At 71.6% G+C, this 114,930-nt stretch carries 86 protein-coding genes and 2 pseudogenes (2 of these 88 only partly in view); 41 read left to right on the top strand and 47 right to left on the bottom strand.

Annotation, left to right across the window (positions count from 1 at the left end; all coding sequences use genetic code 11):
• The 6 genes from N4G63_RS02270 to N4G63_RS02245 form a co-directional block, all read left to right on the top strand.
• A protein-coding gene (locus tag N4G63_RS02270) for a YjgN family protein (protein ID WP_260788964.1) crosses the window boundary here: on the top strand, window positions 1-311 show its end. It extends 895 nt beyond the left edge of the window; 311 of the gene's 1,206 nt are visible here — the last part of the coding sequence; its start codon lies off the left edge, out of view; the stop codon is at window positions 309-311.
• 81 nt (window positions 312-392) lie between these two features.
• Window positions 393-1,517, top strand: a complete 1,125-nt coding sequence (locus N4G63_RS02265; protein WP_260788965.1) for a M48 family metallopeptidase — start codon at window positions 393-395, stop codon at window positions 1,515-1,517.
• A gap of 119 nt (window positions 1,518-1,636) precedes the next feature.
• A complete protein-coding gene (gene purB, locus N4G63_RS02260; RefSeq protein WP_260788966.1) occupies window positions 1,637-3,004 on the top strand; it encodes an adenylosuccinate lyase in 1,368 nt (455 codons plus the stop codon).
• A gap of 29 nt (window positions 3,005-3,033) precedes the next feature.
• Window positions 3,034-3,879 carry an orotidine-5'-phosphate decarboxylase gene (pyrF, locus tag N4G63_RS02255; protein ID WP_260788967.1) on the top strand — a complete coding sequence of 282 codons (846 nt, stop codon included), beginning with the start codon at window positions 3,034-3,036 and terminating at the stop codon, window positions 3,877-3,879.
• Window positions 3,880-4,041: 162 nt separating this feature from the next.
• Window positions 4,042-7,320 (top strand): PAS domain S-box protein, encoded by a 3,279-nt coding sequence (locus N4G63_RS02250; protein WP_314599300.1) that lies wholly within the window; start codon window positions 4,042-4,044, stop codon window positions 7,318-7,320.
• A 138-nt stretch (window positions 7,321-7,458) separates the two neighbouring features.
• Window positions 7,459-8,466: an MHFG family PEP-CTERM protein gene (locus N4G63_RS02245; RefSeq protein ID WP_314599299.1), complete on the top strand. Its 1,008-nt coding sequence runs from the start codon at window positions 7,459-7,461 to the stop codon at window positions 8,464-8,466.
• Between the two features lie 30 nt (window positions 8,467-8,496).
• Here N4G63_RS02245 and N4G63_RS02240 read toward each other — a convergent pair whose 3' ends face one another.
• On the bottom strand, window positions 8,497-10,209 hold the full coding sequence (locus N4G63_RS02240; RefSeq protein WP_314599298.1) for a M14 family metallopeptidase: 1,713 nt from the start codon (window positions 10,207-10,209) through the stop codon (window positions 8,497-8,499).
• Between the two features lie 203 nt (window positions 10,210-10,412).
• Between N4G63_RS02240 and N4G63_RS02235 the strand changes: the two genes are divergently transcribed.
• On the top strand, window positions 10,413-13,778 hold the full coding sequence (locus N4G63_RS02235; RefSeq protein ID WP_314599297.1) for a VanZ family protein: 3,366 nt from the start codon (window positions 10,413-10,415) through the stop codon (window positions 13,776-13,778).
• Here N4G63_RS02235 and N4G63_RS02230 read toward each other — a convergent pair.
• Window positions 13,740-14,498, bottom strand: a complete 759-nt coding sequence (locus N4G63_RS02230) for a class II glutamine amidotransferase (RefSeq protein ID WP_260788972.1) — start codon at window positions 14,496-14,498, stop codon at window positions 13,740-13,742. The two genes, N4G63_RS02235 and N4G63_RS02230, sit on opposite strands and share 39 nt — an antisense overlap.
• Window positions 14,499-14,535: 37 nt before the next feature.
• Window positions 14,536-15,837, bottom strand: coding sequence for an NAD(P)/FAD-dependent oxidoreductase (locus N4G63_RS02225; RefSeq protein ID WP_260788973.1), 1,302 nt, complete (start codon window positions 15,835-15,837; stop codon window positions 14,536-14,538).
• Between the two features lie 120 nt (window positions 15,838-15,957).
• Between N4G63_RS02225 and N4G63_RS02220 the strand changes: the two genes are divergently transcribed.
• Together N4G63_RS02220 and N4G63_RS02215 are read left to right on the top strand one after the other, a co-directional pair.
• Window positions 15,958-16,347 carry a TraR/DksA family transcriptional regulator gene (locus N4G63_RS02220; RefSeq protein WP_260788974.1) on the top strand — a complete coding sequence of 130 codons (390 nt, stop codon included), beginning with the start codon at window positions 15,958-15,960 and terminating at the stop codon, window positions 16,345-16,347.
• An 86-nt stretch (window positions 16,348-16,433) separates the two neighbouring features.
• Window positions 16,434-16,814, top strand: coding sequence for a hypothetical protein (locus tag N4G63_RS02215; RefSeq protein WP_260788975.1), 381 nt, complete (start codon window positions 16,434-16,436; stop codon window positions 16,812-16,814).
• Between the two features lie 30 nt (window positions 16,815-16,844).
• Here N4G63_RS02215 and N4G63_RS02210 read toward each other — a convergent pair whose 3' ends face one another.
• The 3 genes from N4G63_RS02210 to N4G63_RS02200 all read right to left on the bottom strand — a co-directional run bounded on the left by N4G63_RS02210 (window position 16,845) and on the right by N4G63_RS02200 (window position 23,727).
• Window positions 16,845-18,260, bottom strand: coding sequence for a PAS domain-containing sensor histidine kinase (locus N4G63_RS02210; protein WP_314599296.1), 1,416 nt, complete (start codon window positions 18,258-18,260; stop codon window positions 16,845-16,847).
• Window positions 18,253-21,201 carry a CheR family methyltransferase gene (locus N4G63_RS02205; protein WP_260788978.1) on the bottom strand — a complete coding sequence of 983 codons (2,949 nt, stop codon included), beginning with the start codon at window positions 21,199-21,201 and terminating at the stop codon, window positions 18,253-18,255. Before N4G63_RS02205 ends, N4G63_RS02210 begins: the two co-directional genes overlap by 8 nt.
• Window positions 21,202-21,522: 321 nt before the next feature.
• Window positions 21,523-23,727, bottom strand: a complete 2,205-nt coding sequence (locus N4G63_RS02200) for a malate synthase G (protein WP_260788979.1) — start codon at window positions 23,725-23,727, stop codon at window positions 21,523-21,525.
• A gap of 173 nt (window positions 23,728-23,900) precedes the next feature.
• Between N4G63_RS02200 and N4G63_RS02195 the strand changes: the two genes are divergently transcribed.
• From N4G63_RS02195 to N4G63_RS02180, 4 genes and pseudogenes are all read left to right on the top strand, one after another.
• The gene (locus N4G63_RS02195; protein WP_314599295.1) at window positions 23,901-24,860 is read left to right on the top strand and encodes a LysR family transcriptional regulator; all 960 of its coding nucleotides are present in this window, start codon (window positions 23,901-23,903) and stop codon (window positions 24,858-24,860) included.
• A gap of 84 nt (window positions 24,861-24,944) precedes the next feature.
• Entirely contained in the window at window positions 24,945-25,334 is a 390-nt protein-coding gene (locus tag N4G63_RS02190) for a thioredoxin family protein (protein ID WP_260788980.1), read from the top strand.
• Between the two features lie 49 nt (window positions 25,335-25,383).
• Window positions 25,384-26,879 (top strand): annotated as a pseudogene (locus tag N4G63_RS02185) (ABC transporter substrate-binding protein).
• 5 nt (window positions 26,880-26,884) lie between these two features.
• Window positions 26,885-28,231 (top strand): tetratricopeptide repeat protein, encoded by a 1,347-nt coding sequence (locus tag N4G63_RS02180; RefSeq protein ID WP_260788981.1) that lies wholly within the window; start codon window positions 26,885-26,887, stop codon window positions 28,229-28,231.
• A gap of 64 nt (window positions 28,232-28,295) precedes the next feature.
• On the opposite strand, the gene N4G63_RS02175 is transcribed toward N4G63_RS02180, so the two are convergent.
• Complete coding sequence (locus N4G63_RS02175) at window positions 28,296-28,967, bottom strand: histidine phosphatase family protein (protein WP_260788982.1); 672 nt, start codon at window positions 28,965-28,967, stop codon at window positions 28,296-28,298.
• Between the two features lie 138 nt (window positions 28,968-29,105).
• On the opposite strand from N4G63_RS02175, the gene N4G63_RS02170 reads away from it, so the two are divergent.
• The gene (locus N4G63_RS02170; protein ID WP_260788983.1) at window positions 29,106-30,428 is read left to right on the top strand and encodes a serine hydrolase domain-containing protein; all 1,323 of its coding nucleotides are present in this window, start codon (window positions 29,106-29,108) and stop codon (window positions 30,426-30,428) included.
• 81 nt (window positions 30,429-30,509) lie between these two features.
• On the opposite strand, the gene N4G63_RS02165 is transcribed toward N4G63_RS02170, so the two are convergent.
• A complete protein-coding gene (locus N4G63_RS02165) occupies window positions 30,510-31,814 on the bottom strand; it encodes a poly(3-hydroxybutyrate) depolymerase (protein ID WP_260788984.1) in 1,305 nt (434 codons plus the stop codon).
• Between the two features lie 105 nt (window positions 31,815-31,919).
• Window positions 31,920-33,212 (bottom strand): O-acetylhomoserine aminocarboxypropyltransferase/cysteine synthase family protein, encoded by a 1,293-nt coding sequence (locus N4G63_RS02160; RefSeq protein ID WP_314599294.1) that lies wholly within the window; start codon window positions 33,210-33,212, stop codon window positions 31,920-31,922.
• 263 nt (window positions 33,213-33,475) lie between these two features.
• Between N4G63_RS02160 and N4G63_RS02155 the strand changes: the two genes are divergently transcribed.
• Complete coding sequence (locus tag N4G63_RS02155; protein WP_314599293.1) at window positions 33,476-34,549, top strand: transglycosylase SLT domain-containing protein; 1,074 nt, start codon at window positions 33,476-33,478, stop codon at window positions 34,547-34,549.
• A gap of 24 nt (window positions 34,550-34,573) precedes the next feature.
• Here N4G63_RS02155 and N4G63_RS02150 read toward each other — a convergent pair whose 3' ends face one another.
• The 7 genes from N4G63_RS02150 to mnmA all read right to left on the bottom strand — a co-directional run bounded on the left by N4G63_RS02150 (window position 34,574) and on the right by mnmA (window position 44,860).
• Entirely contained in the window at window positions 34,574-35,746 is a 1,173-nt protein-coding gene (locus N4G63_RS02150; RefSeq protein ID WP_260788986.1) for a cytochrome-c peroxidase, read from the bottom strand.
• Window positions 35,736-38,663, bottom strand: coding sequence for a TonB-dependent receptor (locus tag N4G63_RS02145; protein WP_314599292.1), 2,928 nt, complete (start codon window positions 38,661-38,663; stop codon window positions 35,736-35,738). Before N4G63_RS02145 ends, N4G63_RS02150 begins: the two co-directional genes overlap by 11 nt.
• 103 nt (window positions 38,664-38,766) lie before the next feature.
• Window positions 38,767-39,744: a FecR family protein gene (locus N4G63_RS02140; RefSeq protein WP_260788989.1), complete on the bottom strand. Its 978-nt coding sequence runs from the start codon at window positions 39,742-39,744 to the stop codon at window positions 38,767-38,769.
• The gene (locus N4G63_RS02135) at window positions 39,741-40,256 is read right to left on the bottom strand and encodes a sigma-70 family RNA polymerase sigma factor (RefSeq protein ID WP_260788990.1); all 516 of its coding nucleotides are present in this window, start codon (window positions 40,254-40,256) and stop codon (window positions 39,741-39,743) included. The genes N4G63_RS02140 and N4G63_RS02135 overlap by 4 nt, the downstream gene beginning before the upstream one ends.
• Before the next feature lie 137 nt (window positions 40,257-40,393).
• Window positions 40,394-42,964 carry a putative bifunctional diguanylate cyclase/phosphodiesterase gene (locus N4G63_RS02130; protein WP_314599291.1) on the bottom strand — a complete coding sequence of 857 codons (2,571 nt, stop codon included), beginning with the start codon at window positions 42,962-42,964 and terminating at the stop codon, window positions 40,394-40,396.
• Between the two features lie 23 nt (window positions 42,965-42,987).
• Entirely contained in the window at window positions 42,988-43,620 is a 633-nt protein-coding gene (locus N4G63_RS02125; protein ID WP_260788991.1) for a methylamine utilization protein, read from the bottom strand.
• 103 nt (window positions 43,621-43,723) lie between these two features.
• Entirely contained in the window at window positions 43,724-44,860 is a 1,137-nt protein-coding gene (gene mnmA, locus N4G63_RS02120) for a tRNA 2-thiouridine(34) synthase MnmA (RefSeq protein WP_314599290.1), read from the bottom strand.
• Window positions 44,861-44,955: 95 nt separating this feature from the next.
• Here mnmA and N4G63_RS02115 point away from each other — a divergent pair, with 95 nt between their 5' ends.
• Together N4G63_RS02115 and N4G63_RS02110 are read left to right on the top strand one after the other, a co-directional pair.
• Window positions 44,956-46,368: an esterase-like activity of phytase family protein gene (locus N4G63_RS02115; protein WP_260788992.1), complete on the top strand. Its 1,413-nt coding sequence runs from the start codon at window positions 44,956-44,958 to the stop codon at window positions 46,366-46,368.
• A gap of 62 nt (window positions 46,369-46,430) precedes the next feature.
• Window positions 46,431-47,615: an esterase-like activity of phytase family protein gene (locus tag N4G63_RS02110; protein ID WP_260788993.1), complete on the top strand. Its 1,185-nt coding sequence runs from the start codon at window positions 46,431-46,433 to the stop codon at window positions 47,613-47,615.
• Between the two features lie 25 nt (window positions 47,616-47,640).
• Here N4G63_RS02110 and N4G63_RS02105 read toward each other — a convergent pair whose 3' ends face one another.
• Entirely contained in the window at window positions 47,641-48,153 is a 513-nt protein-coding gene (locus N4G63_RS02105; RefSeq protein WP_314599289.1) for an NUDIX hydrolase, read from the bottom strand.
• 265 nt (window positions 48,154-48,418) lie between these two features.
• Here N4G63_RS02105 and N4G63_RS02100 point away from each other — a divergent pair, with 265 nt between their 5' ends.
• From N4G63_RS02100 to N4G63_RS02065, 8 genes are all read left to right on the top strand, one after another.
• Entirely contained in the window at window positions 48,419-50,005 is a 1,587-nt protein-coding gene (locus tag N4G63_RS02100; protein ID WP_260788995.1) for a Re/Si-specific NAD(P)(+) transhydrogenase subunit alpha, read from the top strand.
• 34 nt (window positions 50,006-50,039) lie between these two features.
• Complete coding sequence (pntB, locus tag N4G63_RS02095; protein ID WP_260788996.1) at window positions 50,040-51,458, top strand: Re/Si-specific NAD(P)(+) transhydrogenase subunit beta; 1,419 nt, start codon at window positions 50,040-50,042, stop codon at window positions 51,456-51,458.
• Between the two features lie 203 nt (window positions 51,459-51,661).
• Window positions 51,662-53,338, top strand: a complete 1,677-nt coding sequence (locus tag N4G63_RS02090) for a long-chain-fatty-acid--CoA ligase (protein ID WP_260788997.1) — start codon at window positions 51,662-51,664, stop codon at window positions 53,336-53,338.
• Window positions 53,335-53,943, top strand: coding sequence for a hypothetical protein (locus N4G63_RS02085; protein ID WP_260788998.1), 609 nt, complete (start codon window positions 53,335-53,337; stop codon window positions 53,941-53,943). Before N4G63_RS02090 ends, N4G63_RS02085 begins: the two co-directional genes overlap by 4 nt.
• A gap of 166 nt (window positions 53,944-54,109) precedes the next feature.
• Window positions 54,110-55,150, top strand: coding sequence for an acyltransferase family protein (locus tag N4G63_RS02080; RefSeq protein ID WP_314599288.1), 1,041 nt, complete (start codon window positions 54,110-54,112; stop codon window positions 55,148-55,150).
• A gap of 22 nt (window positions 55,151-55,172) precedes the next feature.
• Window positions 55,173-55,922: a 16S rRNA (uracil(1498)-N(3))-methyltransferase gene (locus N4G63_RS02075; protein ID WP_260789000.1), complete on the top strand. Its 750-nt coding sequence runs from the start codon at window positions 55,173-55,175 to the stop codon at window positions 55,920-55,922.
• 36 nt (window positions 55,923-55,958) lie between these two features.
• Entirely contained in the window at window positions 55,959-57,140 is a 1,182-nt protein-coding gene (locus N4G63_RS02070) for an MFS transporter (RefSeq protein WP_260789001.1), read from the top strand.
• 114 nt (window positions 57,141-57,254) lie between these two features.
• The gene (locus N4G63_RS02065) at window positions 57,255-57,692 is read left to right on the top strand and encodes a YidB family protein (protein ID WP_260789002.1); all 438 of its coding nucleotides are present in this window, start codon (window positions 57,255-57,257) and stop codon (window positions 57,690-57,692) included.
• 6 nt (window positions 57,693-57,698) lie between these two features.
• Here the strand turns inward: N4G63_RS02065 and N4G63_RS02060 are convergent, their stop codons facing one another.
• From N4G63_RS02060 to argS, 7 genes are all read right to left on the bottom strand, one after another.
• On the bottom strand, window positions 57,699-59,018 hold the full coding sequence (locus tag N4G63_RS02060; protein WP_443112033.1) for a THUMP domain-containing class I SAM-dependent RNA methyltransferase: 1,320 nt from the start codon (window positions 59,016-59,018) through the stop codon (window positions 57,699-57,701).
• A gap of 140 nt (window positions 59,019-59,158) precedes the next feature.
• Window positions 59,159-60,703 (bottom strand): RNA polymerase factor sigma-54, encoded by a 1,545-nt coding sequence (locus tag N4G63_RS02055; protein ID WP_314599287.1) that lies wholly within the window; start codon window positions 60,701-60,703, stop codon window positions 59,159-59,161.
• 19 nt (window positions 60,704-60,722) lie between these two features.
• Window positions 60,723-61,496, bottom strand: a complete 774-nt coding sequence (gene lptB / locus N4G63_RS02050) for an LPS export ABC transporter ATP-binding protein (RefSeq protein ID WP_260789539.1) — start codon at window positions 61,494-61,496, stop codon at window positions 60,723-60,725.
• A gap of 203 nt (window positions 61,497-61,699) precedes the next feature.
• Complete coding sequence (gene lptA, locus N4G63_RS02045) at window positions 61,700-62,359, bottom strand: lipopolysaccharide transport periplasmic protein LptA (RefSeq protein ID WP_314599286.1); 660 nt, start codon at window positions 62,357-62,359, stop codon at window positions 61,700-61,702.
• Between the two features lie 139 nt (window positions 62,360-62,498).
• Window positions 62,499-63,137 carry a thiol:disulfide interchange protein DsbA/DsbL gene (locus tag N4G63_RS02040; protein WP_260789004.1) on the bottom strand — a complete coding sequence of 213 codons (639 nt, stop codon included), beginning with the start codon at window positions 63,135-63,137 and terminating at the stop codon, window positions 62,499-62,501.
• Between the two features lie 75 nt (window positions 63,138-63,212).
• The gene (locus tag N4G63_RS02035) at window positions 63,213-63,950 is read right to left on the bottom strand and encodes an SPOR domain-containing protein (RefSeq protein ID WP_443111993.1); all 738 of its coding nucleotides are present in this window, start codon (window positions 63,948-63,950) and stop codon (window positions 63,213-63,215) included.
• Between the two features lie 103 nt (window positions 63,951-64,053).
• Complete coding sequence (argS, locus tag N4G63_RS02030; protein WP_260789005.1) at window positions 64,054-65,793, bottom strand: arginine--tRNA ligase; 1,740 nt, start codon at window positions 65,791-65,793, stop codon at window positions 64,054-64,056.
• Between the two features lie 195 nt (window positions 65,794-65,988).
• Here argS and N4G63_RS02025 point away from each other — a divergent pair, with 195 nt between their 5' ends.
• Window positions 65,989-67,377 carry a serine/threonine-protein kinase gene (locus tag N4G63_RS02025; protein WP_314599285.1) on the top strand — a complete coding sequence of 463 codons (1,389 nt, stop codon included), beginning with the start codon at window positions 65,989-65,991 and terminating at the stop codon, window positions 67,375-67,377.
• Window positions 67,378-67,549: 172 nt separating this feature from the next.
• Window positions 67,550-67,834: a hypothetical protein gene (locus N4G63_RS02020; RefSeq protein WP_260789008.1), complete on the top strand. Its 285-nt coding sequence runs from the start codon at window positions 67,550-67,552 to the stop codon at window positions 67,832-67,834.
• Between the two features lie 143 nt (window positions 67,835-67,977).
• Here N4G63_RS02020 and N4G63_RS02015 read toward each other — a convergent pair whose 3' ends face one another.
• The gene (locus tag N4G63_RS02015; protein WP_260789009.1) at window positions 67,978-68,433 is read right to left on the bottom strand and encodes a DUF2214 family protein; all 456 of its coding nucleotides are present in this window, start codon (window positions 68,431-68,433) and stop codon (window positions 67,978-67,980) included.
• Window positions 68,434-68,546: 113 nt separating this feature from the next.
• Here N4G63_RS02015 and soxY point away from each other — a divergent pair, with 113 nt between their 5' ends.
• Window positions 68,547-69,005 (top strand): thiosulfate oxidation carrier protein SoxY, encoded by a 459-nt coding sequence (gene soxY, locus N4G63_RS02010; RefSeq protein ID WP_260789011.1) that lies wholly within the window; start codon window positions 68,547-68,549, stop codon window positions 69,003-69,005.
• A gap of 84 nt (window positions 69,006-69,089) precedes the next feature.
• Complete coding sequence (gene soxZ / locus N4G63_RS02005; protein ID WP_260789012.1) at window positions 69,090-69,407, top strand: thiosulfate oxidation carrier complex protein SoxZ; 318 nt, start codon at window positions 69,090-69,092, stop codon at window positions 69,405-69,407.
• Window positions 69,408-69,419: 12 nt separating this feature from the next.
• Here soxZ and N4G63_RS02000 read toward each other — a convergent pair whose 3' ends face one another.
• The 12 genes from N4G63_RS02000 to N4G63_RS01945 all read right to left on the bottom strand — a co-directional run bounded on the left by N4G63_RS02000 (window position 69,420) and on the right by N4G63_RS01945 (window position 86,758).
• Complete coding sequence (locus N4G63_RS02000; protein WP_260789013.1) at window positions 69,420-74,537, bottom strand: PAS domain S-box protein; 5,118 nt, start codon at window positions 74,535-74,537, stop codon at window positions 69,420-69,422.
• Window positions 74,538-74,621: 84 nt separating this feature from the next.
• A complete protein-coding gene (locus tag N4G63_RS01995; protein ID WP_314599284.1) occupies window positions 74,622-75,776 on the bottom strand; it encodes an HD-GYP domain-containing protein in 1,155 nt (384 codons plus the stop codon).
• Between the two features lie 321 nt (window positions 75,777-76,097).
• On the bottom strand, window positions 76,098-76,595 hold the full coding sequence (locus tag N4G63_RS01990; RefSeq protein WP_260789017.1) for a DUF2059 domain-containing protein: 498 nt from the start codon (window positions 76,593-76,595) through the stop codon (window positions 76,098-76,100).
• 109 nt (window positions 76,596-76,704) lie between these two features.
• Window positions 76,705-78,027, bottom strand: coding sequence for a thymidine phosphorylase (deoA, locus tag N4G63_RS01985; protein WP_260789018.1), 1,323 nt, complete (start codon window positions 78,025-78,027; stop codon window positions 76,705-76,707).
• A gap of 23 nt (window positions 78,028-78,050) precedes the next feature.
• The gene (gene deoC, locus N4G63_RS01980) at window positions 78,051-78,908 is read right to left on the bottom strand and encodes a deoxyribose-phosphate aldolase (RefSeq protein ID WP_260789019.1); all 858 of its coding nucleotides are present in this window, start codon (window positions 78,906-78,908) and stop codon (window positions 78,051-78,053) included.
• Window positions 78,909-78,933: 25 nt separating this feature from the next.
• On the bottom strand, window positions 78,934-80,610 hold the full coding sequence (gene ushA, locus N4G63_RS01975; RefSeq protein ID WP_260789020.1) for a bifunctional UDP-sugar hydrolase/5'-nucleotidase UshA: 1,677 nt from the start codon (window positions 80,608-80,610) through the stop codon (window positions 78,934-78,936).
• Complete coding sequence (locus tag N4G63_RS01970) at window positions 80,610-81,449, bottom strand: purine-nucleoside phosphorylase (protein ID WP_260789021.1); 840 nt, start codon at window positions 81,447-81,449, stop codon at window positions 80,610-80,612. Before N4G63_RS01970 ends, ushA begins: the two co-directional genes overlap by 1 nt.
• Window positions 81,446-81,937 (bottom strand): cytidine deaminase, encoded by a 492-nt coding sequence (cdd, locus tag N4G63_RS01965; RefSeq protein ID WP_314599283.1) that lies wholly within the window; start codon window positions 81,935-81,937, stop codon window positions 81,446-81,448. Before cdd ends, N4G63_RS01970 begins: the two co-directional genes overlap by 4 nt.
• A complete protein-coding gene (locus N4G63_RS01960) occupies window positions 81,937-82,920 on the bottom strand; it encodes an ABC transporter permease (RefSeq protein ID WP_260789024.1) in 984 nt (327 codons plus the stop codon). Before N4G63_RS01960 ends, cdd begins: the two co-directional genes overlap by 1 nt.
• Window positions 82,913-84,043 carry an ABC transporter permease gene (locus tag N4G63_RS01955; protein WP_260789025.1) on the bottom strand — a complete coding sequence of 377 codons (1,131 nt, stop codon included), beginning with the start codon at window positions 84,041-84,043 and terminating at the stop codon, window positions 82,913-82,915. The genes N4G63_RS01960 and N4G63_RS01955 overlap by 8 nt, the downstream gene beginning before the upstream one ends.
• Window positions 84,044-84,056: 13 nt before the next feature.
• A complete protein-coding gene (locus tag N4G63_RS01950) occupies window positions 84,057-85,607 on the bottom strand; it encodes an ABC transporter ATP-binding protein (RefSeq protein WP_260789026.1) in 1,551 nt (516 codons plus the stop codon).
• Between the two features lie 167 nt (window positions 85,608-85,774).
• Window positions 85,775-86,758 (bottom strand): BMP family lipoprotein, encoded by a 984-nt coding sequence (locus N4G63_RS01945; protein ID WP_260789028.1) that lies wholly within the window; start codon window positions 86,756-86,758, stop codon window positions 85,775-85,777.
• A 189-nt stretch (window positions 86,759-86,947) separates the two neighbouring features.
• On the opposite strand from N4G63_RS01945, the gene N4G63_RS01940 reads away from it, so the two are divergent.
• On the top strand, window positions 86,948-88,066 hold the full coding sequence (locus N4G63_RS01940; protein WP_260789029.1) for an adenosine deaminase family protein: 1,119 nt from the start codon (window positions 86,948-86,950) through the stop codon (window positions 88,064-88,066).
• Window positions 88,067-88,172: 106 nt separating this feature from the next.
• Here the strand turns inward: N4G63_RS01940 and N4G63_RS01935 are convergent, their stop codons facing one another.
• Window positions 88,173-90,614 carry a TonB-dependent receptor gene (locus N4G63_RS01935; RefSeq protein ID WP_260789030.1) on the bottom strand — a complete coding sequence of 814 codons (2,442 nt, stop codon included), beginning with the start codon at window positions 90,612-90,614 and terminating at the stop codon, window positions 88,173-88,175.
• Between the two features lie 230 nt (window positions 90,615-90,844).
• On the opposite strand from N4G63_RS01935, the gene gshA reads away from it, so the two are divergent.
• Window positions 90,845-92,146, top strand: a complete 1,302-nt coding sequence (gene gshA, locus N4G63_RS01930; RefSeq protein WP_314599282.1) for a glutamate--cysteine ligase — start codon at window positions 90,845-90,847, stop codon at window positions 92,144-92,146.
• A 220-nt stretch (window positions 92,147-92,366) separates the two neighbouring features.
• The gene (locus N4G63_RS01925; RefSeq protein ID WP_260789033.1) at window positions 92,367-94,250 is read left to right on the top strand and encodes a potassium transporter Kup; all 1,884 of its coding nucleotides are present in this window, start codon (window positions 92,367-92,369) and stop codon (window positions 94,248-94,250) included.
• Window positions 94,251-94,389: 139 nt separating this feature from the next.
• Here N4G63_RS01925 and pncB read toward each other — a convergent pair whose 3' ends face one another.
• Together pncB and hppD are read right to left on the bottom strand one after the other, a co-directional pair.
• The gene (gene pncB, locus N4G63_RS01920) at window positions 94,390-95,583 is read right to left on the bottom strand and encodes a nicotinate phosphoribosyltransferase (protein WP_260789034.1); all 1,194 of its coding nucleotides are present in this window, start codon (window positions 95,581-95,583) and stop codon (window positions 94,390-94,392) included.
• Between the two features lie 122 nt (window positions 95,584-95,705).
• Window positions 95,706-96,865 (bottom strand): annotated as a pseudogene (gene hppD, locus N4G63_RS01915) (4-hydroxyphenylpyruvate dioxygenase).
• 136 nt (window positions 96,866-97,001) lie between these two features.
• Between hppD and N4G63_RS01910 the strand changes: the two are divergent.
• Window positions 97,002-97,469, top strand: a complete 468-nt coding sequence (locus tag N4G63_RS01910) for an Lrp/AsnC family transcriptional regulator (protein ID WP_260789540.1) — start codon at window positions 97,002-97,004, stop codon at window positions 97,467-97,469.
• Between the two features lie 95 nt (window positions 97,470-97,564).
• Here the strand turns inward: N4G63_RS01910 and N4G63_RS01905 are convergent, their stop codons facing one another.
• A complete protein-coding gene (locus N4G63_RS01905; RefSeq protein ID WP_314599281.1) occupies window positions 97,565-99,373 on the bottom strand; it encodes an NAD(P)-binding domain-containing protein in 1,809 nt (602 codons plus the stop codon).
• A gap of 249 nt (window positions 99,374-99,622) precedes the next feature.
• Complete coding sequence (locus N4G63_RS01900; RefSeq protein WP_260789035.1) at window positions 99,623-101,656, bottom strand: sigma-54-dependent Fis family transcriptional regulator; 2,034 nt, start codon at window positions 101,654-101,656, stop codon at window positions 99,623-99,625.
• A 121-nt stretch (window positions 101,657-101,777) separates the two neighbouring features.
• Here N4G63_RS01900 and N4G63_RS01895 point away from each other — a divergent pair, with 121 nt between their 5' ends.
• Window positions 101,778-102,914 carry a calcium:cation antiporter gene (locus N4G63_RS01895; RefSeq protein WP_260789036.1) on the top strand — a complete coding sequence of 379 codons (1,137 nt, stop codon included), beginning with the start codon at window positions 101,778-101,780 and terminating at the stop codon, window positions 102,912-102,914.
• A gap of 31 nt (window positions 102,915-102,945) precedes the next feature.
• Here N4G63_RS01895 and N4G63_RS01890 read toward each other — a convergent pair whose 3' ends face one another.
• The gene (locus N4G63_RS01890; protein ID WP_314599280.1) at window positions 102,946-103,752 is read right to left on the bottom strand and encodes an exodeoxyribonuclease III; all 807 of its coding nucleotides are present in this window, start codon (window positions 103,750-103,752) and stop codon (window positions 102,946-102,948) included.
• A 15-nt stretch (window positions 103,753-103,767) separates the two neighbouring features.
• Between N4G63_RS01890 and pyrE the strand changes: the two genes are divergently transcribed.
• Window positions 103,768-104,454: an orotate phosphoribosyltransferase gene (pyrE, locus tag N4G63_RS01885; protein WP_443112032.1), complete on the top strand. Its 687-nt coding sequence runs from the start codon at window positions 103,768-103,770 to the stop codon at window positions 104,452-104,454.
• Between the two features lies 1 nt (window position 104,455).
• Window positions 104,456-105,193: a hypothetical protein gene (locus N4G63_RS01880; protein ID WP_260789039.1), complete on the top strand. Its 738-nt coding sequence runs from the start codon at window positions 104,456-104,458 to the stop codon at window positions 105,191-105,193.
• Between the two features lie 39 nt (window positions 105,194-105,232).
• Here the strand turns inward: N4G63_RS01880 and gatB are convergent, their stop codons facing one another.
• Genes gatB through gatC form a run of 3 tightly spaced genes read right to left on the bottom strand, consistent with a single transcriptional unit; the run spans window position 105,233 to window position 108,490 of the window.
• On the bottom strand, window positions 105,233-106,693 hold the full coding sequence (gatB, locus tag N4G63_RS01875) for an Asp-tRNA(Asn)/Glu-tRNA(Gln) amidotransferase subunit GatB (protein ID WP_260789040.1): 1,461 nt from the start codon (window positions 106,691-106,693) through the stop codon (window positions 105,233-105,235).
• 10 nt (window positions 106,694-106,703) lie between these two features.
• The gene (gene gatA / locus N4G63_RS01870; RefSeq protein WP_260789041.1) at window positions 106,704-108,194 is read right to left on the bottom strand and encodes an Asp-tRNA(Asn)/Glu-tRNA(Gln) amidotransferase subunit GatA; all 1,491 of its coding nucleotides are present in this window, start codon (window positions 108,192-108,194) and stop codon (window positions 106,704-106,706) included.
• Window positions 108,191-108,490 carry an Asp-tRNA(Asn)/Glu-tRNA(Gln) amidotransferase subunit GatC gene (gatC, locus tag N4G63_RS01865; RefSeq protein WP_260789042.1) on the bottom strand — a complete coding sequence of 100 codons (300 nt, stop codon included), beginning with the start codon at window positions 108,488-108,490 and terminating at the stop codon, window positions 108,191-108,193. The genes gatA and gatC overlap by 4 nt, the downstream gene beginning before the upstream one ends.
• A 311-nt stretch (window positions 108,491-108,801) precedes the next feature.
• Between gatC and N4G63_RS01860 the strand changes: the two genes are divergently transcribed.
• From N4G63_RS01860 to rodA, 5 genes are all read left to right on the top strand, one after another.
• Complete coding sequence (locus N4G63_RS01860; RefSeq protein ID WP_314599278.1) at window positions 108,802-109,845, top strand: rod shape-determining protein; 1,044 nt, start codon at window positions 108,802-108,804, stop codon at window positions 109,843-109,845.
• 69 nt (window positions 109,846-109,914) lie between these two features.
• Window positions 109,915-110,952: a rod shape-determining protein MreC gene (mreC, locus tag N4G63_RS01855; protein WP_260789044.1), complete on the top strand. Its 1,038-nt coding sequence runs from the start codon at window positions 109,915-109,917 to the stop codon at window positions 110,950-110,952.
• Entirely contained in the window at window positions 110,949-111,470 is a 522-nt protein-coding gene (mreD, locus tag N4G63_RS01850; RefSeq protein WP_314599277.1) for a rod shape-determining protein MreD, read from the top strand. The genes mreC and mreD overlap by 4 nt, the downstream gene beginning before the upstream one ends.
• Window positions 111,467-113,569: a penicillin-binding protein 2 gene (mrdA, locus tag N4G63_RS01845; RefSeq protein WP_260789045.1), complete on the top strand. Its 2,103-nt coding sequence runs from the start codon at window positions 111,467-111,469 to the stop codon at window positions 113,567-113,569. The genes mreD and mrdA overlap by 4 nt, the downstream gene beginning before the upstream one ends.
• A complete protein-coding gene (rodA, locus tag N4G63_RS01840; protein WP_260789046.1) occupies window positions 113,566-114,720 on the top strand; it encodes a rod shape-determining protein RodA in 1,155 nt (384 codons plus the stop codon). The genes mrdA and rodA overlap by 4 nt, the downstream gene beginning before the upstream one ends.
• A gap of 54 nt (window positions 114,721-114,774) precedes the next feature.
• Here the strand turns inward: rodA and N4G63_RS01835 are convergent, their stop codons facing one another.
• Window positions 114,775-114,930, bottom strand: partial view of a sensor histidine kinase gene (locus tag N4G63_RS01835; protein ID WP_260789048.1) — the end only. Its footprint extends 1,374 nt past the window's final position; the window shows 156 of its 1,530 coding nt (coding positions 1,375-1,530); the start codon falls outside the window, past its right edge; the stop codon is at window positions 114,775-114,777.

Here is a 114,930-nt window from a genome sequence, read left to right as displayed (position 1 = left end):
AGGGTGCGCTGATGGTGCGGCTGCAGAACCTGGTGTGGGGCAGCACACGCTCGGCGGCCCTGCGCTTTGGCAGCGACCTGATGCTGCGGCCGGTGCTGCTGCAGCTGTTGAAGAACCTGCTGCTGTCGGTGCTGACGCTGGGCCTGTACTGGCCCTTCGGCTGGGTGCGCCTGACCGCGCTGCGCCTGGCCGCCGTGCACATCGAGGCCGACGAAGACCCGGCCAACTGGCTGGCCGGCACGGCCCAGGGCGCGGGCAGTGCGGCGGGCGACGCCGCCGGCGACCTGCTCGACATCGATGTGGGCCTTTGAGCCGCAGCCCGCTGGCCAGCCGCGAGAATCGGCCCCCCGGCCGGCTTGGCCGCCCCTCTTGCGCAACCCTTCGCTGGCGCCATGACCGCACCCGACCCGCTGGCCCTGGCCGCCAACTACTTTGACGGCCACAGCGCCAGCCCGCAGGCCGCCCGGCTGCGGCGCAGCGGCGCCGAGCTGCTGATCGAGGCCGCCGACGACCCCACCAGCCCGCCGCGCGAGCTGCGCCGCGTGCCCTGGCGCCAGGTCGGCTGGCCCGAGCGCAGCCGCCACGGCCAGCGCCAGGCCTACCTGCCCGGCCATGGCCTGCTGGTGGGCCCGGACACCGCCGCCTGGGATGCCTGGGCCGCCGCCCAGGGCGCCGGCCCGGGCTGGGTGAACCGCTGGATCCTCAGCTGGCGCGGCGTGCTGGCCACGCTGGTGCTGGCCATCGCCGCGCTGCCGGTGGGCTGGATCTGGGGCCTGCCGGCACTGGCCAGCGGTGTGCTGACCCTGGTGCCAACCACGGTGGATGCCCAGCTGGGCGATGCCGGCCTGGCGCAGTTCGAGCGCGAGATGCTGCGCGCCAGCGCGCTGCCGGCGGCACGCCAGGCGGCCATCCGCACGCAGTTCCAGCAGGCGGTGCAGCGCACCGATGCGCTGCACCGCAGCCGCGGCCTGCCGCCGCTGCCGCCCTACACGCTGCACTTTCACGCCACGCCCGAGCGCGGCATCGGGCCCAATGCCTTTGCACTGCCGGGCGGTCACATCGTGCTCACCGACGCACTGGCCCAGTTGCTGGACGACCGGCCCGAGGTGCTGATGGGCGTGCTGGGCCACGAGCTGGGCCATGTGCAGCACCGCCACGGCATGCGCATGCTGGTGCAGGGTGCGGCGGTGGCGGGCATCAGCAGCATGCTGCTGGGCGATGTCTCGTCGCTGCTGGCCCTGGTGCCGGTGGTGTTCAGCCACGCCGCCTACTCGCGCGGCTTCGAGTTCGAGGCCGATGCCGAGGCCGCGCGCCTGCTGCGGGCCAACGGCCACTCGCCGCAGGTGATGACGCTGCTGTTCGATCGCCTGCGCGCCGATCAGGCACAGCGCAGCGGCGCCCGGCGTGGCACAACAGGTGGCGATGCGGGTGGCGACAAGCCGGTCGAGCTGCCCATCGGCCTGGCCACGCACCCGCCGGATGCCGAGCGCGTCCGCCGCATGGTGGCGGCCGACTAAAATCGCGCATTCCCCCCACCCGGCCACCGCGCCGCCACGCCGAGACCGGCGCGTTTGCCCCCAGCCACAGGCCCGCGGGGCGGGCGTGCCGGCCAGGCGTCTTCAGCCCTGCCCGCGCCATGACTCTTGCCACCATTTCCGCCCTGTCGCCGCTGGACGGCCGTTACGCCGGCCGCCTGGCCCCGCTGCGCCCGCTGATGAGCGAGTACGGCCTGATGCACCGCCGCGTGCAGGTCGAGGTGGAGTGGTTCATCGCGCTGTCGGACGCCGGCTTTGCCGAGTTCAAGCCGATCACCGAGGCCGGCCGCGGCTACCTGCGCGGCCTGGTGCTGCGTTTTGCCGAGGCCGATGCCAACGCCATCAAGGACATCGAGCGCACCACCAACCACGATGTCAAGGCGGTCGAGTACTGGCTCAAGGCCAAGTTCAAGGGCCACCCCGAGCTGGAGGCCGCGGGCGAGTTCGTGCACTTCGCCTGCACCAGCGAAGACATCAACAACACCAGCCATGCGCTGATGCTCAAGGGCGCGCGCGCCGAGGTGCTGCTGCCCGCGCTCGACAAGGCCGTGGGCCAGCTGCGCACCCTGGCGCATGCGCTGGCCGGGCTGCCGATGCTCAGCCGCACCCATGGCCAGACCGCCAGCCCCACCACCGTGGGCAAGGAGATCGCCAACGTGGTGGCGCGCCTGCTCAATGCCCGCGCGCGCATCGCCGACGTGAAGCTGCTGGCCAAGATGAACGGCGCCGTGGGCAACTACAACGCCCACCTGGCCGCCTACCCGGCGCACGACTGGGAAGCCTTCAGCCGCAAGGTGGTGGAAGAGCGCCTGGGCCTGGCCTTCAACCCGTACACCATCCAGATCGAGCCGCACGACTACATGGCCGAGCTGTTCGACGCCATCACGCGCTGCAACACCATCCTGATCGACTGGAGCCGCGACGTGTGGGGCTACATCTCGCTGGGCTATTTCAAGCAGCGGCTCAAGGACGGCGAGGTCGGCTCCAGCACCATGCCGCACAAGGTCAACCCGATCGACTTCGAGAACGCCGAGGGCAACTTCGGCCTGGCCAATGCGCTGCTCAGCCACCTGAGCCAGAAGCTGCCGGTCAGCCGCTGGCAGCGTGACCTGACCGACAGCACGGTGCTGCGCAACATGGGCGTGGCACTGGGCTACGCGGTGCTGGGCCTGGACAGCCTGAGCCGCGGCCTGGGCAAGCTCGAGGTCAACCGCGAAGCGCTGGCCGCCGACCTGGAGGGCGCCTGGGAGGTGATGGCCGAGGCCATCCAGACGGTGATGCGCCGCCACGGCCTGCCCGAGCCCTACGAGCAGCTCAAGGCCTTCACCCGCGGCCAGCCGATGACGCGCGAGCTGATGCTCGGCTTCATCGAGAAGCTGGCCCTGCCCGACGACGAAAAGACCCGCCTGCTGGCCATGACGCCGGCCAGCTACACCGGCCTGGCGGCAACGCTGGCCGGGCGCGTCTGATTCACGGATCTGCACCGAGGCCCCCGACGATGCGCTTCACCGACCGCCTGCTCGCCGCCGAAAAGCGTGCCGATTCCCTGCTGTGCGTGGGCCTGGACCCCGAGCCGGCCAAGTTTCCTGGCGCCTGGAAGGGCGATGCCGGGCGCATCTTCGATTTCTGCGCGCGCATCGTCGATGCCACCAAGGATCTGGTGCTGGCCTACAAGCCGCAGATCGCCTACTTTGCGGCGCACCGCGCTGAAAGCCAGCTCGAGGAGCTGATGGCCTACATCCGGCGCAATGCGCCCGAGGTGCCGGTGATCCTCGACGCCAAGCGCGGCGACATCGGCAGCACCGCCGAGCAGTACGCGCGTGAAGCCTTCGTGCGCTACCAGGCCGACGCGGTGACCCTGTCGCCCTACATGGGCTTCGACTCGATCGAGCCCTACCTCCAGTACGACGGCCGCGGCCTGATCCTGCTGTGCCGCACCAGCAATGCCGGCGGCAGCGACCTGCAGGCCCAGCCGCTGGCCAGCGGCGAGCTTCTGTACGAACACGTGGCCCGCCTGGCCGCTGGCGACTGGAACCGCAACGGCCAGCTGGGCCTGGTGGTGGGCGCCACCTTTCCGGCCGAGATCGCCCGCGTGCGCGCGCTGGCCCCCACGCTGCCGCTGCTGATCCCGGGCGTCGGCGCGCAAGGCGGCGACGCCGCGGCCACGGTGCAGGCCGGCTGGCGCGGCACCACCGGCACTGTCGGCACGATCGGCACCACCACTGGCGCCATCATCGTCAACTCGTCGCGCGCGGTGCTGTACGCCAGCGCCGGCGACGACTTCGCCAGCGCCGCCCGCACGGTGGCCGACAACACCCGCCGCACGCTGAACGCGGCGCGCTGAGCGCGGGCATGGCGTGCGCCAGGCCACGCGCCTGGCCTGCCCATCCCCCCAGCCAGCCAGCCTTTGGCCAGGGTCCAAAAGGCCTTGAGGGCATTCCACAGCATGGTGCCGTGGCGTGATCGGTGACACTGGGGCGGCGTCAGGCCCTCCTCACACCGCGGCATGTCCCTGCTGACCGACACGAACCAGTCTGCCGCACGCCAGGCACTGCAGTACACGATCGTGCGCACGGTGTTCGGCATCTATGCCGTCACCTGTTGCCTGGCGGTGGTGGCGGTGCTGGTCATGGCCGACCGGGTCGAGGCCACCGCCTTCCGGGTGATGCTGGGCAGCTACCTGGCGATGGCCGCGCTGGGCCTGGCCGGCCTGCGCATCCGCCCGGCCTGGGCCGGCGGCGCGCTCACGCTGATGGTCGTCAGCACACTGCTGCTGGTGGGCGCCAACAGCGCCATCAACCACTGGGGCTTTGCTGCGCCGGGCCTGCTGTTCTTCGGCCTGCTGGTGGCCATTGCCAATGTGGCGGGCACGCGGCGTGCCAGCGTGCTGTCGGTGGTGCTGGCCATGGCCGTGGTGCTGGCGCTGGCGCTGGGCCAATGGGCCGGCTGGCTGGCACCGCAGACCGGCCGCATGCCGCCGATGCCCCTGATGCTGCTGGCGCACCTGCTGGCCATCGGCACCGGCGCGGCCGTGGGGCGGGCGGTGGTGGGGCTGATGGCCCGGTTCATCGACACCGTCGAGCGCCGCGAGGACCGCTTTCGCACCCTGCTGGGCATTGCCACCGTGGCCTACTGGGAGATGGACGAGCAGCTGCGCCTGCGCCGCATCGAGGTGCGCAACGCGCAGCGCCAGTTCCGCCCGGTGCCCAATGCCCTGGGCCAGACGCCGTGGACGCTGCCCGCGCTGCTGCTCGACGCCGAAACCGACCAGGCACTGCGCCGTGCGCTGGCCGACCACCTGCCGATGCACGACCTGCCGGTGACCTGGCGCCTGCCCGACGGCCGCCTGCGCCACCTGCTGGCCCACGGCGAGCCGCGCCTGGATGCCGAGGGGCGCTTTCTCGGCTTCTGGGGCGTGGCGCGCGATGTCACGGCCCAGCACCGCGCGCAGCAGGCGCTGCAGGCCACCGAATCGCGCTACCAGGAGCTGTTCATGCGCACGCCCAGTGCGCTGGTGCTGCACCGCGACGGCCTGGTGCTCGACGCCAACCCGGCCGCGGCGCGGCTGCTGGGCTATGCCGGGGTGGACGAGCTGCTGGGCCACGACATCCTGCGCGAGCACATGGACGACGGCGAGCGCCGCGACGCGCTCGACCGCCTGGCCCGGCTGGCCGGCACGGCGAACCGGCTGCCCGAGACCGCGCGCCGCCTGCACACCCGCAGCGGCCAGCCGGTGCTGACCACGGCCGAGGCGGTGCAGGTGCAGATGCAGCGCGACGGCCAGCCCGCGGTGCTGGCCATGTTCACCGACGAGACCGCCCGCCACGCCGCGGCGCAGGCGCTGCAGCGCAGCGAGGCGCTGCTGTCGCTGGTGGTGTCGATGAGTCCCGACGTCATCACCCTCACCGATCTGCAGACCGGCCGCTACGTGATGGTCAACGACAGCTTCTGCCGCCTGCTGGGCCGCAGCGCAGCCCAGGTGGTGGGGCGCACCTCGGTCGAGCTGGACGTGTGGCGCGACCCGGCCGACCGCGACCGCCTGGTGCAGGGCGTCACCCGCGACGGCGCGGTGCGCGACCACATCCTCGACTTCAAGGCCGCCAACGGCCGGGTGGTGAGCCTGGTGCTGGCGGCCACGCGGCTGGCGCGCGACGGCCGCGATTACCTGCTGGTCAATGCGCGCGATGTCACCGATGTGCAGCGCCTGCAGCAAGAGCGCGAGGCCATGCTGGCCAACGCCTCGATCGGCATCGCCTTCACCCGCGCGCAGCGCTTCGAGCTGGCCAACCCGTTTTTCGAGCGCATGCTGGGCTGGGCGCCCGGCACGCTGGCCGGGCAGCCCGGCGCGGTGGTGTGGCCCAGCCCGCAGGACTACCAGGCCCTGGGCGCCGAGGTCGGCCCGGCGCTGGCCCGCGGCGAGGCGGTGCAGGGCGAGCGCGAGGCCTTGCGCCGCGACGGCAGCCGCTTCACGATGCGCTTTGCGGCCAAGGCCATCGACCTGCTGCGCCCGGTGGACGGCGGCACCATCTGGATCGCCGAGGACGTGACCGGCGCCCGCCAGGCCGCGCAGGAACTGGCCCGCGCACGCGACGCCGCCGAGGCCGCCAACCAGGCCAAGAGCGCCTTTCTGGCCAGCACCAGCCACGAGATCCGCACCCCGCTCAACGGCCTGCTGGGCATGGCCCGGCTGGCACGCCAGCCGGACGTGGACGCGGCGCGGCTGCGCCTGTACCTCGACCAGATCGCCGAGAGCGCCGAAACCCTGTCGCAGCTGATCTCCGACATCCTCGACCTGTCGCGCATCGAGGCCGGCAAGCTCGAGGTGGAAAACGCGCCCTTTGCGCTGGACGCGCTGCTGCACTCGCTGCAGCAGGCCTACGGCGCGCTGGCCGACGCGCACGGCCTGGGCTTCGAGACCCGGTTCGACCCCGCGCTGCCGGCCTGGGTGCACGGCGACGCGATGCGCCTGCGCCAGGTGCTGGTGAACCTGCTGCACAACGCGCTCAAGTTCACCCGCCAGGGCCAGGTGGCGCTGCACGTGCACGGCGTTGCCGGCCCGCCCGGCACGCCCGGGCCATGGCTGCGCTTCGAGGTGCGCGACACCGGGCCGGGCATCGAGCCGGCCGCCCTGGCCCAGCTGTTCCAGCCCTTCACCCAGGCCGACCAGTCGATCACCCGGCGCTTCGGCGGCAGCGGCCTGGGGCTGTCGATCAGCCGCCAGCTGGTGCAGCTGATGGGCGGGCAGATCGGCGTCGACAGCCAGCCCGGCCAGGGCAGCTGCTTTTATCTGCTGCTGCCGCTGCCGGCCGCGCCGGCCGCCACCCAGGCCGGGCCGGCCAGCCAGGCGGCCGAGGCCGCGTTGCGCGGCGTGCGCGTGATGCTGGTCGAGGACAACGCCGTGAACATGGTGATCGGCGTGTCGCTGCTCGAGCACTGGGGCTTCGTGGTCACCCAGGCCGAAGACGGCCTGCAGGCCCTGGCCGCGCTCGACTCGGCGCAGGCCGCCGGCCAGCCGATCCAGGTGGTGCTGATGGACGTGCAGATGCCCGGCCTCAGCGGTTACGACACCACCCGGCGCCTGCGCCAGCGCTGGAGCGCGCAGCAGCTGCCGGTGATCGCGCTCACCGCGGCGGCGCTGACCTCGGAGCGCGACCGCGCCGCCGCCTGCGGCATGACCGACTTCATCACCAAGCCGGTCGACCCGGCGCGCCTGCGCGCGGCCCTGGTCCGCGCGATGACGCCAGCCGCCAGCGCGCCGCAGGCCGAAGGATCGGCACCGGTGTGACCGATCACCGCGCCGGCCCCCACGCGAATGGGGGGTGGCGCCCCCCTGTGCAGTGGTCAAATCGCTAAATTCTGTAACCAGATACAACGCTGCGGTTACAGGCTTTGACCAACCGCACACTTTTCCAAAGAGAACATCATGTCGTTGGCCCTGGCGGTCGCGGTGGCTGCCGCGCCCGCAACCCTTCCTGCCTGCTCCTGGGATCGCCCAGGCCATCGGCCCTTCACCGGTGACCTGGTGGCCGCGGTGGACCGCTACGCCGACATTCCGGCGCCGGTGCGCGCCCGCCTGAAGGCGCGCATGGCGCAGCGCCAGTACGACGAGATCGTCGAGATCCGGCGTGACCGCATCGACGGCCGGCGCGGCAGCTACCAGGCCGAGATCCGCGACATGCATTTCGGCAGCGGCCAGGTCTGCGGCACCGTCACCCGCGCCGGCTGGCCGGCCCAGGCGCTCGAGCGCGGCCTGGTGTACTGCGAAGACGGCCACTGCCTGCTGGTGCCCACCGTGTGCCGCAACCTCAGCCGCATCCAGCGCAACGGCCCGGCGGTGGCCGCCGCCAGCGGCGAGGCCGCACCCGGCGGCGGGGCCGGGGCGCCGGCCGCAGCGCCGGCGCTGGCCAGGGCCGCGCCGGCCACCGATGTGGCCGGCGCGGCCGGCGGGCCCGGTGCCGGCGGCGACCTGGGCAGTGACATGGCGGCCGCGCCGGACTCGTTTGCGCTGGGCGCCGAGCCGGGTGCGGCCGAGGCCGCGGCCAGCCAGATCGGCCGGCCGCAGGCCGACGAAGGCCCGGGCGGTGGCAGCGGCCACGGCGCGGCTGGCTGGGCGTCTGGCGGCGGCACGGGCGGCGGCTGGGCGGCCGGGCCGGTGGGCGGCCTGGTGGGCAGCCCGGTCAGTGGCTCGGGCGGCGGCTCGGGCAGCGGCGCCTCAGGCGGTGGCGGCAGCGACGACGGCCTGCCCGGCTCGGGCATCGCCTTCGTGCCGCCCGGCGGCCTGGGTGACCGGCCGGCCTTCGACGGCGTGGTCGGCCTGCCGGCCGCGCCGGTGCCCGAGCCGGCCACGCTGGGCCTGTGGGCGCTGGGCCTGGCCGGCCTGCTGCTGCTGAAGCAGCGGCAGCGCAGGCGCCCCAGCGCCGCCGCTGCCTAGTACGCCGCCGCTCAGCCGCTCAGCCGCGCTTCAGTCGAGCGTGACCTCGGTGCGCACCGTGCCGGCGCGGTCGGCCACGGCGGTGAGGGCGATGCGCGTGCCGCGCGGGGCGCTGACAACCCACTCGGCCACCGCGCGGTCGCCGGTGATCTGGCGCGTGGGCAGAAAGGCCTGCAGCGAGTTCTTGGCCGCATGGCCTTCCAGCGGGCCGGCCTCGACCCGGCGCTTGCCGGTCTGCAGCGTCACGCCCTCGGGCAGGTGCAGCTCGATGACCAGGCCGCGCACCACCTTGCGCTCCTGCGCGCGCTGGGTCACGTAGCTGGGCAGGTAACCCGAGTTGGCCACCGCGAAGCGGATGCGCCAGCTGTCGCCGCCGAGCGAGCGCACCTCGGTGCGCAGCACCTCCAGCTTGGGCAGCGACAGCGCGATCTGGTTCAGCCAGGCCGGAAAGCGCGCCACCTCCTTCTCGCGCAGCGCGGGCGGCGGGTTGCGCCAGTAGTTCAGGCGGTCCCAGCCCCCCAGCTCCACCATGCCCAGCTGCGGGTGGCGGTAGGGATACCAGTTCACATGCGCCTGGCCGCCGCACACCGTGTCGCTCCAGTGCAGCAGCTTCAGGTCGTCTTCCACCGGGTGGTCGCGGTACCAGTGGATGAAGTCGTAGTCGGTGATGCCGGCCTCGCGGTTGGGCGCCCACAGCTCCACCGTCCAGAACAGCGCGCCCAGGTGCTCGTACAGCCAGTCCTGCGTGCCGGTGACCACCTCCTTGGGGTGGTACTTGAAGTCGTGGAAGATGCTCACCGAGGGGTAGCCGGTGAGCTTCTCGCCGATGGCCGACAGCCGCTTGATCATCCACAGATCTTCGGGCGTCATGTCGTCGTCCTTCTCGGTGCCCATGGGCCGCAGGATGACGCCGGAATGCGTGTGGAAGCTCACCGCCGCACCGATGTTGGGGTGCTTGACGATGAAGTCGACCATGGCCCGCACCTCGGGCTCGCTGGTCGGGTAGGGGCCGGCACCGGTCTGCTGGAACTCCTGGCGCCACAGCGACGGGAAGTTGCGGTTCAGGTCCAGGCCTTCGCGGTCGGGGTTGACCTTGACCTGCAGGCCGTCAAAGTGGGTCAGCGAGCCCTCGGGCATGATGCGCCAGTACTGGCCGCCGAAGTCGCCCGGCTCGCGCGGCACCATCAACCGCGGCTCGTCGGGGTGGGCCTTCCAGGGGCCGTGCGGATCGGCGATGCGCATGTGCAGGATGCGGCCGTCGCCGTCCATGTCCTGCACCGTGAGGCCGTCCACCGGCTGCTCGTCCCAGGGGTAGGGCCGGGTCGAGCTGCGGATGTAGCGCGGCTTGTCGGCCAGCGCCAGCTCGGCGCCGTCGGGGTTCAGGCGCGGGCACAGGTACACGGCACGGGTGTCGAGCAGGCGCGTCACCGCGGCGTCGCTGCCATGGGCCACCAGCAGCTGGTGCAGCCAGTACAGGCAGGCGGTGCTGGCGGTCAGCTCGGCGGCGTGGATGTTGCCGTCAACCCAGATCGCCGGCTTGTCGTCGGCCGGGCCGGTGGCCATGTTGGTGATCGTCAGCAGCCAGATGTCGCGGCCCTCGTGGCTCTTGCCCAGCGAGGCCAGCTGCACCAGCTGCGGCCGCGCGGCGGCGTAGTCCTGCAGCAGCCGCGTCAGCTCGGCGTGGCGGTAGAAGCTGTCGAAGCGGGGTGTGGGCAGTGCGGGGGCGACGGAGACAGCGGTCATGGACTGCATCAGTGCTGAAAAAACGGTGAACGAGTGTCGCAGAGGGTGGCCGGCGCCCAGGACGGTGCCCGGGCCGACCCCACCCCCGCGGTGCGGGGGTGGGGTCATGGTGCTGCGCTAGACTGATTCGCCACTTCGCCGCCTGCCCACTGCCTGTGCCCCGGTCTGCTGTTCCCCACCTGGGGCCTCCGAATGCGGCGGCGTTGCCGCCGCCCGGGCTGAGCTGGGCGCTGTGGGCGGCCTTCGTGGTCTATGGCAGCCTGGTGCCCTGGGAATGGCGCGCCCTGCCGCTCGACGAGGCCTGGCTGCGCTTCAGCCAGATCCCGATGCTGCAGCTGGGCGTGCAGCAGCGCGCCGACTGGATCGCCAACGGCGTGCTCTACCTGCCGCTGGGTCTGCTGGGCACGCTGGCCCTGGCCGGCGGCCGCCGGCCGGGCCTGGGGCCGGCCACGCTGGCCTGGCTGCTGGCGCTGGGCCTGGCCACGCTGGTGGAGTTTGCGCAGCTGTTTTTTCCGCCGCGCACCGTGTCGCGCAACGATCTGTTGGCCGAGGCCATCGGCGCCGGCCTGGGCGCGCTGCTGGCGGTGGTGGCCGCCACGGGCCGGCTGCAGCGCCTGTGGCAGCCCGTTCGGCAGGCCGTGCAGCGCGGTGCCACGCCCGCGCTGTGGCCCTGGCTGGGCACGGCCTACCTGGCCCTGCTGTGGCTGCTGGCGCTGTTTCCGTTCGATCTGCTGCTCAGCGCCGCCGAATGGCAGACGCGCTGGCACAGCGATCTGATCGGCGCCTGGCTGGCGCCGGGCGGGGCCGCGCGCGCCTGGCCGCTGCGGCTGGGCCAGCTGCTGGTGGAGGCCCTGGCCCTGGCGCCGGTGGGCCTGTGGCTGGCCACGCGCCGCGGCGCGGCACAGCGCCGGCCACGCCTGCTGCCGCCGCTGCTGCTGGGCGCGGCCGTGGGCCTGGCCATCGAGCTGAGCCAGCTGGCCATCGCCTCGGGCGTGAGCCAGGGCGCCTCGGTGCTCACGCGGGCGGCTGGCGTGGCCCTGGGCGCCGCGCTGGCCCCGCGCCTGCAGGGGCTGACGCTGGCGCAAGGCCAGCCGCTGCTGCGGCGCGCCACGCCGCTGCTGCTGCTGGCCCACCTGCCGCTGCTGGCCCTGGCCTACGGCTGGGCCGGCCTGGCCCAGGCCGACTGGGACGGCGCCGGCGCGCGCTGGCAGGCGCTGCGCCTGCTGCCGCTCTACTACCACTACTACAGCACCGAGACGCATGCGCTGTTCAGCCTGCTGGTGGCGCTGCTGGGCTACGGCCCGGTGGGTGTGCTGGGCTGGGCCTGGCGGCTGCCGGCCCTGCTGGCCCCGGCGCTGGCCGCGCTGCTGGCGCTGGCGGTGGAGCTGGGCCGCCTGCTGCTGCCCGACACCCACCCCGAGCCCAGCAATCTGCTGATCGCCGCGGCCGCCGCCGCGCTGGCGCGCTGGCTGCTTACCCGCCTGGCCGGGCTGGCGGCGGCCCCAACCCCAACCCCAGCCGCAACCGCAATCGCAGCCCCCGCCAACGCGCCAGCCTCGCCGCCCCGGCCTGTGTCGGCTGCGCAAGCCGCTGCCGCTGCCGCTGCCGCGCCCCTGCCCCTGCCAGCGCGGGTGGCCGGGCCACCCGCCTCGCGCTGGCGCTGGCTGATGCCGCTGGCGGTGGCCGCCGGCTGCGCCTTTTGGCTGCTGGGTTTCCCGTTTCAGGCGCTGGCGCTGGGCGGGCTGCTGCTGGCTGCCGCGCTGCTGGTGAGCTGGCGCCCGGTGGCGTTGTTCGTGCTGGTGCCGGCCGCACTGCCGGTGCTCGACCTGGCGCCGTGGAGCGGGCGCCGCTTCGCCGACGAGTTCGACGCGCTGCTGGCGCTGGGCCTGGCCGTGGCCTGGGCGCGCCTGCCGCCGATGCCGCGCGCGCAGCGGCCCGCGGCCTCGGCCAGCAGCTGGGCGCTGGCCGCCGTGCTGCTGGTGATGGCCATCGGCGTGGCGCGCACGCTGTGGCCGTGGCCCGGCCTGCCGGTGGATGCCTTCGCCCAGCCCATGAGCCCGTTCAATGCCCTGCGCGTGGCCAAGGGCGCGCTGTGGGCAGGCCTGTTGTACCTGCTGGGCCGCCGGCTGCAGGCGCGCGGCGCGCCGGTGGGTGCGGCCTTTGGCTGGGGCATGAGCCTGGGCCTGGCCGCCACCGTGGCCTGGGTGCTGGCCGAGCGCCTGGCCTTCAGCTACCTGCTGGATTTCGGCAGCCACTACCGCATCTCGGGGCCGTTCTCCGACATGGGCCTGGGCGGCGCCTATGTAGAGTGCTACATCGCCTGCGCCCTGCCCTTCATGCTGCAGCGCCTGCTGCCGCCGGCGCCGTGGTGGCGCCTGCTGCCGGGCCTGGCGCTGCTGGCCGGCGCGGTGTACGCGCTGATGGTCACCTACTCGCGCGGCGGCCAGGCGGCGGGGCTGCTGGCGGTGTTGATGCTGGTGGTCGGCCAGCTGCTGGCCGGCCATGGCCGCTGGCTGCGCGCGGCCAGCGGGCTGGCCGCGCTGCTGCTGGTGGCGGTGGTGGCCTGGCCGATCCTGGGCGGCAGCTTTGCGCAGCAGCGCCTGGCGGCGCTGGACGCCGACGTGGGCATCCGCGAGCGCCACTGGGCCGCCGGCCTGAGCCTGGTGGACAACAGCCCCGCCGCGCAGCTGCTGGGCATGGGCGCCGGTCGCTTTGCCGAGCTGTGGCTGTGGCGGGCCGCCGCCACCGGCGCCAAGCCCACCGCCAGCCACCGCCTGGTGGTGCTGGGCGATGGCGGCCGCGCACTGCGCCTGAGCTCGGGCTACGCCTACTTTGTCGACCAGGTGGTCGACATGCCGGCGCAGACCGAGCTGGCCCTCACGCTGCGCTGGCGCGCCCAGACCGATGCGCCGGCCGCCGCGGCCAGCGCCGCCGCCAAGGCCCGCCCGCCCGGTGGGCCCGAGGTGGCGCTGTGCCAGAAGTGGATCATCGCCTCGTTCGACTGCAGCCGCAGCCGGGCCACCCACACCCCGCTCGAGGGCGGCTGGCAGCAGCTGTCGATGCGCCTGCGTGCGCCGGCCGACGGCCCCGGCCGCCTGCCGCGCCCGCTGCGCCTGAGCCTGCACAACGGCGGGCCGCTGCCGCTGGAGATCACCGATGTCTCGCTGCTCGATGCGCAGGGCCGGCAGTGGCTGGCCAATGGCAGCTTCGAGACCGGCATGGACCACTGGACCTTCACCTCCGACGACCACCTGGCCTGGCATGCCAAGTCGCTGCTGGTGGGCACCTATGTCGAGCTGGGCGCGCTGGGCACGGCGGCGCTGCTGGCCCTGCTGCTGGCCGGCACGGTGGCCGCGCTGCGCCGCCTGCGCGAGGGCTGGACCGAGGGCGCCGCGCTGCTGGCCGCGCTGGGCGCCTTTGCCACCATCGGCCTGATCGACACGCTGGTCGACGTGCCGCGCTTTCTGCTGCTGTTCATGCTGCTGTGCCTGGTGCCGGCGCTGGGGCCGCGGCCGGGCCCGCCACGCGGCTCAGCGCCGGCTGGCCTGGCCGTCGACAAACACGCGTAGCTCGCCCGGCGCAAACGCCGCCCAGTCCTCGCCGCGGGTCAGTGGCTGGGTGGCGACGATGGCCACGCGGTCGCCGGGCCGGGTGTGCGGCGCGAAGTCCACCGTCAGATCCTCGTCGGCCAGGTGGGCGGCGCCGAAGGGATGCTTGCGCTCCAGCCAGTGCAGCTGGGTGCTGCAGTGCGCCCACAGCGCCTGGCCGTTGCCCAGCAGGCAGTTGAAGGTGCCGTGGCGCGCGGGCTGCGGCAGCAGCTCGGCCAGCGTGTGCGTGAGCTCATCCACCGTGGGCACGCTGGCATGGGCCTTGGCCAGCTCCTGCATCAGCCAGCAGAACGCGTGCTCGCTGTCGGTGTCGCCCACCGGGCGGAAGCTGCCGTGCAGGCGTGGCCTGAAATCCTTCAGGTCGCCGTTGTGCGCAAACACCCAGTAGCGGCCCCACAGCTCGCGCACGAAGGGGTGGGTGTTCTGCAGCATCACCTGGCCCTGCGTGGCCTTGCGGATGTGGGCCAGCACATGGCTGCTGCGGATCGGGTAGCGCTTGACCAGCTCGGCCACCGGCGAGTGCAGCGCGCTCTCGGGATCGACGAACAGGCGCACGCCGCGGTCCTCGAAGAACGCGATGCCGAAGCCGTCCTTGTGCTCGCTGGCGCGCGTGGCCAGGCCGGCAAACGAGAACATCACGTCGGTGGGCGTGTTGGCGTTCATGCCCATCAGCTGACACATCGCAACAGGCTCCTCGCGGATCAGGCCGCGGCCGGGTTCACAGGCTGGGGATGAACAGCTTGGCGATGCCGCGCAGGCTGACCAGGTTGCCGGGGTTGCCGGTTTCCTCGAGCACGCCGGCCATGCGGCGCAGGATGCGCGCACTCTTGTTGGCGCGCCAGATCAGCAGGTCGGCCAGCCAGGGGTGGTGGTTGACGCGGTTGGCGCGTTCATAGAGGTCGAAGCGCGGCTTCAGCGCGGCCAGGCCCTGCTCGTAGGCCTGGCGCACCGCGGCGTCGGTGGCGGCGTCCGGCGTGGTGTCGGGGACGGCCCGCGGGCTGCCGGGGGCCGCGGCCATGCCGAGGTCGCCCAGCAGCGCCTCGGCGGCCAGCAGGCCGGTCTCCATGGCCTTGCCGATGCCTTCGCCGGTGAAGGCATAGGTGCTGCCGGCGGCCTCGCCGGTGACCAGCAGACCCGGCCGGCTCCAGCGCGCGCCTTCGAGCGAGCAGCGCAGCGGCGCGCCCTTCAGTTCGCCCACCACGCTGCCGCCGGCCATCAGCTGCGCGGCATGCGGATGCACCTCGGTGAAGGCGCTGAACAGTTCGCGCAGGTTCACGTCCTGCATCGAGCCCTTGCCGTCCACCGCCTGGTCGTGGCTGTGGGCCAGGCCCACGCCGATGTTGAACACGCCGTCGCGGCACGGAAAGATCCAGCCATAGCCCTTGCGCAGGCGCTTGTGCCACACCACCTCGAGCGCCTGGATGCGCCCGACCATGGCCTGGTTTTTGACATAGCCGCGTAGCGCGATGCCGCTGGGCGTGTGGCGCTCGCACACGCCGGCCGCCTGCAGCGGCTTGGGTGCCGCGCCGGTGGCCAGCACCACCCAGCGTGCGCGCAGCGCCTGCCCCTCGGCCGCACCCGGGGCCTTGAGGCGGGCGCCGACCACGCGCTCGCCGGCGGCGTCGAGCAAGGGCGCCTCGAAGCGCCAGGGCGCAAAGAAGTGCGCGCCGGCACGCACGGCCGCACGCTGCAGGATGTGGTCGAGCTCGCGCCGCGGCAGCACCGCCAGGCGGCCCGGCACATCCACGCGCCCGCCACGCGGCCCGATGCAGCCCACATGCGCCACCGCCTGGGCCTGGGCCATCACCTCGTCGTGCACGCCCAGGCGCTGCAGGGCGTGGTGGGCATCGGGGATCAGGCCGTCGCCGCAGACCTTGTCGCGCGGAAAGCTCTGTTGATCCACCTGCACCACCGCCAGGCCCTGGCGCGCCAGCCACTGGGCACAGGCACTGCCGGCCGGCCCGGCGCCCACCACCAGCACATCGCAGTGCGGGGGCAGCGTCGACAGGGCGTGATTCATGGGTGGAAGGCGGTGCACAAAAGCGGTGGGAAGGACGATTGTAGGCAGGCCGATCCGGCTTGACTGGCATCAACCTGCGGGCCCCGGCCCGGTGCCACAGTGGGTTCAAGGAGAGACGCCATGAACAAGCATCTGAGCAGCCAGGATCGCGCCGCCCTGCAGGTGGCGCTGGCCATGCGCCGCGAGCAGCTGGAAACCCAGCGCCACCAGCATCTGGCCGGCCAGACCCGCGCCGAGCATGCCCGCGAGGTGCTGCTGCAGGATGGCGACGACGCGCCGCAGCGCGACGCCGACCGCGAGCTTGACCTGGCCATCGCCGACCGCGAGGTGCTGGGCCTGGCCGCCATCGACGCCGCCCTGCAGCGGCTGAGCAGCGGCCACTACGGCCTGTGCGCCGACTGCGAGGCCGCGATCCCGCTGGCCCGCCTGCAGCTCGAGCCGCAGGCCCTGCGCTGCGTGGCCTGCGAAAGCCGGCGCGAGCGCGGCCAGCCGCGCCCCGCCTCGCTGTGAGGCCGGGCCGGCTCGGCCCGCGCTCCCAGCCCCGTTTTGACAACCCGGCGCCTCGCCCTGGCAGGCACCGACACCGGAGAACCGCCATGTCCCTGTTCCACGCCGTCGTCTGGCTCGACCACCACACCGCCCAGGTGCTGCAGTTCGATGCCGATCATGTTGAAACCCACAAGGTCAGGTCCAGCAGCCGCCACACCCGCACCCACGGCAGCGGCGTGCGCACCGAGCACGAGTTTTTTGCCGATGTGTGCACCGCGCTGACCGGCATCCAGGAGGTGCTGGTGACCGGCTCGAACACCGCGCTGGCCGACTTTCGGCACTATGTGGACAAGCACCGCCCGGCGCTGGCCAAGCACATCGTCGGCTGCGAGCCGGTGGATCACCCCAGCGAGAACCAGCTGGTGGCCTATGCGCGCCAGTTCTTCCTGAAGTACGACCGCATGAACGGCACGCCCACGCCGATGTGAGCCGGCGCGGCCACGGCGGCCACGGCGGCGTCAGGCCCGCGGCAGGCGCAGTAAAAAGCGGCTGCCCTCGCCCTGCGTGGACACCACGCTCAGCTCGCCACTCATGGCCAGCACCTGGGCGCGCGCAATGCTCAGGCCCAGGCCATGGCCGGCCACGCCCAGGCGGTCGGCGCCCAGGCGGTTGAAGGGCTCGAACAAGTGCTCGGCCTGCTCGGCCGTCATGCCCAGTCCGCCATCGGCCACCGCCAGCCAGACCGAGTGATCGTCCTGGCCGGCGCTGATCCGCACCCAGCCGCCGCGGCGGTTGTACTTGACCGCGTTGGACACCAGGTTCACCAGCACCTCCCAGGTGCGGCGTGAATCGGCCAGGGCCACCGGCGCGCCCGGCAGCGCGGGGTCGCCCTCGACCGCCATCGTCAGCGCCAGCTCGCGGGCCATCGGCTCGTGCATGGCCACGGCATCGTGGGCCAGCTGCAGCAGCGGCACCGGCTTGGCGTCGAGCACCAGCATGCCGGCCTCGGCGCGATTGATCTGCAGCACCTCGTCCACCAGGGCCAGCAGGTGCTGGCCGGCCTGCTGGATGAGCTGCAGGCGGCGCTGGCCGTTGGCGTCCAGCGGCTGCGGGCCGGTGAGCATCAGGTGCGAGAAGCCGATCACCGCATTCAACGGCGTGCGCAGCTCATGGCTCACGCGCGAGAGCAGGTCGGTCTTGGCGCGGCTGGCGGCCTCGGCCACATCGCGCCGCTGCTCGGCCAGCTTGGCCGCGTCGCGGGCGTGCTGGGCCTCGACCCGCGCCGTGCGGTCGTTGAGCACATACAAGAACAGCTGGCCGCCCGGTGCGCCGTCGGCCGCCGGCACGCGCGACACGCGCACATCGGCCCAGCGCGGGCGGCCATCCGGGGTGGTCAGGGCCACATCGTCCAGCGCCACGCTGCCGCCATCGCGCAGCTGCAGCTGCAGGCGGGCCAGGCGCAGCTCGTCGGTCGGATCGGCCAGCAGGCGCCGCATCGGCAGGCGCAGCGCGCGCAGCGCCGCCGCCAGGCCCAGCTCGTCGACGGCGCAGGCATTGGTGTCGACGATCAGGCCCTGGCCATCGACCAGCAGCGCGGCCACCGGCAAGGCGCGAAACAGGTGCGCAAACCAGTCGAGCGAGCGCTCCACCCGCAGCTGCGATTCGGCCAGCTGCTGGGCGCGGGTCTCGAGCTCGCTCTGGTACAGGCGGAACACATCGCCCAGCGTGACCGGCGAATGCTCGTTGTTGTCGATCAGCGCCTGCGCGGTTTCCAGGTCGCCGGCATGCACGGCATCGAGGGCGCGGGTCAGCAGCAGGTTTTCCTGCGTGATGCCCAGGCCGCTGCCGCGCCGGGCGCCGGGGCCGGCAAAGGCGGCCGATGCGCCGGCGGGCAGCTCGGGCCGCGGCAGGGCGCCTGGCACGGTGCTAGTCATGGTGCGGCGGCGGCGGGCCGTCCGGGCCCACCCAGGGGGTGATGTTGAGGTGCGAGATCACGGCACCGGCGTGGCGGCCGTCGCGGTCAGGGCGCAAGGGCAGGGCGCGCAGCATGAACCAGCGCTTCTCGTCGGGCGAATGGCAGGGATAGATCAGGCGCAGATCGGTGCGGCTGCCGGCCAGCACGGCCTGCAGGCCGCGCAGCAGCCACGGCCCGTCCTCGGTGTTCGAGCGGGCGATCACGCCGAGGTAGTTGCTGCCCACGCCGGTGTCGAGCAGATCGCCGTCGAGCCCGCGGTTGCACTGCGCAAAGTTCGACCAGGCCAGGTTGACCTGCACGATGGTGCCGTTGCGGTCGAGCACGGCCACATGCTCGTCGAGCGAATCGATCAGGCGCTGCAGGCGGTCGAGGTCGCGCATGCGCGACACGTCCACCAGGGTCAGCACCGCGCGGCGCGGCGAGCCCGGCAGGCCCGAGATGCTGTAGCCGAGCGCGCGCACCAGGTGCCGGCTGAGCCCGGGCCCGCCGACCTCGCGCTCGACCGGTGGCGAGCCGTCCACCACCTGGCGCAGGTCGTCGGCCAGCTGCGGGTAGTCGAGCTGGCAGTTGAAATCGGTGATCGCGCGGCCGGTGTCGTCGCGGCGCAGGCGGAACAGGTTGGCCGCCTCGGGCGTGAAGCGCACCAGCGACAGCTGCTGGTCGACAAACAGCGTGGCAATGCCGGTGGCCTGCGACATGCCGTCCAGATCGGCATGCAGCGCGCTGATCTGGTCGAGCTTGGCGTTGTACTCGGCGTTGACGGTGTAGAGCTCCTCGTTGACCGACTGCAGCTCCTCGTTGGTGCTCTGCAGCTCCTCGTTGGCCGACATCAGCTCTTCGTTGGTGGCCTGCAGCTCCTCGTTGGCGGCCTCCAGCTCCTCGATGCTGGTCTGCAGCGTGAGCCGGGTGTCGGCCAGTTCGCGCTCGAGCACCACCAGGCGGTCGAGCTCGCCTTCGTCGAGGGCGCGATCCTGCAGCGCCATCCCCGGCACGGCCGCGGCTTCCACCAGGCTCACCAGCACGCTGCCGTTGCCCTCGCCTTCGAGGCCCAGCGCACGGGCGGTGACGCGCACCAGCACCTCGTGGCCATCCACCTGCAGGGGCAGCACCGGTGCCACGTGCATCTGCCGGTCGTGCAGCGCGCGCTGCATGGCGTGGCCCACCACCGCGCCCAGGCGGGGCGGCAACATGCGGATGGCGTCGAGGTTGGGCTGGCCGCGCGGCACGCGCAGGTAACGCTCGGTGGGCCCCCAGGCATGCAGCAGCTGGCGCTGCGCGGTGATCAGCAGCGACACCGGCACGTACTCGTCGAGCAGCAGCGCCAGCGCCGCATCGACCGCGCCGCTGATCTGCGGCGCGCCGAGGCCACGCTCGCCGGTGCGGCGCCGCAGCGCCGGGCTGTTGTTGGCCATGCCGTCGCGCAGCGCACTGAGCGCCAGCACCGGACGCACCAGCCGGAACAGCTTGCGCGCCGCATCCACCACCTGGAAATCGGGCTGCAGCGCACCCAGCGACTCGCTGCTGCCCAGGAACAGCAGGCCGTCGGGGTTGAGCGCGTACTGCAGGCGGCGCATCACGCGCTCCTGCGCCTCGGCCTGAAAATAGATCAGCGTGTTGCGGCACACCACCAGATCCATCTTGGTAAAGGGCGCGTCCTCGAGCATGTTGTGGCGGGCAAACAGCACCAGCTGGCGCAGCTCGGCGCGCACGGTCAGGCGGTCGTCCTGCCGCGTGAAGTGCTGGGCCACGCGCTGCGGCGACAGCTGCTCGCCCACGCCGGCCGGATACACCCCGGCGCTGGCCACGTTGAGAAAGCGCTGATCCACATCGGTGGCAAACACCTTGAAGCCGGGCCAGCGCTGGGTTTCCTGGCAGGCCTCGAGCAGCGCAATCACCACCGAATAGGCCTCTTCGCCGGTGGCGCAGCCGGCGCACCACACGCGCAGCGGCTGCTGGCTGCCCTGGCGCTGCAGCCGCGCACGCAGCGCCTCGCCCAGCGCGGCAAAGGCCTCTGGATCGCGGAAGAAGCCGGTCACCGGAATCAGCAGCTCGCGGCGCAGCAGCTCGCACTCTTCGGCCGAGGCCGCCACGCGGTCGGCATAGTCGCTCACCGAGGCACAGCCCAGCAAGCCCATGCGGCGCTCGATGCGCCGCATCATCGTGGGCAGCTTGTACTGGCTGAAATCGACCCCGGTATGGCTGAGCAGCAGCTCGAACAGGCGCTGCAGCGCCGGCTTCACCGAGCTCAGGTCGACCAGCTCGCCCGAGGGCACCCGGCCCGACTGGCCGCGCGTGAGCGCCAGCACCTTGAGCGCCAGGCCGTCGGGCGGCAGCACCGCATCCACCTGCGTGGCCGCCTGGGTGGCGCGCGGCATGCTGTCGAACTTGGCGGTCTCCGACGACTGCACCATCACGTAGCCACCGGCATCGCGCAGCGCCGCCGCACCCACCGAGCCATCCGAGCCCGAGCCCGACAGCACCACGCCCACCGAACGGTCGGCCAGCGTGGCCGCCAGCGAGCGGAAGAAGGCATCGATGGGCAGCGACACGCCGTGCTCGGGGCGCGGCGCAAACACCAGCTGCTGGTGCGCAATGGTCATCAGCACGCCGGGCGGCATCAGGTACACGCGGTCGGCCTGCAGCGATTCACCGGCCAACGCCTCCTGCACCGGCAGCGTGGTGCAGCGCGCCAGCAGCTCGCTCATCATCGAGCGGTGATCGGGCGCCAGGTGCTGAATGACCACGAAGGCCGCCTGCGTGGGCAGTCTCAGTGCGCCGAAGAACTGCTGCAGCGCCTCAAGCCCGCCGGCCGAGGCCCCCACCGCCACGATCCAGGGCAGGGCCAGGGCACTGACGGCATCGGCCTCCCTGTCGCCCGCGGCTGCGACTGCGCCAGTCAAATCACGTGCTTGTGCTGTGTCGGCATTCGATGCCGAATCGTCGTACTGCTGCATTGGCCGTCCCCCAACCCGACCGGTGATCGTACGGCCGGCACCTCGGCGTCAGATGCGCCGGCCCGGCATGGGCGGCTGTCGATCAGCAGGTCGCGGCAAGTTTAGGCAGGCCCGCGGCAACAACTGCAGCGCCTGAAGTGGGGAGTGTTCGGCTTACTTTGTAGGGTGGTCTTGATCAAAACGCGGCTGATCGGGCCGGTGGCGGCGGGCTTTGGCCCGCGCAGCCCCGACCGCAGGCCCGGCCCGGGCCTGCCCCGCAACCGACGCTCAGGCGCCGGCCTTGACCTTCAGGCGCCAGGCATGCAGCAGCGGCTCGGTGTAGCCGCTGGGCTGCGCCTTGCCCTTGAACACCAGGTCGAGCGCGGCCTGGAAAGCGGCGCCGCCGGGGTTGGCCACCAGGCTCTTGTAGGCCGCGTCGCCGGCGTTCTGACCGTCCACCTTGGCCGCCATGCGGGCGAAGCTGTCGCGCACCTGGGCCTCGGTCACCACGCCGTGGTGCAGCCAGTTGGCCACGTGCTGGCTGCTGATGCGCAGCGTGGCACGGTCTTCCATCAGGCCGATGTCGTTGATGTCGGGCACCTTGGAGCAGCCCACGCCCTGGTCGACCCAGCGCACCACATAGCCCAGGATGCCCTGGATGTTGTTGTCGATCTCCTGCTGCTTCTCGGCCTCGCTCCAGTTGGCCTGGGCCTGGGCCACCACGGGGATGGTCAGCAGGTCGCTCAGCAGCTGGTCGGTGATGGCGGTGTTGCCGGCATCGCCACTGGCCTCGATGGCCTGCTGCACGTCCGACACCTTCACCTGGTGGTAGTGCAGCGCGTGCAGCGTGGCGGCGGTGGGGCTGGGCGTCCAGGCGGTGTTGGCACCGGCCTTGGGGTGGCCGATCTTTGCTTTCAGCATCTCGGCCATCAGGTCGGGCATGGCCCACATGCCCTTGCCGATCTGGGCGCGGCCGCGCAGGCCGCACTGCAGGCCGATCAGCACGTTGCGGCGCTCGTAGGCGGCGATCCAGGCGCTGGCCTTGATGTCGCCCTTGCGCATCATCGGGCCGGCCAGCATGGCGGTGTGCATCTCGTCGCCGGTGCGGTCGAGGAAGCCGGTGTTGATGAAGGCCACGCGGCTGCTGGCGGCAGCGATGCAGGCCTTGAGGTTGACGCTGGTGCGGCGCTCCTCGTCCATGATGCCCAGCTTGACGGTGCTGTCGGGCAGGCCCAGCAGCTGCTCGACGCGGCCGAACAGCTCGCTGGCAAAGGCCACCTCGGCCGGGCCGTGCATCTTGGGCTTGACGATGTAGACCGAGCCCGTGCGGCTGTTGCGGATGCCCGCTTGCCCCAAGCCCTTCAGATCGTGCAGCGCGATGGCGGTGGTGATCACCGCATCCATGATGCCTTCGGGGATCTCGGCGCCGCCGGCCAGCAGGATGGCCGGGTTGCTCATCAGGTGGCCGACATTGCGCACGAACATCAGGCTGCGGCCGTGCAGGCGCACGCTCTCGCCACGCGGGCCGTGGTACTCGCGGTCGGCATTGAGGCCGCGGGTGAAGGTCTTGCCGCCCTTGCGCACTTCTTCGGTCAGCGTGCCACGCAGGATGCCCAGCCAGTTGCGGTAGCCCAGCAGCTTGTCCTCGGCATCCACCGCGGCCACCGAGTCCTCGAGGTCGAGGATGGTGGACAGTGCCGATTCGAGCACCAGGTCGCTGACGCCGGCGGCGTCGCCCTGGCCGATGGGCGTGCTGCGGTCGATGCGGATGTCCAGGTGCAGGCCGTGGTGCTGCAGCAGCACCGACACCGGCGCCGCGGCATCGCCCTGGAAGCCGACGAACTGCGCCGCGTCCTTCAGACCGGTGACCTGGCCCGCGCCGAGCGTGACCTGCAGCGCGCCCTCGTGCACCGCGTAGCGCGTGGCCTGGGCGTGGCTGCCCTGGGCCAGCGGGGCGTGGTCGTCGAGCACCTGGCGGGCGAAGGCGATCACCTTGGCGCCGCGCACCGGGTTGTAGCCGCCGGCACGCTCAGCGCCGCCGTCTTCGCTGATCGCGTCGGTGCCGTACAGCGCGTCGTACAGGCTGCCCCAGCGCGCATTGGCGGCGTTGAGCGCATAGCGGGCGTTGAGGATGGGCACCACCAGCTGCGGGCCGGCCTGGGTGGCCAGCTCGGCATCCACGTTGGCCGTGCTCACGGTGAAGTCGGCCGGCACCGGCTGCAGGTAGCCGATGCGCTCGAGCTGGGCGCGGTAGGCCGGCATGTCGCTGATCGGGCCGGGGTGGGCGCGGTGCCAGGCGTCCATCTCGGTCTGCAGGCGGTCGCGTTCGGCCAGCAGCGCGGCGTTCTTGGGCGCCAGATCGTGGGCGATGGCGTCAAAACCCGCCCAGAAGGCCGCACGGTCAACACCGGTGCCGGGCAGCACCTGCTCGTCGATGAACTGGGCCAGCGGCGTGGCCACCTGCAGGCGATGGATCGGGGTGCGTGCGCTCATGGGGCGGCTCCTGGGCAGCGACGGAGCGACGGCTCCCTCATGGCCCGCACTCTATTACGAACTCCCGCAACCATTAAGTAGCCGATAGTTCTTGGATTGATGACCTGAATAACCATAATCTCCGTCATGGTTCCGTCGTTGATTGATGACTGATCTGTCTGTAATCTGCGGCTGTGGATCGTTTAAAACAGATCGAATCGTTTGTGGCGGTGGCCACCAAGGGCAGCCTCACCGCCGCTGCCCAGGCCGCCGAGGTGGCGCCCGCGGTGATCGGCCGGCGCATCGACGCGCTGGAGGAACGCCTGGGCGTCAAGCTGCTGGTGCGCACCACGCGGCGCATCACGCTGACCCACGAGGGCAGCGCGTTTCTCGAGGATTGCCAGCGCGTGCTGGCCGACATTGCCAATGCCGAGGCCAGCGTCACCGCCGGCGGCGTGAAGGCCAGCGGCCACCTGCGCATCACCGCGCCAGCCGGCTTTGGCCGCCGCCACGTGGCCACGCTGGTGCCGGGCTTTCTGGCTCTGCACCCCGATGTGAGCCTGTCGCTGAACCTGTCGGACCGCGTGGTCGACATCGTCAACGAGGGCTTCGACCTGGCCGTGCGCGTGGGCGACATGCCCGACTCCAGCCTGGTGAGCATGCGCCTGGCCGACAACCGCCGCCTGTGCGTGGCCGCGCCGGCCTACCTGCAGCGCGCCGGCACGCCCGCCACACCGGCCGAACTGGCCCGCCACCAGTGCCTGACGCTCAGCAGCGATGCCAGCCAGACCCGCGGCTGGGCCTTCACGGTGGACGGCCAGGTGCAGCACCTGCGCCCCGACGGCCGGCTCGACTGCAGCGACGGCCAGGTGCTGCATGCCTGGTGCCTGCAGGGCCTGGGGCTGGCCTGGCGCAGCACCTGGGAGGTGGAGGCCGACCTGGCCAGCGGCGCGCTGGTGCCCGTGCTCGAGCGCTTTGCCTCGCCGCCCAACGGCATCTACGCCGTGCTGCCGCAACGCAAGCACCTGCCGCTGCGCGTGCGGCTGTGGATCGACCACCTCAAGCAGTGCTATGGCGATCCCGGGTACTGGCGTGCACCGGGCCCCGCGGGCACGCGGTCCACCCGCCGGGCGGGTAGGCGGGTAGGCGGGTAGGCGGGTAGGCGGGTCAGCGGGTCAGCGGGTCAGCGGGTCGGCGGGCCGGCTCGGGGCGGCCCGCGGCTCTGGCAGACTGCCGCGATGAACACCGAACCGCAGGTGCTGGTGGCCTGCCTGTGCGCCGCCTGGTGCAACACCTGCACCGTCTACCGCCAGACGCTGGCCCAGCTGGCCGCCACCTGGCCGCAGCACCGCTTTGCCTGGATCGACATCGAGGACGACAGCGACGCGCTGGGCGACGATGCGCTGGAGATCGAGAACTTTCCCACCGTGATGATCCTGCGCGGCGGTGCGGCCCGGGCGCCGGCGCAGCTGCTGTTCTTTGGCACCCTGCTGCCGCACATCAGCACGCTGCAGCGCACGCTGGAGGCGCTGCGCGACGGCAGCCTGGCCACCGGCAGCCCGGTGCCGCCGGGCATGGCCCAGGCGGTGTGGCGCCTGGGGCCGCAGCGGCCGCTGCCGCCGGCCTGAGCCACCCCACGCCCACGCACGATTGCCCGCACGACCGAAGGAGCCCGCGATGATCCGCCGCCGCCCGCTGCTGAGCCTGCCCGCCGCCTGGGGCCTGGGTGCCAGCCTGGCCACCAGCCCGGCCCTGGCGCAAGGCCGCAAGGACAGCCTGGTGCTGGCCATGACGCTCGAGCCGCCGGGGCTCGACCCGACCACCGGCGCGGCCGCGGCCATTGGCGAGGTGGTGCTCTACAACCTGCTGGAGACGCTCACCCGCATCCGCCCCGATGGCAGCATCGGCCCGCTGCTGGCCCAGCGCTGGACGGTGACGCCCGACAACAAGACCTGGGCCTTCCACCTGCGCGAGGGCGTGCGCTTCCACAACGGCGAGCCCTTCAATGCGCAGACGGTGAAGTACGCCTTCGAGCGCGCCGCCGCGCCCGACAGCCTGAACAAGGACAAGGCCGTCTACGCCAACATCGTCAACATCGCGGCCACCGACGCGCACACGGTGGTCATCACGCTGAAGAACGTGAACCCCGACTTCCTGTTCCAGCTGGGCCAGGCCACCGGCGTGATCGTCGAGCCCAGGAGCGCCGCCGGCAATGCCACCCAGCCGGTGGGCACCGGCCCCTACCGGCTGGACAGCTGGGCCAAGGGCGCGCAGATCGTGCTGAGCCGCTGGGACGGCCACCGCGACGCCGCGGCGCTGAAGCTGCGCCGCGTGAGCTTTCGCTTCATCAACGACGCGGCGGCCCAGGTGGCGGCGCTGCTGGCCGGCGATGTGGATCTGTTCCACGCGTGGCGGCGGCGCGCGCACTGCCGCAGTTTCGCGCCGACCGGCGGTTTCAGGTGCTGGTGGGCGGCACGCGGGCCAAGACCATCCTGGCCATGAACAACCGGCGCAAGCCGCTCGACGATGTGCGCGTGCGCCGCGCCATCGCCATGGCCATCGACCGCAAGGCCGTGGTCGATGGCTCGGCCGACGGCTTCGGCACGCCGATCGGCAGCTTCTACGTGCCGGGCGCGCCGGGCTTCGTCGATCTCACCGCGGTCAACGCCTTCAACCCCGACAAGGCCCGCGCGCTGCTCAGGGAGGCCGGCCTGGCCAGCCCGCTGGAGCTGAGCCTGAAGCTGCCGCCGGTGCCCTATGCACGCCAGGGCGGCGAGGTGATCGCGGCCATGCTGGCCAAGGTGGGCATCGTCGCGAAGCAGGAGAACCTGGAATGGGCCCAGTGGCTCGATGCCGTCTACAAGCAGAAGGCCTATGACCTGACCATCGTGAGCCATGTCGAGCCCCTGGACTTCGGCAACTTCGCGCGGCCGGGCTACTACTGGAACTACGAGAGCGCGAAGTTCAACGCGCTGTGGGCGCAGATCCAGGCCACGGCCGACCCCGCCCAGCGCCACAAGCTGATGGCCGACGCCCAGCGCCTGGTGGCCGACGACGCGGTGGCCGCCTGGCTGTACCAGCCCACCTTCATCACCGTGGCCAGGGCCGGGCTCAAGGGCGTGGCGCGCGACATGCCGATCTTTGCCAACGACCTGTCGGCACTGAGCTGGTAAGCGCCATGGCCACGCTGCAGGCGCGCGATTCGTTCGGCAACGTCATCCATGTGCAGCGGCGCGACAGCGTGGCCGCGGTGGCGGCGTTTGCCGAGGGCTTTCTGGCCTACGAGCCACGCATCCTGGCCGTGCTGGCCGCCGCCGAGCACGACACCAGCCTGATCGTGCAGGCCTGCGCCGCGGCGCTGTGGATGTTCAGCGAATCGCCGGCCGGCCCGCCCCAGGCCCGCGCCCACCTGGCCCGCGCCCGCGCCAGCGTGGATGCCGGTGCGCCCAGCAGCGAGCGCGAGCGCCAGTTCGCCAGCGCGGTGCAGGCCTGGGTGCAGGGCGACCTGGCCGGCGCCCTGGCCCTGCATGCCCAGCTGGCGCGCGAGCACCCGCGCGACCTGGCCGCCATCAAGCTGGGCCAGTACCACGCCTTCAACCTGGGCGATGCGCCCACCATGCTGCGCCTGGCGCTGCCGGCGCAGGCCGCCGCGCCCGAGGTGGCCCACGCCCACGGCCTGCTGGCCTTTGCGCATGAGCAGTGCCACCACCTGCCGCAGGCCGAGGCCTGCGCCCGCCGCGCGCTGGCCCTGCGCGCCGCCGAGCCCTGGGCCGAACACGCCATCGCCCACGTGATGCTCACCGACGGCCGCTTCGCCGAGGGCCGCGACTTCCTGGCCCGCGCCAGCGCGCCGTGGCAGGGCCTCACCTCCTTCATGCGCACCCACAACTGGTGGCACCTGGCGCTGTTTCACCTCGAGCTGGGTGACGACGCGGCGGCGCTGGCGCTCTACGACCAGCAGGTGTGGGGCGTGGACAAGACCTACAGCCAGGACCAGGTGGGCGCCGTGTCGCTGCTGGCGCGGCTCGAGCTGGCCGGCGTGGCCGTGGGTGAGCGCTGGCAGGACCTGGCCGAGCACCTGCGCCAGCGCGTGCACGACCAGGTGCTGCCCTTTCTCGACCTGCAGTACCTGTACGGCCTGGCGCGCGCCGGCCGGCCCGAGGCCGAGACGCTGCGCGACGCCATCGTGGCCCACGCACCCCAGGCGCCGGCCGCCGCCCGCCGGGCCTGGCAGCAGGTGGCCGTGCCGGCCGCCCACGGCCTGCTGGCCCATGCCCGCGGCCACTGGGCCGAAGCCGCCGAGGCCCTGGCCGCGGCGCTGCCGCAGCTGCTGCGCATTGGCGGCAGCCACGCCCAGCGCGAGCTGTTCGAGCAGCTCTGGCTCGACGCCGCCCAACGCGCGGGCGACGCGGCCACCGTGCTCAATGTGCTGCAGCCGCGGCTGAACGCCGCGCCGCAGTCACGCCGCCTGGCCCGCCGTCTGCGCACCGCGCATTCGGCGCTGGGGCTGCCGGCCGCGGCCTGAGCGCCTGGACGGCCTGTCGGCTGCGCCAGCACCTGACGGCCGCGGCCGGGTGCGCTGCCGCAGATCAGGGCTCTTCAGGGTGCAGGGTCTGCGCCGTGCTGGGCTGCGCCGGCAGGCCGGCCAGGTGCTCGGCATCGGCCCACTGCACGATGTGCAGCGCCTCGCCCTGCCAGCGCAGACGGTTGATGCCGGTGTTGGGAATCTCGCAGCGGCGCGGCCCACCCAGCGACTGGCCCTGCGCGGTGCGCCACAGCATGTCGAGCACGCCGCCATGGCACACCACCGCCACGCGCTGTCCGGCATGCGCGGCCAGCAGGGCCTGCAGCGCACGCATCACGCGGGCGTGGAACATCACATTGCTTTCGCCGCCGCCGGGCAGCGCGTAGTCGGCCTCGTGGCGCAGCCACTGCGTCCACAGGCCGGGGTGGCGGGCCTGGATGTCGCCCAGATCCAGCCCCTCGAGCACGCCGAAGCCCTGCTCGCGCCACAGGGCCTCGGGCAGCGGCTGCAGCGCGGCAGCGCCGTGGTGCTGGCGCGCCACCGCCTCGGCGGTGCTGCGGGCGCGGCTCAGGTCGCTGGTGATGATCAGGTCCAGCGGCTCGTCGCGCAGGCGTTGGCCCAGGCGCTCGGCCTGCGCCAGCCCCAGGGCGTTGAGCGGCACGTCGATCTGCCCCTGGAAACGGTGCTGGCGGTTCCAGTCGGTCTCGCCATGGCGGATCACGAGGAGTTCGGTCATGCGCTCATTGTCCGGGCAAACCCCGGGGCGCCAGCGCCACCTGGGTGACGGCGCGCCGGCCTGCCGGCGGCATCATCGGCCACGCCCCGCCGCCACCGCAGCGGCGGGCCCCGCTGACACAACCCTCCAGGAGACCGCATGCGCCTTCAACCCACTCTGCGCCCGTTGCTGCTGGCCACGCTGCTGGCCCTGGCCGGTGCCGCCAGCCTGGCCCCGGCACCGGCCCGGGCCCAGGCCCAGATCCCGATTGCGCGGCCCGAGGCCGTGGGTCTGTCGGCCGAGCGCCTGACCCGCGTGAGCGACTGGCTGCGCGCCGAGGTGGCGGCCAAGCGCATTCCGGGTGCGGTGGTGATGGTGATGCGCGGCGGCAAGCTGGCCTATGTGGACGCCATCGGCCAGCGCGACCCCGCCAGCCCGGCGCCGATGAAGATCGACGACATCTTCCGCATCTACTCGATGACCAAGCCCATCGTCAGCGTGGCCGCGCTGATGCTGGCCGAGGAGGGCAAGCTGCTGCTGGAGGCGCCGATCGCGCGCTACATCCCGGCCTTTGCCGACGTGAAGGTGGGCGTCGAGAAAACCGATGCCCAGGGCAACAAGGCGCTCGAGCTGGTGGCACCGCGCCGCCCGCCCACCGTGCAAGACCTGCTGCGCCACACCGCCGGCCTGACCTACGGCTTCTTCGGCGACGGCCTGGTCAAGCAGGCCTATCAAAAGGCCGGCATCAGCGCCGGCGGCGACATCAGCAATGCCGAGTTTGCCGACAAGATCGCCAAGATGCCGCTGATCGCCCAGCCTGGCAGCACCTGGGACTACAGCAACGCCACCGACGTGCTGGGCCGCGTGATCGAGGTGGCCTCGGGCCAGACGCTGGGCGCGTTTTTGCAGCGCCGCATCTTTGATCCGCTGGGCATGCGCGACACCAGCTTCTACCTGCCCGAGCCCGAGCGCCAGGCGCGCCTGGCCGAGCCCTTTGCCGAAGACCGCGTGATCGGCGTGGGCGCCGTGGTGGGCAACCCGCGCAAGGTGGAACGCATGGAGTCGGGCGGCGGCGGCCTGGTGAGCACCGCGCCCGACTACCTGCGCTTCCTGGCCATGCTGCGCCATGGCGGCGAGCTGGAGGGCCGGCGCATCATCAGCCCGGCCACGCTGGCCTTCATGACGGCCGACCACCTGGGCGCCGGCGTGCTGCGCACGCCGCTGTACCTGCCCGGCCCGGGCTACGGTTTCGGCCTGGGCGTGGCGGTGCGCACCAGTGCCGGCGAGGCCGCCAGCCCGGCCTCGGTGGGCGAGTATTACTGGGGCGGCGCCGGCGGCACCTACATGTGGGTCGATCCGGCGCTCGACCTGGCGGTGGTGTTCATGATGCAGAGCCCGAAGATGCGCGTGCCTTACCGCAGCCTGCTGCGCAACCTGGTGGCCGGCGCGGTGATCGAGATGAAGGCACCGGCCGCGCGCTGAACCGCCCACTGAGCCGCCCGCCAAGCCGCCCGCCGATCTGCCCGGCAAACCGCCCGCATGGCGCCACCGGCGGTGGCCGGGTCAGCGCACCAGCAGCGCGTCAACCATGCGCTTGACGGCGGCCAGCTGCGGCGCATCGCGCCGCGCGAAGGTGCGGAACACGCCGCTCAGCGCCTCGTCGGGGTTGGTGTAGCCCCAGAAGTCCCAGCAGCCCTCGGGGTTGAGCTGGTAGGTCTGGCCGCGTGCGGCGGCGGCTGGTGGCGGCGTGGAGGCGCGCACCTGCGGGTACAGCAGCACCAGCCGGTTGCTCTCGGCCCAGCGGTTGTAGCCGGCGCCGGCCACGAAACGCGCGCCCAGCGGCTGGCCGTCGGGGCCGGCAAAGCCCTGGCCCTGCGCGCAGCCGTGAAACACCACATGCAGCCGGCAGGCCGGCCCGGCGCCGGCTGCCGTGCCGCGCGCCGCCACGCCCGGCTCGCAGGCCGCCGGCACGTACAGCCAGCCGCTGTCGTCCAGGCCGTCGAAGGGTGCAGCCGCGCCGCTGCGGCGGTAAGGCCGCTGGTCAAAGCGGCGCAGGCCCGCGGCGCGCGGCGGCACCGCGGCGGCCAGGCCGGCGCCATCGGGCGCGTACAGCCAGGCCAGCAGTTCGCCGGCCGCGTCGATGTCGTCGCAATCGGTCAGGAAGGGCGAGGCGGTGCTGCCGCAGGCCACCGGCGCATCGGGCTCGGGCTGGCCATGGCCGGCACCGGCCACCGTGCGCAGCCTGAGCGCGCCGGCCGGCACGCCGGCCTGGCGGTAGACCTCGGCCGCCGCGGCCACCAGCGGCGGCGCCACCACCGGATCGCGCTCGCCCTGCATCAGCCACACCCGGTGGCGGGCCAGGTGGGCGGGGCTGTCGAGGTGCGGGCGGTTCAGCGCCAGCGCGGTTTCGGCGCGCACCGCCAGCTCGCCCGGCGTGGGCACGCGGCAGCCCAGGCCGGTCCAGGCCGGCAGCGCGCGCAGCCAGGCCGCCATGTCGGCCGGGCAGGAGCATTCGCGCATCGCCGTCGTCACCTGGCCGCGGGTACAGCCGTAGGGGCCGGCGGCCAGCACCGCTGCGCCGGCCACCTGCGACGAAAACGCGATCTGGTACTGCCCGGCCATGTAGCCGCCCGAGGACAGGCCCGACACCGTGAGCCCCTCGGCCGCCAGGCCCAGCGCCGGCAGGCGCTGCGGCGCGGCGGCGGGCCGGCTGTTGCGCGCGCTGGCGGCCGCCGGGTCTGGCGCACCGGGCCGGGCCGGCTCGGCCGGTGCCGTGGGCCGGGCGATGGCCGCCACCGCGGCCACCACCGCCAGGCACAAACCCATCGACCTCACCAGACGCCACTGCGCAGACGACAGCGATCGCATGGCCTTCTCCAGGTTGTTTGCTGCAGCGCAGCATAAACCTGCCTGCCTGGCCGCCCATCCTCCGGGCTGGGGAGTGTCGGGCCGCCCTTGCCGGCCTTGCCAGCCTCAGCTGGCCGCCAGCGCGGCGTCGAGGTCGGCGATCAGGTCGTCGATGTGCTCGATGCCCACGCACAGGCGCACCGTGTCCTCGCTCACGCCGCTCCTGGCCAGTTCTTCCGGCGAGAGCTGGCGGTGCGTGGTGCTGGCCGGGTGCGTGGCCAGGCTCTTGCAATCGCCGATGTTGACCAGGCGCGTGAACAGCTGCAGCGCATCGAGAAACCGCTCGCCACCGGCCCGGCCGCTCTTGACGCCGAAGGTCAGCAGGCCCGAGGCGCGGCCGCCCATCTGGCGCTGCACCAGCGCGTGGTCGGGGTGGTCTTCGAGGCCGGCGTAGTTGACCCAGCCCACCTTGGGGTGACGGCTCAGGTGCTGCGCCACGGCCAGCGTGTTGCTGCAGATGCGGTCCATGCGCAGCGCCAGCGTTTCCACGCCCTGCAGGATCTGCCAGGCGTTGAAGGGCGAGATCGCCGCGCCCATGTTGCGCAGCGGCACCACGCGGGCGCGGCCGATGTAGGCCGCGGCGCCCAGCGCCTCGGTGTAGACCACGCCGTGGTAGCTGACATCGGGCTCGTTCAGGCGCTTGAAGCGCGCCTTGTGCTGCGCCCACGGGAACTTGCCCGAGTCGACGATGGCGCCGCCGATGCTGGTGCCATGGCCGCCCAGGTACTTGGTGAGCGAGTGCACCACGATGTCGGCGCCATGCTCGAAGGGCCGGCACAGGTAGGGGCTGGGCACGGTGTTGTCCACGATCAGCGGCACGCCGTGGCGGTGAGCGATGGCCGCCAGCGCGGCGATGTCGGTGATGTTGCCGCGCGGGTTGCCCAGGCTCTCCACATAGATGGCCTTGGTGCGCGCGTCGATCAGCGGCTCGAAGCTGGCCGGGTTGCGGTCGTCGGCAAAACGCGTGCTGATGCCGTACTGCGGCAGCGTGTGCGCAAACAGGTTGTAGGTGCCGCCGTACAGGCTGGTGGCGCTGACGATGTTGTCGCCCGCCTCGGCAATGGTCTGGATGGCGTAGGTGATGGCCGCCTGGCCCGAGGCCAGCGCCAGCGCCGCGATGCCGCCTTCCAGCGCCGCCACCCGCTCCTCCAGCACCGCCTGGGTGGGGTTCATGATGCGGGTGTAGATGTTGCCCGCCACCTTCAGGTCGAACAGGTCGGCGCCGTGCTGGGCGCTGTCGAAGCTGTAGGCCACGGTCTGGTACAGCGGCACGGCCACGGCGTGCGTGGTGGGTTCGGGCTGGTAGCCGGCGTGGACCATCTTGGTCTCGAAGCGCCACTGGCTGGTGTCACGGGGCATGTCTACTCCTGCATGGGTTGGCAAAGCTCGCCGCCGCGCGGCAGCCGGCCAGTCTAGGCCCATGCTGCAGCGGCACGGCATGCGAAGAACGCGCATCGATGCGTGAAATCCGCGGCAGGCCCGGCGTGCGCGTTGGCCGGGCGCCCCCGCGTTTCCGGGACAGCCGCCCCGCCTGCCGCGCGCCACGCGGCTAGAGTGGCGGGTTTTCCGCGGTGCCAAACCGTCCGTCGCCTGCCTGGCGCACCCGCCTGATCCCGATCCCCATGCCCCTGCCGTCCCGCCACCGCCTCGCCGCCCGCCTGCTGTGCAGCGCCGCGCTGTGCCTGCTGGCCGGCCATGCGCCAGCCCAGGTGCCGGGCGTTGACGCCGCGCTGAATGCCGGCGTGGCCGCGCTGCCGATGGTGGCGCCGCGCGCGCCCGGCGGCCCGGTGGTGCCAGCCACGGTGGAACGCTGGCGCGAGGAGGCCAAGCAGCTCGAGCACGGCGGCAACGGCCTGGATCGCGACCCGGCGCGCGCCGCCACGCTGTACTGCCAGGCCGCACGCCATGGCGACGCCGAGGCCCAGTTCAACCTGGCCTGGATGCTGGCCAACGACCGCGGCGTGCAGCGCGACGACGTGGCCGCCGCCCACCTGTTTGCCGCTGCCGCCGAGCAGGGCCTGCCGCAGGCCCAGCAGATGGCCAGGCGCCTGGGCGAGCCGCGCGGCGAGCTGCCGGTGTGCCTGCGCCCGCCCGAGACCGACCGCGCGCTGGCCCTGGCCGCACCGCCGGCCACCACGCGGCCCAACCCGGCCGCCGCCCTGCCGTCGCGGACCACGGCGGCACGCGTGCCGCTGTCGCGCGCGGCCTGGCATCCGCTGTTCGACGAGGCGCCCAAGCCCATCGTCGATTTCGTCAAGATCGTGGCGCCCGAGTACCAGCTGGCGCCGCAGCTGGTGCTGGCCATCATCGCCACCGAGTCGGCCTACAACGCCAATGCCCAATCGCCCAAGAACGCGATGGGCCTGATGCAGCTGATCCCCGACACGGCCCGGCGTTTCCAGGTGCGCAACATCATGGATCCGGCGCAGAACATCCGCGGTGGCATGGCCTACCTGCGCTGGCTGCTGGCCTACTTCGAGGGCGATGTGCTGCTGGCCGCCGCGGCCTACAACGCCGGCGAAGGCGCGGTGGTGCGCTACCGCGGCGTGCCACCCTATGCCGAGACCCGCGCCTATGTGCGCAAGGTGCTGGGCCTGCTGGGCGACGGCGCGCGCCACCCGTTTGATGCCCGCATCACCGCGCCCACGCCGCAACTGCCGCTGATGCGCGACGCTGCGGGCCTGCCGCGGCGCTGAGCGCGCAGCCGCAGGCCGGCCGGCTCACAGCGTGCGCAGGAAGGCCTCGATGTCGTCGAGCTCCGGCCGCGTCAGCTGCAGGGGCTTGATAAGCGGCGAGGGTCCCGGCAGCGGTGGATCTCGCTGCGGCGGCGCCACCATGCCCTGGTTGTACAGGTCGAGCACCTGGCGCAGCGTGGTCAGGATGCCCTGGTGCATGTAGGGCGCGGTGCGACCCACGCCGCGCAGCGAGGGTGTGCGAAAGCTGCCCAGATCGTCAGCGCGACCGGTGATGGCCTGGCGGCCCCTGTCCTCGCGCGGGCGGCCCAGGAAACTGATGCCGATCTGGTGGAACTCATGCTGCGTGAGCTCGGGCCCGCTGTGGCAGTTCATGCAGCGCGCGCGCGTACGAAACAGATGCAGACCGCGCAGCTCCTGCGGGCTGAACGTTTCGCGCCGTCCCTCGATGAACTCGTCGAAGCGGCTGCGCGGCGCCTGCAGCGTGCGCTGGTAGCTGGCCAGCGCCTGGCCCAGGCGCTCGATGGTCACTGCCTCGTCGCCGAACACTGCCGCAAAACGCCCGGCATAGACCGCATCACGGCCCAGACGCTGCAGCAGCGTGGGCAGGTCCATGGCCATTTCCTGCGGGTGGGTGAGGGGCAGCAGGGCCTGGCGCTCGAGGTCGCGGGCGCGGCCGTCCCACATCAGCGCGCCGGCCGGCACATGGCCCACGCCCATCAGGTGCGGCGTGTGGCGCAGCCCGGCGGCCGCCTCATGGCCCACAGCCACGCGCCGGCCATCGGCAAAGCCCAGGTGCGGCGCATGGCAGCTGGCGCAGCTGAGATCACGCTGGCGCGACAGCCCGCGCTCGAAGAACAGTTGCTCGCCCAGCGCCACCAGGGCCGGTGGCTGGGGCGGCAGGACGCGGCGCGGTGCCAGCTCCTGCCAGCGCACGCCGGCGTCCACGGCCGCTGCCGGCCAGTGCGCGCTGGCGCCCTGATAGGCCTGCTGCAGGCATTGCGGGTGCTGGCGCTCAGCGCCGGGCTGGGCCAGGCGCTGCAGGCAATCGGCCACATCACCCGCCAGCGCCTGGGGCGCGGCCGCATCGGCGGCGCGGGCCGGCGGCGCTGCGGCAGCCAGACAGCACACCAGCGACGCGGCCAGCCATGCCGCGCGCCACGCTGCCGGCCAGGGCACCGGCCGGCGCTCAGAACTCATGGCCGAGCTGCAGGCTGACGCTGCGCCCACGTTCGTACACCGCCCAGGTGCCGCTGGTGACCAGGTTGCGCCGGTTGCTCAGGTTCTCGACCGTGACCGTGACGAAGGGCCGGTGGCGGCCCCAGTGCGGTTGCCAGGTCAGGCTCATGTCCCATGAAAAGGTGGACGGCAGGGCGCGCTCGTCGTAGGCGTCGATGCTGGTGCCTTCGTGCATCACGTCGGCGCCCTGCACGATCTGGCGATAACCGGCCTGCCAGCGGGCGAAGTGCACCACGCGAAGATCGGCCGCCGGCCAGTACGAGCTGAGGCTCGCACGGCCGGTCCAGGGCCGGTTGAAGTTGTCGGCCGGCCGCTCGTTGAAGCGCATGATCTGGCCGCGCCAGCTGATCAGGCGGTCGCTGTCGGCGTCGGTCAGCGAGTCGTCGTAGTCGGCGTGGTTGCTGCGCACCTGGCTGCGGCTGATCGACAGGCTCCAGTCGTGGCGGCCCGCCAGCAGCAGCGCGGCCTGCCTGCCTTCGAGCTCCAGACTCAGCGTGTCGGCACTGCCTTGGCCATGGTTGTTGTAGACGTAGCAGCGGTTGGTGGTGCTGCAGCGCGTGTCGGTCACCGTCTGCCGGGTGATCTGGCGGCGCGATTCACGATGCACCCATTTCGCGCTCAGGCGGGCCGGACCCCAGCCGTACCGGGCGCCGAGCATGGCCTCGTCGTCGAAGGGCACGGCCAACTCGTCCAGCCGGTTCAGCGGCTTGGCCACGGTGCCGCCGGTCCAGTTCCAGTCGACATTGCGCCCCTGCCCGGTGAGCTTGAGCGTCTCGCGCTTCTCGCGCAGCGCGGCATTGAACAGGCTGCGCCCGTGGTAGCGGTTGACGCCGGCGTTCAGCGCGGTGTCGTGCGCAGGGTCCAGCACCCAGGTGGCGGCCAGGCGCGGTGACAGCACCATCTGGTCGTACAGCCCGTCGCGGTCGGCGCGCAGGCCGGCGCGCACGCTCACCGTCTGCCAGCGCAACTCGTCTTCCAGCCACAGCGCGGCCTGGGCGGCGCGCAGCGAGAACTCGCCTGCGCGGTAGACATCGCGACTGCGGAAGTACTGGCCGGTGCCGGTGTGGCGCAGGCTGGGCGCCAGCGAGCAGTTTTCGAGATCCACCACCCCCAGCGGCGAGGTGCAGGTGCTAGTGGCGACCCGGTAGCTGGCCAGGTAGACATGGTGATCCCGCGGGCGGGCATAGCGGGCCTCGCGCTGGTTCAGATCGAGCCCCCACACCAGTTGCTGGCGGGCGCCGCCAAGCGGCGGCAGCGCCTGCAGGCTGGCCTGCAGGCTGTAGCCCAGGGTCTGCTGCTCGGTGTCGACATCGCCCCAGGCGCCTTCGACGCTGGTCGAGCTGGTGCCGCGCGTGCCGTTGCCCCAGTTCTTGTCGGTGGCCGACCAGGACCAGGTGCGGAAATAGGGCACCTCGCCGCGCCGCGACTGGCGCATCTCGGAGGCCTGCAGCCGGTGCGTCAGGTCCATGCCCCACAGCGCATGGCGCCAGCCCGCGGCGGCCGACTGGCCACCGCCGCGGATGTCGAAGCCGGAGTCGCGGGCATTGGTGACGAAGTAGTGGTCGTCCAGCGGCTGGTGGCGCAGGGTCAGCCAGGCCTGCTGGCCGGCCACCGGCCGCCAGTCGAACTTGACCAGTGCATCCAAGTTCTCGCGGGTCTGGGTCTTGGACAGCAGCGTGCTGTCGTTGGGCGTCTGCGTGGAGACGTAGCCGCGCAGCGGAATGGTCGATCGCCGCAAGCCCAGCTGGGCGGTGATGCCCAGCTGCTCGTGTGGCCGACCCTGCAAGCTCAGGCTCAGCGCCTCCTTGCGCCAATGCGGCTGCATGGCAGCATCGTCGGACAGCTCGAACTCGCTCTCGCGCGTTGGGTCGACGAACAGCGTGCTCCAGGGCTCACGCGCCACGCTGTAGCTGACCCGGCCATGCAGTTCACGGCGTCGCGGTTCGCACAGCTCGCCCTGCACCACGCCACCCTGGAAGTTGCCGTGCCGCGCCGAGACGTTGCTGTCGAGCACCTCCACCGAGCACACCAGGTTGCGGTCCAGCGGCATGCCCTGGGCCGCGCCGGGCACGTCGGCATAGTGGTTGCTGTTGGTGGCGGTGCGGGCAAAGGCGGGGTCGAGGTCGTTGTTGAGCACCATGCCGTCCAGCAGAAACAGGTTCTGGTAGGGCTTGGCACCGTTGATCGAGATCTCGGCCGCGGCGATCTCGCCCTGGGTCAAGGAGGAGAGCTGGGCGTTGTCGAACTGCACCTGCGGGTTGAGCTTGAGCACGCTGGTGACGTCGCCGTTGACGAGCGGAAAGCTGCGCAGCGTGCGCCCATCGATCTGCTGGCTGCCACCATGGTCGCTCAGGCGTGCGGCGCGGGCATACACCTCGTCGAGCTGCGCCGCCTGACGCTCGGGCGCAGCAGGCGCCGCGACCTCGACCCCACGCTGTGCCACCGGTGCCGCGGGCTGCGCACGCAGCGTGTAGCCGGTCGGTGTGGCCACCAGCACCAGGCCGCTGCCACGCAGCAGCTGCTCGAATCCGCCGGCCAGACTGAAGCGGCCACGCAGGCCGGGACTGCTGCGCCCCTGCAGCAGTCCCGGGTCGAATACCAGCTGCACCCCGGCGGCGGCGGCATAGCGCATCAGCAGATCGCCCAGCGGGCCGGCCGGCAGCGCATGCTCGCGCAGCGCGGCGGCAGCGGCCGGCGCGGCCGGCGCAGGCTGCGCCAGGGCCAGCGGCGCCAGACCGGCGCCGGCGCCGCCCAAGCACAGCGACACCCACATCGACAGGCTGTTGCGGCGCAGTGCCGGCGGCATCGTGGGCAGGGCCGGCAAGGCGGCGGAGGTGTGGCAGGCGCGGCGGGCGCGGCCGGGGACAGGGCGACTCATCAGACGGGTACTCCGGAAACAGGCGGACAGCGGGCGCACGCACGCGACCCGACCGAGTCCCGCGGCGCCATGCCAGGTACACCGCACGAGCGCTGAAAAGTGATCAGCGGCGGCGCAACACCGGTGGCCCGTGGCCAGTGCTGTCGAGCCGCAGCGGCTGGGTGGCCAGCAGCAGGGCCACGCCGTCGTCGGGCCGATCGAGCGACAGTGCACCGCTGACCCGCAGCTCAGCGGCCGCCGGCTCGCAGCGCAATCCGCCCGGCCGGTAGCGGGCCAGCTCGGCCGCCACCTCGGCCAGCCGCATGTTGCGCGCCAGCAGCATGCCGTTGCGCCACAGGGTGGCGCTGTCGTCCAGCAGCCGCGGCTTGCTGTAGCCCTGGGCCGTGAAGTCCAGCCCCTCACCGGCCTGCAGGCGGCGCGCGGCAGCGGCATGCGGGCGCACCTGCACCGCATGCTGGTACACGCCCACGCGCACCTGCCCGGCGTCGAGCAGTCGCACCGAGAAGCGCGTGCCCAGCGCCTGCACCTCGCCCGCCGGGGTGCCGACGACAAACGGCCGCGCCGGCACAACCGGGTCGGGCTGGGTGCTGACCAGCAATTCGCCGGCCTGCAGGTGCAAACCGCGCTGCTGCTGGTCAAAGACGATCTGCACCCGGCTGCCGGTGTTGAGCAGCAGCTGCGAGCCATCGGGCAGCGCGATGCTGCGGCGCTGGCCCACTGCGGTGGCCAGGGTGGTGGTGGCGTCCAGCGCAGCACGCTCGCGCCATACCAGCCAGCCGCTCGGCATGGCCACGGCCAGCAGGCCCAGCAGGCCAGCACGGCGCCGCTGGCGGCGCTGCTGGGTCAGCGCGTCGAGGGCCGGCCGGGCGAGTGCGGCCGGCGCCTGGCCGAACAGGCCCAGCACCTGCTGCGCGCGCGCCCAGGCCCGGGCATGGTCGGGGCTGCGCTGGCGCCATGCCTCGAACTGATGCTGCGTGGGCGCATCGAGTGGCCCCTGCTGCAGGGTCAGCGCCCAGTCGGCGGCTTCGGCCATGACCGCCGGATCGGGCGCATGCTCCAGCGCCGGCATCGCCGCGCTCACCACGCCGACATGCAGGCCACCAGAGCACGCTGGATGTGGCGCCGCACGGTGATCACGGGCATCTGCTGCCGATCGCTGATCTGCTGCAGCGTCAGTCCGTCGAGCTGGGCCAGCAGGAACACCTGCCGGGTCAGCGGCGGCAGGCCGTCGAGCAGGCGGTCGATCTGCAGCAGGGTCTCCACGACGATGGCCTGGCTTTCCAGCGAAGGCACCTGGGCCTCGGGCAGCGCGGCCAATGCCTCCAGACAGGCCGCCCGCACCTGCTGCCGGCGCCAGTGGTCGACCACCAGGCCCTTGGCGATGTGGGTCAGCAGTGCGCGAGGTTGCGCGCCCAGGCTGCCGTGTTCACGGCCCTGGCGCCCGGCCATCAGGCGCACGAAGGTGTCGTGCGCCAGATCGGCCGCGGTGGCGGCATCGCCCAGACGGCCGCGCAGCCAGGTCTGTAGCCAGTGATGGTGGTCGAGGTAGAGCAGGCGCACTTCGCGCTGCAGGGGCAGTTCGGCGGCCGACATGGTGCGGCAAGAGCTCGGCGGCAGCGCCACGCTCTTTCTTAATGAGAATGGTTCGTATTATATTTGATGGGCCGATGCGCACCCGGCCCGGCTCGGCTCGGGTGCAACGCGGTCATGGCCCCGCGTTCGGGCGCTGCTCAGTGCAGCAATGCGCCGGCCGGGTCGGCACCGGCCAGCAGCTGCGGCGGCACGGCCTGCCAGCGCTGCGCCCAGTCGTGGAACTGCGGCAGCGGCAGCGGCTTGCTCATGTGGTAGCCCTGGCCCTCGTCGCACCGCAGGTCGTGCAGCAGGGCCAGGATGGCCTCGTTCTCCACGCCCTCGGCCACCACGGTCAGGCCCAGGTTGTGGGCCAGGTCGATGGTCGAGCGCACGATGGTCGCGTCGCCGCTGCTGCGCTGCATGCCCATCACGAAGCTCTTGTCGATCTTCAGCTCGCTGACCGGCAGGCGGCGCAGGTAGGCCAGCGACGAGTAGCCGGTGCCGTAGTCGTCGATCGACAGCTTGTAGCCGCGGTTGGCCAGCTGGTTGAGGGTGGCCTCGGCGCGCTCGGGGTCGTCCATGATCGCGCTCTCGGTGATCTCGAGGCAGAAGCCCTCGGCCTTGGCGCGGTGGCGGCGCAGGATCTCATCGAGCTTGTCGGGCAGCTCCTGGTCCATCAGGTCGCGCGTGGAGAGGTTGACCGACACGCGGCGCACATTGGCCCGGGCCAGCGCGGCCTGCGCGGCGGCGGCCTGGTCCACCATCCACAGCGTGAGCTGGCGGATGAAGCCGGTCTGCTCGGCAAAGGGGATGAACTGCAGCGGCGGCACCAGGCCGCGCTCGGGGTGCTGCCAGCGCACCAGGGCCTCGGCGCCGCAGACCACGCCGGTGGCGATGTCGATCTTGGGCTGCAGGTACAGGCGCAGCTCGTCGTGCTCGACCGCGCGGCGCAGCTCGCTGAGCAGCGACAGGGTCTGCGCGCTGGCGGTGTCCACCGTGGGGTCGTACACCTGGGCGCCGCCGGTCTGGCGCTTGGCGGCGTACATGGCCACCTCGGCGCGGCGCAGCAGGCCGTCGGCGTCGAGCGCATGCTCGGGCCACAGCGCAATGCCCACGCCGGCCGAGAGATCGATGGTCTGGTCGTCCAGCGTCAGCGGCTGCTCGAAGCACACCGCCAGGCGCTGCGCCAGCGCGGCGGCGTCGGCCATGCCGGCGCCGCGCAGCAGCAGCGCAAACTCGTCGCCGCCCAGGCGCGCCACCAGGTCGCCCTGGCGCACCAGGTGCGGCAGGCGCTCGGCCACGCTGCACAGCACGCGGTCGCCAAAGTCGTAGCCCAGCACGTCGTTGACATGCTTGAAGCGGTCGAGGTCGAGCATCACCACCGCCAGCCCGTCGCGGGTGGGGTCGCTGCGGCCGATGTCGCCCTGCAGGGCGTCGCGCAGCGCGCTGCGGTTGGGCAGCTGGGTCAGCCGGTCGCGAAAGGCCAGGTCGCGCAGCGCCTGCTGCTGCGCGGCCAGGCTCTGGCGCATGTGGTCGAAGGCGCGGCTGAGTTCGCCGATCTCGTCGCCGCGATCCAGGTGGGCCAGCGGCACGTCGCGTTCGCCGCGCGCCAGCGCGTCGCTGGCCTCGGCCAGCTCGCGCAGCGGGCGGGTCATGCGCCGCGCCAGCCAGTGGCTGCCAGCGCCAAACAGCGCCAGGCCCAGCAGCGTGATCAGCGCCAGCGTCCACTGCAGCGTGCGAAAGCGCGCCACCACCGCATCCACCGAGCCGGCCAGGCGCAGCACCACGCGGCCCTCGGCGCCGGCGGCCACCGGCACGGTGCGCACCAGCCAAGTCTCGTGGCCCAGCTGCAGGTCGCCATCGGCCAGTTGCTCGGCCAGCGGCTGGGCCGACAGGCCGGCCGGCAGGCTGCTCACCAGCACGCGCGCTGGGCCACGCTGCGGCTGGCCCAGCACGCCGGCATGCAGGCCCGAGACGGCATGCATGTCGTCGGCCAGCGCGCGGTCGAGCGGAAAACCCATCGCCACCCAGCCCACCACCACCGGCGCGCGCATCGGCACCAGCACCAGCTGCAGCGGCCGGCCAGCCACCAGCGCCACCAGGCTGCGACCCTGGCGCTTGACGAGCTCGGGCGCCAGGCCGCGCAGCGCGGCGGCCAGCGGCGCGTCGCCGGCATCGTGCGTGGCCACCACGGCGAGCTGGGTGTCCAGCAGCGCGGCCTGGGCGGCGCCGATGCGCTGGCGGTGGTTGTCGAGCGCCGAGCGCAGCGTGGCCAGATCGCGGCTGGCCACCGCCTCGCGAAAACCGTAGTCGGCCGCCAGCAGCGCGGCGCCCTGGTGCAAGGTGGCCGAGCGCTGGTCGAGCAGGCGCTGCCAGACCTGCGTGCCGAAGGTGATGCGTTCGTCGAGCAGGCGGTGGGCACTGGCCTGCACGCCCTGGTGGATGACCGAGAAGCCCGCCAGCTGCACCAGCAGCAGCAGGCCCAGCGTCATCATCACCAGGCGGGCGGCCAGGCCGCGGTCGTGCCACCAGGCCCGCAGCGGCGCCGGCAGCCAGCGTGGCGCAGGCGCCGGCGCGGTGGCGGTCGTTGTCGCGGTGGCGAGCGCCGTGGCCGGCGGGGTGGCCGATGGGGTCGTGGGCGCCTCGGCCAAGGCGCCGGCGGCTTCGGCTGCCGCACCGGGGTGCGCGCCGTCGCCGCGCAGCTGGCGCCCGGCGGGCGCATCAAGCATGGAAGACTCGCCGGGCCCGCGCATCAAAGGCCCCGGCCGAGCTTGAAGGCCGCCCGCAGCGGTGTGCCGGCCACGTTGAGCGCCTGCTCGGCGGCCGGCGCGCCGGCCGGCAGCTCGGGGTGCCAGGCGCGCAGCGTGTAGCTGCCGGGCGGCAACTGGGCCAGCGTGGCCTGGCCGTCGGCGCCGGTGCGCGCGCTGTAGGGGGTTTCCAGCACCAGCACCCAGGCGGCCATCTGGTCGTGGATGTTGCAGCCCAGCACCGCGATGCCGGGCTTGTCGAACACCACCGGCGCGGCCGGTGTGCCGACATAGAGCTTGATCTCGAACTTCTTGACCGGCGAGAACGAGTACACGTGGTGGCGCACCGTGTCCTCGTTGGGAAAGTGCACCGCCGTGCCCACCGTCACCACGCTGACCTGGGGCTGGAACTGCCGTTCGCGCTGCACGATCGCGGCGCCGCTGACCGGCTTCAGCGCCGCGCGGGCGGCCGGCGAGTCGGCAAACACCACGGCGCCGGCCAGGGGCTTGCCCGCGGCGTCGCTCACCTGCACCTGCACGCTGCTGGCCGCGGCGGCGCCGCACGCCAGCGTGGCGGCCAGAACCGCCAGGGCCGGGCGCAGGGCCAGGCATGGCGACGGGTGCAAGAGGGTGGGCATGGGCGGGGTGTTTCGCAGACGGACGGCACCGGCCCGCGCCGGCAGGCCGGCAGGGCAGGTTCTCCGGCTATCGGCCGCCGCCGGCCCCGACTTGAGCCGCCGGTCAGCCGGCCAGGGCCTGCGCGCTGGCGATGACCCCGCCGCCCAGGCACACCTCGCCGTCGTACAGCACGGCCGACTGCCCCGGCGTGACGGCCCACTGCGGCTCGGCAAAGGCCAGCGCAAAACGCCCGTCACCCAAGGCCTGCAGCGTGCAGGCCGCATCGGCCTGGCGGTAGCGGGTCTTGGCGGCCAGCGCGCCATCGGCCGGCGGCGTGCCGGCCACCCAGGCCACATCGTCGAACTGCAGCGCGGGCGACTGCAGCCACGCATGGCCATGGCCCTGCACCGCCACCAGGCGGTTGCGATCCAGATCCTTGCGGGCCACGAACCAGGGCGCGTGCTCGCCGGCGCCGCGCTCGGCGCCCTTTTCCTTCACGCCGCCGATGCCCAGGCCCTGGCGCTGGCCCAGCGTGTAGAAGCTCAGGCCCACATGCTGGCCGATGCGCTGTCCGCGCTCGTTGACGATGTCGCCGGGTTCGTGGCTCAGGTAGCGGTTGAGGAACTCGCGGAACGGCCGCTCGCCAATGAAGCAGATGCCGGTCGAATCCTTCTTCCTGGCGTTGGGCAGGCCGATCTCGGCGGCGATGCGCCGCACTTCGGTCTTGGGCAGCTCGCCCACCGGGAACCAGGTGTAGGCCAGCTGCGCCTGGTTCAGGCGGTGCAGGAAGTAGCTCTGGTCCTTCAGCGGGTCCAGGCCCTTGAGCAGCTCGTGCCGGCCGGTTGCCGTGTTCAGCCGCACCCGTGCGTAATGCCCGGTGGCGATCTTTTGCGCGCCCAGGCGCATGGCGTGGTCGAGAAAGGCCTTGAACTTGATCTCGGCATTGCACAGCACGTCGGGGTTGGGCGTGCGCCCGGCCTGGTACTCGCGCAGGAACTCGGCGAACACGCGGTCCTTGTACTCGGCGGCGAAGTTCACGTGTTCGAGCTCGATGCCGATCACGTCGGCCACCGCCGCGGCATCCAGAAAATCCTGCCGCGTCGAGCAGTACGCGCTGTCGTCGTCGTCTTCCCAGTTCTTCATGAAGATGCCCACCACCTCATGGCCCTGCTGCTTGAGCAACCAGGCGGTGACGGCCGAATCGACGCCGCCGGACAGGCCGACGACCACGCGCTGAAGAGACGCAGAACCACGGGACATGGGCCGATTGTCCCCCGCCCCGCGTGAACCCCGTCACGGCCAGGACATGGGCACTGCCAAGAATCCGCCGCTCACCCGCACCTGAGGAGGAGCCCATGATTCACCGCCACACCCCCCGCGCCGCGCTGCGCGCCATGGCCGCCGCCATCGCCAGCCTGGGCCTGCTGGCCGCCGCCGGCGCCCAGGCCGCGCCGGCCGCCCCGGCCGTCAACACGCTGAGCGGCTGGGCCCGGCTGCCGGCGTTCACCTTCTCCGACGGCCCCACCTCGGGCCAGTTCGCGTTCAGCAACGCCGCCAGCCCGGCCAACAACCCGCCCTACGTCAACCTGCAGCCGGTGCAGGGCTTCTCGGGCGTGCTGCAGGGCGCCAACGGCAGCTACCAGATGCTGGTGGACAACGGTTTCGGCAGCAAGGCCAACTCGGCCGACGCACTGCTGCGCATGTATGCGGTGCAGGTGGACTGGGCGGCGCACACGGTCAGCGCGGCCGATTTCAATACCGGCGCCGTGCTGGGTGGTTTCAGCGCCGCCTCGCGCATCACGCTGAGCGATCCGGACCACAAGCTGGGCTTCGGCATCGTGGCCGATGGCCTGAACTACCCCGGCCTCACCACGCAAGGCGTGACGGGTGCCACCGTGGCGGTGGACGCCTCGATCAAGGCCGGCCGCCTGCTCACCGGCGGCGACCTCGACCTCGAATCGGTGCGCCGTGACCGCAATGGCAACCTGTGGTTCGGCGAGGAGTTCGGCCCCTTCCTGGTGAAGACCGACGCCAGCGGCGTGGTGCAGAAGCTGATCCAGACGCCCAATGTGCTGGGCCTGGGCAGCAACCCCTTCGTGCAGTCGCCCTCGAGCCCGCTGATCACCGGCGCCACCAACCTGCCCGGCTCGGGCGGCTTTGAAGGCATGGCCATGAATGCCAGCGGCACCATGCTCTACACCCTGCTGGAACGCCCGCTGACCACCGACACCGACCAGAAACGCCTGCTGGTGCAGGAGTTCAGCCTGGGCAGCGAAAGCTACACCGGCAACTGGTTCGGCTACAAGCTCGATGCCGCCGGCACCAACATCGGCGACATGACGGCCATCGACGACCACCGCTTCCTGGTGATCGAGCGCAATGGCGGCACCGCCACCAACGGCACCACGCCGTTCAAGAAGATCTTCCTGATCGACAGCAGCATCAAGGACGCCGACGGCTTCGCCAAGAAGACCGAGCTGGTCGACCTGATGGCCATCGCCGACCCCGACGACCTGAACGGCGACGGCAGCACCACGTTCACCTTCCCCTACGTGACCATCGAGGACGTGCTGATCCTCGACGCCAACACCCTGCTGGTGGTCAATGACAACAACTTCCCCGGTGGCGGCGGCCGGGCCCTCACGTCCGACAACACCGAGTTCCTGAAGATCACGCTGGCCGCGCCCATCCCCGAGCCCGGCAGCTGGGCGCTGATGGCCGGCGGCCTGGCCCTGCTGGGCGCGCTGGCGCGCCGCCGCCGGGCCTGAGCCCGAAGTGAGCCCCGCCGCGCCGCCCCGCCACCGACCCAACCCCACCCACCACCGCAGCCATGTCGATCTCGCGCTCCCTGAACCTGCTGGCCCTGGCCGCCACGCTGGCCCTGCCGGCCGCGGCCGCCGACCTTCAACTGCGCCTGATCGGCGCCACCTCGGTGGCCACCGGCACGCTCTTCCAGGGGGTGGAGTTCGGCGGCATCTCGGGCATAGACCGCGCGGCCGACGGCCGTTACTGGGCGATCTCGGACGACCGCGGCGGCGAGCGCGGCACGCCGCGCTTCTACAGCCTGAGCCTGAACTACGACGCCAGCGGCTTTGCCGCCAGCAACGCCGTGGTGATCCACAGCCAGACGCTGATGCAGCGCCCCGACGGCAGCAGCTTTCCGGCCCAGGCGCGCACGGTCGACCCCGAGGGCATCCGCGTGGCGCCCAACGGCAACCTGTACTGGTCGAGCGAGGGCAACTGGAACGCCAACCCGGCCAGCCGCTACCAGCCCTTCGTGCGCGAGATGACGACCGACGGCGCCTTCGTGCGCGAGTTCGCCACGCCCACGATCTACAACTACCTCGACAACAGCAGCAGCGGCGGGCGCAGCAACAAGCTGTTCGAGGCGCTCGCCGTCACGCCCGGCGGCACGCTCTACACCGCCAACGAAGACGCGCTGATCCAGGACGGCAACATCACCACGCTGGGTGCCGGCAGCGTGGTGCGCCTGACCGCGCTCGATCCCGTCACCGGCCAGGCCGGTGCGCAATACGCCTACCAGCTGCCGGCCATTCCGGTGGCCGGCAACACGCTGCACGACAACGGCCTGCCCGAGCTGCTGGCGCTGGACGAAACCCGCTTCATCGCGGTGGAGCGCGCCTGGGCGCAGAACGTGGGCAACACCATCCGCCTGGTGCTGACCACGATCACGCCGCAGACCACCGATGTCAGCGGCCTGGCCAGCCTGGTGGGGGCCAGCTACACGCCGATGAGCCGCGAGCTGCTGCTCGAGATGCCGCTGAGCTACCAGGGCGTGACGCTGGACAACATCGAGGCCATCAGCTGGGGCCACACTCTGGCCAACGGCCACCGCAGCCTGGTGCTGGCCGCCGACAACAACTTTGCCGGCAACCAGGTCACCCAGTTCATTGCGCTGGAGGTCTCGGCCGTGCCCGAGCCCGGCAGCTGCGCGCTGATGGCCGGCGGCCTGGCCCTGCTGGGCGCGCTGGCGCGCCGCCGCCCGGCGCCCTGAGCGCCTGGGCCCGCGCGGCCCCGGGCTAAACCTGCCACACCGAGGCGTGCACCGTCACCGCGTCCAGCGGCAGGCGGCGCCCGGCCAGGTGATCCTCGATGCATTGCAGCACCAGCGGGCTGCGGTGACGCGCCGCGCTGGCGCGCACCTCGTCGGGCGTGAGCCACAGCGTGCGCACGATCGGCGCATCCAGCGCGCGCCCGGGCTCGGGCGCGCCCACGCTGCCGCAGTAGGCAAAGCGCACGAAGGTGATGTCGTCGGCCGCCTGCGCCTGGCCATCAACCACCCGGCCGGGGCGCTGGAAGCGCGACAGGTACACCCCCAGCAAGGCCTGTGGCACGAAGGCACAGGCTGTCTCTTCCAGGCACTCGCGCATGGCCGCCTGCTGCGGAGATTCACCGGGGTCCAGATGGCCGGCCGGGTTGTTCAGGCGCAGGCCTTCGGGCGTGTTTTCCTCCACCAGCAGGTAGCGCGGGCCGTCGGCATCGGTGCGCGCCACGATGGCGGCCACGGTGACGCTGGGCTTCCATCGCGTCATGCCCGCCCCTCGTCTGGCGGGCAGGCCTGCCGATTGCCCGGCAGGGGGGCCGCGGGCCGGCCTGGGCGCGGCCCGGCGCCCGGCCCGCTCGCGATGATCGACAGCCTTGTTTGCATGGGGCCCATGATGCAGTGTCTGTGGGGCGTGCGCTCTATCACGCAAGCGACGGCTGAAAGAGTGAAGTCAGGTAAGCTTCTTGCAGACACCCGCTGCGGCAACAAGCCGGCACGCTAGCCGGCAACCCACCATCCGAGGAGATCCGTACATGGCTTTGTTGATTGGCGTGCCGAAGGAGACGGCGGCAGGCGAAAAACGCGTGGCCACCGTGCCCGAGGTGGTGGAAAAGCTCATCAAGCTGGGTTTCCGGGTGGCGGTGCAAAGCGGCGCGGGTGAAGCCGCCAATTTTGCCGACGACACCTACCGCGCCGCCGGCGCCGAGGTGCTGCCCGACGCCGCCACGCTGCTGGCGCAGGCCGACGTGGTGTTCAAGGTGCGTGTGCCCACGCCGGACGAAGTGGCCCAGCTGCGCGAGGGCAGCACGCTGATCGGTTTTGTGTGGCCGGCGCAGAACCCCGAGCTGATGCAGCAGCTGCAGGCGCGCAAGCTCACCGTGCTGGCCATCGACTGCCTGCCGCGCCAGCTGAGCCGTGCGCAGAAGATGGACGCCCTCACCTCGATGGCCGGCGTCAGCGGCTACCGCGCGGTGGTCGAGGCGGCCAATGCCTTCGGCCGCTTCTTCAACGGTCAGGTCACGGCCGCGGGCAAGATCCCGCCGGCCAAGGTGTTCATCGCCGGCGCCGGTGTGGCCGGCCTGGCGGCCATCGGCACCGCGGCCAATCTCGGCGCCATCGTGCGCGCCAACGACACCCGCGCCGAGGTGGCCGACCAGGTGGTCTCGCTGGGCGGCGAGTTCGTCAAGGTCGACTACGAAGAAGAAGGCTCGGGCGGCGGCGGTTATGCCAAGGTGATGAGCGAAGGCTTCCAGGCCGCCCAGCGCGCGATGTACGCGCAGCAGGCCAGGGAGTGCGACATCATCATCACCACCGCGCTGATCCCGGGCAAGCCGGCGCCCAAGCTGATCACCGCGGCGATGGTCGAGTCGATGAAGCCCGGCAGCGTGATCGTCGACATGGCTGCCGAGCAGGGCGGCAACTGCGAGCTCACCGTGCCCGGCGAGGCAGTGGTGCGCCACGGCGTCACCATCGTCGGCTACACCGACCTGGCCAGCCGCCTGGCCAAGCAGAGCAGCACGCTGTACTCCAACAACCTGCTGCGCCTGACCGAGGAGCTGTGCAAGGCCAAAGACGGCCAGCTCAACGTCAACTTCGACGACGACGCGATCCGCGGCCTCACCGTGGTCAAGGCCGGCGAGCTGAGCTGGCCCGCGCCGCCGCTCAAGCTGCCCGCGCCGCCGGCCAAGAAGCCGGCTGCCGCCGTGCCCGAGGCCAAGAAGGGCCATGGCCATGGCCCGGGCGAGCCGATGTCGGGCAAGAGCCTGGCCACGGTGTTCGGCATCGGCGCGGTGCTGTTCGCGCTGGTGGGCCTGTACGCGCCGGCCAGCTTCCTGAGCCACTTCACGGTGTTCGTGCTGGCCTGCTTCATCGGCTACATGGTGGTGTGGAACGTCACGCCCAGCCTGCACACGCCGCTGATGAGCGTGACCAACGCCATCAGCTCGATCATCGCCATCGGTGCGCTGGTGCAGGTGGCGCCGCCGCTCAGCGGCGGGGTGACCGATCGGCCCAATGCGCTGATCCTGGGCCTGGCGGTGTTTGCGTTGGCGCTCACCGCCGTCAACATGTTCGGCGGCTTCGCGGTCACGCGGCGCATGCTGGCGATGTTCCGCAAGTGACGAAGCACAAGAACAACAAGCAAGGACGGACAGCATGACCTCGAGCCTGGCCACCGTGTCGTACATCGGCGCCACCATCCTCTTCATCCTCAGCCTGGGCGGGCTGGCCAACCCCGAGACCGCCCGCCGCGGCAACCTGTTCGGCATGATCGGCATGACCGTGGCCGTGCTGGCCACCGTGCTGGGCCCGCGGGTCACGCCGGCGGGCATTCCGTACATCGTGGGCGCCCTGGTCATCGGCGGCGCCATCGGCGTCATCGCCGCCAAGAAGGTGCAGATGACCCAGATGCCCGAGCTGGTGGCGCTGATGCACAGCCTGGTCGGCCTGGCCGCCTGCCTGGTGGGCTTTGCCAGCTATGTGGACACCTCCACGGTGTTTCCCACGCCGGCCGAAAAGGCCATCCACGAGGTCGAGATCTACATCGGCATCCTGATCGGCGCGGTCACCTTCAGCGGCTCGATCGTGGCCTTCGGCAAGCTCAGCGGCAAGATCGGCGGCAAGCCGCTGCTGCTGCCCGGGCGGCACCTGCTCAACCTGGCGGGCCTGCTGGTGGTGATCTGGTTCGGCGTGCGCTTCCTGCAGGTGCACGACATCCAGGCCGGCATGACGCCGCTGCTGGTGATGACCGTGATCTCGCTGCTGTTCGGCATCCACATGGTGATGGCCATCGGCGGCGCCGACATGCCGGTGGTGGTGTCGATGCTCAACAGCTACTCGGGCTGGGCCGCGGCGGCCACCGGCTTCATGCTCAGCAACGATTTGCTGATCGTGGTGGGCGCGCTGGTGGGCAGCTCGGGCGCCATCCTCAGCTACATCATGTGCCGGGCGATGAACCGCAACTTCCTCAGCGTGATCGCCGGCGGCTTTGGCGGTGGCGCACCGGCGCCCAAGGCCGCGGGCGGTGCGGCCGCCGAGCCGCAGGGCGAGGTCACGCCGGTGAGCGCGGTGGAAACCGCCGAGCTGCTGCGCGAGGCCAAGAGCGTGATCATCGTGCCCGGCTACGGCATGGCCGTGGCCCAGGCCCAGCACACGGTGTACGAGATCACCAGGCTGCTGCGCGACAAGGGCGTCAGCGTGCGCTTCGGCATCCACCCGGTGGCCGGCCGCATGCCCGGCCACATGAACGTGCTGCTGGCCGAGGCCAAGGTACCCTACGACATCGTGCTCGAGATGGACGAGATCAACGACGACTTCCCGGCCACCGACGTGACCATGGTCATCGGCGCCAACGACATCGTCAACCCGGCCGCGCAAGACGACCCCAGCAGCCCGATCGCCGGCATGCCGGTGCTCGAGGTGTGGAAGGCCAAGACCAGCATCGTCATGAAGCGCAGCATGGCCAGCGGCTATGCCGGCGTGGACAACCCGCTGTTCTACAAAGAGAACAACCGCATGCTCTTCGGCGATGCCAAGAAGATGCTGGACGAGGTGCTGGGGGCGTTGAAGGCCTGAGCGGGCTCCCGCGGCGCCGGCCGCCGGGTTGTGCGCCACAGCCTGCGGCCGCCGCCCGGCCGGGCCCGCGCAAGCCGGCCGGCGTGATTTCGGCGACAGTGCAATCTCGGTGTCTGGCGGGGTGGGTGATAGACAGATCGCCCTAGACGCGCTATCGACTACCCTGAGACGCCAAGCGTCAGGAATCCGCAAGAATCCGCAGCATGGAAAAGACCTGGCTCAAACACTATCCCGCTGGCGTTCCGGCGACCATCTCCACCGACGCCTATCCGTCCCTGGTGGCGCTGATCGAGGACAGCTTCAGCAAGTACCGCGACCAGACCGGCTACCTGTTCATGGGCCGGTCGATCCGCTTCGGCGAGATTGACGAGGCCTCGCGCGCCATGGCCGCCTGGCTGCAGGCCAGCGGCCTGGAGCGCGGCGACCGCGTGGCGGTGATGATGCCCAACGTGCCGCAGTACCCGGTGGCGGTGGCGGCCATCCTGCGCGCCGGCCTGGTGGTGGTCAACGTCAACCCGCTGTACACGCCGCGCGAGCTCGAGCACCAGCTCAAGGATTCGGGCGCCAAGGCGATCATCATCCTCGAGAACTTTGCCGCCACGCTGCAGCAGGTGATCGAGCAGGTGCCCACCAAGACCGTGGTGCTGGCCGCCATGGGCGACATGCTGGGCTTTGTGAAGGGCATGCTGGTCAACCATGTGGTGCGCAACGTGCGCAAGATGGTGCCGGCCTACAACCTGCCCGGCGCGGTGCGCTTCAAGAACGCCGTGGCCGAGGGCCGCAGCAAGGCCTTCACGGCCGCCAAGGTCGGCCCCGACGACATCGCGGTGCTGCAGTACACCGGCGGCACCACCGGCGTGAGCAAGGGCGCGGTGCTGCTGCACCGCAATCTGCTGGCCAACGTGCTGCAGGCCGAGGCCTGGTACCAGCCGGCGCTCAAGAAGATCCCGAGCGGCGAGCAGATCGTCACCGTCTGCGCGCTGCCGCTGTACCACATCTTCGGCTTCACGGCCAACATGATGCTGGGCCTGCGCATGGGCGGCTGCAACATCCTGATTCCCAATGCACGCGACTTCGGCTCGCTGCTGAAAGACCTGACCGGCCAGCGTTTCCACAGCTTTCCGGCGGTCAACACGCTGTTCAATGCGCTGGCCAACCACCCTGACTTCGACAAGGTCGACTGGAGCCACCTGAAGATCAGCGTGGGTGGCGGCATGGCCGTCACGGCCGGCACCGCCAAGCTGTGGCTCGACAAGACCGGCTGCCCGATCTGCGAAGGCTACGGCCTCAGCGAGACCAGCCCCTCGGCCACCTGCAACCCGGTGGATGCCACCTCGTACTCGGGCACCATCGGCCTGCCGATGCCGGGCACCGAGCTCACGCTGCTGGACGACGACGGCCGCGAGGTCGGCCCCGGCCAGGCCGGCGAGATCGCCATCCGTGGCCCGCAGGTCATGGCCGGCTACTGGCAGCGCCCCGACGAGACCGCCAAGGTGATGACCGCCGACGGCTTTTTCCGCACCGGTGACGTGGGCCTGGTCGACGAGCGTGGCTACTTCCGCATCATCGACCGCAAGAAGGACATGATTCTGGTGGGCGGCTTCAACGTCTACCCGAACGAGGTCGAGGACGTGCTCAGCCAGTGCCCCGGCGTGCTCGAATGCGCGGCGGTGGGCCTGCCCGACGAGAAGTCGGGCGAGGTGGTCAAGGTGGTCATCGTCAAGAAGGACCCGGCGCTCACCGAGGCCGATGTGCGCAGCTACTGCGAGAGCAACCTCACCGGCTACAAGCGCCCGCGCGTGATCGAGTTCCGCGCCGATCTGCCCAAGACCAATGTGGGCAAGATCCTGCGGCGCGAATTGCGGCAACCCTCCAAGTGAGCGCCGCCGCCGCCGATTCGCCAGCCGCGGTACCGCAGGACGAGCCCGCACCGGACACCGGTGCGCGTTATGCCAAGACCGATGCCGGCCACGCCGAGGTGCGTGGCCGCACGCTGACGCTGTCGCGCGGCGCGCGCAATCTGCTGCTGATCATCGAGCCGGGCCGGCCGGCCGCGGCCTGGATGGCCATGGTGCAGGGCTGCGGCCCCGAGGCGCTGCGCACGCTGCTGGCCGCCGGCCTGGTGGGCGTGGCCGATGCCACCGCGCCCCGGCCCGCCACGCCGGCCCTGCCGGCCGCGCTTGCCGCCGTGGTGACGGGCACCGCGCCCGCTGCGGCGGCTGCTGCGCCACGCATCCCGCTGTCCCAGGCGCTGGCCAGCCTGAGCTACCGCACGCTGTACGAGCGCATCACCGCGCAGGCCCGGCCGCAGCTGGGCCTGATCAAGGGTTACAAGCTGATCCTCGAGATGGAGCGCTGCGCCGGCCCTGACGAAGCCCGCACGCTGGCGCTGCGCTTCGTCGAGCAGGTGCGCGAGGCCGCGGGCGATGCCGCCGCGCAGGCGCTGGCCGAGGGCCTGGCCGCACCCGAAGCGGCCGATCGCTGAGCGGCCGTCCGCTGAACGGCCGATCGCTGAACGGCCGGTCGCTGCCGCGGCGCTGCGGCAGCAGTGCCCCGGGCATGCAGCCGGCGGACACCAGCCGTGACGCCTGCCTGCCACTGACTCCGATACCCTGCCCCTGCGCGGTTCAGGCTGCGCTTCGGGGGGGCATGTGCGAGACCGGGTGGTATCGATCGATTCAGTCAAGGGCATGGCGCTGATCGCGGTTGTCGCGATCCACACCGAACCGTTCCACCGCTCCCGCCCGGCCTCGGCCAGCTGGCAGCTGGCGGGCCATGTCATCCAGCAATGTGCGTCGTTCGCGGTGCCGTTCTTCTTCCTGGCTGCCGGCTTCTTGCTGAGCGAGCGCATGGGCAGCCACGCGCCCGGTGCGGTCTGGCAACGCTATGTCAGGCGCCTGGCCCTGCTGCTGGGCGCCTGGACCCTCGTCAACGGCTGCTTCCAGGGGAACTGGCTCTTCCATGTCTGGCAGGCCGGCAGTGTGAAGCCGCTGTTGTGGAACGCGCTGGCCATCCCCTCGTTTGCCGTCCATCGCCCCGATCTGTTCCTGTTCAGAACCAGCGCCACGCCGCTCTGGTTTCTCGTCTCGCTGATCTGGGCGGTCAGCGTGCTGGCCCTGCTGGTCCGCCTCGGCCTGGCCCGCGCCTGGATGGCGGCCATCGCGGCCCTGTCCTACCTGGCCGCCTTGGCCATGGGTGCCTATGCCGTGCCCATCGGCAGCGCCACGACGGCGCAGCTTCTCGAGCATCGCGGCCCGTTCATCGCCACCGCGTTTGTCTTGGCCGGCCACGCCCTGGCGCGTTCACCGCCGCGACGCATGGGCGCCGTCGCCGCACTGGGCCTGCCGCTGGCCCTGATGTTCGTCGAGACCACGCTCCTGTCGGCCCTGCACGGCGAGGCGTTCCGTGAAAGGCCCTACCTGCTGGCCACGCTGCCACTGAGCGTGGCCGTGCTGGCCGTGGCGCGGCAGAGGCCGAACTTCGGCGCCGGCACGCCGCTGCCGGCCCTGGGCAGAATGTCCATGGGCATCTACTTGATGCACATTCCAGTCATCGGCGCGCTCACGCCTGCCCGGCTGGCCGTCGACTCGGCCGCCTGGGAGCTTGGCTTCGTGGCCTGGGTGATGGTGATCTCCGGGGTCCTTGTCAGAGGGGCCTTGAAGGCGCCCGTCCTGCGTCGATTCGTGGTTTGAGATTTTCCGAAGCGCCTGCCCTATGCCGCCCCGTCTGCACGTCGACACCCCGCTCGCCCCTGGCGCCGAACTGGCGCTGCCCCCCAATGCCACCCGCCACGTGCAGGTGCTGCGCCTGCAGCCCGGCGATGCGCTGACCCTGTTCGATGGCCAGGGCGGCCAGTGGCAGGCCGAGGTGCTGGCCATGGGCCGCCGCGAGGTGACGGCCCGCGCCATTGCCCACGAGGCCCGCGATCTCGAGCTGCCGCAGCCGGTGACGCTGGCGCCCGGCATGCCGGCCAACGAGCGCATGGACACGCTGATCGAGAAGGCCACCGAGCTGGGCGCCGCGGCCATCGTGCCGCTGATGACCGAGCGCTCGGTGCTGCGCGTGGCCGGCGAGCGCGCCGAGCGCAAGGCCGCGCACTGGCAGGCGGTGGCCGTGTCGGCCTGCGAGCAAAGCGGGCGCAACCGCGTGCCCGCCATTGCCGCGCCGCAGCCGCTGGCCGCCTGGCTGCCCGGCGCACTGGCCGCCGCCGGGCCCGGCGCCCGCGGCCTGCAGCTGAGCCTGGACGCCACCGCACCACCGCTGCGCAGCTTGGTCGACGCGGCCCCTGCGGGCACCCACTGGGTGCTGCTGAGCGGCCCCGAAGGCGGCCTGAGCCCGGCCGAGCAGCAGGCCGCGGCCCGCGCCGGCTTTGCGCCGGTGTCGCTGGGCCCGCGCGTGCTGCGTGCCGACACCGCGCCGCTGGCCGCGCTGGCGGTGATCGCCGCCCTGGCCGCGGGCGCCTGAATGGCCGCCCGGTCGCCAACCGATGCCCACCCCGCCATGAACCGCGCCCTGGCCTTGCTGGTGACCTGCCAGGGCCTGCTGATGGTCAACAACGTGACCTTCATCGCCATCAACGGCCTGGTGGGCCTGGCCCTGGCACCGCAGGGCTGGATGGCCACGCTGCCGATCACCGGCTATGTGGCCGGCGGCGCGCTGGCCACCGGCATCGTGGCCCGCGTGCAGCGGCGCTGGGGGCGGCAGCGCAGCTTCCAGCTGGGCCTGCTGGTGGCCATCGTCAGTGCCGCGCTGTGCGCCTGGGCCGCGGCGCGTGGCAGCTTCTGGCTGCTGTGCGCGGCCACGCTGCTGGCCGGCTTCTACAACGCCAACGGCGCGCTCTACCGCTTTGCCGCGGTGGAGCTGGTGCCGCCCGCGGCCAAGGAGCGCGCCATCTCCTGGGTGCTGGCGGCCGGCATCGTGGGCGCGGTGGTGGGCCCCAACCTGGCCACCGCCAGCCGCGACCTGCTGGCCGGCGCGCCCTTTGCCGGCGCCTACCTGGCGCTGGCCGCCGTGGCGGCGCTGAGCCTGGTGGTGATGGGCTTCATCCCCTTTCCGCCTTTGCCCGGCCAGGGCAGCACGGCAGCGCAGGGCCGGCCGCTGGGTGAGATCGTGCGCCAGCCGCTGTTCATCATCGCCGTGGCCGCGTGCGCCATCGGTTATGGCGTGATGAACCTGCTGATGGCCGCCACACCCATCGCGATGGCGCAGTGCCAGCACCCGTTCACTGCCGCGGCGCTGGTGCTCGAGTGGCATGTGCTGGCCATGTTTGCGCCCAGCTTCGTCACCGGGCGGCTGATCCAGCGCTTTGGCGTCGGCGCCATCATGGCCGCGGGCCTGCTGCTCAACCTGGCCTGCGTGGTGTTTGCGCTGGCCGGCAACGAGGTGATGCACTTTCTGGGTGCACTGATGGCCCTGGGCCTGGGCTGGAACTTCCTCTACATCGGCGGCACCACACTGGCCACCGAGACCTGGCGGCCCGAGGAAAAGACCCGTGCCCAGGCCGCGCTCGACTTCTGCGTCTACACCACGATGACGCTGACCTCGTTTGCCTCGGGCGTGATCGTCACCACCGGGGGCTGGCGCGCCATGAACCTGGGCGCGCTGCTGCCGCTGGCCCTGATGGGACTGGCCCTGCTGTGGCTGCCGCGCGCGCAGCGCCTGGCCACCACGCCAGCGCACTGACGTGACCGATGCCGCAGGGCGGCATCCCCCGCGGCGGCCACAATCGGCCGGCATCGCGCCCGGTGGTCGGGTGCGCAAGACCGGCAGCGCCGCAAGGCAAAGGGAGTGCACGACATGGGTTTGCTCGATTCGGTGATTGGCGGCGCGCTGGGCGCACTGCAGGGCCAGGGCGGACAAGGCGGCGCGCCCGACCTGCTGCAGCTGGTGGTGGGCCTGCTCGGCAACAACAGCCCGGTGGGCGGCCTGGGCGGCCTGGTGCAGCAGCTGCAGCAGGGCGGCCTGGGCGATGCGGTGCAGTCGTGGATCGGCACCGGCGCCAACCTGCCGGTATCGGCCGAGGCGCTGCAGGGCGCGCTCGGCAGCGACCTGATCGGCCAGCTGGCCCAGCAGACCGGCCTGAACACCGGTGATCTGGCCGGCCAGCTGTCGCAGCTGCTGCCGCAGGTGGTGGACAAGCTCACCCCCAACGGCGCCCTGCCGGCCGCCGGCGCCATGGCCCAACCCGACCTGGGCAGCCTGCTCGGTGGGCTCAGCGGCCTGCTGAACCGCTGAGCACGCTCACTCGGCGCGCGGCTCGCGTGCCGAGCCGGCCACCAGGTCGAAGCGGAACAGCCGGCACTCGATCGGGCCGTTCCACATCGGCACGCGGCGGGCTTCCTTCAGGCGCAGGGCCTGGGGCAGCTTCATGTCGGGGCTGAGCACCCAGGCGGTCCAGCCGGCGTAGGCGCGCTTCCAGTGCGCGGCCAGGCCGCTGAAAAACGCGGCGCCTGCCGGGTCGGCACCCGGCGCCGCGCCGGGTGCGGCATCCGGTGCGGCATCGAAGCCCTCGCGCATGGCGCGCTCGGCGCCGCGCTCACCGCGCGAGCCCTTGGCCTCGATGCGCTCGCCATAGGGCGGGTTGAACACCAGCACGCCGCGCTCGCCCGGCGGCGGGCGCTGCAGGGCATCGGCGGTCTTGAACTGGATGGCCTCGGCCACGCCGGCGCGCTGGGCATTGCGCGCGGCAAAGTCGGTCATGCGAAAGCTCACGTCGCCGGCATGGATGGCCACCGCCGGCGCATGCACCTGGGCCTGGGCATCGGCCTTCAGCTGGCCCCAGGCCGCGAGCTGGCTGCGGAACGGCAGCATGCGCTCAAAGGCGAAGCGGCGCTTGCTGCCCGGCGCGATGCCGCAGGCGATCTGCGCGGCCTCGATGGCGATGGTGCCGGCACCGCAGCAGGGGTCGAGCAGCGCACCGTCTTCGGCGCGGCCGCGCCAGCCGGCGGCCGCCAGCATGGCCGCGGCCAGGGTTTCCTTCAGCGGCGCCTCGCCCTTCAGGCCACCGTCGCGCTCGTCGCGCCAGCCGCGCTTGAACAGCGCCTCGCCCGAGGTGTCGGCATACAGCGACGCGGTCTCGGCCGTGAGGTGCAGCACCAGCGGCAGATCGGGGTGGCGGGTGTCGACGCTGGGGCGGCTGCCGGTGGCCTCGCGCAGGGTGTCGCAGACCGCGTCCTTGACCCGCAGCGTGGCGAAATTCAGGCTGTGCAGCGGGCTGCGCTGCGCGCTGGTGTCGATGCGCAGGGTCTGCTCGGGCGTGATCCAGTCGGCCCAGGGCACGCGGCGCGCCAGGTCGTACAGGTCGTGCTCGCTGTCGTAGGGGCCGAAGGCCAGCGGCCACAGCACGCGCTGCGCCAGGCGGCTGTGCAGGTTGAGCTGCATGGCCACGCGGGCATCGCCCAGCACCTGCACGCCACCACGCTGCTCGACCACGCGGCGCCGGCTCGGATCGGCCGGCACCACGGCCCGGTCGACGCCCAGCAGGGCCGCCACCTCGTCGGCCAGCAGCGGCTCGACGCCCGCGGCGCAGGGCAGAAACAGCGACACCGGCGTGTCGCCCACCGGCGCAATGGCCTTGGCCGGAATGCGCACCGGGGCGCCCGGCCCGCGCTGTGCGCCGGGGCCGGGGCGTGCGCCGGGGCCGCGCGCCTCGTCGTGGCGCTGCGTCTTGTAGCCGCCGATCGGCGGGCGTGGGGTCTTGGTCAAAGTGCCTTGCGCAGGTTGGCGGGCGCGATCTTCAGCGCCTCGCGGTATTTGGCCACCGTGCGCCGCGCCACCTGGATGCCCTGCTCGGACAGCATGTCCGAGAGCTGGCTGTCCGACAGCGGCTTGGCCGGGTCTTCGTTGCCGACCAGCTGCTTGATCAGCGCGCGCACGGCGGTGGAGCTGGCGTTGCCGCCCGCCTCGGTGTTCAGGCTCGAGCCGAAGAAGTACTTCAGCTCGAAGGTGCCGAACGGCGTGTTCATGTACTTGGCGGTGGTCACGCGCGAGATGGTGCTCTCGTGCAGGCCCAGCTCGTCGGCGATCTCGCGCAACACCAGCGGCTTCATCGCGATCTCGCCATGGGTGAAGAAGCCCTTCTGCCGCTCGACGATGGCCTGGCTGACGCGCAGGATGGTGTCAAAGCGCTGCAGGATGTTCTTCATGAACCAGCGCGCCTCCTGCAGCCGCGACGACAGCCCGCCCGCCGAGCCGTTGCGCTGGCCGCGAATGGCCTGCGCATACAGATCGTTGATCTTCAGCTTGGGCATCACGTCGGGGTTGAGCACGGCCTTCCAGCCGCGGCCCGCCTTCTGCACGATGACATCGGGCACGATGATGTTGGCCTCGGCGCGCGTGAACGGCCGGCCCGGCTTGGGCTCGCAGCTCAGGATCAGCGCCTGCGCCTCGCGCAGCAGGGCTTCATCGGCGCCGGTGGCCTGCGTGAGCTTCTTCATGTCGCGCCGCGCCAGCAGATCGAGGTGCTGTTCGCTCACGCGCATGGCCAGCTTGCGCGCGGGGCTGGCGGGCCGCTCGCGCAGCTGCAGCACCAGGCACTCGCCCAGATTGGCCGCGCCCACGCCGGTGGGCTCGAGGCTTTGCAGCCACTTCAGGCCGCAGCGCAGGCGCCCAAACAGGTCTTCGCGCTCTTCCAGGTCGTCTTCGGCCACGCCCAGGCTGTCGGCCACGCGGGCGGCGATCTCCTCCAGCGGGTCGGCCAGCCAGCCGTCCTCGTTGAGGCTTTCGATCAGCACCATCACGGTGGCCGCGTCCTCGTCGGACAGGCGCATGCCCAGCAGCTGCCGGCGCAGGTGATCCTGCAGCGAGGGGCCGCTGCTGGCGGCGTCCACCGGCTCGAAATCGTCGTCGCCGCCACTGCCCGAGGGGCTGTTGGACGGGGCCTCGCGGATGCCATCAAAGTCGTCGCGCTCGGTGCCGTTTTCCCAGTCGTCGCGCTCGGTGGCGCCAAACTCGGCGGCATCCACGCCCGCGGGCTCTTCGGTGCCGGCGTCGTCGCGCTCGCTCTGGCGCTCTTTCTCGCGCTCGGCACCGGCGCCGCTCTCGGGCGTGGCGGCCACGCGCTCGAGGCCGTAGGCCAGTGAATCGTCGCCCCCCTCTTCGGCCTCGAGAAAGGGGTTGGCCTCGAGCATCTGCTCGATTTCCTGGTGCAGCTCCAGCGTGGACAACTGCAGCAGGCGGATCGATTGCTGCAGCTGGGGCGTCAGCGCCAGGTGCTGCGACAGGCGGACCTGTAGGGACGGTTTCATGACTGCTTTCCGCCCAAGCTCACATCTTGAAGTGCTCGCCGAGATACACCCGGCGCACGTCGGCGTTCTCGACAATCTCGGACGGCGTGCCTTCGGCCAGCACACGGCCTTCGCTGATGATGTACGCGCGGTCGCAGATGCCCAGCATCTCGCGCACGTTGTGGTCGGTGATCAGCACACCGATGCCGCGCTGCTTGAGAAAACCGATGATGCGCTGGATCTCGATCACCGCGATCGGGTCGACGCCGGCAAAGGGCTCGTCGAGCAGGATGAAGCGCGGCTGCGTGGCCAGCGCGCGGGCGATCTCCACGCGCCGCCGCTCACCGCCCGACAGCGCCGGCGCCGGCGATTCGCGCAGCTTCTCGATGCTCAGGTCGTGCAGCAGGCCGTCAAGCCGCTGCTGGATCTCGGCCGCGCCCAGCGGCCGACCATCGGCCCCCACCTGCAGCTCGAGCACCGCACGCACGTTCTCCTCGACCGTGAGCTTGCGGAAGATCGAGGCTTCCTGCGGCAGGTAGCTCAGGCCCATGCGCGCGCGCTGATGGATGGGCTTGGCCTGCACCGCCACGCCATCGATGTGGATCTCGCCGGCATCGGCCCGCACCAGGCCCACCACCATGTAGAAGGTGGTGGTCTTGCCCGCGCCATTGGGGCCTAGCAGGCCCACCACCTCGCCGGCGCCCACCGCCAGGCGCACATCCTTGACCACCTGGCGCGAGCCGTAGCGTTTTTGCAAACCGGTGACATGGAGCCCCTCGCCCGCCGCGAGCGTCGGGCGATCCCCCAAGGGGATGGCGGGCCGGCTTGGGAGCGGCCCGGCGCTCGGCCCGCTCACTGCGAGCCCCTCGCCCGCCGCGGCCGTCGGGCGATTCCCCGCGGGGATGGCGGGCCGGCTTGGGAGCGGCCCGGCGCTCGGCCCGCTCACCGCGAGCCCCTCGCCCACCGCGGCCGTCGGGCGATCCCCCTGGGGGATGGCGGTGGGCCGGGCCTGTTGCATCAACGCCGCTCCCCGAGCGCCGGCGTGGTTTTCAGCGGGGCTGGCGCGGGGGCCGAGGCCGACTCGGCGGCCATGGCGGCGGCGGCTTCGGTGCCGGGGCGCGGCGTGATCACGGCGCGCACCCGGCCGCCCGGGTTGCTGGGCGTGGTGTTGCCGCCGCCCTGCACATTGAAGGTCTCGGCCTGGCCGTCCCAGACGATGCGGGTGCCCTGGATCTCGTCGGCCACCACCGCGCCGCGCAGGCGCCGCACCACGGCCGCGCCGTCGAAGCGGATGGTGCCGGTCTTGCTGTCGTAATCGATGCGCTGGGCCTGGCCCTCGACCGTCTCGTCGACGCCGTCGCGCTTTTGCTTCACGCGGGCCGGCTTGTCGGCGCTGCCGCTGGCCTGCACCTGCTGCCAGCCTTCGGGCGTCTCACGCACCTCGAGCTTGTCGGCGCGCAGCAGCAGTGAGCCCTGGCTGATGACCACGTTGCCGGCGCAGGCGCTGGTCTGCTTGGCCAGGTTCACCACGCAGGGCTGGTCGGATTCCAGCGCCATCGGCTTGGTGCGGTCGCTGCGCTCGGCCTGCACCGGCAGCATCGCGGCCAGCCCCAGGGCCAGGCTGGCGCCCCGCCTCAGGCAGGCGGTGATCGATGGGGGGGAGGTCGGCTTGGGCATTGATCGGCACAGAACTTGCAGATCATTCTAGGCCCAAGAGCCGACCGCTGCGGAAGTGGCCGATGCCAAATCTGTGGCATCCGCTGGGCCTTGGTGACACCGTCAGTGCGGCGTCAGAAACCAAGGGTTTTTACCAGGATCAGCCGCGGCGGGCCATCGCGATCAGCGCGTCGGTGACGGCCAGCGCGCGGGCCTCGGTGCCGGCGATCGACGGCGCGGTGCGCCAACGCCCCTGCACGCCCAGCGTGGGCACGCCGTCGATGGCGTAACCCTCGGCCAGCTGGCGAGCCAGGCGCACCTTGGTGGCCACGCCAAAGCTCTTCATCGCGTCGACGATCTTGGCGCCGTCGGCACCGTTGGCCTGGGCCCAGGCGGCCACCTCGGCGTCGGTGTTCAGCGGCTTGTGCTCCACGTGATAGGCGTGGAAGACCTTGCGGTGCAGCGCTTCGACCTGGCCCAGGGCCTCGAGCGCGTAGTACAGGCGCTGCAGCGTTTCCTGGTTGGGGCGGAACGAGATGGCGACGCGGCGGAACGCCACCTGATCGGCCGGCAACCTGCGCTGCCAGGCGTCGAGCGTGGGCTCGAAGGCATTGCAGTGCGGGCACCAGTAGCCGAAGAACTCGACCACCTCGATCTTGCCCGCCGCCACGGCCAGCGGCTTGTCGAGCTTCTTGTAATCCTGGCCTTCGACCGGCCCGCCCTGGGCCAGGCTGGGCAGCGACAGGCCGCTCAGCAGGCCGGCGGCCGGCAGGCCGATCACGATGTCACGACGATTCATTCGACTTCCTTTGCCCGGCAGGGCATGCAGTTTCAGGTGGCAACCGGGCCATGGACTCGGCCTGCCGCCACAGGTTCAACGCTCCACGCGCACCAGCGTGGACTCGACGCCTGCCGCGCCGAGCTTTTCGCGCAGGTCGTCGGCGGCATCGCGCTCGTCAAACGGGCCCAGGCGCACGCGGTAGACGGTCTTGCCGGTCTGCTCGCGCGCCATCACCTTGGCCGTGAAGCCCGACATCGCCAGCCGCGCGCGCTGGGCCTCGGCGTCGTCGGGGCTGCCGTAGGCGCCGGCCTGCACGAAGAACATCGCCGGCTTGGCCGCAGGCGCTGCGCCGCCGCCCTGGCCGGCCAGGATGGCCGCGGGGTCGCGCGCCGCGGCGGCTGCCGAAGCCGGGCTGCGCGCTGGCGCGGGCGTGGTGGCGGCCGAGGTGGCCGCCGAGGTGGCAGCCGGTGTGGCGGCGGCTTGGGGCGGCGCGGCCGGCCCGGCGGCGGGCGCCGGGGTGGTCGCCGGCGTAGCGGCCGTGGCGACAGCCGGCGCGGTGGCCGACCCGGGCAACGCGGCCTGCGCCCCCGAGGCCGGCGCCGCGGCGCGCGGTGCCGCGTTCTTGCCGCCCAGCGGCGCGTTGGGGTCCCAGTGCTTGTTGCGCTCGGCCTCGGCGGCGTCCTGCTCGGCGGTGCGCTGCGGCAGCTTGTTGACGAAGGGGATCGGTGCCTTGGTGACGTACAGCGCCACCGCCAGCGCCACCGCCAGGCCGATCAGCAGGCCCGCCACCAGACCCACCGCAAAGCCGCCGCGCGGCACGGGTTTCATCATGTCTGCCCCTCGTCCCACGGGGACATGGGCCGATCCCCCATGGGGATGGCGGGCCGGCTTGGGAGCGGCCCGGCGCTCGTCCCGCTGGCTGACAAACAGTGCCTCATGCCGATGCACCGTCGGCGGCAACGTCGGCCACCGCCGCCTCGCGCGCCATGGCCTCGGGCGCGCTCACGCCCAGCACCGCCAGCGCATTGCGCAGCACCTGGGCGGTGGCGGCCAGCAGCGCCATGCGCGCGCCGGCCAGCACCGGGTCGTCGACCAGGAAGCGTTCGGCGGCATACCAGCTGTGGAAGGCGGCGGCCAGATCACGCAGGTAGAAGGTGATGTCGTGCGGCGCCAGATCGGCCGCGGCGGCGCCCAGCATGTCGGGGTAGGCCGCCAGCTTGAGCATCAGCGCAGTTTCGGTGGGCGCGGTCAGCCGCGACAGGTCGGGCGCGGCGGCCACGGCACCGCCCTGCTTCTGATGCCAGGCGGCCAGCACCGAGCAGATGCGCGCATGCGCGTACTGCACATAGAACACCGGGTTCTCGTCGTTGGCCTTCAGCGCCAGGTCGACGTCGAAGGTGAACTCGGTGTCGGCCTTGCGGCTCACCAGGAAGAAGCGCACCGCATCGCGGCTGGTCCAGTCGATCAGGTCGCGCAGGGTCACGTAGCTGCCGGCGCGCTTGCTCAGCTTGACCTCCTGGCCGCCGCGCATCACCAGCACCATCTTGTGCAGCACGTAGTCCGGAAAGCCCTGCGGGATGCCCAGATCGGCGGCCTGCAGGCCACCGCGCACGCGGGCAATGGTGCCGTGGTGGTCGGTGCCCTGGATGTTGATGCACTTGCTGAAGCCGCGCTCGAACTTGTGGATGTGGTACGCCACATCGGGCACGAAGTAGGTGTACGAGCCGTCGGACTTGCGCATCACGCGGTCCTTGTCGTCGCCGTACTCGGTGCTCTTGAGCCACAGCGCGCCATCGGACTCGTAGGTCTTGCCATTGGCCACCAAGCGCTGCACCGCCGCGTCGACCCGGCCGCTGGTGTAGAGGCCGCTCTCCAGGTAGTAGTGGTCGAACTTCAGGCCGAAGGCCTGCAAGTCGAGATCCTGCTCGTGGCGCAGGTAGGCCACGGCGAACTGGCGGATGCCGTCGAGATCGTTCTCGTCGCCGCTGGCGGTGAACTCGCGGTCGTCGGCCTTGACCGTGGCCCGGGCGCGGAAGGCGTCGGCGATGTCCTGGATGTATTCGCCGTTGTAGGCCGATTCGGGCCAGCCGGCGTCGCCGGGCTTCAGGCCCTTCAGCCGGCATTGGGTGCTGTGCGCCAGCGTGGCGATCTGCACGCCGGCGTCGTTGTAATAGAACTCGCGCGTCACCGCCCAGCCCTGGGTGCCGAACAGGCTGCAGATGGCGTCGCCCAGCGCCGCCTGGCGCGCATGGCCCAGGTGCAGCGGGCCGGTGGGGTTGGCCGAGACAAACTCGACCATCACGCTGCGGCCGTTGGCCGGCTGGCGGCCGAAGCCGGTGCCGGCGGCCAGCACCTCGGACACGATGGCCTGCTTGGCGGCGGCCTTCAGGCGCAGGTTGATGAAGCCGGGGCCGGCGATCTCGAGCGCCTCCACCCATTGCTGCACGGCCGGCTGGGCGTTGAGCGCCTCGACCAGCGCGGTGGCCAGCTCGCGCGGGTTGCGCTTGGCGGCCTTGGCCAGCTGCATGGCCGCGGTGATGGCGAAATCGCCGTGGGCGGCCTGCTTGGGCGACTCGAAGGCGGGCGTGAACGGGGAGGCGGGCGCGGTATCGGGCGCGAGCTGCTGCACTGCGGCGCCGAGTGCCGCCAGCAGCTCCTGCTTGGCTTGGATCATGGCGGAGGATTCTACGGGCCGGGTGGCGGCCAGCCGGCCCCTGGGAAGGGCCCGCCGGGTGGCTGGCAGCCGGCGCCCTGGGAAGGGCCGGCCCGGCGGGCCGCCGCCGGCACGACTGGTTGCAATTGCGCCGCGCCGCCGGGCTACAGCCGCCCCACCGCGCTGCCGAAGATACGGGCTGACAACGCAGCAGTCATGGCCTCAACCTCCGCTTTCGCCGAACTCAGCGCCCCCGCCGAGTGCCCCCCGCCCGCCATGGCCGGCGGCCAGGCCCTGCCCGAGCGCATCGGCAAGTACCGCGTCATCGGCCGACTGGGCGAGGGCGCCACCAGCGAGGTCTTTCTCGCCGAGGATGAGTTCCACCACCGGCAAGTGGCGATCAAGCGCGCGCGCCCCGCGGCCAGCCAGTTCGGTGACGACCTGCACTACCGCGAGCGCTTCTTTGCCGCCGAGGCCGCACTGGTGGGCAAGCTGCAGCATCCCAATGTGGTGCAGATGTTCGACGCGGTGTCCGATCCCGTGCAGCCCTATCTGGTGATGGAGTTCGTGGCCGGCAGCACGCTGCGGCGCTTTTGCCGGCCCGACAACCTGCTGTCGCTCGAGCAGGTGGTGGAGATCGGCTTCAAGTGCGCCATGGCCCTGGGCTATGTGGCGCGCAAGGGCCTGATCCACCGCGACGTGAAGCCGGCCAACATCCTGGCGCTGCTGCACAACGACCTGGTCACCGACATCAAGATCACCGATTTCGGCAGCGTGTTCGACCAGACCAGCGACCGCACCCAGGTGTTCCGCGTCGGCTCGCTGGCCTACATGTCGCCCGAGCAGCTGGACGGCAGCACGCTCGACGCGCGCGCCGACATCTACTCGCTGGCCGCTGTGCTGTACCACCTGGTGGCGGGCCGCCCGCCCTTCGAGGCGCCCAACCAGGTGGCGCTGATGAACCTGATCTACCACCAGCAGGCGCAGCCGCTGGGCAGCCTGCGCGAGGGCGTGCCGCCGCGCATGGAAGCGCTGCTGATGCGCTCGCTGGCCAAGAACCGCGACGAGCGCCCGGCCGACTGGGACAGCTTTGCCCGCGAGTGGGCGCTGCTGGTGGCCAATGCCGAGGTGCCGCTGGGCCGGCAGCAGGACGTGCTCGACTCCGAGCGCTTCAACCTGCTGCGCTCGCTGGAGTTCTTCACCGGCTTCGGTGATGTCGAGCTGTGGGAGGTGGTGCACCGCGCCCAGTGGCTGCGCCACCGCCACGGCACGGCGCTGTACCGCAAGGGCGAGTCCGGCAACACCTTCCACATCATTGCCCAGGGCCGCATCGAGGTGTACCGCGACGGCCAGCGCGTGGCGCGCCTGGGCGCCGGCACCTCGGTGGGCGAGATGGCCTACCTGGCGCCCAGCCCCGATCTGCGCCTGCATGCGGCCGATGTGATCGTGTCCGACGCGGCGACCACGATCTCGTTCACGCCCGAGGCCATGGACACCTTCAGCCCCAGCACCCGGCACCTGTTCGATGCCGCCTTCATCCGCGTGCTGGTGCGCCGGCTGCACGCCGCGCACGAAACCCTGCACCACCCACGGCGCATTCTGTAGGCGCGACCGGGCCGGACGCCCAGGCCGTGACAGCGGTCACACCCGCTCACAGGGCCGCAGGTGCACGGCGCGCCACAGCCCGGCGTTGAATCATTGCCGCTGGGCAGGCCCTCTGCTCCAATCGGCTCGGCCGTCTGGCCGATCACACACACCCGAGGAAGAGGACCCCACCATGTTCAAGCCGTTGTCCACCGTCGTCGTTGCGCTGTTCCTGGCTGCTGGCGTGAGCCATGTGCATGCCGCCGACGACAAGGCCGCCTGCGAGAAGCAGGCCGACGAGAAGAAGCTGCACGGTGCCGCCAAGAACAGCTTCGTCAAGAAGTGCTCGGGTGGTGGCGCGGCCAAGGCGGCCTCGTCGCCGGCCGCCGCCGCCTGCGAGAAGACCGCTGGCGATAAGAAGCTGCATGGCGCGGCCAAGAACAGCTTCGTCAAGAAGTGCGTGTCCGACGCCAAGTGATCGGCGACATGGCGACCGCCGGCGCCCCGGGGCGCTGACGGTGCGCCCGGCAGCCGGGGTGCGCCCCGGCTGTGCCTGCAAGGGCCGGCCTGCGCCGGCCCTTGGCATTTCTGGCCGCCGGCGGCATTCGCGCCGGCATGGCATCAGCGCGTGAGTACCCCGCGCGCCAGCAGCACCGCCAGCAGCGGCAGCACCAGCATCAGGTGCGAGGCGCGCATCACGCGGCGGCGCAGCGCCTGCACCGCCGGCTCGGCCGGCAGGCCGCCACCGGCCTGGTGCGTGGCCTGCCAGGCGCGCAGCTCGGCATGGGTGCGCCAGGCGGCGGCCAGCATCAGCGCCATCAAGGCCCACTTGGCCCACAGCAGCGGCTGCCCGGCCAGCCAGGCCAGGCCCTTGGGGCTGGCCGCCATGCGCAGCAGGCCGCTGGCCAGCACCACCCAGCCGGCGATGAAGGCCACCCGGTCCACCACCACCAGCCGGGCCAGCGCCGCGGCATTGAGCCACTCGCTGCGCGCCAGCGCCGCGGTGCTGGACAAGAACACCACCCAGCTCAGGATGGCCAGCAGGTGCAGGACGGCAAAGGCGGTGTCGGCATACATGTGGCCGAGTCTAGCCAACGCCCGGCGCCGCCCGGTGGTAGCGTAGCGGGCCGTCCGCGGGCGTGGCCCTCGATGCCGCGCCCCTTCTCGCCCGCCCTCTGGAGACCCGCCCGATGCCCGACCGCCGACAGATGCTGCAGCGCAGTGCCGCCGTCGCCGGCCTGCTGGGCGGCCTGGGCCTGCTGCCCGAGGTGGCGCAGGCCGCCTGGAACAGCGCCGCCTTCGAGGCCCGCAACCTGGCCGAGCTGGCCCGCGTGCTGGGCCTGTCGGCGCCGGTGGAAAGCCGCGAGGTCACGCTGGCGGCCCCCGATGTGGCCGAGAACGGCGCCGCGGTGGCGCTCGGCTGCGCCAGCAGCCTGGCGGGCGTGCGCCGGCTGATGCTGCTGGTGGACAAGAACCCGTCGCCGCTGTGCGCGATGTTCGAGCCCGGCGAAGGCCTGGTGCCCGACATCGCCACCCGGGTGAAGATGAGCCAGTCGTCGCGGGTGCTGGCGGTGGCCGTCACGGCCGATGGCCGCGTGCTGTTTGCGCAGCGCGAGGTGCAGGTCACGGCCGGTGGCTGCGGCGGCTGACACCGCACCCATCACGCATCACCCAGCCGCCAGCCGCCACCCCGGCCACCCGACAACGCCCCAGCCCCAGCCGCCACACGCCCCATGACCGACCCGACCCTGATCCGCGCCCGCAGCACGGGCGACAAGACCGTCGTGCGTGTGCTGATGGCCCACGAGATGGAGACCGGCCAGCGCAAGGACGCCACCGGCCGCCTGGTGCCGGCCTGGCACATCCGCGAGATCAGCGTCACGCTCAACGGGCGCCAGGTGCTGACCGCGCAGTGCGGCCCGTCGGTGGCGCGCAACCCCTTTCTGCAGTTCACGCTGCGCGGCGCCAAGCCGGGTGACCGCATCGGCGTGAGCTGGGTTGACAACCGCGGCGAGCGGCGCAGCGACGAGGCCGCGGTGATCGCCGGTTGAGCGCCTGGGCGCTCACTCGCCTGGCGCGCGGCCATCGCCAGCGGCGGCGCGCTCGCCGGCCAGGGCCAGCAGCGGCGCCAGCACCAGCAGCGCCTCGCTGAAGCTGAAGTTGTGGATGTGCCGGCCCAGGCGCTCGGCAGCCTCGCCAAAGGCCGCCAGCAAGGGGCCGCGCTCGGTGTCGAAACGCTCGCCGGCACTGGTGTCGTGGCTTACCAGCAGGGGCTGCAGCGCCACCAGGCTGCCCAGCACCTGGGCCCAGTCGGGCGCCGGGCTGGCCGGCGGCGCGGCGGCTTCGGCCAACGCCTCGTCCAGTGCGCTGAAAAGGCGGCCCAGCTCGTCGGCCAGCGCCTGCTGCAGCGCCAGGGGCGGTGTGGCCGGCAGCGCCGCCGGGCTGGCCGCAGCCTCGGCCAGCGTGCCCGCCACCAGGGCGCGCGGCAGGTCGAGCGCCTGCTCGAGCGCCTGCTCAAGCGCCTGAGCCTGGCGCTGCAGCGGCCCGGCCCCCAGCGTGGCGGCGGCGCCGGCCACCGAGTGGGCCAGGCGGCGCAGGCCGTGCCAGGCCGCGGGCGCAGCGGCATCGGCGGGCCCGGCGGCCACCGGCGCCACCCGCATGGGCGCCGACATTGGCTCCGGCTGGGCCAGGCGCTCCAGGTCGGGGCCATGGTGGCTGCGAAACAGGCGCAGCGCGCGCAGGTACAGCGCCCAGTTGCCGTTCACCCGCGTGAGGCCCAGCGCCAGGTCCAGCCCGGGCACGGCCGCCAGCCGCGTGCGCAGCTGATCGTCGGGGCCGGCACCGGCCGCCGGCAGCGGCAGGCGGCGGCGGCGCAGCCAGCTCAGCAGGCACTGGCGCAGCTGCTGCGGCTCGACCGGCTTGGCCAGGTAGTCGTCCATGCCGGCGGCCAGGCACTGCAGCCGGTCTTCCTCGAAGGCATTGGCGGTCATGGCCACGATGGGCAGGCGCGTGGCGCCTTCGGCTGCGCGGATCTGGCCGGTGGCGCGCAGGCCGTCCATCACCGGCATCTGCACATCCATCAGCACCAGGTCGTAGGGGCCGTGCGGCAGCTCGCGCACCAGGCGCACCGCCTCCTCGCCGTTGCCGGCCACGTCCACCGTCACGCCCAGCGCGCCCAGCAGGGTGGAGGCCACCTCCTGGTTGATGGCGTTGTCTTCGGCCAGCAGCACGCGGGCGCTGCGCAGCAGGGCGGCATCGTCGGGCGCCGGCGGCAGCAGTGCCGGCCGCGCTGCCGCGGCAGCCCCGGCGTCGGCCACGGGCAGTGCCTGGCCGCGCTGCAGCGGCAGCTCAAACCAGAACAGGCTGCCCCGACCGGGCTGGCTGCGCACGCCGATGCGTCCGTGCATCAGCTCGGTCAGCCGCTTGCTGATGGCCAGGCCCAGACCGGTGCCGCCGAAGCGCCGCGTGGTCGATGCGTCGGCCTGCTCGAAGGCCTCGAACAGGTGCGGGATCTGGTCCTCGCGCATGCCGATGCCGGTGTCCTCGACCTCGAAGCGCAGCAGCAGCTGCTGGCCGTCGTCGGACAGCGCGGCAATGCGCAGCATCACCCGGCCGCGCTGGGTGAACTTGACCGCATTGCCCACCAGGTTCAGCAGCACCTGCTCGAGGCGCAGGCGGTCGCCGCGCACCACGGCCGGGCAGCCGGGCATCTCGAGCGAGATCGCCACCTGCTTGGCGCGGGCCCGGTCGACCAGCATCGCGGTGACGCGCTCGACGCTCTCGCGCAGCACGAAGTCGGTGTCGTCCAGCGTGATCTTGTGGGCCTCGATCTTGGAGAAGTCGAGGATGTCGTTGATGACCTGCAGCAGGTGCTGGCCGGCATCGGTGATCTTGGCCAGGTGGTCCACCTGGCGCGGCGTGAGCGGGTCGCGGCGCAGCAGGTGGGCAAACCCGACGATGGCGTTCATCGGCGTGCGGATCTCGTGGCTCATGTTGGCCAGGAAGGCGCCCTTGGCCTGGTTGGCCGCGTCGGCGGCCTGTTTGGCCTGCTCGAGCGCGATCTCGATGCGGCGCCGGCGCACGATGCGCAGCAGGTCGCCGCCGATCAGCGCCAGCGCACGCTCGTCGGCGGCGTCGTAAGGGCCGGGCTTGTCGGCCACGCACAGCAGCAGGCGCACCTGGCCGTCGTCGACCACCGGCATGCACAGCAGCCGCGAGGCGCCGGGCAGCAGGCCGGCGCTGCGTGCCGCCTCGCCTTCCAGCACCACGGTGCGGCGCTGCGCCAGTGCGGCCTGCCACAGCGCCGAGTCGACCGGCGTGGGCGCATCGGCCGGTGGCGGCTGGCCGGCCCAGGCCTGCAGGCCGGGCAGCAGGGCGCCGTCTTCCACGCCGGCCAGGCAGCCCACGGCGCTGGCGGTCTGGCGGCAGGCCACCTCGAGCCCGCCCTGCAGCAGCTCCTGCTCGCCCTGCGCGCTGGCCTTCTGGCTGAGCGCCAGCATGGCGCGCAGGCGCTGGTCTTCACGCGCCAGGCGGGCGTTGACGGTCTCGAGCTCGGCGGTGCGGGTGGCCACCAGCACCTCGAGCTGCTGGCGGTACAGCGCCAGCTCGCGGTCGGAGCGCACGCGGTCCGAGATGTCGGTGCCGGTGCCCACCAGCAGCGGCTCGGGCGAGCGGTCGATGCGCCGCGAGACAAACAGGTAGGGTGTGCGGCGGCCGTCGCGCGACACCAGCGAGGCCTCGACCCGGCCCTCGCCGCGGTCAAACACCTCGGCAATGCTCTCGGCCATGCGCACGCGCTCGTCGGCGTCGAAGTAGTCGGTGGCCGGGCGCTGCGCGATCTCGGCCGCGGCGTAGCCGGTCACCTCCTCGAAGCGGCGGTTCCACAGCACCGGCCGGCCCTGGCGATCCAGCGCGAAGAACAGGCCGGCCACCGAATCGACCAACTGCTCGCGAAAGCGCTGCTCCTGGCGCTGGGCCTGCTCGACGGCGTTGAAGTCGAGCGCAAAACCGAGATCCTGGGCCAGCCGGGTGAACAGCGTGATCTGCTCGTCGTCGAAGTGGCCGACCACGTCGGAATAGACCATCAGCGCATGGCGCACCGTGCCGCCGGCCGGGATCGGAAACGCGCCGAAGGCCCGGTAGCCATGGGCCAGCGCCGATTCGCGCAGCTTGCTGGCCGGTGATTCGGCGATGTCGTTGAACACGCACACCCGGCCCCCGGCCACCGCCTGTGCGGCCGGGCCGGGCGGCTGCTGCGAGGGCAGGCGCAGCTGGTCGAGGTAATGCTCGTCGGTGCCCGAGTGGGTGATCGGAAACAGCCCGCCGCCACCCGGATCAAGCCCGCCCACCCAGGCCAGGCGGAAGCCGCCCACCTCGACCGCGATGCGGCAGACCTCGTTGAACAGCCGCGTGCCGCTGTCGCGGATGCGCACGATGGCCTCGTTGACCCGGCTGAGCATCGCGTAGGCCTGGTTCAGGCGCTGGATGCGCACCTCGTGCAGCCGGCTGTCGGTGATGTCGCGCCACACCGCCGAAACCATCATGCGGCCGGCAAACTGCAGCCGCCGCAGCGTCAGCGCGGCGATCTGCTGGCCGCCGTCGGCGCGGCGGTGGCGGGTGTCGAAGCGCACCACCTCGCCGGCCATCGCGCGGCGCAGCACGGCGCGCACGGCGTTTTCGTCGAGCTCGGCCTGCAGGTCCATCGGCCGCAGGCGCGCAAAGGCCTCGCGCGCATAGCCCAGCCCCGCGCTGGCCGCGTCGTTGAAGTTCACGAAGTTCAGCGACACCGGGTCGAGCAGCACGATGGCGTCGGTGGTCTGGCTGAACATGGTGTCGACCAGGCGGTGCTGGTCGGTGATGGCCTGGGCGCCCTGGCGCGTGAGCGTGACGTCGCGCGCCACGCCCAGCAGGCCGGTGGGCTGGCCGTCGGCATCGAACAGCGGCGTCTGCACGATCTCGTACAGACCGCGGTGGCCGTCGCGGGCAAAGTGCAGCCAGCGCTCGCCCTCGTCGGGCCGGCCGGTGGCGATCACCGCGGCGTCGTGGGCACGCATTGCCGCGGCCGATTCGGCATCCACGAAGTCGGCGTCGCTGCGGCCGACGATCTCGGCCTCGGGCCGGTCAAGCAGGCGCTCGAAGGCCGCGTTGCAGGCGCGGTAGACGCCTTGCGTGTCCTTCATCCACACCAGGTCGGGCAAGGCGCGCAGCAGGTCCTTCAGGCGCCGCTCGCTGGCCGCCAGCTGGCGCGTGGTGTGGCCCTGCGACAAGGCGGTGGCGGCCAGCTGCACCGCAAAGGCCAGGTCGTCGGCCTCGTCGGCACCGGGCCGGCCGGTGTGGCGGCGGTAAACCGCCAGCGTGCCCAGCACCCGGCCCTGGGCGCCGCGGATCGGCTCCGACCAGCAGGCGGCCAGGCCCAGGCGCGCGGCGGCCTCGCGCACCGGGGCGCAGCTGGCATCGCGGTGGATGTCGTCCACCACCACGCGCTGGCCGGTGGCGGCGGCCGCGGCGCAGGGCGGGCCGTCGGCACTGATCGGCAGCCGAGCAATCTCGTGCCGCCACTCGGCCGGCAGGCTGGGCCCGGCCACCTCGATCAGGTGGCCGGCCTCGTCGTCGCGCAGCATCACCGCGCACAGGCTGCCGGGGTGCTGCTGCTCATGCTCGCGGCACAGGCGCTCGAGCAGGCCGTCCAGCGGTGCGCCCAGCGCCAGGCTCTCCATCAGCACCAGGCGACGCTGGTCGCGCTGCTGGGTGCGCTGGCGCAGGCTGATGTCGTGCACCAGCGCAAACAGCAGCTCGCGGCCCTCGAAGCTGGCGATGCTCAGGCGCATCTCCACCGGGCGCAGCCGCCCATCGCCATCGTGCAGCGTGCTTTCGAGCACCGCCGCGCCGGCGGTGCGCCAGGCGGCCCAGTCGCGGGCCAGCGCCTGGGTGCTCCAGGCGGGCGAGAGCTCGGCCGCCGCGTGCGCCGGCAGGCTGTCGGGTGCACAGCCCAGCCAGCGGCAGGCGGCCTGGTTGGCGTAGACCAGGTGGCCGTCGCGCGCCAGGCCGAACACCGGATCGGCCCCTTGGTCGAGCGCGGCCTGCAGCAGGCCCAGGCGCTCGGCCCGCCCGAGGGGCGGCGCGTCGTCCAGGCCCGGCTCGGCAGCAGGGGCGATGGCGGCGGCGCTCAGCAGCTCGTTCATGCGGGGTCGGGGCACCGGTGGTTCAGGCCGGCCTGGGCTGCACGGCAGCCGCCGGGCCCGCGGCATGGCCACCGCACGGTCGGCTCAGGCATCGGCCAGCTGCGACATGATCGCGGCAAACTCGCCGCGGATGGCCAGCAGCGCCTCGACCAGCACCGGATCGAACTGGCGGCCCGACTGCGCGGCGATGTAGCCCAGCGCGTCGTCCAGCGTCCAGGGGGCCTTGTAGACGCGGCGCGTGGTCAGCGCATCGAACACGTCGGCCAGGGCCATCAGCCGTGCCGGCAGCGGAATGGCCTCGCCGGCCAGGCCGTCGGGGTAGCCCAGGCCGTCCCAGCGCTCGTGGTGGTGGATGGCGATGGTGCGCGCCATCTCGAGAAAACGCACCGCCGCAGGGGTCACCTGGCCGCCCGGCGCAGCGGCACCGGGCGCTCCCGCCGCCGCACCGGCGGCCACATGCATGGCCACCGCCTTGCGCACCGCCTGGTCGATGGCCTGGCCGCCGATCAGCGCATGGGTCTTCATGACCTCGAACTCGTCGGCATCCAGCCGCGCCGGCTTGAGCAGGATGCGGTCGGGGATGCCGATCTTGCCGATGTCGTGCATCGGCGCGGCCTTGACGATGCGCTCGAGCTGCTCGTCGTCGAGCTCGTCACGGTGCAGGCCCAGCGCCTGCAGGCGGCGGCCCAATGCGCGGATGTAGGACTGCGTGCGCAGGATGTGGTTGCCGGTGTCGTTGTCGCGGGTCTCGGCCAGCTCGGCCATCGCGCACAGGGTCAGGTCCTGCGCCAGCAGGCTCTCACGCACGCGGCGTGCCAGCTCGCCCTCGAGCCAGTGGTTCTGCTCGCCCAGGCGGTCTTGCGCCTGCTTGAGCGCCAGGTGGGTGCGCACACGCGCCAGCACCACGGCCGGCTTGATCGGCTTGCCGATGTAGTCGACCGCGCCCAGCGCGAAGCCCTGCTCCTCGTTGACCTCGTCGCTGAGGGCGGTGACGAAGATCACCGGTATGGCCTGGGTGCGCGCGTCGGCGCGCAGCCGCGCCAGCACCGCGTGGCCGTCCATCTCCGGCATCATCACGTCGAGCAGGATCAGGTCGGGCAGCGCCTCGCCGCCGGCCAGCAAGGCCAGGGCACTGGCGCCGGAGCGGGCGCCCAGCACGCGGTAGTGCGGGTTCAGCAGCCTGGACATCACGGCCAGGTTCAGGGGTTCGTCGTCGACGACCAGAATGGTCGACGGCATCATCGCGGCCCTCCACCGACGCAGGCACCGGCGCCGGTACCAGTGCGAATCCCGGCCGGGCGTCGGGGTACAGCGGACGCGCCCGGCCGCCGTCCGGCCGACGGCAACGATGTCCGGCGATCAGGCCGGCCGGACGCCGACGATCTTAGGCCATCGGCCCGGCCCGGGCGCTCGGGCCAGACCCCACGCCGGGCGCCGTTTGCGCGCAGGCTTCACGGCCGCGGCAAGCACATCGCGCGCAGCGGGCGGCCCGTGCTGCACGTGCGGCCCGGGCGCGCGCAGCGGCCGGCGGCCGGCGGCCGGCGGCCAAGGTGCGGCCCGCTACTTGGCCGCCTTGGCCTCGGCCACCGCCGCTTCCATGGCCTGGCGCAGTTTTTCCATCAGCGGGCCCATGCGCTGCTGCACCGCCACCACGCTCTTTTGCATCACCACCGGCATCTTCTCGATCAGGGCCGCGCCGGCCGGGCTGCGGTAGAAGGCCAGCAGGCCGTCGACCTCTTCCTGGGTGAAGGATTCGCGGTAGATCTGCAGGTACAGCGGCTTGATCGAGGCATAGCTCAGCTCGTCGCGCATCACCCCGGCCAGGCGCGGCGGCGTGGTGTCGAGCAGGCGGCGCTGCTCGTCGCTGAGGGTCTGGCCCTGCACGGCAGCCTGCATGCCCTGGCGCATCATCTGCTCGATGTTGGCGTACATGGCGTCGAGCATGCGCTCGGTCTTGGTGACCGCGAGCAGGGCGTCGATCGAGGCATCGGTGGGCGGCGCGGCCTGTGCGGTGGCCAGGCAGGCGGCCAGGCTGATCAGGGTGGCGAGACGGCGCATGGTGAACTTTCAGACAGGGTTCGGCATGGGATGGGCGGCAGCATAACGTCCAGCAGGTGCCGGCTCGCCGCCCCCGGCCGCCGGCCCCGGCCGCCATCCCCAGAACGGATCAGGCGGCGGCGTCGGCCACCCGCTCCACCACCACCGGGCCGGCCGGCGCGGCGGCATCGGCCAGCGTGATGGCCGCGCGCACCGCCTGGGCGGCGGCCTCGGCATCGGCGGCGCTGGCGGCATGCACCATCAGCAGCGGCTCGCCGCTGGCCAGCGCGGTACCCAGCGGCTGCAGCGCGCTGAAGCCCACGCGCGGATCCACCGCGTCGCCCGGCCGGTTGCGCCCGCCGCCCAGTGCCACCACGGCCAGGCCCAGCGCGCGGGTGTCGATGTGGGAAATGACGCCGGCGCGCGCCGCCGGCACCGCCTGCACCACCGGCGCGGCCGGCAGGCAGGCATCGGCCAGCACATCGGCCGGGCCGCCCAGCGCGGCCACCATGCGCGCAAAGCGCTCGGCCGCGGCGCCGCTGGCCAGCGCCTGCTCGGCGCGGGCCTGGGCCTCGGCCAGGCTGGCGGCCAGGCCGCCCAGCTGCAGCAGCTGGGCGGCCAGCGCCAGGGTCAGGGTGCGCAGGCGCGGCTCGGCATCGCGGCCGGTGAGCAGGGCCAGGCTTTCGGCCACCTCCAGCGCATTGCCGGCGGTGCGGCCCAGCGGCTGGTTCATGTCGGTGATCAGCGCCAGCGTGGGCAGGCCGGCGCCGCAGGCCACCGCCACCAGGCTGCGGGCCAGGGCCTGCGCCTCGTCCAGCCCGGCCAGGAAGGCGCCGTTGCCCAGCTTCACATCCAGCACCAGGCCCTGCAGGCCGGCCGCGAGCTTCTTGCTCAGGATGCTGGCGGTGATCAGCGGCACCGATTCGACCGTGGCCGTGACATCGCGGATGGCATACAGCCGCCGGTCGGCCGGCGCCAGATCGGCCCCGGCGCCGACGATGGCGCAGCCGGCGGCGTGCAGCGTGGCCAGCAGCTGGCTGCGCGGTGGGTTCACGCGGTAGCCGGGCAGGGCCTCGAGCTTGTCGAGCGTGCCGCCGGTGTGGCCCAGGCCCCGGCCCGAGATCATCGGCACCACGCCGCCGCAGGCCGCCACGATGGCCGCCAGCGGCAGGCTCACCTTGTCGCCCACGCCGCCGGTGGAATGCTTGTCGAGCACCGGGCCGGGCAGCTGCGCGTCGCGCCAGTCGAGCACCTGGCCCGACAGCGTCATGGCCCGGGTGAACTGCACGCACTCGGCGCGGGTCATGCCGCGCCAGACGATGGCCATGGCCAGCGCGGCCGCCTGGCCCTCGCTCCAGCTGCCATCGACCAGGCCGCGCACAAAGGCCTGGAGCTCGGGCTCGGACAGCGCCCGGCCGTCGCGCTTGGCGCGGATGATTTCGGCGGCGCGCATCAGGCCCTGGCGGCGCGCATCGATCAGTAGCTGCCGGGCGCGGCGGTGTTGCCCGCACCGGCGCCGGTGAGCACCCGCTCGATGTCGCCGAGCAGGCCGCTGGCGCCAAAGCGCAGCTGGTGGGGGTTGAGCGCGGCCTCGCCCAGCGTCTCGCGCACCAGCGCGATGTAGACTGCGGCATCGGCCACCGTGCGCACGCCGCCCGAGGCCTTGAAGCCCACCCGCGGGGCATCGGGGTGCGCCGCCTGGTGCCGGGCAATGGCCTGCAGCATCACGCGTGCCGCCTCGGGCGTGGCGCCGGTGGCGGTCTTGCCGGTGCTGGTCTTGAGAAAGTCGACACCGGCGGCCAGGCCGATGTCGCTGGCCTGGGCGATCAGCGCGGGGCTGGCCAGCTCGCCCGATTCGATGATCAGCTTGAGCCGCTTGCCCGGGCCGGCCGCACGCACTGCGCCGACGACGGCCTGCACCACGGCGGCGGCCCCCGCGGCATCACCGGCCATCAGCGCGCGCCAGGGCAGCACCAGATCGACCTCGTCGCCACCGGCGGCCACGATGGCCTGGGTGTCGGCCACCGCACGCGCCCCATCCGCGCTGCCGTCGGGAAAGTTGGCCACCGCGGCCACGGCCACGCCGGCCGGTGCCTCGGCCCGCGCCTGGGCCACGAAGCGCGGCCACACGCACAGTGCCGCCGGCCGGCCGGCCGGGCTGGCGGCCTTGGCGGCCAGCGCGCTGATGGCGGCCGGCGTGTCGCCGTCGTTCAGGCTGGTGAGGTCCAGGCAGGCCAGCGCAATGCGGGCGTCGTTCAGCAGCGTGTCGCTCACGGAGGTGCTTTCAGGCGGTGCCTGCCGGTGGTCGCCCTGGGGGCGGCCGGGCAGGCTCATGTCTCGGGATCGCGGGATCGCGGGTTCAGCGGCGCACGACGGCGTCGCCGGGTTCGAAGTCGGCCACCTTCAAGGGGCTGCGTGCGGCCAGGTAGGCGCGCAGCACCTCGGCGTCGTTGAAGCCGCTGTCGGTGTAGCCGGGGTGATCGCGCAGCTTGGGATAACCATCGCCGCCGGTGGCGGTGAAGTTGTTGATCGCCAGGCGGTAGCGGCGCTGCGGATCGATGGGCTGGCCGCCCACCTGGGCATCGGTCAGCACACCGCCCTCGATGCGCAGGCGCACGCCGGCGGTCTGGGCAAAGGCGCCGGAGCCCGGCGTCATCCTGGCGGCGGTGCGCAGGTAGTCGAGCAGCTCGGCGCCGCTGAGCACCACCACGCCCACGGTGTTGGAGAAAGGCTGCACCTTGAGCACGTCGCGGTAGGTGATGGTGCCGGCCGGCAGGCTGTCGCGCACACCGCCGCCATTGATCAGACCGACATCGGCGCCCACCTTGTCCATCATCGCGCGGGCGATCAGCGTGCCCAGCGTGGTGGGCTGCTTGCGCACGGTGTTGCGGTCGCCGTCCAGCACGCCGTCGGCCTGGGCCACCGGCACGCCCAGGCGGGCCTGGCCACGCTCTTGAAACGGCTGCAGGAAGGCGCGCAGGCCTTCGTCCTCGGGGATGCGCTCGGCGTAGGGCGCGCGCGTGCCATCGGCCAGCTTGCGGCTGAGGTTGACCGGCAGCAGCTGGTACTTCAGCATCTCCACACGCCCGGCATCTATGACGAAATCGGCGCGGCCCACGTACTTGCCCCACTCGTGCGCCTGCACGATCCAGGTGCCGTTCTGGCGGTCGGGCGCGCAGGGCTGGCCGGGCACGTAGGCGGTGTTGCGCCGGTTCTCGGCCAGCATGCACACCGGGTCCTGGCTGTGGCCGCCGACGATCAGGTCGAGGCCGGTCACGGCCCGCGCCATCTCCACGTCGCCCGGCGCGTTGACGCCGCGCTTGCCGTCGCTGTAGTGGCCCATGTGGGTGGCGGCGATCACCATGTCGGCCTGGGCGCGCAGGGCGGGCACCAGCCGGGCGGCCTCGTCGATGGGCTTGCGGAACTCGGTGCCGCGCACGTTGTCGGGCAGCACCATCTTGGCCGTGTCGTCGGTGGTCAGGCCCATCACGGCGATCTTGTAGCCGCGCCGCTCGAAGATGCGGTAGGGCTCGAACAGGCGCTGGCCGTCCTGATAGACGTTGGCCGACAGCAGCGGAAAGTTCGCCCACTGGCGCTGGCGCTGCAGCACGCTGCGCGGCTTGTCGAACTCGTGGTTGCCCACGGCCACGGCGTCGTAGCCCAGGCGGTTCATGCCCTGGAAATCGGGCTCGGCGTCCTGCAGGTCGCTCTCGGGCACGCCGGTGTTGATGTCGCCGCCATCCAGCAGCAGCAGTTCGCCGCCGGCCGCCGCCACCTCGGCGCGCACCCGGTCGATCAGGGTCTTGCGCGCGGCCAGCCCGTACTCGCCGTCGGCATTGGGCCAGAAGCGGCCGTGGTGGTCGTTGGTGTGCAGGATGGTCAGCTTGAGCGGCGCGCGCGGCGCGGCCGGTGCCGTGGGCTGGGGCGTGCTGGCGCAGCCGGCCAGCAGCGCGGCGGCCAGGGCCGCCAGCCCCAGGGAGCTGGCATGCGACCGACGGGTCGGAACGGCAATGGGTGAGCGCTGGGTCATGGCCATCAGCCCGCCACCGCCACCGCCGCCACCGCCGGCACCACCGCCGCCAGCAGTGCCGCCGCCGTGCCCGCCGCAGCCGCCGCGGTGTGCATGGTGTGGGCGTGGCTCAGGGTCTCGTCGGCCATGCCGGCGCCCATGTTGGTCATCATCGACAGGCCGATCACCTGCAGCCCGGCGTGGCGGGCCAGGATGGTCTCGGGCACGGTGCTCATGCCCACCGCGTCGGCGCCCATGGCGCGCAGCATGCGGATCTCGGCCGGGGTTTCGAACTGCGGGCCCAGCACCCAGGCGTAAATGCCCGCGTGCAGCGTGAGGCCGGCGGCGCTGGCCGCGGCGGCGGCGCGGTCGCGCAGCGTGGCGCTGTAGGCCTGACCCATGTCGACGAAGCGGTCGTTGCCCGGCTCGCCGTGCAGCGGCGTGCGCTGCACGATGTTGAGGTGGTCGCTGATCAGCATCAGCGCGCCCGGCGGCATCTGCGGGTTCAGGCTGCCGGCGGCATTGGTCAGCATCAGCGTGCGGCAGCCCAGCGCGGCCAGCGTGCGGATGGCGCCCTTCATGCCGGCCGGATCACCGTTTTCGTACGCATGCTTGCGCCCGCGCAGCAGGGCCACCGGCAGGCCGGCGATGCGGCCCAGGCGCAGCGTGCCGGCATGGCCGGCCACGCCCAGCGCTGGAAAGGCCGGCAGCTCGGCATAGGGGATGTCGATGGCGCCGTCCACCAGCGCCGAGACGCCGTCCCAGCCCGAGCCGAGCACGATGGCCAGCGCCGGTGTCTCGTCGAAGGCGTTGCGAATGCGCTCGACGCTGCGGGCGATGAGGTCAAGCAGTTGTGAATCGTTCATGGCGTGGGATCGAGCGTGAGGTGCGAGGGGCCGAAGCTGGCGGGCAGCAGCGCCCCCAGCGTGAAGCGGCCGGTGATCCGGGTGAGGTCGGCCGTCCAGACGGGGCAGTCGTCGGCGGCAAATTCGCGCAGGCGCTGGCGGCAGCCGCCGCAGGGGGTGACGGCGGCATCGGGCACGCCCGCCACCACGCCCACCACCACCGCGCCGACGATGCGCGTGCCGCCGGCCATCACCAGCGCGCCGATGGCCGTGGCCTCGGCGCACTGGCCTTGCGGGTAGGCGGCGTTCTCCACATTGCAGCCGGCGTGGATGCGGCCCTGCGCATCGAGCAGCGCGGCGCCGACCAGAAAGCGCGAGTACGGCGCATGGGCCCGCGCGCGGGCGGCGCGAGCGGCGGCCAGCAGGGCTTCCAGCTGGTGCTCAAAGGGCGACAAAGCCGGCTTGGCGCCCCCGCGGGGGGCCGGCGCGACGCGACGGGGGGCGGGCATCAGCGCTCTTTGAGGTAAGGCGTGCCGAGCGCCGCCGGTGCCCGCGCGTGGCCGATGAAACCGGCCAGCAGCACCACGGTCAGCACATAGGGCAGGGCCTGGATGGCCTGCACCGGCACCTGGCCGCCGCCGAGCGCCGCCGGCAGCGCCACGCCCTGCAGGCGGATGGCCACGGCATCGAGAAAGCCAAACAGCAGGCAGGCCCACAGCGCGGCCACCGGGCGCCACTTGCCGAAGATCATCGCCGCCAGCGCCATGTAGCCGCGGCCGGCGGTCATGTGCGGCACGAAGTTGGCGTTCTGCGCCAGCACCAGGTAGCTGCCGGCCAGCGCGCACAGCACGCCGTTCATGGCCAGCGCGCCGTAGCGCAGGCCCAGTACGCTGAGGCCCGCGGCATCCACCATGGCCGGGTTGTCGCCGGTGGCGCGCAGGCGCAGGCCCAGGCGGGTGCGGTACAGCAGCCACCACACGCCGGGCACCAGGGCCAGCGCCAGGTAGACCAGCACGTTGTGGCCGGCCAGGCCCAGGCCCAGCACCTGACCGACGATGGGCACGGCCTTCAGCGCCTCGGCCAGGCCCAGGCCCAGCGGCGCCAGGCGCACGGCATCGGGCAGGGCCGGCGTCTGGCCGCCCTGCTTGAACCAGGCGATGCCCAGCACCACGCTCAGGCCGGCGGCGATCATGGTCAGGGCCATGCCCAGCACCACCTGGTCGCCGGTGTGGCTGACGCAGGCATAGCCGTGCAGCATCGACAAGGCCACGCCCACCGCCAGCGCCGCGGCCAGGGCCAGCGGCCAGCTGCCGGTGGTGGCGCCCACCGCGCCGGCGGCAAAGGCAGCCAGCAGCATCTTGCCCTCGAGGCCCAGGTCGATGACGCCCGAGCGCTCGCTCAGCAGGCCGGCCAGCGCGCACAGGATCAGCGGCGTGGAGACACGCAGCGTCGAGGCCAGCAGGCCGCCCAGGAAGATCAGCGTGTCATCCATGCGCCGCTCCGGTGGCGGCCGGCGCGGCCGGCTGCAGCGCCATCACCAGCCGGCCCAGCGCCGGCGCGGCCACGCGCGCCATGGCGCCCGAGAACAGCACGATCAGGCCCTGCAGCGTGGTGACCATGTCGCGGCTGAAGCCCGGCACCTCGAAGGCCAGCTCGGCGCCGCCCTGGAACAGCGCGCCGAACAGCAACGCCGCCAGCACGATGCCCAGCGGGTGGTTGCGCCCGATCAGGCTGACCGCGATGCCGGTGAAGCCGGCACCGGCCACAAAGTCGAGCAGCAGCTTGTGCTGCACGCCCGACAGCTCGTTGATGCCCACCATGCCGGCCAGCGCACCCGAGATCAGCATGGCCAGCATCACCTGCCGCTTCGGGTGGATGCCGGCATAGTGCGCGGCCTCGGCCGAGTGGCCCACGGCGCGCAGCTCGTAGCCGGCGCGCAGCCGCCACAGCAGGGCCCACACGCCCACCGCCGCCACGCCGGCCAGCAGCAGGCTGGCGTTCAACGGCGTGCGCGGCCAGTCCAGGCCGATGGCGGCCAGCAGCTCGTGCATGCCGGGCAGGTGGGCGCTGTCGGCAAAGGCCACGGTTTCCACCGTCATGCCGCCGGGCGCCTTCAGGTGGTTGACCAGCAGCCAGGCCAGCAGCGCCGAGGCGATGAAGTTGAACATGATGGTGGTGATGACCACATGGCTGCCGCGCCAGGCCTGCAGCGCCGCCGGCACCGCGGCCCAGGCCGCGCCACCGGCCATGGCCGCGGCCACCGCCAGCGGCAGCATCAGCAGCGCCGGCAGGCTGGGCCCGAAGGCCAGCGACACCGCCGCCACCGCCAGCCCGCCCACCAGGGCCTGGCCCTCGCCGCCGATGTTGAACAGCCCGCCGTGGAAGGCCACCGCCACCGCCAGGCCGGTGAAGGTGAAGGTGGTGGCGTAGTACAGCGTGTAGCTCAGGCCCGAGCGCGTGCCGAACGCGCCCTTCACCAGCTGGGTGATCACCTGCACCGGGTCGAGCCCGATCACGGCCACCACGATGGCGCTGACGGCCAGTGCCATGGCCAGGTTGACCAGCGGCAGCACGCCGATGTCGACCCAGCGCGGCAGTTCAACCGGTTGACTCACAGACAGGGTTCCTTCATGCCGCTTCGCGCGCGGTGGCGCCGGCCATCAGCCGGCCCAGTGCGGCCTCGGTGCAATCGGCGATGGCCAGCTCGCCGGCGATGCGGGCGCGGTCCATCACCAGCACACGGTCGGCCAGCGCCAGGATCTCGTCGAGCTCGCTGCTGACCACCAGCACCGCGCCGCCGGCATCGCGCATGGCGCGCAGCCGGCCGTGGATGAACTCGATGGCGCCGATGTCGACGCCGCGCGTGGGCTGGCCCACCAGCAGCACGCTGGGCGGGGTTTCGGGCGCCAGCGCCTCGCGCGCCAGCACCAGCTTTTGCTGGTTGCCGCCGGAGAACTTGGACGACTGCAGCAGCGCATTGCGCGGCCGCACGTCGTAGGCCTGCATCCACTGCGCGGTGGCCTCGCGCATGGCGCCCTGCTTCATCCAGCCGCCCAGCAGCCAGGGCATGCTCACGAAGCGCTTCAAGCGCTGGTAGCCCAGCACCGCGCTTTCCCAGGCGCTGAACTTCAGCACCATGCCGCAGCGGTGGCGGTCTTCGGGCACATGGGCCAGCTTGAGCCGGCGCGCGGCCGCCGGCTGCAGCCAGCGGCCGGCGGCAAATTGCTCGGGGCCCAGCGTCAGCGTGCCGGCGCGCGGCGCCAGCATGCCCGACAGCACGGCCAGCAGCTCGGTCTGGCCATTGCCCGAAACGCCGGCAATGCCCACGATCTCGCCCGCGCGCAGGGTCAGCGAGACATCGGCCAGGCGCGGCACGCCCATCTCGTCAGACCAGTGCAGGCCGTGGGCGGCCAGCAGCGTGGCGCCGGGCGCGCGCGGTGCGGCGCCGGCTGAATCCAGTTGCCGGCCCAGGTTCACGCGGCGGCCGACCATGGCCTCGGCCAGCGCATCGAGCGAGGTGCTGGCGATCGGGGTGTCGAGCACCACGGCGCCCTGGCGCATCACGGTGACGGCATCGCACAGCGCCATGATCTCCTTGAGCTTGTGCGTGATCAGCAGCAGCGTGGTGCCGGCGTCGCGCAGCCGGCGCAGCGTGACGAACAGCGCCTCGGTCTCCTGCGGCGTGAGCACCGCCGTGGGTTCGTCGAGGATCAGGATGCGCGCGCCACGGTACAGGGCCTTCAGGATCTCGAGCCGCTGGCGCTCGCCCACCGGCAGCTCTTCGACCGCCAGATCCAGCCGCACCTGCAGGCCGGTGTCGCGCATCAGCGCCTCGAGCCGCTCGCGCACCACGGCGCGTGCGGGGCCCAGGCGCCAGTCAGGCTCGGCGCCGAGCATGATGTTGTCGAGCGCCGAGAGCGGCTCCACCAGCATGAAGTGCTGGTGCACCATGCCGATGCCCAGCGCGATGGCCTCGCGCGAGCCGGGGATCGGCACCTCGCGGCCCTCGATGGCGATGCTGCCCGCCTCGGCCTGGTAGAAGCCGTAGAGGATGGACATCAGCGTGGACTTGCCCGCGCCGTTCTCGCCCACGATGCCATGCGCCGTGCCCGCCGCCACCGTGAGGTGCACATCGCGGTTGGCCTGCACCGCGCCAAAGCGCTTGCAGATGCCGCGCATCGCGACGGCTGGCACAGATGAAGTGTTGGTTTGCATTCAGTCCCCACCGGGGACAGGCCGCGCAGCGGCCAGGGGGTGCGATGCGGATCGGAGCCGCTGAACCCGATCCGGGTTGCCCGGTCGGGTTCAGTCAGCCCCTCGGGGGCCGGCGCCAGGCGCCGGGGGCCTCAATATGAACAGGTGTTGGAGGCCATGTAGTCGGCCACCTTGATCTTGCCGGCAATGATGTCGGCCTTGGCGGCATCCACCTTCTTCTTCATGTCGGCCGTCACCAGCTTGGCGTTGTGCTGGTCCATTGCGTAGTCGACGCCGCCTTCCTTCAGGCCCAGCACGGTGAGCTGGCCGGGGTTGGTCTTCTTGAACAGCGTGTACACCGCCACGTCCACGCGCTTGACCATGCTGGTCAGCATCACGCCCGGGTGCAGGTGGTTCTGGTTGCTGTCCACGCCGATGGCCAGCTTGCCGCCGTCCTTGGCCGCCTGGTACACACCCACGCCGGTGCCGCCGGCCGCGGCAAACACCACGTCCACACCCTTGGCGAACTGGGCCTTGGCCAGCTCGCTGCCGCGGGTGGGGTCGTTCCAGGCGGCCGGCGTGGTGCCGGTCATGTTGCTGGTGACCTCGGCCTTGGGGTTGGCGTACTTGGCACCCTGCTCGTAGCCGCACTGGAACTTGCGGATCAGCGGGATGTCCATGCCGCCGACAAAGCCGACCTTGCCAGACTTGCTGGCCAGCACGGCCATCATGCCCACCAGGAACGAGCCCTCGTGCTCCTTGAACACCACCGACTCGACGTTGGGCAGCTTGACCACCGAATCGATGATCGCGAACTGCTGCTTGCCGAACTCCTTGGCCACCTTCTCCACCGTGCTGGCCTGCGCAAAGCCCACGCCGACGATCGGCGTGGCGCCCTTGTCGGCCATGCGGCGCATGGCCTGCTCGCGCTGCGCCTCGTTGCTGATCTCGAAGTCGAGGTAGCCCTTGCCGCTCTCCTTCTTCCAGCGCTCGGCGCCCTGGTGCGCGGCCTCGTTGAAGCTCTTGTCGAACTTGCCGCCCATGTCGTAGATCACGGCCGGGTCGGCGTGGACGACGGTGGCGCCCAGGGCCAGGGTGGCGGCCAGGGCAAGACGGGTGCGCAGCTTGTTGTTCATGTCGAAATCGTCCCCTTGGGATGCTGGATGTGGCGGGTTGGATGTGGCGGGCAGGATAGCAAGACTCGCGCCGCTGCCGGACGCGAACTTTCACCCGGGCCGCGGCCGGCACCCGGGCTGCGCGGCCCGGCCCGCCCGGGCGGCGCGATTGTCGGCGCACGGCGCGGCCCTCACGGGTAGCATCACGCGATGCCGACGCACGACGCCCTCGCCCGCCACGACGACGACTCCGCGCTGCTGCGCCAGGCGCTGCGCCTGCCCAAGGTGCTGCTGCACGAGCATCTGGACGGCGGCCTGCGCGTGGCCACGCTGCTGGAGCTGCTGCGCCAGCGCGGCATCGACGCCCCGGCGCCCGATGTCGATTCGCTGGCGGCCTGGTTCGACGCCCGCGCCCATGCCGGCTCGCTGGTGGAATACCTGCGCGGCTTCGCCCTCACCGTGGCCGCGATGGCCACGCCCGAAGGCCTGGAGCGCGTGGCCTTCGAGGCCGCCGAAGACGCCCGCACCGAGGGCTGCGTGCTGGCCGAGTTCCGCATCGCGCCGCTGCTGTTCGAGGCCCATGGCGTCAGCGGCGAGGCGGCGGTGGAGGCGCTGCTCGACGGCCTGTCGCGCAGCCCGCTGCCCAGCGGCCTGATCGTCTGCGCCATGCGCCACGAGAGCGACGCGCAGATCGCCCGCGCCGCCGATCTGGCGCTGCGTTTTCACGAGCGCCCGGGCCGCCCCGGCGCCGCCCGCGTGGTGGGCTTCGACCTGGCCGGGCCCGAGGCCGGCTGGCCGGCCGGCCGCCATGCCGCGCTGCTGGCACGGGTGCGCGATGCCGGCCTGGGCCTCACGCTGCATGCCGGCGAGGCCGATGCCGGCGCCCGCGTGCTCGAGGCCGCGCGCCTGGGCGCCAGCCGCGTGGGCCATGGCGTGCGCCTGGCCGACCTGCTGGACGACCCCGGCGCCGCGCAGGTGCTGGCCGAGGTCAAGGCCCATGGCATCCACCTCGAGATCTGCCCCACCAGCAATGTGCACACCGGTGCCGCCGCCTCGCTGGCGCTGCACCCGATGCACCGGCTGTGGCAGGCCGGCGTGTCGATGTCCTTCCACACCGACAACAAGCTGATGTCGCGCATCGACCATGCCGGCGAGGCCGCCAACCTGGTGCGCGCCGGCTTCGGCTGGAGCGATCTGGTGCACATGGGCCTGGACGCGGCCGCGGCCTCGTTCCTGCCCGAGGCCGCGCGCACCGAAGCGCGGCGCCAGCTGCACGACTGGGCCGAGCTGGAGCGCCTGCCGCCGGCGCGGCAAGCACCGGCGCCTTGAGGCCGCACGGCAGCCAAGCCCAATAGAAAAGGGCGCACCGTCAACACGGTGCGCCCTTTTTGTCTTGTGCGGAACATGGCGGGGCGACCCGCCATGCCGGCACGGTTTACTGGAAGTCGGCGCTCAGGCTCAGCGTGACCAGACGCGGTGCGCCCAGGTAGTAGGTGGGGGCCGAGCCGTTGACGGTGCCCACGCCGCTGACCACGTAGTTCACCGCATTGGCGCCGGTGCCCGAGCTCGGGTTGCGGTACTTGGTGTTGCCGATGTTGCTGATGTTCAGGCGCAGCGTCGGGCTCTTGACCATGCCCATGTCGGCGAACTTGTAGCCGAAATCGAGGTCGCCGGTGGTGTAGGCCGGGGTTTCCTCGTCGTTCATCAGCGTGGCGTACTGCTTGCCGGTGTGCTTGAGCTTCAGGCGCGCGTAGTACGGGCCTGCGGCGTACTGCAGCGCGGTGCCAACCATCACCTCGGGCGTCAGCGTCATCTGCTTGCCGCTGGTGGGCAGCAGCACGGCCTTGGCCGGGATCGCGGCCGTGGAGCCGCTGGCCGCCACCGCGGCGGTGGCCGTCGGCAGGTCGTCCTTGAGCTGGCTCTTTTGCAGCGTCAGCGAACCGTAGACGGTGAAGCCACCGAAGAACGGCGCCGAGCCCGCCTCAAGCTCCAGGCCGCGGTTGCTGGTGCGGCCGGCATTGGCATACACCGACACCAGGGTGTTGGGGTCGGTGGAATTGGCCTGGCGGTTCTTGAAGTCGGCGTTGAACACCGTGGCCGACAGCGAACCCTGGTTGGTCTGCAGGCGGTAGCCCAGGTCCAGCATCACCGAGGTTTCGGGCTTGATCTCGGCGATGGTGGTGACCACGCCGTTGTTGTTCCTCACGCTGGTGCCGGTGAAGGCGAAGTTGGGCGGCGCCTTGAAGTTCTTGGCGATGTTGGCAAACACCTGCTGCTGCCTGTCCACGTTGAAGCGCACGCCCACCTGCGGCAGCACCTCGTTGTAGTCCTTCTCGAAGCGGAACGTGGGGATGCTGCCCTGGCCTTCGCTGGCGAAGGCGATCACGTCGCGCGTGACCTGCGGTGCGCGGATCGACATCGTCAGCATGCCGCGGTCGCCCATGAAGCTCATGTTGTCGCTGGCGTAGGCCTGCCAGGCGGTGCTCTTGGTGTCCCAGTCGCGGCCCTGGTAGCAGGCGCCGCTGCTGCGCTTGATGCAGTCACGCAGCCAGATGTCGGCCGGCGAGCCGTCGGCGTTGATCTGCGTGATCGGCTGGGTCTGGCGGTGGTCGGCGCGCTCGTACCACAGGCCGAACTTCAGCGCGTGGTCGCCCCAGGTGGTGTTGAGCTCGGCGGTGACGCCAGGGCGGCGCGTGCGGGTGACGCTGGCGCGGCCCACGCGCACGGTGTCCAGCGTGTCGCCGTCGCCGTTGATGTCTACCGCGCCGCCGGTCAGGCCGGTGGCCTCGGAGGTGGCGCGCTCGCTCCAGCCGCCGTTGCCGAAGCCGTACCACAGGTAGGGCTGCACCTTCAGATAGGAGTCCTTGGCCACCTTGAACGAGCCCGACACCGACACGATGGCGTTCTCGAACGGGTTCAGCGACATGCCGTAGTAGATCGGCGAGGCCTGCACGCTCTCGACCTGGGCCGTGCCGTTCACGCCGGCCACGCGCGGCTTGAAGGTGGTGGCGAAGTCGTAGTTGTAGCCCTTGGAGTTCAACTCCGCGAGGGTCATGTTGTAGATGTTGTTGTTGACCGCGCGGTTGTAGACGAACGAGCCCAGGATCACGTTGTCCTGGTCAAGATCGAAGCGGAACGCGGCGTCCAGGTGGTCGCGCTTGGCACCGCCCTCGCCCTTCCACTTGTCGGCCTGGCTGTGCGACAGGCTCACGAAGACCTTGCCGCGGTTGTCGGCGAAGCGGCCGGTGTCAAAGCGCACGAAGGTGCGGCTGAGGTTCAGGCCGCCCACGGTCTGGACCACGCGCACGCGGCGCTTGTCTTCAGGATCGCAGGTGCTGATGCTGACATTGCCGCCGGTGGCGCCGGCGTGCGGCGACTCGGAGTCGGGGCTGCCCTGCGCCACGCTCATGGTGCAGACGTTTTCCTGGTCGATGTACTCCTGCGGGTAGACCGCGAAGTTGCCCGAGTCATTGACCGGCACGCCGTTGACGGTGAAGCCCAGCTGGTCGCTGTTGAAGCCGCGCACCGACAGGCCGCCGCCGAACAGGCCGGTGGCGTCGTGGTTGAAGGTGTTGATGCTGGGCAGCAGGGCCAGCGCCTGGTACGGGTTGCCGGTGGCGCGATCCTTCTCGGTGGCGGCCTTGGTCACCGTGCTGCGGGCCTTGGCCACGTCTTCCTTGAGCATCTGGCCGGCGCCCAGGCGGTCGCCCTGGCCGGTGATGACCACCGTGCCGATGCGCACGTTGTCGTCCTTGGCGCGCGGCTGGTCGGCTTCATTGACGGCCTGCTGCGCAAAGGCCGAGGCGGCCGCGCCGGTCAGCAGGACGGCCAGCGCGCGGGACACCGGGGTGACGCGGAAGAAGGAGCGTTGAGACATGTTCAGGACTCTCCGGAGAGTGCGGGGTGAGATCGACGAAGCCGTTGATTCTTGGTGCGAGCTTTGACAGCGCGATGATCCGTTTGGATCAAGTTGCCGAATTACAACAATCTGTAAATGAGCAATTTGGATGCCAGAACCTGATCGTTTGGTCAGGCATCCACCCACCCCGGGGGGCCTGGGCGGCGCTCTCTAGAATGAGCCGACCCCACCCCCATGTCGAGACCACCATGGTTCCGCACCTCATCACCGCACTCACCGGCCCGATCAACGAACTGGAAGCGCGCGTCCTCGACTCGATGCCGGCCATCGAACGCTGGTTCCGGCTCGAATGGATGGAGCACACACCGCCGTTCTATACCTCGGTGGACCTGCGCAACGCCGGCTTCAAGCTGGCGCCGGTGGACACCGAGCTGTTTCCCTGCAGCTTCAACAACCTCACGGCCGAGATGCTGCCGCTGGCGGTGCAGGCGGCGATGGCCGCCATCGAGAAGATCTGCCCCGAGGCCAAGAACCTGCTGCTGGTGCCCGACAGCGACACCAGCTCCAGCTTCTACCGCGCCAACTTGCAGCGCCTGGTGCAGGTGTTCACGCAGGCCGGCCTGAACGTGCGCCTGGGCTCGCTGGACCCGGCCATCACCGCGCCCACCGCACTGCCCCTGCCCGATGGCGAGAGCCTCACGCTCGAGCCGCTGCTGCGCACGCCGCGCCGGCTGGGGCTGAAGGACTTCGACCCCTGCACCATCCTGCTCAACACCGACATGGCCAACGGCACGCCGGCGGTGCTGGAGAACCTGCACGAGCAGTACCTGCTGCCGCCGCTGCACGCCGGCTGGGGCGTGCGCCGCAAGAGCCGCCACTTCGAGAGCTATGAAGAAGTGGCCAAGAAATTTGCCAAGCTGCTGGGCATGGACCCGTGGCTGATCAACCCGATGTTCGGCCGCTGCGGCGAGGTGAGCTTTGGCGATGCCTCGGGCCTGGATTGCGTGCAGGCCAACGTCGACGCCCTGCTCGGCAAGGTGCGGCGCAAGTACAAGGAATACGGCATCAACGAGAAGCCGTTTGTCATCGTCAAGGCCGACAACGGCTCGGGCGGCGCCGGCCTGATGACCGTGCGCGACGCCAAGGACCTGGCCGACGCCGCCGGCCTGGCGCGCATGCGCGAGCGCCTGGGCACGGTGCGCGGCGGCGAGGCCGTGACCGAGCTGATCATCCAGGAGGGCGTGCCCACCTACGAGCGCGTGAACGACGCCGTGGCCGAGCCGGTGGTCTACATGCTCGACCGCTACGTGGTGGGCGGCTTCTACCGCGTGCATGCCGAGCGCGGCGTGGACGAGAACCTCTCGGCCCCCGGCGCGCGCTATGTGCCGCTGGCCTTCAGCGACAGCCACCACCTGCCCAAGGCCGGCACCAAGCCGGGGGTCAGCGCGCCCAACCGCTTCTACATGTACGGCGTGGTCGGCCGCCTGGCGATGCTGGCCGCCAGCTACGAGCTGGAGGCCACCGATCCCGACGCCGAGGTGTATGACTGAGTCCCCCCCGAAGCGGCTCCGCCGCCTCCCCCCAGGGGGCGCCGCCAGCGGCCCGGCAGAGCCGGTTCCGCGGCGGCCGCTGGGTTGCCGCCACCACGCACCTAGCACCTGTTGCCGCCGCGCCGCGTTGGGCGGGCACTGCTTGACGCACTGCACAACCCGCGGCGCACAATAGCCGTTTCGGCTTTCAGGCGTGCTGCGCACAGCGCGCGCCCACCCCGTGAGTTCCGCCAACACGCCCAAGTCACCCGCCGCCCTGGCGGCACTCACCCTCGGCGCCCTCGGCGTGGTGTACGGCGACATCGGCACCAGCCCGCTGTATGCGCTGAAGGAGGTCTTCCACGCCGGCCACGTGGCGCCCACGCCCGACAACATCCTGGGCGTGCTGTCGCTGATCTTCTGGACGATGACCATCATCGTCTCGCTGAAGTACGTGCTGCTGATCCTGCGCGCCGACAACAACGGCGAGGGCGGCCTGATCGCCATGCTGGCGCTGGCCACCACCGCGGTGAAGGACAAGCCGGCGCTGCGCCAGGTGCTGATGACCGTGGGCCTGTTCGGCACTGCCATCTTCTACGGCGACGGCGTCATCACGCCGGCCGTCTCGGTGCTGTCGGCGGTGGAGGGTCTGGAGGTGGCCGCGCCGGCGCTGCACCACTGGGTGATCCCGATCACGCTGGTGGTGCTGACCGGGCTGTTTGCGGTGCAGCGCTTCGGCACCGGCGGCATCGGCAAGTTCTTCGGGCCGATCACGCTGCTGTGGTTCATCGTGCTGGTGGCACTCGGCGTGCCGCACATCATGGACAACCCCGGTGTGCTGGTGGCGCTGAACCCGGTTTATGCGGTGCGCTTTTTCGCCGGCAACCCGCTGGTGGCCTTCATCGGCCTGGGCGCGGTGGTGCTGTGCGTCACCGGCGGCGAGGCGCTGTATGCCGACATGGGGCACTTCGGCAAGAAGCCGATCCGCATCGCCTGGTACGCGTTCGTGATGCCGGCCCTGGTGGTCAACTACTTCGGCCAGGGCGCGCTGCTGCTGCGCCAGCCCAGCGCGGTGGAGAACCCGCTGTTCCTGATGGCGCCCGAGTGGTTTCGGCTGCCGCTGGTGTTTCTGGCCACCGCGGCCACGGTGATCGCCTCGCAGGCCCTGATCTCGGCCGCGTTCTCGGTCACCAAGCAGGCCATCCAGCTGGGCATCCTGCCGCGCATGGCCATCCGCCACACCTCGGTGAAGGACACCGGCCAGATCTACGTGCCCTTCGTCAACTGGGGGCTGTGGGTGTTCATCGTGCTCGCGGTGGGCCTGTTCAAGAGCTCGTCGAGCCTGGCCTCGGCCTACGGCATCGCGGTGACGCTGGACATGACCATCACCACGGTGATGACCTTCTTCGTCATCCGCTACGGCTGGAAGTACCCGCTGCTGCCCTGCGTGCTGGCCACCGGCTTCTTCTTCGTCATCGACGTCACCTTCTTCGCCAGCAACATGCTCAAGCTGGTGGCCGGCGGCTGGTTCCCGCTGGTCATCGGCATCGGCATGTTCACGCTGATGCTCACCTGGATGCAGGGCCGCAAGCTGATGAGCGAGCGCCTGCGCAACGAGGCCATCGACCTGAAGAGCTTTCTCGAGGCGGTGTTCATCAGCCCGCCCACGCGGGTGGACGGCACGGCCGTGTTCCTGTCGGCCGACACCGACATGACGCCCAACGCGCTGCTGCACAACCTCAAGCACAACAAGGTGCTGCACCAGTACAACCTGTTCGTCACGGTGCGCCACCACGAGGTGCCATGGGTCGGCTTTGACAAGCGCATCCAGATCGACAGCCTGGGCCACGACTGCTGGCAGGTGGTGCTGCACTTCGGCTTCAAGAACGACCCCGATGTGCCGCAGGCGCTGCGCCTGCTGGAAGACCGCGGCATCCCGCTGCCCGAGATGGACACCAGCTACTTCCTGAGCCGCGACATCGTGATCCCCACCTTCGGCGACGGCATGGCCATGTGGCGCGAGAAGCTGTTTGCCAGCATGCACCGCAATGCGGCCGCGGCGGCCGACTTCCTGAACCTGCCCTCCAACCGCATCGTCGAGCTGGGCGCGAAGGTCGAGATTTGATGGAGCACCCGGCGTCGGGGTACCGACGCCACCCGCCGGGCGGGTGCGGGCCGGCTTGGGTCGGCCCGGCGCTCGGCCCGCTGGAGCACCCGGCGTCGGGGTACCGACGCCACCCGCCGGGCGGGTGCGGGCCGGCCTCTCAGGCGCCAGCCGGCATGTTGAACACCTGGCGCAGGTAGGCCAGGAAGGTGGTGTCGTCGCACAGCGTCTTGCCGGGGCTGTCGCTGATCTTGGCCACCGTCTGGCCGTTGCACTGGGTCAGCTTCATCACGATGTGCAGGGTGTGCAGGCCCATGTCGTTGGTGAGGTAGGTACCGATGCCGAAGCCCAGCTGGGTGCGGTCGGCAAAGTGGCGGTACAGCTCGAAGGCCCGCGGCAGCGTGAGGCCGTCGCTGAACACCAGGCGCTTGGTGTTGGCGTCGATGCGCAGCTTGGCGTAGTGGGCCAGGGCCTTTTCGCCCCAGGTGATCGGGTCGCCCGAATCGTGGCGCAGGCCGTCGAAGAGCTTGGCGAAGTACAGGTCGAAGTCGGCCAGGAAGGCGTCCATGCCCACCACGTCGGTGAGGGCGATGCCCAGGTCGCCGCGGTACTCCTGCACCCAGCCTTCGAGTGCGGCCTTCTGAAAATCACGCAGGCGCACGCCCAGCGCCTGGTAGGTCTGCATGAACTCGTGCGCCATGGTGCCGATGGGCACCAGGCCCAGCTCGCGCGCCAGCTTCACGTTGCTGGTGCCGCGAAAGTACTCGGGCACCTCGCGCGCCAGCGTGCTGATCACCTCGCGGTGCCAGGCACCCGAGAAGCGCCGGCGCACGCCGAAATCAAAAAACTCGAAGGAGTTGCGGCGCTTGGGCTCCTGCGCAAACTGGCGCAGCAGCTGCACCTTCTCGGCCAGGCGGCGCCGGCCCTCGGCCAGTGCCGGGCCCTGCTCGACGCGGCGGAAGTACAGCTCGTTGACGATGGCCAGCACATGGATCTCGAAGGCCATCACATGCACCTGCGGGCCGCGGGCCACGATCTCCAGCGTGCCGGCGTTGTTGCGCACCTGGATGAAGTCGCGCTGGAACTGGAAGATGCGCAGAAAGTCGACGAAGTCGCTCTTGATGAAGCGCAGGCCGGCCAGGTAGTCGAGCTCCTCGCGCCGGAAGCGCAGGCTGCACAGGTGGTCGAGCTGCTCGTTGATCTCGGGGATCAGGTGGGTGAGCGGGTAGTCGCGCGCATTGCGGCACACGAACACGTACTCGGCCTGGGTCTGCGGAAACCGATGCAGCATGGCCTGCCACATCGTGAACTTGTAGAGATCGGTTTCGAGCAGGCTGTTGATGACGGGTTGCATGGCGGGCGCCGGGGCCCAGGCCCGGCCGCGTCGGTCTTCGAAAACGGTCGGGCCAGTATAGGAGCGGGCCCGTCACGCCGCTGCCATGCGGCCTTGCGGCGCGAGCCGCCGGGGCGCCGCGCTCAGGCCGTGGCCAGCGCGCCGCGGCGGATCTGGTCGCGCTCCAGGCTCTCGAACAAGGCCTTGAAGTTGCCTTCGCCAAAGCCCTGGTCGGCACGCCGCTCGATGAACTCGAAGAACACCGGGCCCAGCAGCGTCTGGCTGAAGATCTGCAGCAGCAGGCGCTTTTCGCCCCCGCCGTCCTGCCCCCCCGAGGCGCCTTCGGCGTCTCCCCCCGCGGGGGGCCGCCGGCTTGGGACGGCCCGGCGCCGGTGCTGCCATCGACCAGGATGCCACGCGCCTTCAGCTCGGCCACCGGCAGGCCGTGGCCGGGCAGGCGTTCGTCCAGCATCTCGTAGTACACGTCGTTGGGCGCGGTCATCAGCGGAATGCCGGCCAGCTGCAGCGCGTCGACGCTCTTTTGCAGATCGTCGGTCTGCAGCGCGATGTGCTGGATGCCCTCGCCGTTGAACTGCATCAGAAACTCCTCGATCTGGCCGCTGCCCTTGCCGCTTTCCTCGTTGAGCGGAATGCGGATCAGGCCGTCGGGCGCGGTCATGGCGCGGCTGGTCAGGCCGGTGTACTCGCCCTCGATGGCGAAGTAGCGGATCTCGCGGAAGCCGAAGATGCGCTCGTAGAAGCCGCCCCAGAAGGCCATGCGGCCGCGGTAGACGTTGTGGGTGAGGTGGTCGACCATCTTGAAGCCATGGCCCACCGGGTGGCGGTTGTCCAGCGCCTGGTAGGCGGGCAGGAACTCGAAGTCGATGTCGTAGATGGACTTGCCATCCTCATAGCGGTCGATCAGGTACAGCGGCGCGCCGCCGATGCCCCGGATGGCCGGCAGGCGCAGCTCCATCGGCCCGGTCGGGATCTCCACCGGCTGGGCGCCACGCTCGAGTGCCAGCGCATAGGCCTGGTGCGAGTCTTTGACGCGGAACGCCAGGCCGCAGGCGCTGGGGCCGTGCTCGGCGGCAAAGTAGGCGGCCAGGCTCTTCGGCTCGCGGTTGACGATGAAGTTGCAGTCGCCCTGGCGGTACAGCAGCACGTCCTTGCTGCGGTGGCGCGCCACCAGGCTGAAGCCCATCTGCTCGAACAGCGGTTCCAGCAGGCCCGGCACGGGCGAGGCGAACTCCACGAACTCGAAGCCCATCAGGCCCAGCGGGTTGTCGAACAGGTCGGCCATGGTGCGTGTCACTCCTGACGGAAATCAATCTGCGCACTGTAAGGAGCATGGAACGCAAAGAGTTCGCATCAAGCAGCCATGAATTGATGACCCAATGCGATAACGTTGCATGGATTCAACGATCAGTGAGATGACGATGGACGAAGTGCTGCTCGATGCGATCGACCGCCGCCTGCTGGCCCGGCTGCAGCAGGACGCACGCGCCACGGCGCAGGCGCTGTCGGAGGCGGCACACCTGAGCCCGGCGCAAAGCAACCGCCGCCACCGCCGGCTCGAGGAGGCCGGCGTGATCGCCGGCTACGAGGCCCGGCTGGCCCCCGCCACGCTGGGCCTGCACGTGGTGGCCTTTGTGCACGTGACGATGGAGCGCGGCCACGTCGGCCAGATCGCCGACTTCAAGGCCTTGATCGGCGACCTGCCGCAGGTGCAGGAGTGCTACGCCGTGACCGGCGACGCCGACTACGTGCTCAAGGTGGTGGCGCGCGACCTCAAGAGCCTGTCGGATTTTTTGATGGGCACGCTGATGCGCGCGCCGGGCGTGGGCGCGGTGCACTCGACCGTGTGCCTGGACGAGATCAAGTGCACCAGCGCCCTGCCGTTGTGACGGCACCCGGTGCCGCGGTTACGCGGCACCACCCGCCGGGCGGGTGGGCCGGCCGGCTTCGGGCGGCCGGGCGCTCGTCCGGCCCCCCGCTTCGTTCACCGGAGGTGGTGCACCGGCGCCTGGTTGTAGACCGGCGTCGGAATGCCGGCCAGCCGCGCCTTCAGCTGCAGCGACAGGAACTGCGAGTAGTGCCGGCTCTGGTGCAGGTTGCCGCCGTGGATCCACAGGTGCGGCACCTGCGTGGGCTTCCACATGTTGCGCAGCTCGCCTTCCCAGGGCCCGGGGTCCTTGGGCGTGTCGCTGCCCAGGCCCCACACCTTGCCCACCTGGTTGGCCACCTCGGGCGAGATCAGGTCGACCAGCCACTGGTTCATCGAGCCGTAGCCGGTGGCATAGACCAGCACGTCGCAGGGCAGCTCGGTGCCATCGGTCAGGGTCACGCTGTTCGGGTTGACATGCTCGATGTTGACCCGGCTCTTGAGCTTGATGCTGCCGTTGGCCACCAGCTCGCTGGCGCCCACATCGATGTAGTAGCCCGAGCCGCGGCGCAGGTACTTCATGAACAGGCCCGAGCCATCGGCGCCGAAGTCAAGCATGAAGCCGGCCTTCTCGAGCCGGCCGTACAGGCTGGCCTCGCGGCGCTGCATCTCCTCGTACACGGGGATGTGGAAGCTGTGCATGATCTTGTACGGCACGCTGGCAAAGATCAGGTCGCCCTTGTGGTGGTCGATGCCGTTCTTCAGCGCCTGCTCGCTGTACAGGCCGCCCAGCGCCAGCTCCATCAGCGCGGCGCTGGGGGCGATGTGGGTCGAGCTGCGCTGCACCATGGTCACGTCGACGTCGTGCTCCCACAGCGCGGCGCAGATGTCGTGGGCCGAGTTGTTGCTGCCCAGCACCACCACCTTCTTGCCCTTGCAGGCCTCGGGGCCGGGATGCTGGCTGCTGTGGTGCTGGTCACCCTCGAAGCGTTCGGCCCCCGGCAGCTTGGGCACATTGGCATAGCCCGACACGCCCAGCGCGATCACCAGCTCCTTGGGGTGCAGCACCACGGTCTGGCCGTCGCGCACCACGGTCACGTCCCAGCGGCCGGCCTGCTCGTCGTACCGGCAGCCCTGGGCCTGGGTGGCGGCCCAGTAGTTGATCTCCATGATCTTGACGTAGGCCTCGAGCCAGTCGCCGATCTTGTCCTTGGGCGCAAACACCGGCCAGTCGTTCGGGAACGGCAGGTAGGGCAGGTGGTCGTACCACACCGGGTCGTGCAGGCACAGGCTCTTGTAGCGACGGCGCCAGCTGTCGCCGGGCTTGGCGTTCTTCTCGATCACCAGGTGCGACACCCCCAGGCGCCGCAACCGCGCCGCCAGCGCGATGCCGCCCTGGCCGCCACCGATGATCACCACCTCGGGCTGCACCGTGTGGCCCAGGTTGGCGGCCTCGTCGGCCTTCAGCTCCGACCAGCTCTTGCGCCCCTTGTGCACGCCATGCTCGGCGCCGGCGGCACGGTGCTCGCCGGTCTTTTCTTCATGGCCCTTCAGCTCGACCATGGTGGTCAGCAGCGTCCAGGCCCTGGCTTGCCCGTTCTCATCCTTCAGGCGCAGCAGGCCCTTGCCGCGTGACACCCGGGTGTCGAAGGTGAACCAGGCCTCGGTGATGCCATCGGCTTCGGCCGCCTCGCCGTCGAGCTGCCAGTGCGATGGCGCCACATCGTCCAGCCGCGCCGCCAGCATGGCGCGCACCTGGGCCGGGCTTTCCTGCGTGCAGATGTTCCAGGTGAAGCTGATCAGGTCGCGCCAGTAGCACTCGGCGCCGAACAGTGCCGTGGCGGCGTCGAGATCGCGCGCCGTCAGTGCGGCATCAAAGGCCGCCAGCCAGGTGCGCGCGGCGGTGTTGGCTTGGGATTCACGCATCAACTTGTCTCCATCCAGGGTTGTTTGCCGCGGCGCGAGCTGGGGCGCTGCGGGCCTGGATGAAGCGCAAGCGTCGTGCCGCGTGCGGGCTGGCGGCCTGGGAGACCGCGCGCATTGCGCTGCAGCATGGCGCCGCTGCGCGATCTGTCCTGGGTGAGGCCGGCCGGCACGCCCTTGTGCTGCTGCATTGCAGCAAATGTGAGCGGCCACCGCACGCGGGCCGCCGCCACTGTCACACCGAGACAGGTGTCACAGCGCCGGCGTGACAGGTGGCTCGCCGTCGCGGGCGTTGGGCGACTTCACGCCCCAGCGCGCCATGCGCCGGTACAGCGTCATGCGCGAACAGCCCCATTGCCGGGCCAGGGCCGATACGTTCCAGTGCGCCGCGCGCAGTGCCTGGCGCAGCAGATCGGCCTCGTTGTGCGCCTGCGTCGGCAGGGCCGGCCCGGGCCAGGCGGGCCGGCCTGGCGCCTGCGGCGGCGCGGTGGTGGCGGCGGCCTCGGCCAGCAGCGCGTCGGGCAGGTCGGCCGGCTGGATCAGGCCGTCGCTGCACACGCTGCGGGCATAGGCCAGCGCATTGGCCAGCTCGCGCAGGTTGCCCGGCCAGCGGTGGGCCAGCAGCAGCGCGCGGGCCTCGGCCGACAGCGCCGGTGGCCGTTCGGCAGCGGCCGCGGCGGGCGCGGCGCCAGGGGCGCGCGGCGCGGCCAGCAGGCGGTCGATCATCACGCCCAGGTCGGCGCGCTCGCGCAGCGGCGGCAGCTGGAACAGCGCGCCGTTCAGGCGGTAGTACAGGTCGTCGCGAAAGCGCCCCTCGCGCACCAGCGCCTCCAGGGCGCAGTGGGTGGCGGCGATCACGCGGATGTCCACCGGCACCGGGCGGCTGGCGCCGATGGGCAGCACCTCGCGCTCGGCCAGCACGCGCAGCAGCCGCGCCTGCAGCGACCTGGGCATGTCGCCGATCTCGTCGAGAAACAGCGTGCCGCCGTCGGCCGCCTGGATCAGACCGCGCTTGGCGCGCGGCCCGGCGCCGGTGAAGCTGCCGGGCAGGTGGCCGAACAGCTCGCTCTCGATCAGGCCCTCGGGGATGGCGGCGCAGTTCACCGCCACGAAGGGCCGGCCGCGGCGCTCGCTGGCGGCGTGCAGGGCCTTGGCGAAAAACTCCTTGCCGCTGCCGGTCTCGCCGGTGAGCAGCAGGCTCACCGGGCTGTTGACCAGGCGCGCCGCGCGCTCGAGCTGGCGGTCGAGCCGCGCATCGCCGCCCGACAAGGCGGCCAGCGCGGCCGGCAGGCGGCGCTGCGCGGGGCCGGGCGTGGCGGCGGCCCGGGGCAGCACCGCCGGCGGTGGCGACGCCAGCATGAACAGCAGCCGCGCGCCGCCGGCCAGCATCACCGCGCGCTGGTCGACCGGCCGCGCGGCCACAAAGCGGCCCAGGTCGTCGGGCCGCGCCTCCAGCCAGGCGCCCAGCGGCTGGCCGATCAACGCCTGGCCCTGCAGCGCCGGCAGGCCCTGCAGCAGCAGCTGCGCGCGGCGGTTGTGGCCGATCAGGCGGCCGCCGGCATCCAGCGCCACCAGGTAGTCGGGGTTCACATCCAGGAACTGCGGCGCCGGGCTCAGGCGCAGCACCCAGTCGTGGCGAAAGCGCTGCAGGAACTGCGCGTTCTCCACATGCTGGGCATACACCTTCACCAGCTGCAGCGCCAGGTGCTGGCTGCTCTTGGGCTGATCGGAGGTGAGCGCCGAGATGTCGAGCACCGCGCTCAGCTCGCCGCTGGGGCTGAACACCGGCGCGGCGGTGCAGGTCAGCGGGATGTGGGTGGCGTCGAAGTGGTCATCGAGGTGCACCGTGAGCGCCTGGCCGGTGCTGATGCAGGTGCCCACGCCGCAGGTGCCGGCATGGTGCTCGCTCCAGTCGGCGCCCAGGTACAGGCCGGCGCGGCGCAGGCTGGGCTCGACCACCAGATCGCCCAGAAAATCCACCGTGACGCCACGCGCATCGGTCAGCAGCACCACATAGCCCATGCCCGCCACCTGCTGGTACAGCGCCTCCAGGCCGTGGCGGGCAATGTGCAGAAAGGCCTCCATCTGGTCCTGGTGCTCGCGCAGGCGCTGCTGCGGCAGGATCACCGCCTCCTGCATGCGCGTGGGGTCGAGCCGGTGCTGCTGCACGCAGCGCAGCCAGCTGTCGCGGATCACCTGCTCATGGCGCGCGGCCAGCGCCGCTTCCACGCCGCGCTGAGCCACCTGCATCACGGTGGCGATGTGCTGGTGCTGGGCGGTGTGCATGGTGGCGGCTTGACAGTGGGCAGACGGGGCCTGACACCATCGGGGCGCGGCCTCGCACTGTCAACCGGGGACAAATCCGCGGCGGCGCCGGCGGTCAGCGCGCAGCCACTAGCATCGCGCCATGGCCCACGATCATTCCACCCCCGCCCCGGCACGCACCGGCCACTGGCGGCTGCCCGCCAGCCTGCCGGCCTGGAGCCTGGCCGGCCCGCTGCTGGCCGCGCTGGCCGTGCTGGCCCTGGCCCTGGCCGCGGGCCTGCCGCTGGGCATCGGCCTGGGCACGCTGCTCACCGCGGCGCTGTTCGGTGCGGTGATGTCGGCCATCCACCATGCCGAGGTGGTGGCCCATCGCGTGGGCGAGCCCTTCGGCACCCTGGTGCTGGCGGTGGCGGTGACGGTGATCGAGGTGGCGCTGATCGTCACGCTGATGTTGGCCGGTGGCGAACAGGCCAATGCGCTGGCCCGCGACACGGTGTACTCGGCCATCATGATCGTCTGCAACGGCATCGTGGGCCTGTGCATGGTGATCGGCGCGGCGCGCCACGGCGTGCTGGCCTACCGGGTGGACGGCACCAGCCCGGCGCTGGCGGCGCTGGCCGCGCTGGCCGGCCTGGCCCTGGTGCTGCCCAACTTCACCACCACCACGCCCGGGCCCACCTACAGCGGCGCGCAGCTGGCCTTTGCCGGCGTGGCCTCGCTCACGCTGTATGGCGTGTACGTGTTCGTGCAGACGGTGCGCCACCGCGACTACTTTCTGCCGGTGGACCAGAGCGACCACGACGCCCATCTGCCGCCACCGCCCAACGGCGTGGCCTGGGCCGCGTTCGGCCTGCTGCTGCTGTCGCTGGTGGGCGTGGTGGGCCTGGCCAAGGCGCTGGCACCGGCGCTCGAGGCCGGCGTGGCCTCGATCGGTGCGCCCAAGTCGCTGGTGGGCGTGCTGATCGCGCTGATCGTGCTGCTGCCCGAAACCGGCGCCGCAGTGCGCGCGGCGCGCGGCAACCGCATGCAGAGCAGCCTGAACCTGGCGCTGGGCTCGGGCCTGGCCAGCATCGGGCTGACGATTCCGGTGGTGGCGGCGATGTCGCCGCTGTTCCCGTTTCCGCTGGTGCTGGGCATGCCGCCGATGCAGATCGTGCTGCTGACGCTGAGCCTGCTGGTGGGCGCCATCACCCTGGGCAGCGGCCGCGCCACGGTGCTGCACGGCGCGGTGCACCTGGTGCTGTTTGGCGCCTTCCTCTTCTTGGCGGTGGTGCCGTGAACGCCGGGCCGCGCGGCCCCGCCGAAACCGGCTACAGGCTGAAGCCGTAGTCGATGGTCAGCGGCGCGTGGTCGCTGAACTTCTGGTCCTTGTAGATCGCCGCGGCCTGTGCCTGCTCGGCCAGCGCCGGCGTGGCCAGGTGGTAGTCGAGCCGCCAGCCCACGTTCTTGGCATAGGCCTGGCCGCGGTTGCTCCACCACGTGTAGCAGGCGTCGGTGGTGTCGGGGTGCAGGCGGCGGTACACGTCCACCAGGCCGCCGTGGCCCTTGGCCGCGCCCAGCAGGGTGCTCATCCAGCCGCGCTCTTCGGGCAGGAAGCCCGAGTTCTTCTGGTTGCTCTTCCAGTTCTTCAGGTCGGCTTCCTGGTGCGCGATGTTCACGTCACCCACCAGGATGAACTCGCGCGTCTTCTTCAGCCGGGCCAGGTGCGGCGCCATGATCTCGAGAAAGCGGAACTTGGCCTGCTGGCGGTCCTCGCCGCTCGAGCCGCTGGGAAAGTAGCAGCTGATGATGCTGAGCTTGCGCCCGGGCTTGTCGAAGCGCAGTTCCACCCAGCGGCCCTCGGCATCGAACTCGGGGTTGCCCAGGCCCACCTGCACGTCGCTGGGTGCGTGGCGGGTGTACAGGCCCACGCCGGAATAGCCTTTTTTCTCGGCGTAGTGAAAGTGTCCGGGCATGCCGGCCACGGTGTCGAAGCGCCCGGCCACATCCTCGTGCTGGGCCTTGACTTCCTGCACCCCCATACAATCCGCGTTTGACTGTGCGGCCCACTCGAGAAAGCCCTTGTTGGCGGCCGAGCGGATGCCGTTCAGGTTCAGCGTGACAAGACGAAAGGCCAAGTGAGCTCCATGTCGATGACGACGACCCCCACCGCCGCCACGGCGGACGCGCTGGCGCAGGAGTTCGTGCAATTCGCGGTCGAGTCCGGCGTGCTGCGCTTCGGCGAGTTCAAGACCAAGGCCGGACGGTTGTCCCCCTACTTCTTCAACGCCGGTCTGTTCGACGACGGCGCCAAGCTGGGGCGGTTGGCCGGATTCTATGCACGCCGCCTGCTCGCCTCGGGGCTCGAGTTCGACCTGCTGTTCGGCCCGGCCTACAAGGGCATTCCGCTGGCGGCGGCGGTGGCCGTGGAGCTGGCGCGCGCCGGCCGCAACGTGCCCTTCGCCTACAACCGCAAAGAGGCCAAAGACCATGGCGAGGGCGGCACCCTGGTGGGCGCGCCGATGCGCGGCCGGGTGCTGATCATCGACGACGTGATCTCGGCCGGCACCTCGGTGCGCGAGTCGATCGCCATGATCACCGCCGCCGGCGCGCAGCCGGTGGGCGTGGCGATCGCGCTCGACCGCCAGGAAAAAGCCACCGAGAACGGGCAGGACGCCGCCTGGTCGGCCGTGCAATGGGTGCGTGACCAACTGAAACTGCAGGTCTCGGCAGTGGCCACGCTGGGCGATTTGCTGCACTATCTGCAGTCGACTCAGGCCCCTGATCTGGCAGCACATCTGCCGCGGGTGGCCGCGTACCGTGACCGCTACGGGGTATGAGATGTCCGGCCTGTTGCCGTCTGCACCGCGAACCCATGCCAGCGCCCTGCACCGGGCGGTGGGGGCGTTGCTGGGCGCGCTGACGCTGCTGCCGGCCAGCACCCCGGCACAGGCCGCCAACGAGGGCGCGGGCCCGGGCATCTACACCTGTGTGGATGCGCAGGGCAAACGCATCACCTCCGACCGCCCCATCGCGGCTTGCCTGGCGCGCGAGCAGCAGGTGCGCAACCGCGACGGCTCGCTGCGCCAGGTGATCCCGCCCAGCCTCACGCCCGAAGAGCGTGCCGAGCGCGAGGCCATCGAGCGCCGGGCCGCACTGCAGCGCGCCGCGCAGACCGACGCGGTGCGGCGTGACCGCAATCTGATGTCGCGCTTTCCCAACGAGTCAGCGCACCTGAAGGCCCGCAACGCGGCGCTCGACACGGTGCAGGTGGCCATCCGCACCACCGAACAGCGCCTGAAGGACCTGGCCGCCGAGCGCAAGCCGCTGGTCGACGAGACCGAGTTCTACAAGGGCCGCCCGCTGCCGTTGAAGCTCAAGCAGCAGCTCGACGCCAACGATGCCGCGATGCAGGCGCAGCGCGAGGCCACCAAGACCCAGGCCGCCGAGCTGGCGCGCATCCACGCGCTGTACGACGGCGAGCTCGAGCGGCTGCGCGCGCTGTGGGCCGGCTCGTCGCCGGGCTCGCTGCCGGTGGTCAACACCTCGTCCGATCCGTCGCGCGGCGTGCGCCGCTGAGCGCGGCGCCCGGCAGCGCCGGGCCGCCGCCGCTGGCGCTCAGCCCAGGCGGGCCTTCAGCACCTCGTTCACCTGGGCCGGATTGGCCTTGCCCTTGCTGGCCTTCATCACCTGGCCCACCAGCGCGTTGAAGGCCTTGTCCTTGCCGGCGCGGTATTCCTCGATGTTCTTGGCGTTGGCGGCCAGCACCTCGTCGACGATCTTCTCGAGCGCGCCGCTGTCGTTCATCTGCCGCAGGCCCTTGGCCTCGATCACCGCATCCACCTCGGTGGCCTCGCCGGTCCACAGTGCATCGAACACCTGCTTGGCGGCGTTGTTGCTCACCGTGCCGTCGGCAATGCGGCCGATCAGCGCGGCCAGCGTGGCGGCCGGCAGCGGCGCCTCGGCGATGTCGCGGCCCTCGGTGTTCAGGCGCTTGCTCAGCTCGCCCATCAGCCAGTTGGCCACCAGCTTGGGCTGGGCACACGCGTCGCGCGCCGCCTCGTAGTAGCGCGCAAACGGCAGGCTCTGGGTCATCATCGCCGCGTCATAGGCCGGCAGGCCGTCGGCCGACTGGAAGCGCTGCGCCATGGCCGCCGGCAGCTCGGGCATCTCGCCCTTCACGCGCGCGATCCAGTCGGCCGCGATCACCAGCGGCGGCAGGTCGGGATCGGGGAAGTAGCGGTAGTCGTGCGCGTCTTCCTTGCTGCGCATGGCCCGCGTCTCGCCACGGTCGGGGTTGAACAGCACGGTGGCCTGCTGGATCGCCAGGCCGTCCTCGATCTGGTCGATCTGCCACTGCACCTCGTAGTCGATGGCCTGCTGCAGGAAGCGAAACGAGTTGAGGTTCTTGATCTCGCGCCGCGTGCCGAACGGCGCCCCGGGCTTGCGCACCGAGACGTTGGCATCGCAGCGAAAACTGCCTTCCTGCATGTTGCCGTCGCAGATGCCCAGCCACATCACCAGCGCGTGCAGCGCGCGGGCGTAGGCCACGGCCTCGGCGCTGCTGCGCATGTCGGGCTCGGTGACGATCTCCAGCAGCGGCGTGCCGGCACGGTTCAGGTCGATGCCGGTCTGGCCGTGAAAGTCTTCGTGCAGGCTTTTTCCAGCGTCTTCTTCCAGATGCGCGCGGGTCAGGTTGACCAGCTTCTCCACCGCCTTGTCGCCGTCGCCCACGCGGATCTTCAGGCTGCCGCCCTGCACCACCGGCGTCTCGTACTGGCTGATCTGGTAGCCCTTGGGCAGATCGGGGTAGAAGTAGTTCTTGCGCGCAAAGATCGATTGCTGCGCCACCTTGGCGCCCACCGCCAGGCCAAAGCGGATGGCGCGCTCGACCGCGGCGCGGTTCATCACCGGCAGCGTGCCGGGCAGCGCCAGATCCACCGCGCAGGCCTGGGTGTTGGGCGCCGCGCCGAAGGCGGTGCTGGCGCCGGAGAAGATCTTGCTCTGCGTGGAGAGCTGGGCGTGGGTTTCCAGGCCGATGACGACCTCGTAGCCACGAATCAATGCGGGAGTGCTCATGGGATCGGGCTCAGATGCCGGCCGGCACACGGGTGTGCCAGTCGGTGGCCTGCTGCAGCGCATGCGCGGCGTGCAGCAGCGTGCCTTCGGCAAAGTAGTTGCCGATCAGCTGCAGGCCGACCGGCATGCCGCCCTCGCCAAAGCCGGCCGGCACGCTCATGCCGGGCAGGCCGGCCAGGCTGGCGGGCAGGGTGAAGATGTCGGCCAGATACGCCTGCAGCGGGTCGGCGCCCTGCTCGCCCAGCTTCCAGGCCACCGTGGGCGCCACCGGGCCGGCGATCACGTCGCACTCGCGGAAGCAGGCCTGGAAGTCGTCGGCGATCATGCGGCGCAGCTTCTGCGCCTGCAGGTAGTAGGCGTCGTAGTAGCCGTGGCTGAGCACATAGGCGCCGATCATGATGCGGCGCTTGACCTCGGGGCCAAAGCCCTCGGCGCGGCTCTTCTTGTACATGTCGAGCAGGTCGGTGTACTGCGCGGCGCGGTGGCCGAACTTGACGCCGTCGAAGCGGCTCAGGTTCGAGCTGGCCTCGGCCGGGGCGATGATGTAGTACACCGGGATCGACAGCTGGGTGCGCGGCAGGCTCACATCCACCAGCGCGGCGCCCAGCTTCTGCAGCTCGGCCAGCGCGGCGCGCACGCTGCCGGCCACATCCGAGGCCAGGCCGTCGGGGAAAAACTCCTTCGGCAGGCCGATGCGCAGGCCAGCCAGCGGCTGGGCCGCGCTGGCACCGGCACGCGGGGCCAGCATCTGGGCGTGAAAATCTTGCGGCGGGCGCTGCGCACTGGTGGCATCGAGCGCATCAAAACCGCTCATCGCACCCAGCAGCAGCGCGCAGTCTTCGGCACTGCGCGCCATCGGGCCGGCCTGGTCGAGGCTGGAGGCGAAGGCGATCATGCCGTAGCGCGAGCACACGCCGTAGGTGGGCTTGATGCCGGTGATGCCGGTGAAGCTGGCCGGCTGGCGGATCGAGCCGCCGGTGTCGGTGCCGGTGGCTGCCGGCAGCAGGCGCGCGGCCACGGCCGTGGCCGAGCCACCCGACGAGCCGCCGGGCACGCGGTTGGCATCCCAGGGGTTGTGGGCCGGAAAAAACGCCGAGTTCTCGTTGGCCGAGCCCATCGCGAACTCGTCGCAGTTGAGCTTGCCCAGGCGCACCGTGCCGGCGGCATCGAGCCGCGCCACCACGGTGGCGTCAAAGGGGCTGGCATAGCCGGCCAGCATCTTCGAGCCAGCGGTGGTGGGCGCGCCGCGGGTGACGAAGATGTCCTTGTGCGCAATCGGCACGCCGGTCAGCGGGCCGGCCTGGCCGGCGGCGCGCTGCGCATCGGCGGCGCGGGCGCCGGCCAGCGCGGTTTCGGCGTCCACGTGCAAGAAGGCGCCGAGCGCGCGCTGCGCCTCGATGCGGCCCAGCAGGTGGCGGGTGAGTTCCTCGCTGGAGACGGTTTTGTCGGCCAGCGCGCGGCCGAGCTGGGCCACGCCCAGCGTGTGCAGTTCAGCGCTCATTCGATGACCTTCGGCACCAGGAACAAGCCGTCTTCCACCGCTGGCGCGCTGGCCTGGTTGGCCGTGCGGTCGGGCGCTTCGCTCACCGCGTCGTCACGCAGCCGCAGCTCGACCGCGTGCAACGCCGACAGGGGCGTGTACAGCGGCTCCACACCCGAGGTGTCGACGGCACGCATCTGCTCGACGATGCCGAAAAAGTCGTTCAGCTGGGCCAGCATCACGGGCTCTTCGGCGGGGTTGAGTTCGAGGCGAGCCAGATGCGCGATGCGGCTCACGTCCTGTGGGGTCAGAGGCATGGGGAAGCGGTGCAACGGTGGGTTTCCGAAGGGGGAAACACCGGGGTGATGCGGTATTATCTTCGGTTATCCACACCCTGATGCGCCCATTGCCGGCAGCGGCCATTTCGCTGCTGCCGCCAGCGTCAACACCGGGGTGGGCCGCCCCTCTTTCCAGCCTGCCTGCCGTGCCTGCGTTGCGCATCGCAACCCACGGCCCACACCGTCCAATGTCGCGTTCCGCGGTCTGCCGCACCGCCTAGAAGTCGCCTCGGGCCTGTGCCCGCCGCTGCCTGCCGCTGATCGCCCTCCTGCCCAGATTGCGTTTCCCCATGTACGGATCCCTGCGCCGCTATTTCTCCACCGACCTGGCCATCGACCTTGGCACCGCCAATACGCTGATCTACGTGCGCGGCAAGGGCATCGTGCTGGACGAACCCTCGGTGGTGGCCATCCGCCACGAGGGTGGCCCCAACGGCAAGAAGACCATCCAGGCCGTCGGCAAGGAAGCCAAGGCCATGCTCGGCAAGGTGCCCGGCAACATCGAGGCCATTCGCCCGATGAAGGACGGCGTGATCGCCGACTTCACCGTCACCGAGCAGATGCTCAAGCAGTTCATCAAGATGGTCCACCCGCGCTCGGTGCTGCGCCCGAGCCCGCGCATCATCATCTGCGTGCCCTGCGGCTCGACCCAGGTCGAGCGCCGCGCCATCCGTGAATCGGCGCTGGGCGCCGGCGCCAGCGAGGTCTACCTGATCGAAGAACCGATGGCCGCGGCCATCGGCGCCGGCCTGCCGGTGAGCGAGGCCTCGGGCTCGATGGTGGTCGACATCGGCGGCGGCACCACCGAGGTCGGCGTGATCTCGCTGGGCGGCATGGTCTACAAGGGCAGCGTGCGGGTGGGCGGCGACAAGTTCGACGAAGCCATCATCAACTACATCCGCCGCAACTACGGCATGCTGATCGGCGAGCCCACCGCCGAGATGATCAAGAAGAACATCGGCTCGGCCTTCCCGGGCAGCGAGGTCAAGGAGATCGAGGTCAAGGGCCGCAACCTCAGCGAAGGCGTGCCGCGCAGCTTCACGATCAGCAGCAACGAGATCCTCGAGGCGCTGACCGACCCGCTGAACCAGATCGTCTCCAGCGTCAAGAACGCGCTCGAGCAGACCCCGCCCGAGCTGGGCGCCGACATCGCCGAGCGCGGCATGATGCTCACCGGCGGCGGCGCGCTGCTGCGCGATCTCGATCGCCTGCTGGCCGAAGAAACCGGCCTGCCGGTGCTGGTGGCCGAAGACCCGCTGACCTGCGTGGTGCGTGGCTGCGGCATGGCACTCGAGCGCATGGAGCGCCTGGGTTCGATCTTCACCTCCGAGTAAGGCCCCGGTCGGCCCCGGCCTGCCGCCAGCCGACCCCACCGCACGGCCCCGCCTGCGCCGCAGCCCGCCATGTCGCTCGGCACGATCGATCGCACCCCACCGCCCTTTTTTCGCCAGGGCCCGTCGGCACTGACCAAGCTGGTGCTGTGCTCGGCGCTGGCCGTCTTTCTGATGGCGGCCGATACGCGCTTCCAGCTCACCCGGCCGCTGCGCTCGGCGATGGCCACTGCGCTGCTGCCGCTGCAGCAGGCGCTGAAGTGGCCGGTGCGCCTGGCCGACGAGGTGTCGGCCTATGTGCAGGGCCTGGACGCCGCGCGCAGCGGCGAAAACGCGGCCCGGTTGCAGCTGGCGCGCCAGTCCGAGCTGGCCTCGCGCGGGGCCCTGCTGGCGGCCGAGAACACGCGGCTGCGGGCGCTGCTCGAGCTGCGCCCGGCGCTGGCCGTGCCGGCCCTTGGCGCCGAGGTGCTGTACGAGGCAGCCGACCCCTATGCGCGCAAGCTGTTCATCGACCGTGGCGAGCGCCATGGCGTGGTGCGTGGCTCGCCGGTGATCAACGAGGCCGGCGTGCTGGGCCAGGTGACGGCGGTGTACCCGCTGTCGGCGCTGGTCACGCTGCTGACCGACCGCGATGCAGCGATTCCGGTGCTCAACGAGCGCACCCAGCAGCGCAGCGCGGCCTTCGGCGGTGCCGAGGGTGGCGGCGCGCTCGAGCTGCGCTTCGTGGCTGCCAATGCCGATGTGAAGGCCGGTGACCGGCTGCTCACCAGCGGCATCGACGGCGTCTACCCGCCCGGCCTGGCCGTGGGCACGGTGACCCGGGTCGACCGGCGTGCCGATGCCGGCTTTGCCCGCATCCTGCTCGCCCCGGCCGCCGGCCTGGACGGGGTGCGCCACCTGCTGGTGCTGCAGCCCACGGCCATGCAGCTGCCGCCGCGGCCCGAGCCGCTGGCCGAGACCGGCCGCGCCGACAAGCCGGCCAAGGGCGCCAAGACCGCGCCGGCCGAGCGGCCCGGCAGCGCGGCAGCCGCCGGTGCGGCCGCGGCCAGCACCACAGCCGCCGGCAGCAACGCCACTGGCACGCCCCCCGCCACCGGGAGCCGGCCATGATCATGCCGCGCGGCTCTGACCAGCTGCTGCTGCCGGCCAACCCGCTGTTCATCGGCTTCTCGCTGCTGCTGGCGGTGCTGCTGGAGATGACGCCGATCGGCCGCCACCCCGCCTCGCCCGACCTGATGGCCCTGGTGCTGGTGTTCTGGAACGTGCACCAACCGCGTCGCGTGGGCGTGGGCTGGGCCTTCTTCTTCGGCCTGCTGATCGATGTGCACGAAGGCGCGGTGCTGGGCCAGCATGCGCTGGCCTACACGCTGCTGGCCTACTTCGCGGTCAGCGCGCACCGGCGGCTGCTGTGGTTCTCGGTGCCGGCGCAGGCACTGCAGGTGCTGCCGCTGTTTCTGGCGGCGCATGGCGTGGCCCTGGTGGCACGCATGATCGCCGGCGGCATGTTTCCGGGCTGGGGCCTGATGCTGGCCCCGCTGGCCGAGGCGGCGCTGTGGCCGCTGGTGGTGTGGCTGCTGCTGGCGCCGCAGCGCCGCGCGCCCGATCCCGATCAAAACCGACCGCTGTGACCGAACTCAAGGATCTCGACCGGGAGCTGGGGCGCTTTCGCACCCGCCTGGTCGCCGCCGCGCTGTTTGTGCTGCTGGGCTTTGGCCTGCTGGGCGCGCGGCTGTGGTGGCTGCAGGTGGTGCGCCACGACGAGCTGGCCGAGCAGGCCGAGGCCAACCGCATCGCGGTGGTGCCCACCGTGCCCAACCGCGGCCTGATCGTTGACCGCCATGGCGTGGTGCTGGCCACCAACTACTCGGCCTACACCCTCGAGATCACGCCGGCCAAGGTGCAGGGCGAGCTCGAGCGCGTGATCGACGCGCTGGCCGAGGTGGTGGAGATCGCGCCCAAGGACCGCCGCCGCTTCAAGCGCCTGCTCGACGAGAGCAAGAGCTTCGAGTCGCTGCCCATCCGCAACCGCCTGAGCGACGAGGAGCTGGCCCGCTTCACGGCCCAGCGCTACCGCTTTCCGGGCGTGGATGTGCGTGCGCGGCTGTTTCGCACCTATCCGCTGGGCGAGACCGGGGCGCATCTGGTGGGCTACATCGGCCGCATCAACACCAGCGAAAAGAAGGCCATGGAGGACTGGGACGACGACGACCAGGCCAACTACCGCGGCACCGAGGTGATCGGCAAGCTGGGCCTGGAGCAGCGCTACGAGCGTGAGCTGCACGGCACCACCGGCTTCGACCAGGTGGAAACCTCGGCCGGCGGCCGCGCCGTGCGCCGCCTGGGCAGCCATCCGGCCACGCCGGGCAACACCCTGGCGCTGAGCGTCGACATCCGCCTGCAGCACCTGGTGGAAGAGCTGTTCGGCGAGCGCCGCGGCGCGCTGGTGGCCATCGATCCGCGCACGGGCGAGGTGCTGGCCTTCGTCAGCAAGCCCAGCTTCGACCCCAATCTGTTCGTCGACGGCATCGATGTGGAGAGCTGGCGCGAGCTGAACGAATCGATCGACAAGCCGCTGCTCAACCGCGCGCTGCGCAGCGCCTATCCGCCGGGCTCGACCTACAAGCCCTTCATGTCGCTGGCCGCGCTGGCCACCGGCAAGCGCACGCCGCAGCAGGCCATTGCCGACCCCGGCTACTTCAACTTCGGCAACCACCGCTTCCGCGACGACAAGGAGGGCGGCCACGGCGTGGTCGACATGTACCGCTCCATCGTGCAGAGCTGCGACACCTACTACTACGTGCTGGCCAACGAGATGGGCGTCGACCTGATCGCCGAGCAGATGGCGCCCTTCGGCTTTGGCCAGATCACCGGCATCGACCTCGACGGCGAGGTGCGCGGCGTGCTGCCCTCCACCGAGTGGAAGAAGCGCGCCTACCGCAAGCCCGAGCAAAAGCGCTGGTACGCCGGCGAGACCATCTCCATCGGCATCGGCCAGGGCTACAACAACTACACCATCCTGCAGCTGGCGCACGCCACGGCCACGCTGGCCGCCGGCGGCCAGCGCCACACGCCGCACCTGGTGCGCCAGGTGGTCGACGTGGTCTCGGGCAGCGCCCGCCCGGTGGGCACCGAGGCGCTGCCGCCGGTGCCGATCCGCGCCGACCACCTCGAGGTGATCCGCCGCGCGCTGGTGGGCGTGAACGTCGAGGGCACCTCGGCCTCGGCCTTCCGCGGCGCCGCCTACCAGGCCGCGGGCAAGACCGGCACGGCCCAGGTGGTGGCCATCAAGCAGGGCGAGAAGTACAACGCCGCCAAGCTGGCCGAGCACCTGCGCGACCATGCGCTGTACATGGCCTACGCCCCGGCCGAGGCGCCGCAGGTGGCCGTGGCGCTGATCGTCGAGAACGCCGGCTTCGGCGCCCAGGCCGCCGCGCCCATTGCCCGCCGCGTGTTCGACTACGTGCTGCAGGGCCAGTGGCCCAGCGTGGAAGACATCGCCGCCACACGCCTGGGCCAGACCACCGCGCCGATCGGCAGCGTGCGCCGTGCGCTGGACGTTGCGCTGCCGGGCCAGGCCGCCTCGCTGCCGGCCTCGGCGGCCTCGGCGGCCGGGTCTGCGCCCGCGCCGTCTGCGTCTGCGTCCGCACCGGCGTCCGCGGCCAGGGTGGCCCTGGCCAGCGCCGCGGCCGGCCCGGCGGCGTTGAAAACCGCGGGAACCAGGCGATGAGCAACGTCTTCGAGCGCCCCAGCCTGTGGCAGCGCGTGCGGCCGGTGCTGGGCGGGTTCGACGGCCCGCTGGCGGTGCTGGTGCTGGCACTGGCCGGCCTGGGCATGCTCACCATGTACTCGGTGGGCTTCGACCACGGCACCCGCTTTGCCGACCACGGCCGCAACATGCTGATCGGCGGCCTGGTGATGCTGGTGGCGGCCCAGGTGCCGCCGCAGCGCCTGCAGGCCCTGGCGCTGCCGCTGTACACGCTGGGCGTGCTGCTGCTGGTGGCCACGCTGGCCTTCGGCGTCACCAAGAAGGGCGCCACGCGCTGGATCAACCTGGGCATCGTGATCCAGCCCAGCGAGATCATGAAGCTGGCCATGCCGCTGATGCTGGCCTGGTGGTTCCAGAAGCGCGAGGGCCAGTGGCGCGCACCCGAATTTGCCGTGGCCGGGGCGCTGCTGCTGCTGCCGGTGATGCTGGTGGCCAAGCAACCCGACCTGGGCACGGCCATCCTGGTGCTCTCGTCGGGGCTGTACGTGCTGTTCTTTGCCGGCCTGTCGTGGCGGCTGATCGTGCCGGTATTGCTGCTGGCCGCCGTCGGCATTGGAGCCATCGTGGTCAGCGGCGATGCGCTGTGCCAACCCGATGTGGCCTGGCATGTGCTGCGCGACTACCAGAAGCAGCGCGTGTGCACCCTGCTCGACCCCACCCGCGATCCGCTGGGCAAGGGCTTCCACATCCTGCAGGGCATGATCGCCATCGGCTCGGGCGGCATCACCGGCAAGGGCTTCATGAGCGGCACGCAGACGCACCTGGAGTTCATCCCCGAGCGCACCACCGATTTCGTGTTCGCCGGTTTCGCCGAGGAGTTCGGGCTGCTCGGCGCCGCGCTGCTGCTGAGCTGCTACATCGCGCTGATCCTGCGCGGCCTGTTCATCGCCGCGCAGGCGCCCACCGCGTTTTCGCGCCTGCTGGCCGGCGCCATCACGCTGAGCTTCTTCACCTACGGCTTCGTCAACCTGGGCATGGTCAGCGGCATCCTGCCGGTGGTGGGCGTGCCGCTGCCCTTCATCAGCTACGGCGGCACAGCGATGGTGACGCTGGGCCTGGCGCTGGGCATGCTGATGTCGATCTCGCGCAGCCGCGGCCTGATGCAGCGCTAGGGAGCTGGGGCACCCGGCCTTGCGGGTACGCAAGGCCACCCGCCGGGCGGGTGCTCAGTCGTCTTGGGGCGGCCCGGCGCTCGACTGAGCCGCGTCTGCCACCGTCGGTGTCCACGCCACCAGCGGAAAGCGCACCGTGAACAGCGCGCCGGGCCCCTGGCCCTGCGCGGCGGCCAGGCTGCGTGGCCGGGCGTCGGCGATCGTCATCTC

Origin of the sequence: Aquabacterium sp. OR-4, from assembly GCF_025290835.2 — a bacterium.
Taxonomy (GTDB): Bacteria; Pseudomonadota; Gammaproteobacteria; order Burkholderiales; family Burkholderiaceae_C; genus Pseudaquabacterium.
The sequence above is the reverse complement of the archived record's forward strand: the minus strand, read 5'-3'. Positions and strand labels throughout refer to the sequence as shown.

Excerpts from the sequence above, each read along its gene's own strand:
- gatB (WP_260789040.1), bottom strand. The coding sequence starts at position 106,693 with ATGAGCACTCCCGCATTGATTCGTGGCTACGAGGTCGTCATCGGCCTG.
- N4G63_RS02040 (WP_260789004.1), bottom strand. The coding sequence starts at position 63,137 with ATGAATCGTCGTGACATCGTGATCGGCCTGCCGGCCGCCGGCCTGCTG.
- N4G63_RS02220 (WP_260788974.1), top strand. The coding sequence starts at position 15,958 with ATGAACAAGCATCTGAGCAGCCAGGATCGCGCCGCCCTGCAGGTGGCG.
- mreD (WP_314599277.1), top strand. The coding sequence starts at position 110,949 with ATGATCATGCCGCGCGGCTCTGACCAGCTGCTGCTGCCGGCCAACCCG.
- N4G63_RS02240 (WP_314599298.1), bottom strand. The coding sequence starts at position 10,209 with ATGACCGCTGTCTCCGTCGCCCCCGCACTGCCCACACCCCGCTTCGAC.
- N4G63_RS02000 (WP_260789013.1), bottom strand. The coding sequence starts at position 74,537 with ATGAACGAGCTGCTGAGCGCCGCCGCCATCGCCCCTGCTGCCGAGCCG.
- rodA (WP_260789046.1), top strand. The coding sequence starts at position 113,566 with ATGAGCAACGTCTTCGAGCGCCCCAGCCTGTGGCAGCGCGTGCGGCCG.
- N4G63_RS02025 (WP_314599285.1), top strand. The coding sequence starts at position 65,989 with ATGGCCTCAACCTCCGCTTTCGCCGAACTCAGCGCCCCCGCCGAGTGC.
- N4G63_RS02225 (WP_260788973.1), bottom strand. The coding sequence starts at position 15,837 with ATGAATCACGCCCTGTCGACGCTGCCCCCGCACTGCGATGTGCTGGTG.
- gatC (WP_260789042.1), bottom strand. The coding sequence starts at position 108,490 with ATGCCTCTGACCCCACAGGACGTGAGCCGCATCGCGCATCTGGCTCGC.
- N4G63_RS02065 (WP_260789002.1), top strand. The coding sequence starts at position 57,255 with ATGGGTTTGCTCGATTCGGTGATTGGCGGCGCGCTGGGCGCACTGCAG.
- N4G63_RS01995 (WP_314599284.1), bottom strand. The coding sequence starts at position 75,776 with ATGCCGTCGACCATTCTGGTCGTCGACGACGAACCCCTGAACCTGGCC.
- N4G63_RS02215 (WP_260788975.1), top strand. The coding sequence starts at position 16,434 with ATGTCCCTGTTCCACGCCGTCGTCTGGCTCGACCACCACACCGCCCAG.
- N4G63_RS01910 (WP_260789540.1), top strand. The coding sequence starts at position 97,002 with ATGGACGAAGTGCTGCTCGATGCGATCGACCGCCGCCTGCTGGCCCGG.
- N4G63_RS02200 (WP_260788979.1), bottom strand. The coding sequence starts at position 23,727 with ATGAGCGCACGCACCCCGATCCATCGCCTGCAGGTGGCCACGCCGCTG.
- deoA (WP_260789018.1), bottom strand. The coding sequence starts at position 78,027 with ATGCGCGCCGCCGAAATCATCCGCGCCAAGCGCGACGGCCGGGCGCTG.
- soxY (WP_260789011.1), top strand. The coding sequence starts at position 68,547 with ATGCCCGACCGCCGACAGATGCTGCAGCGCAGTGCCGCCGTCGCCGGC.
- cdd (WP_314599283.1), bottom strand. The coding sequence starts at position 81,937 with ATGCCCGCCCCCCGTCGCGTCGCGCCGGCCCCCCGCGGGGGCGCCAAG.
- N4G63_RS02020 (WP_260789008.1), top strand. The coding sequence starts at position 67,550 with ATGTTCAAGCCGTTGTCCACCGTCGTCGTTGCGCTGTTCCTGGCTGCT.
- N4G63_RS02105 (WP_314599289.1), bottom strand. The coding sequence starts at position 48,153 with ATGACGCGATGGAAGCCCAGCGTCACCGTGGCCGCCATCGTGGCGCGC.
- N4G63_RS01990 (WP_260789017.1), bottom strand. The coding sequence starts at position 76,595 with ATGCGCCGTCTCGCCACCCTGATCAGCCTGGCCGCCTGCCTGGCCACC.
- gshA (WP_314599282.1), top strand. The coding sequence starts at position 90,845 with ATGGTTCCGCACCTCATCACCGCACTCACCGGCCCGATCAACGAACTG.
- N4G63_RS01935 (WP_260789030.1), bottom strand. The coding sequence starts at position 90,614 with ATGTCTCAACGCTCCTTCTTCCGCGTCACCCCGGTGTCCCGCGCGCTG.
- N4G63_RS02165 (WP_260788984.1), bottom strand. The coding sequence starts at position 31,814 with ATGCGATCGCTGTCGTCTGCGCAGTGGCGTCTGGTGAGGTCGATGGGT.
- soxZ (WP_260789012.1), top strand. The coding sequence starts at position 69,090 with ATGACCGACCCGACCCTGATCCGCGCCCGCAGCACGGGCGACAAGACC.
- N4G63_RS02055 (WP_314599287.1), bottom strand. The coding sequence starts at position 60,703 with ATGAAACCGTCCCTACAGGTCCGCCTGTCGCAGCACCTGGCGCTGACG.
- N4G63_RS02170 (WP_260788983.1), top strand. The coding sequence starts at position 29,106 with ATGCGCCTTCAACCCACTCTGCGCCCGTTGCTGCTGGCCACGCTGCTG.
- N4G63_RS02265 (WP_260788965.1), top strand. The coding sequence starts at position 393 with ATGACCGCACCCGACCCGCTGGCCCTGGCCGCCAACTACTTTGACGGC.
- N4G63_RS01940 (WP_260789029.1), top strand. The coding sequence starts at position 86,948 with ATGCCGACGCACGACGCCCTCGCCCGCCACGACGACGACTCCGCGCTG.
- N4G63_RS02135 (WP_260788990.1), bottom strand. The coding sequence starts at position 40,256 with ATGTCGGCCGCCGAACTGCCCCTGCAGCGCGAAGTGCGCCTGCTCTAC.
- N4G63_RS02125 (WP_260788991.1), bottom strand. The coding sequence starts at position 43,620 with ATGCCCACCCTCTTGCACCCGTCGCCATGCCTGGCCCTGCGCCCGGCC.
- pntB (WP_260788996.1), top strand. The coding sequence starts at position 50,040 with ATGACCTCGAGCCTGGCCACCGTGTCGTACATCGGCGCCACCATCCTC.
- N4G63_RS01945 (WP_260789028.1), bottom strand. The coding sequence starts at position 86,758 with ATGAACAACAAGCTGCGCACCCGTCTTGCCCTGGCCGCCACCCTGGCC.
- N4G63_RS02210 (WP_314599296.1), bottom strand. The coding sequence starts at position 18,260 with ATGACTAGCACCGTGCCAGGCGCCCTGCCGCGGCCCGAGCTGCCCGCC.
- gatA (WP_260789041.1), bottom strand. The coding sequence starts at position 108,194 with ATGAGCGCTGAACTGCACACGCTGGGCGTGGCCCAGCTCGGCCGCGCG.
- N4G63_RS02180 (WP_260788981.1), top strand. The coding sequence starts at position 26,885 with ATGGCCACGCTGCAGGCGCGCGATTCGTTCGGCAACGTCATCCATGTG.
- N4G63_RS01880 (WP_260789039.1), top strand. The coding sequence starts at position 104,456 with ATGTCCGGCCTGTTGCCGTCTGCACCGCGAACCCATGCCAGCGCCCTG.
- N4G63_RS02230 (WP_260788972.1), bottom strand. The coding sequence starts at position 14,498 with ATGTGTCAGCTGATGGGCATGAACGCCAACACGCCCACCGACGTGATG.
- N4G63_RS01860 (WP_314599278.1), top strand. The coding sequence starts at position 108,802 with ATGTACGGATCCCTGCGCCGCTATTTCTCCACCGACCTGGCCATCGAC.
- N4G63_RS02015 (WP_260789009.1), bottom strand. The coding sequence starts at position 68,433 with ATGTATGCCGACACCGCCTTTGCCGTCCTGCACCTGCTGGCCATCCTG.
- mreC (WP_260789044.1), top strand. The coding sequence starts at position 109,915 with ATGTCGCTCGGCACGATCGATCGCACCCCACCGCCCTTTTTTCGCCAG.
- N4G63_RS01970 (WP_260789021.1), bottom strand. The coding sequence starts at position 81,449 with ATGAACGATTCACAACTGCTTGACCTCATCGCCCGCAGCGTCGAGCGC.
- N4G63_RS02145 (WP_314599292.1), bottom strand. The coding sequence starts at position 38,663 with ATGAGTCGCCCTGTCCCCGGCCGCGCCCGCCGCGCCTGCCACACCTCC.
- N4G63_RS02250 (WP_314599300.1), top strand. The coding sequence starts at position 4,042 with ATGTCCCTGCTGACCGACACGAACCAGTCTGCCGCACGCCAGGCACTG.
- N4G63_RS02075 (WP_260789000.1), top strand. The coding sequence starts at position 55,173 with ATGCCGCCCCGTCTGCACGTCGACACCCCGCTCGCCCCTGGCGCCGAA.
- N4G63_RS02190 (WP_260788980.1), top strand. The coding sequence starts at position 24,945 with ATGAACACCGAACCGCAGGTGCTGGTGGCCTGCCTGTGCGCCGCCTGG.
- N4G63_RS02090 (WP_260788997.1), top strand. The coding sequence starts at position 51,662 with ATGGAAAAGACCTGGCTCAAACACTATCCCGCTGGCGTTCCGGCGACC.
- N4G63_RS02035 (WP_443111993.1), bottom strand. The coding sequence starts at position 63,950 with ATGATGAAACCCGTGCCGCGCGGCGGCTTTGCGGTGGGTCTGGTGGCG.
- N4G63_RS02245 (WP_314599299.1), top strand. The coding sequence starts at position 7,459 with ATGTCGTTGGCCCTGGCGGTCGCGGTGGCTGCCGCGCCCGCAACCCTT.
- pncB (WP_260789034.1), bottom strand. The coding sequence starts at position 95,583 with ATGCAACCCGTCATCAACAGCCTGCTCGAAACCGATCTCTACAAGTTC.
- N4G63_RS02130 (WP_314599291.1), bottom strand. The coding sequence starts at position 42,964 with ATGCTTGATGCGCCCGCCGGGCGCCAGCTGCGCGGCGACGGCGCGCAC.
- N4G63_RS01905 (WP_314599281.1), bottom strand. The coding sequence starts at position 99,373 with ATGCGTGAATCCCAAGCCAACACCGCCGCGCGCACCTGGCTGGCGGCC.
- N4G63_RS02115 (WP_260788992.1), top strand. The coding sequence starts at position 44,956 with ATGATTCACCGCCACACCCCCCGCGCCGCGCTGCGCGCCATGGCCGCC.
- N4G63_RS01900 (WP_260789035.1), bottom strand. The coding sequence starts at position 101,656 with ATGCACACCGCCCAGCACCAGCACATCGCCACCGTGATGCAGGTGGCT.
- N4G63_RS02155 (WP_314599293.1), top strand. The coding sequence starts at position 33,476 with ATGCCCCTGCCGTCCCGCCACCGCCTCGCCGCCCGCCTGCTGTGCAGC.
- mnmA (WP_314599290.1), bottom strand. The coding sequence starts at position 44,860 with ATGTCCCGTGGTTCTGCGTCTCTTCAGCGCGTGGTCGTCGGCCTGTCC.
- N4G63_RS02175 (WP_260788982.1), bottom strand. The coding sequence starts at position 28,967 with ATGACCGAACTCCTCGTGATCCGCCATGGCGAGACCGACTGGAACCGC.
- N4G63_RS01895 (WP_260789036.1), top strand. The coding sequence starts at position 101,778 with ATGGCCCACGATCATTCCACCCCCGCCCCGGCACGCACCGGCCACTGG.
- N4G63_RS01950 (WP_260789026.1), bottom strand. The coding sequence starts at position 85,607 with ATGCGCGGCATCTGCAAGCGCTTTGGCGCGGTGCAGGCCAACCGCGAT.
- pyrF (WP_260788967.1), top strand. The coding sequence starts at position 3,034 with ATGCGCTTCACCGACCGCCTGCTCGCCGCCGAAAAGCGTGCCGATTCC.
- N4G63_RS02160 (WP_314599294.1), bottom strand. The coding sequence starts at position 33,212 with ATGCCCCGTGACACCAGCCAGTGGCGCTTCGAGACCAAGATGGTCCAC.
- N4G63_RS02110 (WP_260788993.1), top strand. The coding sequence starts at position 46,431 with ATGTCGATCTCGCGCTCCCTGAACCTGCTGGCCCTGGCCGCCACGCTG.
- argS (WP_260789005.1), bottom strand. The coding sequence starts at position 65,793 with ATGATCCAAGCCAAGCAGGAGCTGCTGGCGGCACTCGGCGCCGCAGTG.
- ushA (WP_260789020.1), bottom strand. The coding sequence starts at position 80,610 with ATGGCCATGACCCAGCGCTCACCCATTGCCGTTCCGACCCGTCGGTCG.
- N4G63_RS02070 (WP_260789001.1), top strand. The coding sequence starts at position 55,959 with ATGAACCGCGCCCTGGCCTTGCTGGTGACCTGCCAGGGCCTGCTGATG.
- N4G63_RS01960 (WP_260789024.1), bottom strand. The coding sequence starts at position 82,920 with ATGGATGACACGCTGATCTTCCTGGGCGGCCTGCTGGCCTCGACGCTG.
- N4G63_RS02150 (WP_260788986.1), bottom strand. The coding sequence starts at position 35,746 with ATGAGTTCTGAGCGCCGGCCGGTGCCCTGGCCGGCAGCGTGGCGCGCG.
- deoC (WP_260789019.1), bottom strand. The coding sequence starts at position 78,908 with ATGAGCCTGCCCGGCCGCCCCCAGGGCGACCACCGGCAGGCACCGCCT.
- pyrE (WP_443112032.1), top strand. The coding sequence starts at position 103,768 with ATGACGACGACCCCCACCGCCGCCACGGCGGACGCGCTGGCGCAGGAG.
- N4G63_RS02100 (WP_260788995.1), top strand. The coding sequence starts at position 48,419 with ATGGCTTTGTTGATTGGCGTGCCGAAGGAGACGGCGGCAGGCGAAAAA.
- lptA (WP_314599286.1), bottom strand. The coding sequence starts at position 62,359 with ATGCCCAAGCCGACCTCCCCCCCATCGATCACCGCCTGCCTGAGGCGG.
- purB (WP_260788966.1), top strand. The coding sequence starts at position 1,637 with ATGACTCTTGCCACCATTTCCGCCCTGTCGCCGCTGGACGGCCGTTAC.